General features: G+C 39.2%; 116 protein-coding genes and 2 pseudogenes (1 of these 118 running past the window's edge). 39 read left to right on the top strand and 79 right to left on the bottom strand.

Annotated features, from left to right (window positions below):
- The 3 genes from tnpB to I588_RS00575 all read right to left on the bottom strand — a co-directional run.
- Positions 1-160, bottom strand: partial view of an IS200/IS605 family element RNA-guided endonuclease TnpB gene (gene tnpB, locus I588_RS00585; protein WP_034693480.1) — the 5' portion only. 983 nt of this gene lie to the left of the window's left edge; the window shows 160 of its 1143 coding nt (coding positions 1-160); its start codon is at positions 158-160; the stop codon falls past the left edge of the window.
- Positions 161-417: 257 nt separating this feature from the next.
- The gene (locus tag I588_RS00580; protein WP_034693244.1) at positions 418-858 is read right to left on the bottom strand and encodes a hypothetical protein; all 441 of its coding nucleotides are present in this window, start codon (positions 856-858) and stop codon (positions 418-420) included.
- 56 nt (positions 859-914) lie between these two features.
- Positions 915-1382 (bottom strand): hypothetical protein, encoded by a 468-nt coding sequence (locus I588_RS00575; protein WP_010756977.1) that lies wholly within the window; start codon positions 1380-1382, stop codon positions 915-917.
- A 353-nt stretch (positions 1383-1735) separates the two neighbouring features.
- Here I588_RS00575 and I588_RS00570 point away from each other — a divergent pair, with 353 nt between their 5' ends.
- A complete protein-coding gene (locus I588_RS00570; RefSeq protein ID WP_010756976.1) occupies positions 1736-1942 on the top strand; it encodes a DUF4177 domain-containing protein in 207 nt (68 codons plus the stop codon).
- A 193-nt stretch (positions 1943-2135) separates the two neighbouring features.
- Here I588_RS00570 and I588_RS27645 read toward each other — a convergent pair whose 3' ends face one another.
- Positions 2136-2348, bottom strand: coding sequence for a hypothetical protein (locus I588_RS27645; protein WP_010756975.1), 213 nt, complete (start codon positions 2346-2348; stop codon positions 2136-2138).
- Between the two features lie 48 nt (positions 2349-2396).
- Complete coding sequence (locus I588_RS27640) at positions 2397-2513, bottom strand: helix-turn-helix transcriptional regulator (RefSeq protein ID WP_010756974.1); 117 nt, start codon at positions 2511-2513, stop codon at positions 2397-2399.
- 212 nt (positions 2514-2725) lie between these two features.
- Between I588_RS27640 and I588_RS00550 the strand changes: the two genes are divergently transcribed.
- From I588_RS00550 to I588_RS27145, 8 genes are all read left to right on the top strand, one after another.
- Entirely contained in the window at positions 2726-3151 is a 426-nt protein-coding gene (locus I588_RS00550; RefSeq protein WP_010756973.1) for a hypothetical protein, read from the top strand.
- 49 nt (positions 3152-3200) lie between these two features.
- A complete protein-coding gene (locus I588_RS00545) occupies positions 3201-3572 on the top strand; it encodes a hypothetical protein (RefSeq protein ID WP_010756972.1) in 372 nt (123 codons plus the stop codon).
- An 86-nt stretch (positions 3573-3658) separates the two neighbouring features.
- Positions 3659-4447: an ankyrin repeat domain-containing protein gene (locus I588_RS00540; RefSeq protein WP_010756971.1), complete on the top strand. Its 789-nt coding sequence runs from the start codon at positions 3659-3661 to the stop codon at positions 4445-4447.
- Between the two features lie 123 nt (positions 4448-4570).
- A complete protein-coding gene (locus tag I588_RS00535; protein ID WP_010756970.1) occupies positions 4571-4984 on the top strand; it encodes a hypothetical protein in 414 nt (137 codons plus the stop codon).
- Positions 4985-5139: 155 nt separating this feature from the next.
- Positions 5140-5610 carry a cysteine hydrolase family protein gene (locus tag I588_RS00530; protein WP_010756969.1) on the top strand — a complete coding sequence of 157 codons (471 nt, stop codon included), beginning with the start codon at positions 5140-5142 and terminating at the stop codon, positions 5608-5610.
- 530 nt (positions 5611-6140) lie between these two features.
- Complete coding sequence (locus I588_RS00525; RefSeq protein ID WP_010756968.1) at positions 6141-6353, top strand: DUF2798 domain-containing protein; 213 nt, start codon at positions 6141-6143, stop codon at positions 6351-6353.
- 654 nt (positions 6354-7007) lie between these two features.
- Entirely contained in the window at positions 7008-7685 is a 678-nt protein-coding gene (locus I588_RS26285; RefSeq protein ID WP_010756967.1) for a hypothetical protein, read from the top strand.
- 399 nt (positions 7686-8084) lie between these two features.
- Positions 8085-8261, top strand: a complete 177-nt coding sequence (locus tag I588_RS27145; protein WP_155857148.1) for a hypothetical protein — start codon at positions 8085-8087, stop codon at positions 8259-8261.
- A gap of 405 nt (positions 8262-8666) precedes the next feature.
- On the opposite strand, the gene I588_RS28125 is transcribed toward I588_RS27145, so the two are convergent.
- From I588_RS28125 to I588_RS00475, 9 genes are all read right to left on the bottom strand, one after another.
- Positions 8667-8840, bottom strand: a complete 174-nt coding sequence (locus I588_RS28125) for a DUF1660 family phage protein (protein ID WP_010756965.1) — start codon at positions 8838-8840, stop codon at positions 8667-8669.
- Entirely contained in the window at positions 8833-9030 is a 198-nt protein-coding gene (locus I588_RS00510; protein ID WP_010756964.1) for a hypothetical protein, read from the bottom strand. Before I588_RS00510 ends, I588_RS28125 begins: the two co-directional genes overlap by 8 nt.
- Before the next feature lie 160 nt (positions 9031-9190).
- Positions 9191-10171 carry an aldo/keto reductase gene (locus tag I588_RS00505; protein ID WP_010756963.1) on the bottom strand — a complete coding sequence of 327 codons (981 nt, stop codon included), beginning with the start codon at positions 10169-10171 and terminating at the stop codon, positions 9191-9193.
- A gap of 5 nt (positions 10172-10176) precedes the next feature.
- Positions 10177-10779, bottom strand: a complete 603-nt coding sequence (locus I588_RS00500) for a histidine phosphatase family protein (RefSeq protein WP_010756962.1) — start codon at positions 10777-10779, stop codon at positions 10177-10179.
- A 64-nt stretch (positions 10780-10843) separates the two neighbouring features.
- Positions 10844-12292 (bottom strand): 6-phospho-beta-glucosidase, encoded by a 1449-nt coding sequence (locus I588_RS00495; RefSeq protein WP_010756961.1) that lies wholly within the window; start codon positions 12290-12292, stop codon positions 10844-10846.
- Positions 12293-12313: 21 nt separating this feature from the next.
- On the bottom strand, positions 12314-14158 hold the full coding sequence (locus tag I588_RS00490) for a beta-glucoside-specific PTS transporter subunit IIABC (RefSeq protein ID WP_010756960.1): 1845 nt from the start codon (positions 14156-14158) through the stop codon (positions 12314-12316).
- Positions 14159-14616: 458 nt separating this feature from the next.
- On the bottom strand, positions 14617-15690 hold the full coding sequence (locus tag I588_RS00485; protein WP_010756959.1) for a hypothetical protein: 1074 nt from the start codon (positions 15688-15690) through the stop codon (positions 14617-14619).
- 37 nt (positions 15691-15727) lie between these two features.
- A complete protein-coding gene (locus tag I588_RS00480; protein WP_010756958.1) occupies positions 15728-16621 on the bottom strand; it encodes a MurR/RpiR family transcriptional regulator in 894 nt (297 codons plus the stop codon).
- A gap of 11 nt (positions 16622-16632) precedes the next feature.
- On the bottom strand, positions 16633-17025 hold the full coding sequence (locus I588_RS00475) for a MerR family transcriptional regulator (RefSeq protein ID WP_034693241.1): 393 nt from the start codon (positions 17023-17025) through the stop codon (positions 16633-16635).
- Positions 17026-17171: 146 nt separating this feature from the next.
- Between I588_RS00475 and I588_RS00470 the strand changes: the two genes are divergently transcribed.
- Positions 17172-17969, top strand: a complete 798-nt coding sequence (locus I588_RS00470) for an MBL fold metallo-hydrolase (protein WP_010756956.1) — start codon at positions 17172-17174, stop codon at positions 17967-17969.
- 36 nt (positions 17970-18005) lie between these two features.
- Here I588_RS00470 and I588_RS00465 read toward each other — a convergent pair whose 3' ends face one another.
- Together I588_RS00465 and I588_RS00460 are read right to left on the bottom strand one after the other, a co-directional pair.
- Positions 18006-19037: an HAAS signaling domain-containing protein gene (locus I588_RS00465; protein ID WP_010756955.1), complete on the bottom strand. Its 1032-nt coding sequence runs from the start codon at positions 19035-19037 to the stop codon at positions 18006-18008.
- Positions 19038-19040: 3 nt separating this feature from the next.
- A complete protein-coding gene (locus I588_RS00460; protein ID WP_034693475.1) occupies positions 19041-19376 on the bottom strand; it encodes a PadR family transcriptional regulator in 336 nt (111 codons plus the stop codon).
- Between the two features lie 155 nt (positions 19377-19531).
- Between I588_RS00460 and I588_RS00455 the strand changes: the two genes are divergently transcribed.
- Positions 19532-20041, top strand: coding sequence for a DNA-3-methyladenine glycosylase I (locus tag I588_RS00455; protein WP_010756953.1), 510 nt, complete (start codon positions 19532-19534; stop codon positions 20039-20041).
- A gap of 107 nt (positions 20042-20148) precedes the next feature.
- Here I588_RS00455 and I588_RS00450 read toward each other — a convergent pair whose 3' ends face one another.
- The 5 genes from I588_RS00450 to I588_RS00430 all read right to left on the bottom strand — a co-directional run bounded on the left by I588_RS00450 (position 20149) and on the right by I588_RS00430 (position 24677).
- A complete protein-coding gene (locus tag I588_RS00450) occupies positions 20149-21375 on the bottom strand; it encodes a DUF1015 domain-containing protein (RefSeq protein WP_010756952.1) in 1227 nt (408 codons plus the stop codon).
- Entirely contained in the window at positions 21375-22559 is a 1185-nt protein-coding gene (locus tag I588_RS00445; protein ID WP_010756951.1) for a phosphoglycerate dehydrogenase, read from the bottom strand. The genes I588_RS00450 and I588_RS00445 overlap by 1 nt, the downstream gene beginning before the upstream one ends.
- Positions 22560-23642, bottom strand: a complete 1083-nt coding sequence (gene serC / locus I588_RS00440; protein ID WP_010756950.1) for a 3-phosphoserine/phosphohydroxythreonine transaminase — start codon at positions 23640-23642, stop codon at positions 22560-22562. It abuts the gene before it with no gap.
- Positions 23643-23917: 275 nt separating this feature from the next.
- Complete coding sequence (locus I588_RS00435) at positions 23918-24292, bottom strand: ASCH domain-containing protein (RefSeq protein WP_010756949.1); 375 nt, start codon at positions 24290-24292, stop codon at positions 23918-23920.
- A 154-nt stretch (positions 24293-24446) separates the two neighbouring features.
- Positions 24447-24677, bottom strand: coding sequence for a hypothetical protein (locus I588_RS00430; protein WP_010756948.1), 231 nt, complete (start codon positions 24675-24677; stop codon positions 24447-24449).
- Positions 24678-24894: 217 nt separating this feature from the next.
- On the opposite strand from I588_RS00430, the gene I588_RS00425 reads away from it, so the two are divergent.
- On the top strand, positions 24895-25959 hold the full coding sequence (locus tag I588_RS00425; RefSeq protein WP_010756947.1) for a helix-turn-helix domain-containing protein: 1065 nt from the start codon (positions 24895-24897) through the stop codon (positions 25957-25959).
- A 46-nt stretch (positions 25960-26005) separates the two neighbouring features.
- Here the strand turns inward: I588_RS00425 and I588_RS00420 are convergent, their stop codons facing one another.
- The 3 genes from I588_RS00420 to I588_RS00410 form a co-directional block, all read right to left on the bottom strand.
- Positions 26006-26434 (bottom strand): GNAT family N-acetyltransferase, encoded by a 429-nt coding sequence (locus tag I588_RS00420; RefSeq protein ID WP_010756946.1) that lies wholly within the window; start codon positions 26432-26434, stop codon positions 26006-26008.
- 113 nt (positions 26435-26547) lie between these two features.
- The gene (locus tag I588_RS00415; RefSeq protein ID WP_010756945.1) at positions 26548-27342 is read right to left on the bottom strand and encodes a DUF4931 domain-containing protein; all 795 of its coding nucleotides are present in this window, start codon (positions 27340-27342) and stop codon (positions 26548-26550) included.
- Positions 27330-28409, bottom strand: a complete 1080-nt coding sequence (locus I588_RS00410) for an acyltransferase family protein (protein WP_010756944.1) — start codon at positions 28407-28409, stop codon at positions 27330-27332. The genes I588_RS00415 and I588_RS00410 overlap by 13 nt, the downstream gene beginning before the upstream one ends.
- A gap of 168 nt (positions 28410-28577) precedes the next feature.
- On the opposite strand from I588_RS00410, the gene I588_RS00405 reads away from it, so the two are divergent.
- From I588_RS00405 to I588_RS00390, 4 genes are read left to right on the top strand one after another with little or no spacing between them, the layout of a single operon-like run.
- The gene (locus tag I588_RS00405) at positions 28578-29276 is read left to right on the top strand and encodes a response regulator transcription factor (RefSeq protein ID WP_010756943.1); all 699 of its coding nucleotides are present in this window, start codon (positions 28578-28580) and stop codon (positions 29274-29276) included.
- Complete coding sequence (locus I588_RS00400; RefSeq protein WP_010756942.1) at positions 29273-30193, top strand: ATP-binding cassette domain-containing protein; 921 nt, start codon at positions 29273-29275, stop codon at positions 30191-30193. The genes I588_RS00405 and I588_RS00400 overlap by 4 nt, the downstream gene beginning before the upstream one ends.
- Positions 30190-30945 carry an ABC transporter permease subunit gene (locus I588_RS00395; protein WP_010756941.1) on the top strand — a complete coding sequence of 252 codons (756 nt, stop codon included), beginning with the start codon at positions 30190-30192 and terminating at the stop codon, positions 30943-30945. Before I588_RS00400 ends, I588_RS00395 begins: the two co-directional genes overlap by 4 nt.
- A 15-nt stretch (positions 30946-30960) precedes the next feature.
- A complete protein-coding gene (locus I588_RS00390; protein ID WP_010756940.1) occupies positions 30961-31845 on the top strand; it encodes a sensor histidine kinase in 885 nt (294 codons plus the stop codon).
- 135 nt (positions 31846-31980) lie between these two features.
- Here I588_RS00390 and I588_RS00385 read toward each other — a convergent pair whose 3' ends face one another.
- From I588_RS00385 to I588_RS00300, 17 genes and pseudogenes are all read right to left on the bottom strand, one after another.
- Positions 31981-32745, bottom strand: a complete 765-nt coding sequence (locus I588_RS00385) for a helix-turn-helix domain-containing protein (protein ID WP_010756939.1) — start codon at positions 32743-32745, stop codon at positions 31981-31983.
- Positions 32746-32761: 16 nt separating this feature from the next.
- Positions 32762-33505: a recombinase family protein gene (locus I588_RS00380; protein WP_010756938.1), complete on the bottom strand. Its 744-nt coding sequence runs from the start codon at positions 33503-33505 to the stop codon at positions 32762-32764.
- Positions 33506-33702: 197 nt separating this feature from the next.
- The gene (locus I588_RS26280) at positions 33703-36954 is read right to left on the bottom strand and encodes a hypothetical protein (RefSeq protein ID WP_010756936.1); all 3252 of its coding nucleotides are present in this window, start codon (positions 36952-36954) and stop codon (positions 33703-33705) included.
- 115 nt (positions 36955-37069) lie between these two features.
- Positions 37070-37705, bottom strand: a complete 636-nt coding sequence (locus tag I588_RS00370) for a hypothetical protein (RefSeq protein ID WP_010756935.1) — start codon at positions 37703-37705, stop codon at positions 37070-37072.
- 21 nt (positions 37706-37726) lie between these two features.
- A pseudogene (locus I588_RS00365) lies at positions 37727-38582 on the bottom strand (BsaA family SipW-dependent biofilm matrix protein).
- On the bottom strand, positions 38579-39286 hold the full coding sequence (locus tag I588_RS00360) for an EF2685/EF0750 family sortase-dependent surface protein (RefSeq protein ID WP_010756932.1): 708 nt from the start codon (positions 39284-39286) through the stop codon (positions 38579-38581). Before I588_RS00360 ends, I588_RS00365 begins: the two are co-directional and overlap by 4 nt.
- 30 nt (positions 39287-39316) lie before the next feature.
- Complete coding sequence (locus I588_RS00355) at positions 39317-40633, bottom strand: hypothetical protein (protein WP_010756931.1); 1317 nt, start codon at positions 40631-40633, stop codon at positions 39317-39319.
- A gap of 53 nt (positions 40634-40686) precedes the next feature.
- On the bottom strand, positions 40687-41646 hold the full coding sequence (locus I588_RS00350; protein ID WP_010756930.1) for a signal peptidase I: 960 nt from the start codon (positions 41644-41646) through the stop codon (positions 40687-40689).
- Between the two features lie 13 nt (positions 41647-41659).
- A complete protein-coding gene (locus I588_RS00345) occupies positions 41660-42703 on the bottom strand; it encodes a glucosaminidase domain-containing protein (protein ID WP_010756929.1) in 1044 nt (347 codons plus the stop codon).
- Positions 42693-43010: a hypothetical protein gene (locus I588_RS00340; protein ID WP_010756928.1), complete on the bottom strand. Its 318-nt coding sequence runs from the start codon at positions 43008-43010 to the stop codon at positions 42693-42695. The genes I588_RS00345 and I588_RS00340 overlap by 11 nt, the downstream gene beginning before the upstream one ends.
- A complete protein-coding gene (gene lepB / locus I588_RS00335) occupies positions 43007-43468 on the bottom strand; it encodes a signal peptidase I (RefSeq protein WP_034693470.1) in 462 nt (153 codons plus the stop codon). Before lepB ends, I588_RS00340 begins: the two co-directional genes overlap by 4 nt.
- Before the next feature lie 57 nt (positions 43469-43525).
- Positions 43526-44680, bottom strand: coding sequence for a hypothetical protein (locus I588_RS00330; RefSeq protein ID WP_010756926.1), 1155 nt, complete (start codon positions 44678-44680; stop codon positions 43526-43528).
- 18 nt (positions 44681-44698) lie between these two features.
- Positions 44699-45589, bottom strand: a complete 891-nt coding sequence (locus I588_RS00325; RefSeq protein ID WP_010756925.1) for a coiled-coil domain-containing protein — start codon at positions 45587-45589, stop codon at positions 44699-44701.
- Positions 45590-45938: 349 nt separating this feature from the next.
- The gene (locus tag I588_RS00320; protein ID WP_010756924.1) at positions 45939-47045 is read right to left on the bottom strand and encodes a tyrosine-type recombinase/integrase; all 1107 of its coding nucleotides are present in this window, start codon (positions 47043-47045) and stop codon (positions 45939-45941) included.
- A 603-nt stretch (positions 47046-47648) separates the two neighbouring features.
- Positions 47649-47837: an RpnC/YadD family protein gene (locus I588_RS00315; RefSeq protein WP_010756923.1), complete on the bottom strand. Its 189-nt coding sequence runs from the start codon at positions 47835-47837 to the stop codon at positions 47649-47651.
- Between the two features lie 275 nt (positions 47838-48112).
- Positions 48113-48334, bottom strand: a complete 222-nt coding sequence (locus I588_RS27785; protein WP_010756922.1) for a hypothetical protein — start codon at positions 48332-48334, stop codon at positions 48113-48115.
- Between the two features lie 275 nt (positions 48335-48609).
- The gene (locus tag I588_RS00300; protein WP_081638594.1) at positions 48610-49245 is read right to left on the bottom strand and encodes an Rpn family recombination-promoting nuclease/putative transposase; all 636 of its coding nucleotides are present in this window, start codon (positions 49243-49245) and stop codon (positions 48610-48612) included.
- Between the two features lie 167 nt (positions 49246-49412).
- On the opposite strand from I588_RS00300, the gene I588_RS00295 reads away from it, so the two are divergent.
- The 3 genes from I588_RS00295 to I588_RS00285 are packed head-to-tail and all read left to right on the top strand — an operon-like array spanning position 49413 to position 52612.
- Complete coding sequence (locus tag I588_RS00295; RefSeq protein WP_010755493.1) at positions 49413-50636, top strand: tyrosine-type recombinase/integrase; 1224 nt, start codon at positions 49413-49415, stop codon at positions 50634-50636.
- Positions 50623-51606 (top strand): tyrosine-type recombinase/integrase, encoded by a 984-nt coding sequence (locus I588_RS00290; protein ID WP_010755494.1) that lies wholly within the window; start codon positions 50623-50625, stop codon positions 51604-51606. The genes I588_RS00295 and I588_RS00290 overlap by 14 nt, the downstream gene beginning before the upstream one ends.
- Positions 51607-51631: 25 nt before the next feature.
- Positions 51632-52612 carry a tyrosine-type recombinase/integrase gene (locus tag I588_RS00285; RefSeq protein ID WP_211219390.1) on the top strand — a complete coding sequence of 327 codons (981 nt, stop codon included), beginning with the start codon at positions 51632-51634 and terminating at the stop codon, positions 52610-52612.
- 76 nt (positions 52613-52688) lie between these two features.
- Here the strand turns inward: I588_RS00285 and I588_RS00280 are convergent, their stop codons facing one another.
- From I588_RS00280 to I588_RS00240, 9 genes are all read right to left on the bottom strand, one after another.
- Positions 52689-52937: a hypothetical protein gene (locus tag I588_RS00280; RefSeq protein WP_010756920.1), complete on the bottom strand. Its 249-nt coding sequence runs from the start codon at positions 52935-52937 to the stop codon at positions 52689-52691.
- Between the two features lie 715 nt (positions 52938-53652).
- A complete protein-coding gene (locus I588_RS00275; protein ID WP_010756919.1) occupies positions 53653-57564 on the bottom strand; it encodes a YobI family P-loop NTPase in 3912 nt (1303 codons plus the stop codon).
- A 329-nt stretch (positions 57565-57893) separates the two neighbouring features.
- A complete protein-coding gene (locus I588_RS00270) occupies positions 57894-58616 on the bottom strand; it encodes a winged helix-turn-helix domain-containing protein (protein ID WP_010756918.1) in 723 nt (240 codons plus the stop codon).
- Between the two features lie 108 nt (positions 58617-58724).
- The gene (locus I588_RS00265) at positions 58725-58952 is read right to left on the bottom strand and encodes a hypothetical protein (RefSeq protein WP_010756917.1); all 228 of its coding nucleotides are present in this window, start codon (positions 58950-58952) and stop codon (positions 58725-58727) included.
- A gap of 16 nt (positions 58953-58968) precedes the next feature.
- Positions 58969-61749: a WxL domain-containing protein gene (locus tag I588_RS26275; RefSeq protein WP_010756916.1), complete on the bottom strand. Its 2781-nt coding sequence runs from the start codon at positions 61747-61749 to the stop codon at positions 58969-58971.
- Complete coding sequence (locus I588_RS00255) at positions 61742-62125, bottom strand: LPXTG cell wall anchor domain-containing protein (protein WP_010756915.1); 384 nt, start codon at positions 62123-62125, stop codon at positions 61742-61744. The genes I588_RS26275 and I588_RS00255 overlap by 8 nt, the downstream gene beginning before the upstream one ends.
- Positions 62126-62130: 5 nt before the next feature.
- Positions 62131-63177 carry a WxLIP family cell surface protein gene (locus I588_RS00250; RefSeq protein ID WP_010756914.1) on the bottom strand — a complete coding sequence of 349 codons (1047 nt, stop codon included), beginning with the start codon at positions 63175-63177 and terminating at the stop codon, positions 62131-62133.
- A gap of 72 nt (positions 63178-63249) precedes the next feature.
- The gene (locus I588_RS00245) at positions 63250-63897 is read right to left on the bottom strand and encodes a WxL domain-containing protein (protein ID WP_010756913.1); all 648 of its coding nucleotides are present in this window, start codon (positions 63895-63897) and stop codon (positions 63250-63252) included.
- 566 nt (positions 63898-64463) lie between these two features.
- Complete coding sequence (locus tag I588_RS00240) at positions 64464-65579, bottom strand: tyrosine-type recombinase/integrase (protein ID WP_010756912.1); 1116 nt, start codon at positions 65577-65579, stop codon at positions 64464-64466.
- 981 nt (positions 65580-66560) lie between these two features.
- Here I588_RS00240 and I588_RS00235 point away from each other — a divergent pair.
- From I588_RS00235 to I588_RS27780, 7 genes are all read left to right on the top strand, one after another.
- Positions 66561-67262 carry a hypothetical protein gene (locus tag I588_RS00235; RefSeq protein ID WP_010756910.1) on the top strand — a complete coding sequence of 234 codons (702 nt, stop codon included), beginning with the start codon at positions 66561-66563 and terminating at the stop codon, positions 67260-67262.
- A 45-nt stretch (positions 67263-67307) separates the two neighbouring features.
- Positions 67308-68024 carry a competence protein ComK gene (locus I588_RS00230; RefSeq protein ID WP_010756909.1) on the top strand — a complete coding sequence of 239 codons (717 nt, stop codon included), beginning with the start codon at positions 67308-67310 and terminating at the stop codon, positions 68022-68024.
- 381 nt (positions 68025-68405) lie between these two features.
- Positions 68406-68615 carry a DUF1659 domain-containing protein gene (locus tag I588_RS00225; RefSeq protein ID WP_010756908.1) on the top strand — a complete coding sequence of 70 codons (210 nt, stop codon included), beginning with the start codon at positions 68406-68408 and terminating at the stop codon, positions 68613-68615.
- Between the two features lie 14 nt (positions 68616-68629).
- Positions 68630-68848 carry a DUF2922 family protein gene (locus I588_RS00220; RefSeq protein WP_010756907.1) on the top strand — a complete coding sequence of 73 codons (219 nt, stop codon included), beginning with the start codon at positions 68630-68632 and terminating at the stop codon, positions 68846-68848.
- A gap of 55 nt (positions 68849-68903) precedes the next feature.
- Positions 68904-69287, top strand: coding sequence for a hypothetical protein (locus I588_RS00215; RefSeq protein ID WP_010756906.1), 384 nt, complete (start codon positions 68904-68906; stop codon positions 69285-69287).
- A gap of 27 nt (positions 69288-69314) precedes the next feature.
- Positions 69315-70010: a DUF2922 domain-containing protein gene (locus I588_RS26670; RefSeq protein ID WP_010756905.1), complete on the top strand. Its 696-nt coding sequence runs from the start codon at positions 69315-69317 to the stop codon at positions 70008-70010.
- Positions 70011-70104: 94 nt separating this feature from the next.
- On the top strand, positions 70105-70221 hold the full coding sequence (locus I588_RS27780) for a putative holin-like toxin (protein WP_245569583.1): 117 nt from the start codon (positions 70105-70107) through the stop codon (positions 70219-70221).
- Between the two features lie 546 nt (positions 70222-70767).
- On the opposite strand, the gene I588_RS00205 is transcribed toward I588_RS27780, so the two are convergent.
- The 8 genes from I588_RS00205 to I588_RS00175 form a co-directional block, all read right to left on the bottom strand.
- On the bottom strand, positions 70768-71826 hold the full coding sequence (locus I588_RS00205; protein ID WP_010756904.1) for a zinc-binding dehydrogenase: 1059 nt from the start codon (positions 71824-71826) through the stop codon (positions 70768-70770).
- Positions 71827-72042: 216 nt separating this feature from the next.
- Positions 72043-72792, bottom strand: coding sequence for a dihydrofolate reductase family protein (locus I588_RS00200; RefSeq protein WP_010756903.1), 750 nt, complete (start codon positions 72790-72792; stop codon positions 72043-72045).
- A gap of 53 nt (positions 72793-72845) precedes the next feature.
- Complete coding sequence (locus I588_RS00195) at positions 72846-74282, bottom strand: glycoside hydrolase family 1 protein (RefSeq protein ID WP_010756902.1); 1437 nt, start codon at positions 74280-74282, stop codon at positions 72846-72848.
- Between the two features lie 87 nt (positions 74283-74369).
- Complete coding sequence (locus I588_RS27520) at positions 74370-74528, bottom strand: hypothetical protein (protein ID WP_010756901.1); 159 nt, start codon at positions 74526-74528, stop codon at positions 74370-74372.
- Positions 74529-74633: 105 nt separating this feature from the next.
- Positions 74634-75473: an aldo/keto reductase gene (locus tag I588_RS00190; protein ID WP_010756900.1), complete on the bottom strand. Its 840-nt coding sequence runs from the start codon at positions 75471-75473 to the stop codon at positions 74634-74636.
- Between the two features lie 16 nt (positions 75474-75489).
- A complete protein-coding gene (locus tag I588_RS00185) occupies positions 75490-76221 on the bottom strand; it encodes an amino acid ABC transporter ATP-binding protein (RefSeq protein ID WP_010756899.1) in 732 nt (243 codons plus the stop codon).
- An 11-nt stretch (positions 76222-76232) separates the two neighbouring features.
- Positions 76233-76892 (bottom strand): amino acid ABC transporter permease, encoded by a 660-nt coding sequence (locus tag I588_RS00180; RefSeq protein ID WP_010756898.1) that lies wholly within the window; start codon positions 76890-76892, stop codon positions 76233-76235.
- Positions 76893-76908: 16 nt separating this feature from the next.
- Positions 76909-77691: a transporter substrate-binding domain-containing protein gene (locus I588_RS00175; protein WP_010756897.1), complete on the bottom strand. Its 783-nt coding sequence runs from the start codon at positions 77689-77691 to the stop codon at positions 76909-76911.
- 271 nt (positions 77692-77962) lie between these two features.
- On the opposite strand from I588_RS00175, the gene I588_RS00170 reads away from it, so the two are divergent.
- Both I588_RS00170 and I588_RS00165 read left to right on the top strand, forming a co-directional pair.
- Positions 77963-79141: an MFS transporter gene (locus tag I588_RS00170; RefSeq protein ID WP_010756896.1), complete on the top strand. Its 1179-nt coding sequence runs from the start codon at positions 77963-77965 to the stop codon at positions 79139-79141.
- Between the two features lie 94 nt (positions 79142-79235).
- The gene (locus I588_RS00165) at positions 79236-79598 is read left to right on the top strand and encodes a MerR family transcriptional regulator (protein ID WP_010756895.1); all 363 of its coding nucleotides are present in this window, start codon (positions 79236-79238) and stop codon (positions 79596-79598) included.
- A 460-nt stretch (positions 79599-80058) separates the two neighbouring features.
- Here the strand turns inward: I588_RS00165 and I588_RS00160 are convergent, their stop codons facing one another.
- The 6 genes from I588_RS00160 to I588_RS00135 all read right to left on the bottom strand — a co-directional run bounded on the left by I588_RS00160 (position 80059) and on the right by I588_RS00135 (position 86531).
- Positions 80059-80781: a dihydrofolate reductase family protein gene (locus I588_RS00160; RefSeq protein ID WP_010756894.1), complete on the bottom strand. Its 723-nt coding sequence runs from the start codon at positions 80779-80781 to the stop codon at positions 80059-80061.
- Between the two features lie 32 nt (positions 80782-80813).
- On the bottom strand, positions 80814-83009 hold the full coding sequence (locus tag I588_RS00155; protein WP_016250024.1) for an ABC transporter permease: 2196 nt from the start codon (positions 83007-83009) through the stop codon (positions 80814-80816).
- 163 nt (positions 83010-83172) lie between these two features.
- Positions 83173-83934, bottom strand: a complete 762-nt coding sequence (locus I588_RS00150) for an ABC transporter ATP-binding protein (RefSeq protein WP_010756892.1) — start codon at positions 83932-83934, stop codon at positions 83173-83175.
- Between the two features lie 21 nt (positions 83935-83955).
- On the bottom strand, positions 83956-85068 hold the full coding sequence (locus tag I588_RS00145) for a linear amide C-N hydrolase (protein ID WP_010756891.1): 1113 nt from the start codon (positions 85066-85068) through the stop codon (positions 83956-83958).
- Positions 85069-85296: 228 nt separating this feature from the next.
- A complete protein-coding gene (locus I588_RS00140; protein WP_010756890.1) occupies positions 85297-85824 on the bottom strand; it encodes a cyclophilin-like fold protein in 528 nt (175 codons plus the stop codon).
- A gap of 116 nt (positions 85825-85940) precedes the next feature.
- Positions 85941-86531 (bottom strand): LysE family translocator, encoded by a 591-nt coding sequence (locus I588_RS00135; protein WP_051130075.1) that lies wholly within the window; start codon positions 86529-86531, stop codon positions 85941-85943.
- 245 nt (positions 86532-86776) lie between these two features.
- On the opposite strand from I588_RS00135, the gene I588_RS00130 reads away from it, so the two are divergent.
- Positions 86777-87160 (top strand): MerR family transcriptional regulator, encoded by a 384-nt coding sequence (locus tag I588_RS00130; protein WP_010756888.1) that lies wholly within the window; start codon positions 86777-86779, stop codon positions 87158-87160.
- Complete coding sequence (locus I588_RS00125; protein WP_010756887.1) at positions 87144-88025, top strand: DUF3737 family protein; 882 nt, start codon at positions 87144-87146, stop codon at positions 88023-88025. The genes I588_RS00130 and I588_RS00125 overlap by 17 nt, the downstream gene beginning before the upstream one ends.
- 378 nt (positions 88026-88403) lie before the next feature.
- On the opposite strand, the gene I588_RS00120 is transcribed toward I588_RS00125, so the two are convergent.
- From I588_RS00120 to I588_RS00090, 7 genes are all read right to left on the bottom strand, one after another.
- Complete coding sequence (locus I588_RS00120; RefSeq protein ID WP_010756886.1) at positions 88404-89840, bottom strand: PTS transporter subunit EIIC; 1437 nt, start codon at positions 89838-89840, stop codon at positions 88404-88406.
- 88 nt (positions 89841-89928) lie between these two features.
- A complete protein-coding gene (locus tag I588_RS00115; protein WP_010756885.1) occupies positions 89929-90759 on the bottom strand; it encodes a PRD domain-containing protein in 831 nt (276 codons plus the stop codon).
- Positions 90760-90775: 16 nt separating this feature from the next.
- Entirely contained in the window at positions 90776-91255 is a 480-nt protein-coding gene (locus I588_RS00110; protein WP_010756884.1) for a PTS sugar transporter subunit IIA, read from the bottom strand.
- Positions 91256-91482: 227 nt separating this feature from the next.
- Complete coding sequence (locus I588_RS00105; RefSeq protein ID WP_010756883.1) at positions 91483-92133, bottom strand: SDR family NAD(P)-dependent oxidoreductase; 651 nt, start codon at positions 92131-92133, stop codon at positions 91483-91485.
- Positions 92134-92439: 306 nt separating this feature from the next.
- The gene (locus tag I588_RS00100) at positions 92440-92829 is read right to left on the bottom strand and encodes a MerR family transcriptional regulator (RefSeq protein ID WP_010756882.1); all 390 of its coding nucleotides are present in this window, start codon (positions 92827-92829) and stop codon (positions 92440-92442) included.
- Between the two features lie 78 nt (positions 92830-92907).
- The gene (locus I588_RS00095; protein WP_010756881.1) at positions 92908-94074 is read right to left on the bottom strand and encodes a MalY/PatB family protein; all 1167 of its coding nucleotides are present in this window, start codon (positions 94072-94074) and stop codon (positions 92908-92910) included.
- Positions 94075-94264: 190 nt separating this feature from the next.
- Positions 94265-95668: a phenylacetate--CoA ligase family protein gene (locus tag I588_RS00090; protein ID WP_010756880.1), complete on the bottom strand. Its 1404-nt coding sequence runs from the start codon at positions 95666-95668 to the stop codon at positions 94265-94267.
- Between the two features lie 177 nt (positions 95669-95845).
- Here I588_RS00090 and I588_RS00085 point away from each other — a divergent pair, with 177 nt between their 5' ends.
- Complete coding sequence (locus I588_RS00085) at positions 95846-97315, top strand: sensor histidine kinase (protein WP_010756879.1); 1470 nt, start codon at positions 95846-95848, stop codon at positions 97313-97315.
- Positions 97316-97390: 75 nt separating this feature from the next.
- Here I588_RS00085 and I588_RS00080 read toward each other — a convergent pair whose 3' ends face one another.
- The 5 genes from I588_RS00080 to I588_RS00060 all read right to left on the bottom strand — a co-directional run bounded on the left by I588_RS00080 (position 97391) and on the right by I588_RS00060 (position 103019).
- Positions 97391-99166 (bottom strand): ABC transporter ATP-binding protein, encoded by a 1776-nt coding sequence (locus I588_RS00080; protein WP_010756878.1) that lies wholly within the window; start codon positions 99164-99166, stop codon positions 97391-97393.
- On the bottom strand, positions 99156-100916 hold the full coding sequence (locus I588_RS00075; RefSeq protein ID WP_010756877.1) for an ABC transporter ATP-binding protein: 1761 nt from the start codon (positions 100914-100916) through the stop codon (positions 99156-99158). The genes I588_RS00080 and I588_RS00075 overlap by 11 nt, the downstream gene beginning before the upstream one ends.
- 61 nt (positions 100917-100977) lie before the next feature.
- On the bottom strand, positions 100978-101670 hold the full coding sequence (locus I588_RS00070; RefSeq protein WP_010756876.1) for a response regulator transcription factor: 693 nt from the start codon (positions 101668-101670) through the stop codon (positions 100978-100980).
- A 30-nt stretch (positions 101671-101700) separates the two neighbouring features.
- The gene (locus I588_RS00065; protein ID WP_010756875.1) at positions 101701-102231 is read right to left on the bottom strand and encodes a cyclophilin-like fold protein; all 531 of its coding nucleotides are present in this window, start codon (positions 102229-102231) and stop codon (positions 101701-101703) included.
- Between the two features lie 44 nt (positions 102232-102275).
- Positions 102276-103019: a dihydrofolate reductase family protein gene (locus I588_RS00060; RefSeq protein WP_010756874.1), complete on the bottom strand. Its 744-nt coding sequence runs from the start codon at positions 103017-103019 to the stop codon at positions 102276-102278.
- 1120 nt (positions 103020-104139) lie between these two features.
- Here I588_RS00060 and I588_RS00055 point away from each other — a divergent pair.
- The 6 genes from I588_RS00055 (at position 104140) to I588_RS27775 (ending at position 108768) form a co-directional block, all read left to right on the top strand.
- A complete protein-coding gene (locus I588_RS00055) occupies positions 104140-104349 on the top strand; it encodes a DUF1659 domain-containing protein (protein ID WP_010756873.1) in 210 nt (69 codons plus the stop codon).
- A gap of 14 nt (positions 104350-104363) precedes the next feature.
- A complete protein-coding gene (locus I588_RS00050) occupies positions 104364-104582 on the top strand; it encodes a DUF2922 family protein (RefSeq protein ID WP_010756872.1) in 219 nt (72 codons plus the stop codon).
- Between the two features lie 56 nt (positions 104583-104638).
- Positions 104639-105022: a hypothetical protein gene (locus tag I588_RS00045; protein ID WP_010756871.1), complete on the top strand. Its 384-nt coding sequence runs from the start codon at positions 104639-104641 to the stop codon at positions 105020-105022.
- A 28-nt stretch (positions 105023-105050) separates the two neighbouring features.
- Entirely contained in the window at positions 105051-105728 is a 678-nt protein-coding gene (locus tag I588_RS26665; protein ID WP_010756870.1) for a DUF2922 domain-containing protein, read from the top strand.
- Between the two features lie 818 nt (positions 105729-106546).
- Positions 106547-108439: a group II intron reverse transcriptase/maturase gene (ltrA, locus tag I588_RS00035; RefSeq protein WP_010756869.1), complete on the top strand. Its 1893-nt coding sequence runs from the start codon at positions 106547-106549 to the stop codon at positions 108437-108439.
- 212 nt (positions 108440-108651) lie between these two features.
- Positions 108652-108768, top strand: a complete 117-nt coding sequence (locus I588_RS27775; protein WP_245569583.1) for a putative holin-like toxin — start codon at positions 108652-108654, stop codon at positions 108766-108768.
- Positions 108769-109009: 241 nt separating this feature from the next.
- Here I588_RS27775 and I588_RS00030 read toward each other — a convergent pair whose 3' ends face one another.
- A complete protein-coding gene (locus tag I588_RS00030; RefSeq protein ID WP_010756868.1) occupies positions 109010-110677 on the bottom strand; it encodes a MucBP domain-containing protein in 1668 nt (555 codons plus the stop codon).
- Positions 110678-110954: 277 nt separating this feature from the next.
- On the opposite strand from I588_RS00030, the gene I588_RS00025 reads away from it, so the two are divergent.
- Together I588_RS00025 and I588_RS26270 are read left to right on the top strand one after the other, a co-directional pair.
- Positions 110955-111956: a hypothetical protein gene (locus I588_RS00025; protein ID WP_010756867.1), complete on the top strand. Its 1002-nt coding sequence runs from the start codon at positions 110955-110957 to the stop codon at positions 111954-111956.
- A gap of 201 nt (positions 111957-112157) precedes the next feature.
- Entirely contained in the window at positions 112158-112850 is a 693-nt protein-coding gene (locus tag I588_RS26270) for a hypothetical protein (protein WP_010756866.1), read from the top strand.
- Between the two features lie 190 nt (positions 112851-113040).
- Here I588_RS26270 and I588_RS00010 read toward each other — a convergent pair whose 3' ends face one another.
- Both I588_RS00010 and I588_RS27140 read right to left on the bottom strand, forming a co-directional pair.
- Positions 113041-113622, bottom strand: coding sequence for a hypothetical protein (locus I588_RS00010; RefSeq protein WP_010756865.1), 582 nt, complete (start codon positions 113620-113622; stop codon positions 113041-113043).
- A gap of 161 nt (positions 113623-113783) precedes the next feature.
- Positions 113784-115343: pseudogene (locus tag I588_RS27140) on the bottom strand (hypothetical protein); the annotation flags it as partial.

Raw genomic sequence — 115343 nt, 5'->3', positions numbered from 1 at the left:
ATTTTTTGGAAGGAACATTCTTCATTGCCGCATAAGCCTTTATCCGCTCATCCAGCATCAGGTTGTAGACTTTTCGAACACAACCAAAAGTCTTGGCAAAAAAGACGACTTGTTCTTCTGTTGGATAGATGCGGTACTTGTATGCTTTTAGTTGTTCCATCAGATCCACCCCCTTTTTCAGTTCTGAATATACGAACATTTGTTCTCCAATGAGAATATCATGCGGAAAATCGCGTAGCAATAGCTTTTTGTCGTTTTTTAGTTGCACCGTCTCCCTAAACAAGAACGGCATTTATCACCCACCTATAGAGGTTGGGCGACTTCTGCCTGAAATTCTGTTAAATTTTCAGAAAATAGCTATTTAAAAGAGGCTGCGACGTTTGTGTCACAACCTCTCTTATTTATGCTTCATTTTGCTTACCCCTTCACCACATTTAATCGTTGGGCAAGATACTCCTTCTTCGCACTTTTCAGCTCATCCTCACTCCACGGTACAAAAAGTGTTCCTTCGTAGTTGCCGATCAAGTCCCCTTCGTGATAGACCACGGATAGAATATCGTTCGTAAGCAGGCAAACACCATCTAAATCAGTCACGTAGCCGATTTTTTCTAACTCGTAATCCTTTTCCTCATCACAGTTTTCAATTGTATCATCAAAGGTAAATACCTCTTCATACTCGTCATATTCAGATTTGGTTCCAATGTGCTGCACAATTGCCCTAATCTCATAATCATACTCCTCATGATCCGATTCGCTGACTGATAGAATATGAGTAACCACAAATCCGGCTCCTGAATTCTTCAAATAAGTCCCTAAACTGATATGTCCCGAAAATAAAATCGTCATAATCTCCTGCAATTTTCTCGCCCCTTTCGTCCCTGATGATTCCTTTATTCATAACTCAACGCCGTTTTCTATTTTTTCCCGCCGACTACACTAAAAGTAGCTAAACGTTTCTTTCGAACAGCCTGTCGCATTGCTTCATCGCTCCAAGGCAAATAGATTTCTACACCGCACTTCATAATAAGACCATTTCCTCTGTAGCTTAAATCGAGAATGTTTGCTATGTATCCAAATAGTCCGTCCCCTTCTAACCCCAGCGGAACGACATCTCCCACCTCGAGGAAGGGTCTTTCATCGGTTTCTTCCCCTTTAGGATAAAACGCTTCATAACCATCCCAATAACTCGATATAAGTCCAAAGCCATCCAGGATTGATTTCGTGCCAAACTCCTGAGCAAGCACCTCGGCTTCGATTTTCCCATTCCCGTGATAGTCAATTATGTCAATAATATTGGTTACGACAAACAATCGGCCTTCGTATTCAAAGTATTCCCCTACTTCAACCACATTCGTTCGTACCAACGTAAATTTCTTATGCATTAAATTCCCCTCCATTTCTAACTATTCACCCTCAATGATTCACTCATATCCCGCTAATTTTTCATCATTCTTTTTTAGTAGTCATTTTGTTAGGGCTTACTTTGTAATAATACAAAAAAGTAGCGCGGCTGTCATGTGATTTTTGAATTTTTTTTACTTTTGTTCCCCCTTGCCAACATACAAAAAACAAAATCACTTTATCTAAACGTAAGAAAAAATAAATACTCTTACTATTTTTGCTTGTGGATGCCACTCAGCTGTTCGTGACACAAAGCGCGCTATTTAGGACAAACTGGGCTTTTTTATTTTTTTCAATACTATAATGATAGAAGAAACTGAAAGGGGTTTTAGCAATGTACGAATATCGATCTGAAATTCTAATTACCGGGATGAAATGGGTATCTGACAAAGCAGATGAAAATGACCTTTATGAATTGGATGAGCTGATTAATCAACGCGCAAGAGAAGGCTGGGAATTGGCTACCTATTCTTACATGGCAACTACACTGCAAATAAGAGGAGCAACCTTAATTACTTTCAAAAGATTGATCAACGAATAAGAAAGGAGGTTGTGACATTAGTAAAAACAGACCTGAATTTCACGAACGATATCTAGCAAGAAACACTAAATATTGTAGATTTGCAACGAGGATCTACCGGATCGTAGTCGCAAATACAATATAGTTCGGAATTCCATCTGTTAAAAAGACTACTGTCACAGCCTCCTAAAATTATTTTATTTGCCAAAAGAAATCAGCCTGCGGAAAAGAGCATGCGCAGAAGCAGAGCCAACAGCGCAATCCCCAATAATACCAGCCTCAAAATACAAAGAGCCTTGCCGATCGTATTCAAGGTATTTTTACTCTTTTCATACCCAATATGCATAGCTTTTACCATTTCATCGGTTTGGTTTTTATCTTGAATATCCTGCACATCAATATCCTTTACTAATTCGTCTGATGACATCTCAAAATAGTCACTAAGCTTAACCAGCTTTTCAAAATCAGGATAGGATTATCCCGACTCCCACTTGGAAATCGTTTGTCTGGAAACCTGCAATTCCATCCCCAGCTCTTCCTGCGATAGTCCCTGTTCTTTGCGAATCGCAAGTAATTTCTCGTGGAATTTCATAGCTAACACTCCCCTCTATAAAAAGGGTTGCTTCTTATCCATAATACGAATCACCTTATCCAAAAAATTGCTTAGATTCGTAATTTCGGTAGTTTCATGCTTCAAATAGGAATAATTTCGGGTGCATTCTGTTCGATAGTCTACCAATTTTGCATCCTTTTACCTCCTTTGATTATGATAAACTATAGGTATCACTCATAAAGGAGCCTATTATGGTTTATATTGGAATTTTAATTTTCGGACTATTAGCTGCTAATTTCTTTTACCGGGCAATTAGGCTATTTGTAAAGCTCAACAGACAGGTCTATTCACCAGAAACGAAACACACCTTCATCTGCCAATCTTGTACTCAAACTTATACTTTGTCAGGACCTGAAACCAAGAAACTAGTAAAAGGTGCCGTAGTCATAAAAAAGTCCACTCCCAAAAGCAACGCTACCTTTTACAAATTTACCTGCCCTCAATGTGGAAGCTACGCAAAACAGAAAAAGATCTTTGACATGGATACCACTAAAGCCTTGGGCATGGTAAGAGTTCAAGCTGATTCTGGTCAGCTGCCGATCGTTATCGACTTCTTATTGAAGGGTGTCCTGCCGATTTTTTTAGTCTTTCCGTTTTTAAGTCTTTTTTTACGCTAAACAAGCTTTACCAGCTCCAAACCATAAAAAATAATCCAGGAGGCCAACTATGCTTAATCTTCAAGATTTTTATCCCACCTATTCTGAAGCAATGATTGCTAAACTAACCGAACTTCAACAGTTAATTTGGACGGTTGCCAATGAACAGGGAAACGCAGTAAGTGAAAGTTCCAAATGGGGGCAGCTTTCCATCGCTTCAAGCAAGGGCACACCGATTCGAATAGCTAAATTTTCAGATGACGAGATTGGACTATTTGTTCATTGTCAAACTACTTTAATCGAGACTTGGAAGACCTTATTTCCTGATCGACTTTCCTTTTCGGGAAATCGGGCGGTAGTCCTGTCGGTTGAAACTCCCCTACAAGCTGCGGAATTAAAAGTCTGCATTGATATGGCACTAAACTATCGGACTCAGAAGTAAATTTACACCTTTGCAAAAGTCATCCTAGCACTTGACTCCTTCCATCGATGCTATAATACATGATAAACAAATGAGGAGAGTGCCCGATGAAAATTTTTCAGCTAACCGCAGCTTTCGCCCTGCTTCTTCTTTTAAGCGGCTGCCAGGCGGCCTCACAGCAGAGCCAGGCGTCTGATTCCAGTAAAAACGTTCCAGCAAAAAGCAGCTCTACTCAAGCTGCAAGCCAACCACAAACAGAAACAACTACACAATCAGAGGAGGATCAATCGATGAGTTATTCAGCAGGCAGTCTCATTCAAGCCGTTACTGCAAACAATCTTGACCAAACCAAAGCTATTCTCAGCTCCGCCAATTATCCGCTTGATGAAGTAAATGAACACGGAGAAACGCCTTTATTGATCGCTGTTCACAACAATCAAGTAGACATCGCCAAAGCTCTGATTGATGCCGGAGCTGATATCAACAAACAAGATGCGATACAGGACAGCCCTTATCTCTATGCCGGTGCACAAGGTCGCAGCGAGATTCTGTCTTACATGCTCGCTCATGCAACACCTAACCAAGCCATCACCAATCGTTTCGGTGGAAATGCACTGATTCCGGCTGCTGAAAAAGGCCATCTGGATAATGTAAAAATTCTGCTAGCCGATAAACGCGTGGACATTAATCACCAAAACAATTATGGCTACACTGCTTTAATCGAAGCAGTAGCGCTGCGGGATGGCTCTCAGGTTTATCAAGATATTGTCGCTGAATTATTGAAAAATGGTGCCGATCCCACCCTTGTAGACAACTATGGAAAAACAGCGCTGGATTATGCCAATCAACTAGGCTACGGGAATATGGCTAAGATGCTGCAGGAAGCACAAAGATAACATTATTAACGGTAGTCGTTTAAGTAGGCAGCTTTTATGGATAAAACTGCACGCAATTACCCTATGGTTTCACGAGTATGTTTTGCTCAAAAGCCCTTAACAAACATTTTTTGGAGGTTCAACATGAAAAAAATACCCATCCTGTCAATGCTGTTCTTCTTAGCAGCATTGAGTCTCACCGCCTGTAGTTCCACGCAAGCAGCAGACAAAATAACTATTCACACAGAGAATGGTAGTATTCAAAATTTCAAATCCAAAGAGACGGTCCTTACTGAAACTAAGGACGTGGCTAAACTGCAAAATGAGCTAGAAAAGGTTGATTCAGAAGTAAAAAATTCATCTCAGACAGGCCTAGTGGGAGCAACTGAATACCTTATTGAAATGTATAAAGATGATCACTTAGACGCTATCTACAGCCTTTATGGAGATACTTTGACTTACTACTCTGATCCAACGAATAACAAAGTAAAAATCTATGAGCTATCAAGCAAACAGCAAAAGTTATTACAAGAAATGTTAGATGATTATCTAGATTAACAAAGAGGTCCTCTCATTCTGTTAGAAAGCTATCCTCAAAGATAGCTTTTTTGTTTTGATTCGATCAAGCACAATTTAAAGTATACGCCTTTCTCTTATCGTTACTAAATCTGGTTTATGCTAAAATTAACTAAAACGGTAGAGAAGGTATACTTATGAATAATGAACTATTGCTAGTCATCGATATTCAAACCGGTACTTTAGCCCCAATCATTGGAAAAGATAAATTGATCAACAACATAAATGCGCTAATTGATTTCTTTCATGAACATAATGCACCGATTATTTTTGTCCAGCAAGCAGGTTACGGAGCTATTTCCTCTAAGGTAAATAAAACGATGGACGATTTTATCACCAAGAAAAGCAAACCTAATGCATTTACTTCCCAAGAGTTTGCACAGACGATTGAGAAAATCAATCGTAAATCAGTTGTGGTGACGGGTCTAATGAGCAATGCCTGTGTCCAGCATACTTGTAAGGGAGCCCTGGCCAATGGTTATTCTGTCACGTTGATTTCAGATGCCCACGACTCGGTGATTAAGCCCCTGAGAAAGATTTACAATGATCGCTTGAGTAAACAAGGTGCCACTACCCTCACCACTGAAGAATATTTGGCAAGAAAATAGCTGCTTTGTTTTTTCCTTGGCAGTTCTGAAGTGTTAGTTGCTTTAACGGGTGGACAATGACCAATCTGTTAGGATTCGATTTGATGGAAAATGTAGCATTGCGCGATGACTTTCAGGGGTACACAATACTGTTGCTGGCCTACTCTTGTGGATAATATAGAAAAACCGCGCTCGATTATGCCAATCATTTGTGTTGTGGTAGTCTGCTTCAAGTGGAGCAGCCACTTGGGTTGATACAGGAACCGAATAGCTTGATGATTTAACTGGCCTATTCAATGATATTAAGAATAATGCAGCTTAATAAACTGTTAAAAAAATCATGTACATTACATGGTTTTTTTGCGTAATATTTCTACTTAATAGTTCCAATTATTGGAGCTTTTATTCCACACTATCTGCTATTTGCTAAGTTAACAGACTCGTTTCATTCCACAAATCTAATTGCTTGAATTAAAAATCAAATGTAGATATAATTAATAGTGGAAGGCAGTCCAACATAAACTCCAAATACTAATTTAGGAGTGATTTCTTTGAAGAGAGGAATCTTTATTTCTGTTGGAATGGGTCTTTTTTTGTCTATTGTTATGTCTGTTGTTATGATTTTATTGTTCGTTGGATATTCGGATCAATTTTTTAAGTATTTGCTTGAATCGGTAGTTTTAGGCTTTGCCATCTCGTTTCCGATTTCACTGATATTACCTAATCTATTGAACAAATTAGCAGACAGATGGAACATTAAATAGCTATCCAATTTATCTGCAAAAGCTACCACATAATGTGAGTAGCTTTTTTTCTAAGCACGTAATACCTAGCCGCTGAGTTAATAGATCAAATACTATAAGAATCTCTATTCATTCTTTCATGCTTCTTAATAGTTTATTCACATCCTATTGCTAAACTATTTCTGTGCCGCAAGATCGCAAAAGCAATATAATACAGGCACCTCTTGGCGGAAAACAAGAGACTCTAACACATTAGCAGCGTGCGATCCGCTGCTTTTTTGTTAAACTAAAATTTACTCAGTTAGTTAACAAGGAATCACTATAAATCGTATTCAGTATCCGCTTTAGTCATCAACTCTTCTTCTGATAAATCTAAGTCTTCCATGAAAGCCGCGTGCATTTTTCTTCATGTTCAAAAATTATTTCATACTCGGTTAATCTGTAGGTGATTCTGCAATCTGGACAGTTGAAGATTTGTTTCTTAGTATCAAATTTTTAAATACTTATCACATTCAAAACATGTTGCTTTTTTAAATTTAGCTGGTAACATTTTTCCATCTTTCCTTACTTCTGGTGGTTAATAGAATATTTCTCCTTTTTATACAAATCATTATTTTACATTTACGTTACTGGTGTTACAAAAACGTTACAAAGAGATATTAAGGGGGGGTTCCTATGAAAAAAATCTTTACGTATCTGTTCTTATCACTAGCGATCATTTCCTTATCCTCATGTAAAAACGACAAAGAGAATACAACAGCATCTGACAATAAACCGAAGAGTAGTAGTACTGTTACAAAGGAGTCCTCTTCGAAGAAAAAAACGTCACCTTCAAACAAGCAAAGTCAGACTTCCAAACCACCACAAGTACAAAGTCCTGAACAATCAGATTCAAGCCTTGTAGTTAATGACAACCAACCGCCCGTACAACCAGAAATTGCTACCCCCAGTACTGAACAAACTCCACAAGCAACCAATCCTACGTACCTAATCAATAGTGAGCAGGAAGCTTTGGACAAATTGAATAGTACAAGTACCAATGGAGTTTATGTTCATACTTCAGGTGGATTTGATGGAACTAATTACCGATTCTCCTTTTTATCTCAGGGAGAACTTTACTGGGCCACAGTTAACGCCATGACTGGTGATATTTCAATTGAACCTGACCATCCTATTCATAACCAGCAAGAAGCCTTAGACAGAATTAACAGTCTCCGAGATAATCCAATTTCGATGGATACATTCGACCGTTCAGACGGTTTTCACTATCAATTCATCTTCGTTGAGGATGGGAAAACTCTTCGAGCAACTGTTACAGCACAAACCGGTCAAGTTTGGTACGATGTACCTTAGTTTCCTTTTGACCTCTCAGAGAGCCTAACGCTCTCTTTTTTGTGTTCCAACAACAAGAATATTGATAACCCGTTCTCCTTGCTATCCTTGGTTAGTAAATCACTTATGTTTCTTTCCGTTTCTCACATATAATCAAAATCAGGCTTGCTATTAATCCCTCGCACATCTACTTTTTCTTATCACATTTCTTACATTACTTTGCATATGCTTGCGTATCCCCACCGATAGATGCAATTAATTGATAATCATGTTTGCACCAATTTAAGAACTTGAACATTCGCTCTTTTCCTCCGAGACTGGAACATTTGCATTTTGTTCAAATAAAAACTAGATTATTTTTTTGATTGAATTGCACTGACCAATCCCCTATAATAAGAGAAATACACGGGAGGTATTTTTTTGAATCTAAAACAAGCAAATTTGGGTATTACTATTACAGCAACGATATTATTGTTCTTTTTTTGTCTTTCTTTATTTACTTCTAACTGGTACTTTCTTGTAGGAGCAACAGGAGCGCTTGCAATGCTTTTCTATTACATTGCAAGCCGAGTTGCGGCAAAGAAAAAGTCTTCATAGAACATTTTTATTTAAGTCTCAATTTTGAGACTTTTTTATTTGATTGAATTTTTCTAGTCATTTCTCTATACTTAATAAAATACACAGGGGGGGATTTTATGCCACAAATCACGAATGGTTCCATTAAATTGGAACGTATATTATACAGAATTATTTTTATTTTTGCTCTAATCACATTGGCTTTACGATTACTCTATTACTTTGCATTTCAAGATAAATTTTTAGATTTCAATACTTGTACTGGAATTGTTCTTTTGGTTTATTCTTACGACAATATATTTATTAAAAATAAATCCTAAAAGACAGTCTGTTGATTGTCTTTTTTGTATATGATAGCCCCAATTACATGAACTACCTTTCCACACTATCTACTTCCTTGTCAGTACAATCGGTCTTTGATTGGAGCTATACGCCACAATTTCCACGATACTGATCAACGTCAGAGTGAGTGTCAAAATCGCAACGAGTACAATGCCCAGCTTGTTCAATGTCTAATGGATATGTCCCCGTTCTAAATACATAGCTCTCAAATTTATGACCTCTATATTTACAAATAAGCCTTTTGATCAACTTAATCATGAGGTTCTCTTTCCTTTGATTCTAAAGCCACAATCATCTCTTTCAGACTATCGATCGTCACATAAACACTAACTTGTTCCTCGCCTCTCTCAGCACTTAGCATTAACAAATTGTTTTCACCCTCAGTGTGCAAAGTAAGTGTTCCTCCATCGGCACCATTGAAATCTTCAAGTTTATATACTTGTTTCATATTCTTCCTCCATTCCGTTAAATCTTCCGTTAAAGAAAGAAAGCAACAGGAAAATTGTTCAAGCAGAGAATGGGAACACGTGCACGATCCACTAAAGAAATTTTTTTACAAAAAAATCCCTTCACATCATGAAAACTCGATGCGAAGGGATTTCTTGTTTTTAAGAATGTCCTACAATTTTATGGGGAATATACGGTTCCTCCAAGTAAGCAACATCTTCCGGTGTGAGCTTGAAGTCAACGGCTGCAACGGCACTTTCAATGTGACTCATTTTGGTAGCGCCAATGACTGGGGCGGCGACGATTTCTTTTTGCAGCAGCCAGCCTAAAGCGATGTTTACTCGGCTAGTGTCGTATCTTTCCGCCAGCTCGGCCACTCGATCGATAATGACTTGATCCATCTCCGCTGTTTCATCGTACTTGGCTTTTTGGGCTTGGTCAGTGGTGCTGCGGGAAGTTGCCGCCGTACGGTCTCGAACCAAACGCCCAGAAGCCATCGGACTATAAGGGGTTAACGCAATGTTTTCTGACTGACAATACGGGATCATCTCCCGCTCTTCTTCCCGATAAATCAGATTTAAATGATTTTGCATCGAAACGAATTTTGTCCAGCCGTTCAGTTCCGCCACGTGATTAGCTTTTTGAAATTGATAGGCATACATGGCCGAAGCCCCAATGTAGCGCGCTTTGCCTGCTTTGACAACATCGTGCAGCGCCTCCATCGTTTCTTCGATCGGGGTAAACGGGTCCCAGCGGTGAATAATATACAGATCTACGTAGTCGGTTTGCAGGCGTTTCAAGCTTTGATCGATTTGGGACATGATAGCCTTGCGAGATAAGCCTTGCCCATTAGGACCGTCGAACATTTTCTGGTGCACCTTGGTAGCTAGCACAATTTCATCCCGTTTAGCAAAATCCTTCAGCGCTTTGCCCAGGATTTCTTCGCTGCGACCTAACGAATATACATTGGCCGTGTCAAAAAAGTTGATGCCTAAATCCAATGCGCGCTGAATCAACGGCCGGCTTTCGTCCTCCTCCAGCACCCATTGATGAATCCAGTTCTTTGGATCACCAAAGCTCATACTGCCTAAACAAATCCGCGACACATCCATGCCGGTATTGCCTAATTTTACATAATCCATCTTACTCATCCTTTCATTCGTTTGACCTGCTCCTCATGATTGATTATCTCACATAATGCAAATCGTTTCTCGTGATACTCATATTTAAATATGCAGCAATTACCAATTTGACGACTCTGCTGATTTGTCCGGTACTCAGGCCGACTGTACCTGTCCCAAAACTTACGGAACTGACCACAAAAAGCTCCGTGAGTCACCACTAAAATGGTGTTTCCTCTTTGCTGCATCAAGTCATTGCAGGTATCGACAGCTCGCTTCTGAAAAGCTTTTTCTTCCTCACCACCAAATTTCACAAAAAAATCTTGGTATGGCAGCGCTGGATTTAGTGTCTCGCTTTCACCCTCCAGTTGACCAAAGTGCCATTCCTTGAGTCCTTTTAAGCGAGTGTAGGGCTGAGAAGTAATCTGTTCCAATGTATCCGCGGTTCGTTCTGAGGTCGAGCAGTAGGCTTGATCGAACGTAATTCCCGACCAGCGAAAATACTGTCCAGCTATTTTTGCCTGCTGGATTCCTCGCTTAGTTAAAGGTGAATCACACCAGCCTTGGATTTTATGTTGGGCATTGAACAGCGTTTCCCCATGACGCACTAGATACAAGGTTTTTTCCATGCAAACAATCCTTTCTGATAAACACCAAAAAGAATGGACTCAACCATTCTTTTTGCCTGTTAGCTTAAACGTTGACGGTTTCTGCTACTTCCAAGTTTTCACCATTCGAGGCAATCACCTGCTTATACCAGTCAAAAGATTTTTTCTTGCTTCGTTTCATAGTGCCGTTGCCTTGGTCATCACGATCAACATAGATAAAGCCATACCGTTTGCTCATTTGACCTGTGCTGGCTGCCACCAAATCAATGCAGCCCCAGGTAGTGTAGCCCAACAGCTCCACCCCGTCGATTTCAACTGCTTCCTTGAAGGCTTCGATATGCTGCTTCAAATAGTCGATGCGGTAATCGTCTGCCACATAGCCATTTTCGTCTGGCACATCCACAGCACCTAAACCATTTTCTACAATGAACAACGGCTTTTGATAGCGATCATAAAGCTGGTTTAAGGAATTGCGCAGCCCCAGCGGATCAATTTGCCAGCCCCATTCCGTAGACGGTAAATTATCATTTTTAATAGAAGCAAAAATGTTTCCAGTAGCCTGCTGATAATCTTCTGCATGACCACTAACCGTTCGAGAGCAATAATAAGAGAAAGAAACAAAATCTACCGGAGCCGAAGCTAGGATTGCTGCATCCCCCGTCTCCATCTGAATCGTCAATCCTTCTTGCTCAAACTTTTTCAGCGCGTAATTAGGATATTTTCCGCGAGCCTGTACATCGATGAAAAAATAGCCTTCGCGATCTCGTCTAATCGCCTCCTGATAATCCTCAGGACGACACGTGTAGGGATAATGACTGCCGCCAGCCAGCATACAGCCGACTTGATTTTCAGGATCGACTTCGTGAGCGATTTTAGTCGCCAGCGCACTAGCTACTAATTGATGATGAGCAGCTTGATACTTCACTTCTTCCTTGTTGTCGCCTTCGCGGAAAATGATCCCGCCACCAACAAAGGGCTGGTGTAGCAAAATATTGATTTCGTTGATGGTCAGCCAATACTTTACTTGCCCCTTGAAGCGCTTCAGAACTGTTTCGGCATAGTGACTATAAAAATCTACCAGCTTGCGACTGCGCCAACCGCCATATTCCTTAATTAAGTGAACCGGCACATCGAAATGAGCAATCGTTACTAACGGTTCGATGCCATGCTTTTTCAACTCTTGGAAGATTCCCTCGTAAAAGGCCAACCCTTCCTCATTGGGCTCCAAATCATCGCCGTTAGGAAAAATTCGTGACCAGGAAAGTGACATCCGATACACCTTGAAGCCCATTTCAGCAAATAATTGAATATCCTCAAGATAGCGATGGTACATATCAATCGCTTCTTTTGCCGGATAATAATAGCCTTCCTTCCATTCCAGCATTTCCAGTTCACCTAAGCCGACAGCTTTGCGGTCTTCACCACAAGGCAGCAGATCAATATTGGAAAGCTTGCGTCCGCCCTCCAGCACTCCGCCCTCAACTTGATTGGCAGCTGTTGCGCCGCCCCACAAAAAGTTTTTATCTAAAGCCATTTATTTTACCTCTCCCTTGTCTTAAACTTTTACCGCCAAAATATCTTCTTGACAATCGGTTGGTCCTTGAGTAATTGTCTCGATTGATGAATATTGCGGACTGTTGGTGACCACTACTGGTACTTGCGTTTCATAGCCGGCAGCCTGAATATTTTTCAGGTCAACCTCCAATAATGGCTGGCCTTTTTTGACCGTATCACCAGCATTTACCAGCACTTCAAAATATTGACCTTTTAGCTCAACCGTATTCAAGCCCACATGGATCAAAATTTCCACTCCTGTATCTGAAACCAACCCAATCGCATGTTTAGTAGGAAAAATTGCGGCAATCGTGCCATCAAAGGGGGCAACCACCTGGCCTTCCACCGGTTCAATAGCAAACCCTTTTCCTAACGCCTCAGAAGCAAAGGCTTCATCATGCACCTCACTTAAGGGAATAATTTTTCCTTTCATCGGACTAATTACCCGCGTATCCTCTAAAATTAATTCTTTTACTTCAGGAATGTCCTCCTTTTCAAACTTGAAGCTCAAAATATAGGTTAGGACACCCGACACCACCATTGAAATAATCAACGCAATCACGATATTCCAGAAGAAACGCATCGTATCATCGCCAATGTAAAGCAGAATCGCCGGAATCCCGGAAGAACCAGTCGCAAAACGGTGTGTGTTGGTCAAACCAGCAAACAAGCCCCCAGCTCCCCCGCCGATCATCGCCGCCACTAACGGGTATTTCTTTGGCAAGTTCACTCCATACAAGGTTGGTTCGGTAATCCCCATATAGGCAGTAATCGAACCAGAAGTCGCCAGCTGTTTTAATTTTTTATCCTTCGTGCGGAAAGCCACCACTGCGGAAGCTGTTGCCTGCGCGATGTTAGAGCACACACAGCCAGGACCAAAAATACTATCATACCCAAGCTCAGCCATTTGCATAACTCCAAGCGGTGCTACGCCATTGTGTAAACCGAACATTACCATGATTGGCAGGAAGCCGCCGATCAAAACTGCCGGTACCCAGCTGGCATTGACGCTCAAGAAAGTAAAGAAGGAAGCCAAATATCCGCCAAGGACTGTACCGATTGGCCCTAATACAGCTAAAGCCAAAGTTCCCATAATCAAGAAGGTCAGCATCGGTACAAACACCAGCTCGACTGATTTTGGAATCACTCGATTCAAGAATTTTTCTACATAAGATTGCGCAAAGATCACTAGTAAAATCGGAATCACGGAACCTGTATAAGTTGCTAAGGTAAATGGAATAATATCAAAAAATTGTACAGGATCCCCCGCCGTTACCAATGCGCCCCAATTAGGATGCAGCATAATTGCCGCTACCGATACCGCCAAAATTGGATTACAGCGCAATTTCTGAGCTACCGTAAAGGCCAAAATCATTGGCAGGAAGTAGAACACCCCATCGGCAAACATATTTAATAGGTAATACGTCTGGGAATCTGCCGAAATTACTTCGAAAACCATTAGTAGCGCCAGCACCGCTTTCACCATTCCGGCTCCCGACAAGGCTGGAATCACCGGCTGGAACGTTCCCGCCACAAATTCGATGATGGTGGTCATGAGGCCCTTTTTCTCACTGCTCGGGTCCCCCGAAGCTGACACATCTACATTTTTCTCAATTTCTTCAAAAACATCCTTCACATGGGTGCCAATGACTACCTGATGCACCCCAGCATTAAAAATATATTTTGTTACACCCTCCAGAGCTTCTAAACCTGCCACATCCACCTTCGTTTCATCCACTAGTTTGAAACGCAGCCGTGTTTGACAATGATAGGCTTCCGTAATATTTTCCTTGCCGCCCAATTTCTTCACGATGTCACGAGCCAACGAATGATAGTTCTTACCCATGATGTTACCCCTTTCACTGGAACAAGCAGATTATTTTTGAATCTCACCGGTGGGTTCAGTGCTTGTCTGTACTTGAACTTTATCACGGCAAGAGAACGTTTCCAATAGTTTCCGGACAAGACGAAACGCATTTCACAAAACTTGAAAAATCAAGTCGTTTTGTGAAATGCGTTTTGGGTTTTGGTTGAGGAAGGGAGAGTATACATACATTTTTCATCACACAAACTTGATTAATTTTTACAATTTTTCCCATCATCAAACGTAGTTTTTGTTTGGATCTTTATCTTCAACGAATTACGCTCAATATTAGTCGTATAAAAATTGCGTATACTAAGAAGGTAAAGAATTGATCTCCTTTAAAATATAAGATCAATCAGATCATAATTTTTCAAATTCACAAGTCGATTCAAGTACAAAAGTTCGACCACTAAAGTTTTTAAATAAGTGTATTTCGAAAACTATAATCGGGTATTTCTAGGCAAAATTAAATTAGCATAATTACCTATTTTGCCTGCTCTTATATAACCATCATCAATATCATATCCATAAGATTTATAGCCTAATTCTTTAGCACATCTATCAAAATCTATTTGATCAATTGGAATTCCGTACCTACTTATTTTTATAATTAATTCGGATGAATTATATCTTGCGTTTTCTATACCAGCGTCAAATAGTTGATATAGATATGGATTAATTATAAAATTTTTTCGACCCGTTTGATTTTCTATCACGAATACTCCTAAAATATTCTGTGGAAAAATTCCATCTTTAATAATTATCTCATGATGTATATCTTCATACCAATTAACATCCATCATTCCTAAAGTTTGACACAATTCTTTGGTAAATATATATCTATCTTTTACATCCTCGTGTTGAAACCCCCAGAGTATATATGAATGGTCATTATTATTTCTATTATTAGCAAATTGAAATGCTTTCTTAAATCCCCTATTTCCATAAGCTGCTGATACAAAAGGGCTTCTGCATTTATTCTCCCATTGACCTCCAATGTTATGTGCTAAATTTAATAGAAACATATATGTGCCTGTGATATCATCATTAGCATATCGTAAAATTTTATCCAAATCTATATAACCAAATCCATTTCGATTTAATATTGAATTTACTAGTTCGAGAATTTCCTTTATATCATTGGCGGTAGGATTATTCCTATAATAAGGATCAATTCCATCTACGTTAACATTCTCGCGATATGCATTTCCTTTTTCGCCCACAACAAAAAAGTTCTTGGAGTATTCTGCTATCAATATTCTATATTGTTCTTCGTCAAATAGATCACCTTCAAAATTAGGGATAAATCCTCTAAAAAAAGAGATCACATCTATTTTTTCACACTCGTGGTACCTCTTACTAGCAGAAAAGTAAGGTCTTACTGTATTATTGTGCATACTAATTAGGAAATTTTTTATTCTTGGTACTAGTATAGAATCGATATTTTCAATTCTATATACTTCATCAATACCTACTACTGTTTTTAAGGATGTTTGCTGAAGTAATCTAATCATATCTTTTCCTCCTAAATTGTAAGATTCAAGTTGCTCGTTAAAACCTCTCCTCCAAATCCTTAAACGTCGCCTGTCTCCGCGATTCTAACAGCTTAGCGCTAGCAATTTTGTTGGCCTTGTTCTCTTCATAATTCATGGCAAACACCTTAGCGAACAGTGCATCTAAGATCAGCATGATGGATTCCTGGGTGGCAAAATTGGCAATTTTCGAGTAGAGCTTTTCTTTACTGGAAATGTTCAGCACCACATCCGAATAATCCCGCAAATAATTTTTGCCGCCGCTAGTAATACTGATGACCGGCACTCTGTTTTTCAATAGAATCTTGACGTTGCTGGATGGATTTTCATCTGGATTGTTACCGGAATAAGAAATAATGATCGCACAATCTCGCTGATTCAAGGAATGGGAAATTACGCCGCTCTCGCCAGATTTCGCCATAAAGGCTTTCTTGCGGATCGTTAACAGGTTACGCTTAAACAGCTCGCCGTAATAATAATTGGGACTAGTGCCATAGACCACCACATTTTCTGCGCGATGGATCATTCCTGCCGCCTTGTTTAGGTCCTCAGCAGCAATCAACGACACAGTATCCTTGATACTCTGCATCTTTAAGTTGACCAAACTTTCAATAATTTCCAAGGTATCCTCCTCCGCCGAAAAAGGAAAATTGGGGTCTACATCGGCATAAGCCGTATCGTCATGGTAAGCCACCTCATGGTTGAAGGCATACATAAATTCCTTCCAACCGGAATATCCAAAATACTTGGCAAAACGAACCAACGTCGGTTTAGAGGTAAACGTTTGCTTGGCGATCTCCTCCATCGATAAGTCCTGCAGCTGCTCTCGGTTTTCTAGAATAAATTCGCCAATGGTACGTCGTGCATCGCTTTGCTTAAAGGCAGCCTCTTCAATTCGTTGAAATAAATACATTGCCCTTCACCTCACATTACTTCTTTCTCACCAGCAGACTCAATTGTGGTCGAAGCAATTTTTTCATCATAAAAATCCAGCTTCCATTCTAACTTAGCCACTGTTCGATTAATTTGTTCCTGTTTTTTCAACAGCTTCTGGTATTCCTTCGTCAAAATTTCTTTGCGCTCTATTAAAGTTGAATCACCTATCTGATACAATTCCGAATAACGAGACAGCGAATCAATCGATAAACCAAAATCCTTCATACATTTGATGAACTCCACCCAGTTCAAATCTTCCTCTTGAAAATCTCGCACTCCAGCAGCGTTGCGCGTCACTGGCGGCATTAGACCCTGCTTTTCATAATAGCGAATCGTTGCGGCAGTCATGTCGTATTTAGCTGCTACCTCTGATATGTTCATCCTACTCATCCCTTCATCCTTGTTTTCTTTATTGTAACAGCCTGCTGAGCCAATAACAAAGCAGCCTAAAATTTATTGCTTGAATCGGCTTGACTTAAAGTACACTTTAACTAGTATACTAAGTAAAACAAAAAAGGAGACTTATCATGACAAAACAAGCTAGACCTCCCCAAACGATCACCATCGGACCAGAAGCTTTTCAACCATCAGACCAGACCTCTCTTTATTGGCTGGGCAATTCTGGACTTTTACTAAATAGTCGCGGCTACTGTATGATGGTGGACCCCGTTTTAGAAGGCTTCGATCTACCCTTATTAATTGATTTGCCCATCTCCGCTGAAGATGTACCAGCTTTAGACAGCTTGCTGTTAACACATTCTGACAATGATCACTATAGTCTGCCCACATTGAAAAAACTCCTGCCAGTCACTGAAGCAGTTCATGCACCTCATTATGTAGCTGAACTGGTTCGGGAAAGATTTCAGTATCCGGCGAAGGGACATGGAATTCATGAAACCGTCACTGATGGTTCCGTGGAAATTACCTTAACCCCCGCCGACCATCTTTGGCAGAATGCCCGAAAAAAAGCGGCGCGTGTCTTCCAGCAAGAAGATTTCTGCGGCTTCTGGATCAGCACACCAGACGGCAGTCTTTGGATTCCTGGAGATTCCCGCCTGTTGCCAGAGCAGCTGGAAATGCCGCAGCCAGACGCCATTTTATTTGATTTTTCCGATAACGAATGGCATATCGGATTTGACAATGCTGTGCTTTTAGCTAACACATACCCTGCTGCTGATCTGATTTTATCCCACTGGGGAACGGTCGATGCTCCTGAAATGAATGTATTCAATGGGGATCCGCAAGCGCTTTTCGGTAAAGTAACCAACCCTGAGCGGATACAATTACTAGCAGCTGGTGAAGCTTTTCAACTAAGCAATCATTAAAAAAGAGCCTTCACAAACTGTGAAGGCTCCAACCGCTTACGCCACCGTCGCTTGAACCGAACTATTCTTAGCCGTCTTGAAAATGGCTGAACCAATCTCAATTGCTGTTACCAGCACAATGATCCCGCAAATAACCATTTGGATCGTCAAGGTATCACCGATTGAAATATAATGCAGCACATCCCCGGTTGACCAGTCTCGCTCCTGCAAGCGGCTAATCAGCTGTGGACTGAAGATATCCTGTTGCATGAATAAAAAGATCCAAAGTACCGCCGAAATTACATTATCAATGATTACCCATATGCAGACCCGCGAGTTCCAGCGACGCTGAGTAATCTTTTGTACACTAGAAATCACAGTTAAAATAACGACAATTACCATTATTGGTACTACCTTCATAGCAAAGCTGTCACTGAAAACAGGTACACTAATTGCCGAAGACCCATTGCCAATGGCCACAAATGGTGCAAAGCCTAAACCCATTAAAGCTAACCAGCCGCAGAAGAAAAAGGACGCAATCATTTCACCGATTGGATCAGACAGTGGAATGATTTCTCCTGCTTGAGGCTTCGGCAGTTCTTCTAGCTCCCACTCATCTTTCTTTTTGTCACTAATCATGCCGGTACGTTCGGCAATCACATAGCCTACCGTTACCCAAATCAAGGTTTGCATCGCAGCGGAGACCCCACTACTAATCCCTTGACTAATAATCATTTGAAAAACTTCACTAATCTGAATGCTGGTCATTTGGAAGGCTTCAATCCCTGCAGTCACAACCCCAATTACGACAGCAATCACGGTAATAATCGGTACCAGCACCTTCAGCATCCGTATATAACTATCGTAAACCTTCGGAGAAATCAAGTATCGTGGATTCTGACGATACTCTTCCGCCAAATCAGCAGGCGACCCCATATCCTTCAATACTTGTTTAATCTCTGCTTCTGTCGGCTCGTCTGACAACATATCATAAATACTGCTTTTTAATTCCCGTTCAACCTCTGCCCGTTCTTTTTCCGGCAAGCGTCCCACGACTGCGGCAACGTACCGATCCACCCAATTTTCCATACCCTATTCCCCCAAGTAAATTTGTGTGATGCTTTCCTGCATCCTCTTCCATTCCTTCAATAACTCCCGACTAATGGTAACACCCTCTGGACTAACCGTATAATACTTGCGGGGTCGACTCTCCGTTGTATCCCAATCGCTAGTCAACAGTCCCTGCTTTTCTAGTCTTCTCAATAAGGGATACAATGTATTGGCCTCAATCTCAATGCCCTTTTCCTGCATTTCCTGCAGCAGTGCATACCCGTAATACGGTTCCTTCAAACTACCTAAAACCGCCAACACCAAGCTGCCTCGCTTCATTTCAGTGATGTAACTTTGAACAAGATCCTTTTCTGGCATACTCATCACCTCTTCATACATATTATACTGTACGTCACACATTATAGTCAATAATAAATCATTGTAAATTTCAGCTTGTTTGATTTGACAAGCCACCATTTCTTTCCTTTATGATACAATCAATAATAGAAAACTAACGAAGGGAGAAGCGCTGAATGAAAGATTATCAATGGTACAGTGATCAATGGGGAAAACCTACCAAGGATGATGATATGCTTTTTCTGCTTTTGACCATCGGTGTCTTTCAGGCTGGGCTTAGCTGGAAGGTAGCTGCAGGTAAAAAAGAGAGCTTTATGCGGAATTTTTGCGAGATGGATTTCCGCAAGGTAGCTGCACTTTTTCCAGACGATGCAGAGCGGATCGCCAAGGACCCCGAGATGATCCGCAACCCGCGAAAAATCAAGGCGGTCATTCAAAACGCACGGGCGATTGTTCGACTACTGGACGACTATGACAGCTTTGCGGATTATTTGTGGGATTTTGTCGGCGGTGTTCCGGTTGTTAAGCAGTACGAAACCCAAGATCAGGTCACCAATACCTTACCGGAAGCAACAACAATTGCGAAAGATATGAAAAAGCGAGGCTTTACTTTTGTAGGCCCTGTAGTTACCTGCATGTTTTTGAAGGCGGCTGGAGTGATTCAGGATCAGGTGTTGGATCGGTGAATGAATGAAAATAGTATAAACTCACTTAGTATAAGTTGGTTTATACTATTTTTTTACAAAAAATCTCCCACAAAACAACCTGAGTCGTCTTATGGGAGAATTAATACTTATTTCGTCTCTAAATCATGCATGAATAATCCGCTCAACAGCTTTGGTTCAAACCAGGTCGATTTTGGTGGCATAATTTTGCCAGCATCGGCTACTGATAATAGATCAGACATGGCTGTTGGATACATGGAGAAAGCCAATTGCCAATCCCCCGAATCAACTAATTTTTCTAATTCTTCGGTACCGCGAATGCCGCCGATAAAGTCAATGCGTTTATCCGTGCGAACATCCTTGACATCGAAAATTTGATCAAAGACATAGTTTTGTAGAAGTGAAACATCCAAGCGTTCCACTGGATCATTGGTAACTTTTTCCGGCTTGACAGTTAACGTGTACCAGTCGTTGTTCAAATACATTTGAACTTGGCCCACTGCTACTGGTTTCTTCACGCCGCTTTTTTCAACAGTGAAGTTTTCAGCTAGCTGATCAAAGAAGTCTGCTGGCGGAGCGACCTTCAACACACGGTTGTATTCCCAAATTGCCAACTCATCATCAGGAAAAATGATCGACAAGAAATTGCTGCTTTCAGGACTTTCCTGGCCGTTTTTGCGTTTTTCCAAACCAACCTTCACCGCTGATTCAGTTCGGTGGTGACCATCGGCAATATACAAAGCAGTCACTTTATTAAATGCTTGCTCCAATTGTTCAATCACCGCAGCTTCATCAATCACCCAAACCTTATGAGTCACCTCATGATAACTGGTGAAATCATAAACCGGTGTATGGTCAGCTTTCCAGTTCTTCAATAAGCCTTGAATTGTCTCATCCGAACGATAGCTCAAGAAAATTGGGCTAGTATTGGCATCACAAGCCTTAATGTGATTAATGCGATCCACTTCTTTTTCCGGACGTGTAAATTCATGCTTTTTGATTTTTCCAGCTACGTAATCGTCAATTGAGGTACAAGCCACCAGACCCGTTTGGCTGCGGCCGTCCATGATTAATTCATACAGGTAGTAAAAATTATCGGCTTCTTTTTTCAGCCATCCTTCTTTTAAGAAAGCAGCTAAATTATCAGCAGCTTTTTGATAAACCTGGGGATCATACGGTGATAAATCCGTTGGCAAATCAATTTCAGCTTTGTCAATATGAAAGAAGCTGTAAGGATTGCCTTCTGCTAAATCCTTTGCTTCTGCCGAATTCACGACATCGTAAGGTAAAGCAGCTACTTTATCCGCTAAATCTTCAGCAGGACGAATGGCTTTAAAGGGATGAACTTCCACCATTAATAGCCCACCTCCTGATTTTTGATTGTCCGTACGCGAATGATGCCTTCATTTTCAGAAAGCTTGTCAGCAATCGCTTGGATTTTTTCAGGATTGGTTTCGTCCACATCCACCAAGGTGTAGGCATGGTCATCTTGTCCACGATTCACCATATTGGCAATGTTGATATCTAATGAAGCAATGTCAGAAGCGATTTGTCCCAACATGTTTGGTACATTTTTGTTAATAATCGTAATCCGGTACGGTGCATGGAAGGCCATTTCTACTGTTGGGAAGTTAACTGAACGTTTGATAATCCCCGTTTCCAAGAAGCGCTTCAAGCCGCGAGCGGCCATTTTGGCACAATTGATTTCGGCTTCTTCGGTTGAAGCACCTAAATGCGGCAATACCGTAATTTTGTCATTGTGCAATAATTTTTCTTCAGCAAAATCAGTGGTAAAACCTGCGATCTTGCCTCCGTTAACTGCTGCTAAAACAGCATCGGTATCAACGATTTCACCGCGAGAGAAGTTGAACAATTTCGCTGTGTTCTTCATTTGGGTCAATTCATCCGCACCGATTAGATGTTTCGTAGTATCCATCAAAGGAACGTGAACCGTAATGAAGTCGCAGTTTGCCAATACCTCTTTGATGTCTGTTGCACGGCGCACCCGACGAGAAATGCTCCAAGCTGTATCCACTGATACGTATGGATCATAGCCAGTAACTTCCATCCCTAAACGGTAAGCATCGTTAGCGATCATGGCACCGATTGCTCCTAGACCGATCACACCTAATTTTTTACCTTCTAATTCAGTTCCGGCAAATTGTTTCTTCTGTGCTTCAGCCTGTTCCTCCACATCGTCGCCGCTTAAGGTTTGCACCCATTGAATCCCTTGAACCATCGGACGGACCGACAATAGTAAGCTGGCGATAACCAATTCCTTCACTGCATTTGCATTGGCACCGGGTGTATTAAAAACCACGATCCCTTTTTCCGTGCATTCCTTAACCGGAATATTGTTGGTTCCAGCACCAGCACGAGCAACAGCTAAAACAGACTCAGGAAACTCATAGTCATGCAGCTTTTGGCTGCGCAAAATAATGCCGTCTGGTGTTTCGCTTTCGTTAATGCGGTAATTTTCTTTATCAAAACGCTGCATACCTTCTGGCGCAATCGCGTTAAAAGTCTTAATATGAAACATTTATTTTCCCCCGTTTTCCTGTTCGAATTTTTCCATAAAGTCAATCAAAGCATCCACACCTGCTGCTGGGAAGGCATTGTACAAGCTCGCCCGCATCCCGCCAACAGAACGGTGACCCTTCAAGTTTTCAAAGCCGGCAGCCAAAGCTTCCGCATTGAATTTCTTGTCTAGCTCTGCATCACCTGTCACAAATGGAATGTTGGTAATGGAACGTGCTTCTTTCACTACCGGACTTTGGAACAAGTCAGATTGATCAATGGCGTCGTATAAGCGCCCTGCTTTCTCTTGATCCTGTTTTGTGATTCCAGCAACGCCGTCTTGTTCTTTGACCCATTCGAACACCAATTTCGCCATGTAAATCGCAAAGGTTGGTGGTGTATTGTAAAGAGAATTGTTATCGGCTTGAATCTTGTAATCCAGCATTGGTGAAGCAATCTTTGCATCGCCAATTAAGTCTTCACGGATAATTACAACGGTTAATCCGGCTGGTCCAATGTTTTTTTGTGCTCCGGCATAAATGACACCGAAGTCTTCTACTTTATAGTCATTTGCTAAAATATTTGATGACATATCTGCCACAATCGGCACATCACCACAATCAGGAATCGTTTGGAAAGCTGTTCCTTCAATCGTATTGTTGGTAGTAATGTGGACATACGCAGCCGATTGGTCGATTTCCTTTGGTAATTCCGGAATATAATTAAAGTTATCATTTTCACATGCAGCGATAACTTCTACTTCCACATTGTCCAATGCTTTTGCGGCACTGATAGCTTTTTTAGACCAAGAACCAGTGTTTACATACAAAGCTTTCTTCCCTTGTGCTAAATTTAACGGCACCATTGTAAATTGCAAGCTTGCGCCACCTTGTAAAAACAATACCTTGTAGTTATCAGGAATCGCCATTAAATCCCGTAATAGGCTTTCAGCATCGGCAATAATATCTTCAAACCAGGAGGAACGATGACTCAACTCCATCACCGACATGCCACTGCCTTTGTAATCCAGCAGTTCGGATTGTGCTTTCTCCAACACGGCTTTTGGTAATACGGCTGGTCCAGCAGAAAAATTGTAAATTGTCATTCTTGTTCGCTCCTTCTTCTTTTTTAAACTTTTTCATCCCGCGATTTTCAATGTCAGAAAAACTGGCATCAATCGTAAGATGTGAAGACAATTATAACAGATACTTTAAAATGATAAAAGTCTAATTTTAAGATAAGACGTCTATAATTTGAATTTATCCTAGAAATTTTCATTTTTACTTTCAATTCAAACAAAAAAACAGTATCTAAGGACTAGACCTGTTTGTTGTAATCGGATTCACATATAATAGAAGAAACTCGGATATTTTTAGGCGACTATTCCTTTAGATAGCAAAATGATTGCGGGGCAGTCTTTATGCCATAGTCCGTTAATTCACGCGGTTCGTGATAGCTGACATATTTTTTAATCAGGATTCCATAGCCTGTTTCACGCCCCTGAAAATAGGTATCACAGCTTTCTTTAGTATCAGCTGACAAATCTTTCGTTTTCTGCCAAAGCTTATCGGGACGGTCTTGAATAATTGTCGCTATTTCAAATTCACCGACAATTTTTCCGCAAGGTTTGGTAGCGTAAACCACCACGATAGAAACATCGCTTCGTTTGAAAAGACTTTTTCGATATTCGACTCGTTTCGAACCATCAGCAATTTCAGCCACATACTCTGGTTTGATGGACAATAACACCTTCAACCAATCCACCTCCTTCACTTTTTTCTTCTATCTAATAATAGCACGATTAGAAAACGAGCTAAAATTAAACAAGCAATTGCAAAACAGTACTTTACATCCCTAAATTAAGGGACATAAAGCACTGTTTTGCAGTTTATACTATTCAATTTCACCCCTAATTAGCAAAAATTGGAAAATTCAACTGCTGATAGGTGGCATTTAAATACAAACTAATCAGAATATAGGCGACTAGAAAAAACAGCAAAAGAAAAAAATGACCATTCTCGACCTTACGATCCTTAATATAGGATTTTAAAGCCAAAATTAAAAAGATAAACTGCGTTAAGATGATACCACCTAACGTTATCAGGATAAAACTGTCTTGGTAGGGCAAGAAATTTCTCATAGGGAATCTGTCCTTCTGTATTGTTCTACCTTTTATTTTAGTCTATGTCGACTATTGGGGCAAGGCTTAGCCTAATAAAGAAAATAAAGTAAAATAGATAAAAAATTGACCCCTAGTTAATTTAGCCCACTGAAACTTGATTAACACTCCCTTGCTCTCTGTCCATGCTTCCCTGTACACTTAAGATAAGGAAAACATCCAAAGGGAGGGCATTTACATGACGATTGATCAAATTCTTCGTGTGAAAATAGCAGAAAATAGGTTAAAACAAAAGGATATCGCCGAAAGATTAGGAGTCACTACAGCTGCTGTAAGCAAATGGGTAAATGGGATATCCTACCCTGATATTACGCTGCTTCCTGCTTTAGCTCGGTTATTGAAGACAGATGTAAACACCCTGCTTTGCTTCCATGAAGAACTCTCTCAGCAGGAAGTCGCTGATTTTGTTAACCAGTTAAGTCACACGGGTAAAACGCTTGGCATGGAATCGGCCTTTCAACAAGCCAAAGAAAAGCTTCAGCACTATCCTACGTGTCATTTATTGCTGCTGAATGCAGCAATTGTCATGGATGGTTTGTCTTTTATGTATGAAACCACCATCAATCCCGATCATTTAGCTGAAATTGAAGACTGGTACACCCGCGCCGCTGAAAGCGATGAGCCTGACATTGGCAATCAAGCCACAGCCCAACTAATCGGGCGCTATCTGCGACGAGAGGATTACGAAAAGGCTCAAGCATTACTGGACAGCCTCCCTGCTGCTCCCAGCTTTGATCGCGAACAAATTCAAGCAACCCTGTATGCGCAGCAGGGAGATTGGCCGGCAGCTGCTAAACTGACAGAAATAACTATTTTGAAGGATGCTGCCACCATTCAAAACGCGCTGCAGCTACTGGCTGAAGCTGCGATTAGAGAAAATAATTCCGCAGCTCTAGATCATATTGTTAAGGTTGGTGAACAATTTGCTCAGCTGATGGCTTCCCATCCCTTAAGTGTTCTAAGCCTGCGTTTGAAGCAAGCGATCTATTATGAAAATCAAGAGGTATTTCTGCAAACCTTTAGGGAAATTTTCCAGATGCTACAGGAGCCTTGGTCGCATGAGGACTCTTTGCTCTATCGTCATCTGCCGAACAAAGAATTAGATCCGCGCTTCAGTCAAACCATGACGATAAAAATTCATGACGATTTGGAAAATCCGGAAAATCACGAATTTGATTTTGTCAGAGATCATCCAGCCTTCCAGGAATTGATTGCCGATTTCAAAAATACGTACACTGAATAGCAGTTAGAAAGGCGAGTTCCGAAAAAGAACTCGCCTAGTTTTTATATTAGACTGTTGCAGTCAGACGTTTACTCATGAAATAATGGGTTTCATTTTCCAAGGGATGGTTATCAATCTGGCCACTGATTTCATAACCATGCTTTAAATAGAAATTTGGTGCATTAAAGCTCATAGTTTCCAGCAAAATCAAGCTGCAGCTCTTCTCCAGTGCAATAGCTTCCATTTGTTGCAACAGCTGACTGCCTACACCGTTGCCGCGAGTGGCATCGTCTACGTAAAAAAGTTCGATTCGTAAATAATTCCAATGGATTTCACCAACAATTCGACCTAAAACTTCCCCCTCTTCTTCGTAAACAAAACTAATTTCCTTGAAATCATATTGCGTTAATGCCGGCACCTTTTTAATCGTGTATTGGTCCAGCTGTTTAATCGTCAAGTCCTTATTTGCTTGGTATTCTTCCATTTTAATTGCCATGCTTCGTTTTCCTCCAATTTTTGGACAAAAAAATAACTGGATAAGAATTATCTTATCCAGCAATCTTTGCCCTCCGACTAATAGTACATAGTCTAACAGAAGAAGCTTCAATGTCAAGCCTTCGTTGCCAAATAGCTGCGAAGCTCTTCACCAATGCCCTGCAAATGTTCCGTTGTAAAGGTTTGTGATAATTTATAGCCGACAAAATAAGGCGAGGTCACAAATCTTGGTGTGATTTTGGCGATTAGTCGGCCCGCTCTTTCGTAGAAAAAGAGATTAAAGCTGTCACAGCGGCCGCGATAATAGTCATTTAAAATAAATTGTACGATATCCTGTATCGTATCTGCCAATACATCCAATTCAGCCGCCTCATCGGCTGGCACGGAGGCATTAATTTCCAAAAAGCCCATCACTGGCTCTGTCGAAAAATTGATCGCCAGCTGATTTTTAGTCAACACTTCGATGCCTTCAAAGTTTTCCGGTATCAGATTTTCTTCGCCATCCAATTGCTCTAAACCGACTACCTGCATATGGGCATGCTGGAGACTGCCGCCAGATTGCGGGCCGTGGTTTTTGTAAAATAAGACGGAACGATACTTTGGATCATGTTTAATCTGCTGCCAGCAATCAATGGCAAAGCGCATCAAATCACGGTTGTACTGACGACTATAATTCGTCATATCCGCATCATGATCCTTCGTCTCAATGATAATCGTCTGCAGCGTATTCTCCAAGGTAGCATACTTGTTCAGCACCCACATAAAATCGCCAGCTTCGGTTAGTATATTTTCTTTATCCTTGTAATCGCAAAACGGACAGCCATTTTTCTCAGCTGACATATGCTGAGGCTTGCCCTGAGCGGCTACATGGGAAAAAATCAACGGTTGTTGATGATTCAAGTTTTCCATTTAGTGAACGTTCCCTTCTCTTTTTTTATCATCATATACTTGATTAGCCAGCGCTTCAAGCTGTTTGTGCTGAATTTGCCAGAAGAAGTTAGGCTGAGGAATGATAGCACCAGCAGGCTCAGCCCATGGGTCACTAAAATAACTAAAATAAACTGGAGCATTCCAGTCTGTGGTAGAACCCTGTCAATTATTGCGATAGCATATGGATGGATAAAATAATACTGATTGCCGAGACTCTTCCACCTAGTCACTGGTGCAGCAAATGATCCTTTTAGCGCCCAAAGAAAAAGATAGAAACTGACTGGTAGGAGCATCACCAGGAAATTCATGTCCAAATAATCGGTTTTAAACAACAGAAGCCCTTCTGCTAGTAATCCAATCGTGCTTATTGTTAAACCCCACAAATGCTGTTCCTTGGTTAACTTGGTCCGAAAATCACTAATCAAAAAACCTAGCGTCACAAAAATACACAAGAACAATAAACCATTTCTCGTTGTGACAAAAAACTGCAAATAATAGTCAATCAAAGTCCTGATGAATAAACCATTATCAAGCAAACCATGATAAGTCTCCAGACAGCCAAATAAATAAAGAACGCCGAAGCCCATCAACAGCACCCGATAAGAATATCGGCGAACAAGCCGCCGTACCAGCCACAAAGAAAAAATCAAAGCAGGCATATACCATAAATGATAAAAAGTTCCCACATAGAATAACCCCACCAGTAAAGCCATTGGATATAGATAAATCGGCAGGGTCATATTTTGTTGAATCCATTGCACGCCTAAAGGCAGAAAAACCAGGCTCCAAATCAAGTAGTTTTTTGCCAAAGAATATAAATAGCTCGAAAAATACTCTGGCTGAGTCCGGCTTTTCTCCCGAACAAAAAAAGCCGTCGATACCGCAAAGAAAGGGACCGCTACTCGGCAAAAAATGTTTTTAATTACATAATTAAACAATGGATCTTCCAGAATCGGTCCGCAATGGACACAAATCACTAGTACAGCCGCAATATATTGCACGACTTGAATCCGATTCATTCCTGTTTTTTCAACCGCAGCCTCCATCTCCATCCCTCTTTTCAGCTTAATACGTTTAATGCTAAGCAATAAAGAGCAAGAAGAGCTCAAGACAATTGTCAAGAATTTATCAAGTTGTCATAAAGGATTTTAGCAAGCCCCTCGCCATGTTAAAATAACTGTAGAAGTATTTTTCTGGTTATAAGGAGGGACGATATGCGACTATTAATTATTGATGACGATCAGACAATTTGCCAGCTGCTGCAGCAAGTATTTGAAGAAAAGAACTGGATAACCCAAATCGCAGCGGATGGCTTGACTGCCCTCAATCTTTTGAAAAAAGAAAGCTTTGATTTGATTTTTTTAGATTTAAGCCTGCCCTTTAAAAGCGGCGATACGGTGTTAATTGAACTGCGTAAATTTTCAGCCATTCCGGTAATCGTGATCTCGGCCAAAGAGCTTGTAACCACTAAGGTTGATTTATTGAAAATCGGTGCCGATGATTACATCACTAAGCCCTTTGATATTGACGAAGTTGCTGCTCGTGCAGAGGCCGTCCTGCGCAGAAATCCAGCCTGGACGGCAGAAAATGAACAGAAGCGGTTTAAAAACTTAACCCTTCATTCGACTGAACAAACCGTTTTAGTCAACCAGCAAGAGGTGCTCCTAACCTCCACCGAGTTTAATATCCTGCAGTTGCTGATGGAACATCCAACAAAGGTCTACTCAAAGCGCAACATTTTTGAGAGCGTTTGGAAGGAGCCCTACCACGATGATGGGCATACCATCAATGTTCACGTCAGTGCGCTGCGCACCAAGCTGAATCAAGCCGATCCACAAACAGATTACATTGAAACGGTCTGGGGAGTTGGCTATCGTTTGTCCAAAAAAATACCCGCTAAGGAGCTAACATGAGAAGAATCGTAGTAGAGGTCCAACAACTCAACAAAACCTTTGGCCGACAACTAGTGCTAAAAAATCTCACCTTCTCTTTAGAACAAGGCAAAATTTACGGCTTAATCGGACTAAACGGTGCAGGTAAAACGACTTTAATGAATAGTTTAGCTGGCTTAGTCAAAACCGATAGCGGGATGATTCAACTGTTTGGCAGCTCTACTCCTAAAGAATTGGTTCAGCAGCGAGAGAAGGTTGGCAGCTTAATCGGTTCACCAGCAATTCATCCTAATCTAACTGCCTATGAAAATCTGAACTTAACCCGAATTTCTCGCGGCATTCCTAACAAGGAATTAATTGAGCAGACCTTATTAGCGGTAAACTTGGACCCCACGTCTAAGAAACGAGTGAAGCATTACTCCCTAGGCATGAAACAGCGTTTAGGAATTGCCAATGCTTTGTTTGGGAACCCCGCTTTTTTGATGTTGGATGAGCCTACCAATGGACTTGATCCAATTAGTCTGGTAGAAATTCGCCAGCTGCTGCTGAAGGCTAACCAAGAAAAGAATATCACCATGCTCATCAGCAGTAACACCCTAAGTGAACTGGATCAGCTGGCCACCGACTATTTGATCCTGCATAAAGGACAGATCATTGAACAAATTACCCAACAGGAGCTGCAAGACAAATGTCGACGGCACTTGGCTTTACAGGTGGATGAGCTTGCTCAAGCCTTGCCGATTATCGAGCAGAAGCTGCAAATTTCTAATTATATCGTCATGCCTGATGGAACCTTAAAGCTCTATGAAGGCTTGGAGAATTTGAATCGGATATTTACCTGCTTGGCGGATCATCAGATTCAAATCCTTAATGTCACAATGATGGATGACAGCTTAGAAAACTATTTTGTAGATCGTATGAAGGAGCCTTTACTATGACTAACTTGATCCGTGTCGAATTTCGCCGAATCTTTCAGCTGCGGCTTCTCCCCCTATTGGTGCTTTTAGCCTGCTTTTTTTCTTATGCTTTACTGGATAAGTTTTTCCAATCTGCCAATCAGGCCCGACCACTTTTGATTTCAGGTCGGCTGGCGGTGCAAACAGAATTTCATTTGATTAATACCATTTACGGTCCAGTAATTTTAGCTGCCAGCTTTCTAGGCTCTGACTTCACACAACGAACCCTTTACCAACATTTGGCCAATGGACATTCACGGATACAGCTGGTTTTGGCCAAATCACTGATTTATTCTATCGTTGGATCAGTCTTATTGCTGCTGACCCCATTTATTACGATAGCTACAGTTACCTTGGTAAATGGTTGGGGCACGACGTTCAACCTGATGGAATTGCAGTATGTACTAAGAGTTTTTAGTCTAGCCTTTCTCTTAAATGCGGCATCCATCAGAGCCTTTGTCTTTATCAGCTTTATTTGCCAGGATGTTCAAAAAACCTTGATGTGCTCAACCATTTTTGCAGTAGTTTATACGAATATGTCCGAAGTTTTAGGAACGATTTCTTCACAATTCCAGCTGCTCTATACCTACTTGTCCTCCCAGCAGCTGCAAATCATTGCCCAAAGACACGTTTCCCTACCTGCAATCCTTTTGGCTCTAGTTATCTCGATAGTCACGTGGGGAGCCTTTACTGCAGGGTCGATCTATGTCTTTGAGAAACAAGACTTAACTTAGAAAGGAGCAGACATCATGAATTTACTAGTAATTATTTTGCTAATTCTTTGCTTAGTACTAAGCTTCTTACTCCTTTCTTTGCGAAAAAATATCCGTCACATCGATCAGCAGCTGCAGCAGCTAGAGCCCGAAACCAACCAGCTGATCACAGTGGATCTGAATGATTCTTCCATTAACAGTCTAGTCCAAACGATTAATCAAAAAATCATGGAACAGAAAAATAATCAGTTGGCCTTGCTGCATAGCGAGCAGGAATTAAAAGAAACCATTGCCAATGTTTCTCATGATTTGCGTACCCCTTTGACTGCTATTATCGGCTATACCCAGCTGCTGGAAAAAGGCGATCCTTCCTCTCAGCAGCTGGCGTATATTCACACAATTTTAGAAAAGAACCTTTACTTAAAAGACCTGATCCATTCCTTTTTTGAGCTTTCCTATTACGAATCACAGAATTTGGCGATTGCAACCAAGCAGATAGATATTAGTGCCTTACTGATCGACGAAATTTTGAAGGAGGCTGAAGCTTTTGAAACGCGAGGGATTCAATTAGAGTTGGCTATTCCAGAGGGCATTTATTTGACCACCGACGAAAAAATGTTTACTCGAATCCTGCAGAATCTATTGGCGAATGTCTTAGCTCATGGAGAAAAACAGCTGTCAATTCAACTGATTCAGGATAATGTAACCAAGCTGATTGTCGGTAACAGCTATGATCCCTCCATTCAACTAGACCCTACTAGACTGTTCGATCGTTTTTATGTCTCTGACACAGCTCGAGGAAATAAAGGAAATGGACTCGGTCTAGCGATTGTTAAATTATTGACGGAGAAATTAGATGGGACAGTTGAAGCTAATGTTACTGAGGACTATTTTGTGATTCATCTGCGGTTTCCGAGGTAGTGTGTCGTTTTGTTATTAAATTTTTTCTTTAATTAAAAAAGCATCTCTGTAATCAGACCAGCTGACTGTAGAGATGTTTTTCGTTGAATATGCAAAGTGTTTTCTCTTATCATTAACCTAAAGTACAAAAATTGCCTAATTTATGGCTGAGTAACTATTTAACTCCTCTAATTGCTGTGAGCTCTCCATCCAGTAATCATAAAAAGCACTGCTTAATTTATATCCTCTTCCCCATAAAGTAATGATAGTTTCACCTCTAATCCCATGCAGTTCAAATTTGTTCTTCAGCTTGTTAATCAGACAGGACAACTGACTCATGTTAGAGGAAGTGCTGCCATCCTGCCATAAATAGTTGCACAGTTCTTGCCGAGATAAGACGTTGTTAGCTGAATAGGCTTGAATTAAATAGTCAAAAACACGCTTTTCTGTTTTGGAAAGACTCTTCATTAATAGCTTCAAGTTATTCGATGCCGTTTCTTCACCTGGAGTTGGGAAATTCACAATCTGATTTCCCAGTTGTGCTTCCTGATTCATTCGCAGCTGAAGTTCATTCATCTTTTCTCGTAAAAGCTCGTAGCTAGTGTCCTGAGTGATCCAATCCACTATTCCCTGCTCCTGCCAATAGCTTTGTTCCTCCTCATTAGGCATGATTTCCACCCTACGCAAAATAAGTGAGGATTGCTTCTTTAACAGTTGCAAAATCTGCTCTGCTTCTGAGTTGCACAGACTTTCACTCAAGACAATCCACTGGAAATAAGAAAGAAAAGGACTGAGGGTCCCTTTCTTTAAGCGATTGAATAAATCCGTGGAACAGAAAACTTCATTATTCATTCGCTGGAATTTACGAATCAGCGATTCTTCTGCCAAAAAGTTTTTCGTTAAAATAAGTACATGTTGCATCGCATACACCTTCTCGTTAGATTTTTGGTATCTTCTTCTGTTTTATTGTCGGCTTTGTCTCGGTCTCTTCGGTATCAACTAATACATTCCATAAAATGACTAAGGTGACAACCACACAGATAACCACTTGAATCCATAGCTGATCAAAATAAGTTTCGGCTAGCTTAATACTGAAAATTGCCAGCAGGAAGCAAACCACTAAAATGATCGCTAACTGCACTTGTTTTAGCTCTTGTTGAATTCGATACGCCGTTTCAATCGGTACCCGTTTTTGTTGAGCGACTTGACGAACGGAATTTTTCTCTACCAACAACCAAATGATTTCCCGATAAAGCTTGCGTGCCTCTGGTTCCTTGCTGAATAGAGAATAAGCCTCTTTACTGCGTTCCCTTTCTCTCCCTGCTTTGACCAATATCGGGTGCAGCAAGCGATCATTACGTAAAGACCAACGAAAAAGCTGACGCCATTCGTCAATGGTTAGCTGAGGCAGTGTTAATATGTCCAATGTTACTTCCAGGGCTTCCAACTGATCCAGACAGTTTAACAGCTGGCGGTAGTCTCTTGAGATTGCTTCCCATGAGGCGATGACTAAATGATCACCTGACTGAGCAAAGTTCAGCAAAGCCTGAAATTCACTAGTAGGAGAATACAAGGCTTCTACCTCCTGTGCACCATCAGAAAAAAGCTCATCAATCGGATAATCCTCCAGCATATCCAATTGTTGGGTCAGTTGATACCCCCGTGCATAGCCAAGATTCATCGTATCCTTCCTCTTTCTATTGGTTTTTTTCGCCTGCTAGTACTTGCTTGCTGCCGGTTTCGCAGCAGCCGAGCAAGCTGGACTTGCAAGTCCCTTTGACTTCGCGTTAATGAGAACAGCAAATAGCTTTGGACCAATACAATGAGGCCTAACATTAGTAATAATAGATAAACCATGCTCTCTCCTGCCTCTTTCGTCTATTGCGTTTTAATTTTTCCTAGATTGTTTTTCTTATAATCCCAGCTGTACGGGGCTGGTCCGTCTTGCTTCAGCTTGGGTTTTAGATAAATCGTAATAAAATACTCTTCGTCAGTATAAAGAGCGTCTCGCTGAAAGATTAGTGAGGCACGATTGCTGTCTGCTTCATTTTTCCCACTATGACTTGCTCCATTTGGATCTTCGCTTCCTATGGTTAAATAGTTCCCCACCACTTCATAGTATTCTGGAACCACTAATTGAAGCGCCAATTCATCTAAAGGACTGTCCATATGATCTACATTCACAGCAATCGTTTCAAAGGCTGGATTATCGGAATTCTTTCCTGACGAAATAGACGTTTGCCGTAGCTGGTCAGGATTTTCTTGGGTTCCTGATACACCATCATAATCATTGGTGACCAATCTCAAATAGCCTTCTTCCGGAACGACTAACTGATCAGAATCAGCTACAATAGCTTGTCGTACGTGGAGCAAAATATCTCCAGTCAAAGTAACATCTATTCCGCCCAAAGTAGGTTTGGTCATCCCTGATTGATGGTTGCCATCCACCGCTCCATCCCACTCATAACGAATCATAGCTGTTCCATCTGGTGGACTTGAATCTATTAGACCAGGACGGGCAGCCGAATGGATAGCATCAAGATTAACCACCTGCAGTTTCTCAGGATTCGTGGTTTTGTCTGCCAATACAGGTAATTCGGCTGATGTTTCGTGAGTATTATCGTAATAGTTATATACGCGAATATTACTTCGGTTCAAAACATCTGCTGCAGTCTGTGTCGTTCTTAGACGAAACGGTAAAGAATAATCATCCCCATAATAGACGACTCCGTTCGTATCCGCAGGTGTCGATGCGGGATTTGTCTCACTATTAGGCAAAGTATTTTTCGTAGTAACAAAAACCCAAACACGATTTTTGATCTCAATACCGTTTTCCGGTTGATAGACTACATCCACTGGATAAGGCTTTCCAACAGTGGCTTCTTGTAAAACTTTTAGTTGATCCGCATCCACTGTGACTTTTGACGAAAGCTTGCTGGAATCCGTTCCATCTTCATCTAAACCATTTCCTTGGTCACCAATACTCTTCTCATGATCGGTTAAGTTCCAGGCCATCGTTTTAGCCAATTCCTTAAATTTATCCGCATTAGGAATAGCTGCATTAATTCCATTTAAAGGAATATGGAAGTTTTGTGCATCTAATGCATAGTTGTTATCCTTATCAATAATGGTCTCTTCTCCGGTTTTATTCACCCAACGAGAAGTAGTGCTCGGCTGATTTTGAGAGTCAGTAACAAAGTAAGTAACCAGTTGCGGCCCTGTGATGGAGCTATTGAAGCCTAGCTTCTCCCATTCAATCGCCGCCGAAAGATTTTTAGGATTTCGATTAATTCTCTTTTCTAGCCATTCCTGTCTTTCAGCAGGCGTAGCAGCGATATTTGTACTTTGACTGTCCATATTATCAAAAACCTTAATAGACGAATCATCCGCTAAAGTCCCTGTTTTAGACCCTGTAATTAACCAATTGTCTAATAGGGTCCAGCCATACTTATTCGTTTCAGTTTTTTTAATTTCTGGATCATCAATTGATACAGTGATTGCTTTGGATGGCGAAATTATCGGTGAATAGTCTTCGTCTTTTCTTACACTTCCAAAAAATAGATCTCTATTCGAAACATTTGGCAAGTGTGTTTTCCAACCAGTTTTAGGCGTATTTGAGAAAGTTTTACTATTGGTACTGCCATACATGAAATAGCGATTTGTACCATTGTTTGCAATTAATCCTCCTACAATCACCTCCGCATCCGCATTGATGAAATTCGCACTGCTTACAGAATAATCCTTATTCATCGTCCCCATCACAACACCTGGACCATTCACATAGCCTGAGAAATCATCCTCCATTCTTTGAACACTGCCAAAGAAATCAAATTCAGAATTATACTCTGCATTGGGATTCCTTAGAATTGACAGGTCCGTTCCTATGGGAAATTTTCTCAATACAGTTTCTGTTCCATCACTCGTGTTGATGCTAACTAGCTGATTGTTCGTTGCGCTCTTTTCCAAAGCTACTAGATTATTTGCGTCACTCAACTCCTCTTGTAATCGATAAGATCCATTTAGCACATCCTTTGACCATTGGAAAGTGCCTGAGGAGTCAAACTTTATAATGTGTTGAGAAGGTGTTATTTGCGAAACATCCGTTAATTGATGATAGATCCACCCATGCATCAAAATTCCACCATCAGCTGTTTTAGTAACCTGAGTTCCTTGAAAGCCAACATTTCCTTTGGTTACATTCGTGACGGTACTATTTAACTGATTAAGTGAAGGAAAGCTTAAATTACTATTCTCTAAAACGGCACCAGTCTGATTATTTAAACGTAATAAGCTATACTTTGGCTTATAAGTGGCTTCTTGTCCTAATGGCACATTGGAATTCCCTGTATACCAGGTATCATTGTTCACAATGTCCTTCCTAAAGAAAAGTCTTACGGAATTTGGCGGAACAGGGTACGTACTTGTACTAAAATTGCCGACTATATAGGAAGCTGATGATGGCGTAAGATTTTCATCAAGGGTTACCCGTCTTAGCTTTTCATTTTTTTCCTTTGGAGAGTACCCTTGGAACCATAGGGATACCTTGCCGCTTTCTACTAATAAGGCTCCCCCGTCTACTGCTGATCGATAATCCGCCTTGGTATTGTTACTTGTTGTGAAAAAGTTTTCACCACTTGCAACATTGTATATTTTTAATATTTCTCCATCATCATTCGTTTTAACCAAGTATTTTTGGAAAGCACTTGGTTTTCCATTTTGAGAGTACCAATCATTTCTAAAATTAATTGCCATTATCCAATTTCCATCACTTGTTCTTTGGACCGAATCGAAGCTCAAGCCTGATTGTTCTGAATAGCTTTCCAAATTTTCTCTAGTTAAGGCACCGGCAATTTTTTCTCCCTGAACAAAATTCTGATAGCTGGGATTATCAATTAATGCTTGCTCTTTAAGTTTGAGCGCATCTACAGGAATTTCAAATTCATGCGCTCCTCCCTCGTCTAATTTAATTTTATTCGTTGGATGTGCCGAGACGGCTTCTCTTTTATTATGCAAGCTGTTAATTCCCATCACTGAACCCATACTGATTAACACAGCAAACAAGATTACTCCTGCAATTCGTTTTATTTTCCTGTGATTATACTGCTGATAGATTTCTCTCTTTTTTTTCATTGACTGTTTGGATTCCTCCTTACAAAACTCATCAAATCAATGCTTTACCCATAAAGCATTCACCTCATAAGTGTTGATTTAGCTATAAAGGACATAGCATCCTATGTCCTTATCATTATTTTTCAACCTTCGTTTTTAAGGCATCATCTACTGCCTTTAACGATGCGCTTGTTGGAATCTTTCCTTGCCACCAGGCATCGCGATAAGTAAATTCTGCACAATTTATTGTTTCAACCTTTAAATAGATAGAAAATTCAGTTTGATGGTACTGCTGGGTTAAGCCGTCTGATAATTTGATCGATTTAAACAAATAACTGGTGGATTTCTTCGGTGCTACAGCCTCTTTGACGTAATAGTAATACCCATCACCGCCGGCCTGCCAATCTGTTGTTGTCATATTCTCTAATTCAAGATCCTTACCAATTACCAATGGCAAAACTTGTTTATTTGTATCTCCCTCAATTGAGGCTCGAACTTCAGGCAGGATCATCACCCGAACAAACTGGTTAATCGTTCCCGTGTTCTTCACCGACACTTCTTTTTTTACACTCTGATTCTTTGCTATTTCAGTGATGTTGTCATCGAAAATTTCTACTAAACTAGTTTCTACTTGTCCTATCTGGAAATCATTGGCTTTTTTATCGGTGGCTGTCATTGCTGCATAAACAAAATAACTTCCGCTTATTAACAAGAAAACGCAGCCGGTCAGAGCAAGGAAATAAAATAAATGCTGCCGTTGTTTTCTTTGCATCTTTTACTCATTCCTCTCTGTTCAGTTCCCATGATCTAGCTTCGATTGATAGAGGGTATAGGCATAATCATTATTAGTAAGCGACCAATCTGAGAGCAGCTCTTTGGTTAAATCATGTGCCTCCAGCTCTGATGTCAACCGGTATAAAGCTCCCTTGTACTGATTGGTATAAGCTGAATTTAATGAAACGCTGTCTAACAAATTAGGCGTAACTTCTTTTGGTTGAAGGACCTCCGAATAATAAAAATAGCCCTTCTCGTAATACCAATACTGCTTATCGCTTGCTGCAGGCGGGTTTTCTTTGTCAAAAAAGCTTTCCTGCTTCAAAATTTAACTCAATTGCCGGTAACGGTCCTGTTCTTGTCCCTTTGTAAGAATATGTCTGATCCAATAAGGCAACAGCTGCTTTGTAGTGGGTATTGGCACTGACCTCATAGGTATTTCCAACAGCCCAGGTTTCCGTTTTCTTCACATCAATTGCTGTTGCACTTGGCGAGCCATAGACCTTCAAATTTCCGTTACCATTATTAGCGGTATCGTGCTTATCCGTTACATCCGTTTCAAAGCCTACAAAAAATTCTTTCAAAGAAATACGCACAATTGCTGGCATTTCTCCCGTATTTCGTACACGAATATTTTTTTCCTTTGTTGTTCCCGGTGACCAGTGAAACACCTGATCGAAGTCTTCCTCCACAATGGCGGATAGCCTTCGTTGATTAGCATCCGTTCGATTGACTCGTTCATCTGCCGAAGTCAGCCAAGCATAAGTACTGCCCACTACCAGCAGCAAACTCAATACCAGAGAGAAACAGGCGAACAGTCCCTTACTGCGAACAAAGGTCCGAAGCAAGTGGCGACGTTTTTCCTTTTGATTCATTCCTGCTCCTCCTCTCGGCGTTTTTTCCATAAAAATAAGACAATTAAAATCAATAACAAACCAGTCAAGAAAAGATAAACCAGTTCTTCACCCGTTTGCGGCAGCAGCTTTCGATTAGAAGGTTTTCCCGGTGGCGAGCTGCTTGAACTTTCTACAGATGACTCGGTTGTAGAGGATTTTGTCGGTTGATCCTTCGTCCCTACAAAGGTCCACATAAACTCTAAGGTACTCTTTGCTTTTAGATTCTCATTGGTTAGGGTGGGGTCCATCGTAAAAGTCGCCTTCAGCACTTTATCAGTTCCATACCTGCAAATGCCTAATTCTAGCGGTGTTTTACTCCAATCTCGACTTCCATCCCCTAATAACGGTCCTTGATAAATTTCCTTGCCATCTAAAACGAGTTTTAACGTAATATGGTTTTTCCAATCCACGGAACCACTGGATTTAATTTCCTCTACCAGCAGTCCTAACGAAAAAGGAGTCTCCAAATCCAAGCTGCGAATCGTGATTTCCTTTTCGTATGCTTCTCCTGGGAGAATGCCTGCCAGATCAATGTAGTATTCTCCCTCAGAAGTAGCATAGAGTCCATCAGAATCCCCAATTACCAGACCAGGAGGAAGTGTTTTTGCTGCCTCAACAGTTAGAGAGCTGCTAAATAAGGCAAAAAGACTGAATATTCCAATGAGTATTTTACGTATATTCACCTACTCCCCCCTCGCCCAATCACGGTACAATTAAATGCCAGCGACTAATTTTGTTACAATAGCCAGAGTATCTCCAGTTGGTTTAGAGCCTCCTCCTAAATTCCAGCCAGCACTATCTGTTAATGCAGCTTCGGTTGCTTGTACAGCTTCCATTTTTACCACAAGATCAAATGAAGCATTGGTGTATTCAACGCCTAGAGCACTTTCAAAAACTAATTTCTTCAGTAGGTCTGGCGTAGTTTCACCCGACTTCAAAGGAACTGTGTAGTAGAACCAACCGTCTTCTGCATTGTAAACCCATTTTTTATCTGCTAATGTTGCAACGTCAGTAATATCTGTACCATAGCCAACACGGATATGACTTTTACCTAGCCCATTAGTATCGGCTTCTAGACCATAATTAGTAGATGACGCAATTGGTTTTTGGTCAGCCGTCGTAGCAGGTGTTGGCCCAGGAATTGTAGCACTCGCTCCCAAACCTTCTGCAGTCGTTGTATAGTTGTAGTTCACGCTGTAGCGTAGGCCTTTTGTTCCTAGCAAAGCGTTGCCTGTATTATTTCCACTTTCATCTGGCAAAGTGGATTTTGCCCAATTGGCTACTGTATTTTTATACCCATCCTTGTAATACGCATATTTCACATTTGATAGCGTGTACTCCCATGCAGTTCCATCATTACTGCCTTTTTCATCAGTTACCGCAATATCATAAGTCATGGCTTGATATTTATTCTTTGTTGCATCGTATCCCGCATCGCCAGGATTTTTTCCTGTATTGGATGGATCGGTGTAGTATTCGTGGATAATCTTTGTTTCAAGGTTATTGCTGACAGATCCAGTTAATGGATCGACTACTTTTCCACCCTTAGCCAGCAATTTCACATTCGTGTCTTGAGAAGTTAAACCGGTCACTTGACTAGCAGGAACAATCCGGTAGCCATCATTGAACATTGACGCCGCATTGGCATTTACTGGCATATTTTTTCCTAAGCCGGAATCATTGGCTACATAGACATATTTAGCTCCAGCATCGGTAACAGCACCATACTCAATGCTGCCCTTTCCTGCTAAATGCTTCAGCACTTCCTCATAAGAAATCCGAACAAATACATTGGCGTTCCCCGTATTGGAAACAGATACTTCCTTCTTGGCTTCAGTTCCGGCAACTAGCGGCATAGGCTCCCATTGTTCCTTCAGCACCACGCTGTCATCATTAACCGCAGCGGACTCTGCCCGGTTGATCCGTTGATCTTGAGCCGTAATCCAGGCAAATGTCCCGGAGATGGCTGCGATTAATGCTAGAGCTGCTGCTGCAGCCATCAGCTTTTTCTTTTTGCTGTTCTTCTTCATTTTTTTCCTCCTATAGGTTCTTTTTTATATAAACACTTGTAGTTAACAAGCGGTTATACCTCTCTTGGGTATTTCTTTCTTTTGGTGCTTTCTCTAACGGGATCAGGCTGCAAAAAGTAGGCCTTTAAAACTAAAAAGAACCCAAATGTGGATAGTACACACACCACGCACAACCATAGATTTTCCTGAATAAAATTCAATAGACTGCCCATTTTAGGAATGACAAATACTACTTTTCCTCGCACACGATCTGCTAAAATCGGCGGATCATTACTCTTATTGGCATCCCCTTTGGTGACGATGTAATCTCCGGCTTGACCATTTAATTGGTCCAAACGCTCCACCATTCTATGGGTCAGGTAACGATCTCCTTCCCCCACTTGAAAAGTGACAATGTCTCCCGGTTTAACTTGGGAGCCGTCGGTCATTTTTACCAGTACAATGTCTCCTGAATAAAAACCGCCTTTGGGAGAATTTGGTTGCGGCGCCATAGAATCAGTTAGTACCTGATAAAAGCGATGGCCTAAAATAGCAGCATTTGACTTCTCGCTAAACGCAAACATCACGGAGCTTAGTAAGATACCAATGGTTAAGGTATAGAAAAATAGATTGTATATAAATAGAAAGATTTGCCGATGGGTGGATTGCTTAGCCTTCTGCAAATTGTTTGCGTGTTTTCTTGGACTTGGTCGCGGTCTTGGTGCCGGCCACTCCTGATCATATCTGGCATAGACTGGTTGGCTTCTTCCTGGATGCGGCGGTCGATACTGCCTTGAAGGGCCTTGGCGATAGGCAGTTTTTCTATAATCCGGTGACCGCTGTCTAGAATATCTATTCCTCTGATACGAATCCTCATTAGGTGGACGCGGTCCATCATGATCACGTACCGGTCGTGAATTATTCCAGTAATCATCATTTCTTGAAGTTCTTCGATCGGAAGAAGAAGGTGGATGATCTGGCATTTGTCGATTTTCCTGACGATCTCGTGGACGGTACTCTCGTGCTCTCGTCATGGCTTCCCTCCATTCATTGCGCTGCGCGATCTCCAGACAATTGTTTCGCTGGCCGCTGTGCAGCCTCTGGAATTGTAGTAACTTTTTGCTTCTTCTCGTTTGTCTGCAGCCTTCGTATTGCTTCTTCTTGGCTTGATTCTTCTGCTTCCTGAACGGGCGGAAGTTCTCTTATCTCAGAAGATGCTTCTGTTACCTCTTGATTCGGTTCTTGGTCGAATTGCATCAATTGATACGTCTCAATCAATGCATTTAGCTTTTTATCATACGACGTATCTGTAGCATATTTGCCAGTTAACCCTTTGCTTGCTTCTTGACAGGTTGGCGCATTTTCTTTCCAAGTAGATTGATAAAATTCAGCATTCCCTGAGATACCATTTCGCAATAAAGCGGCATAATCTTCTAAGGACTCTTTATAGCTGGGATACTGTCGAAAAGCTGCTTTGATCGTATACAGTTGGCCATTCCCATGATCCTCTTGGGTATTAAATGAAACATTCTTCCCTTGATAGCTTCCTTTAATTCCAAACAAATTATGATAAGGCGGTCGGGCTAATTGGCTGTTGCCTGATCCTGTTTCCAATATGGCCTGCGCAATCATCACAGAAGCGTAAAGCTTTTCCTTCCAAGCGATTTCCTGCGCATCTTTGGCAATGACCTGGATAAATGCCTCAGTGGTTTGACTCTTTGTGACTGAAAATTGATAGTTTTCTTCGATCTCTTCTTCAGGTAAAATTACGCGCTCTTCAATGCTTGATTCAGGAACAGCTGCACTCGATTCTTCAGTTGCTTCATTAACAGATGTGGACGAAGCAATCGATTCTGTCGTCTCACTTGTGGAAATTTCTTCTATAGAAGATGCTTCCGATACCTCAGCTTCAACCGATTCTTCGATTACCTTACTAGTATTACTTTCGCTTTCAGTACTTGAGGGTAAGCTTTTTTCTGAAGCAGTGGACTCCTTCGTTTCGGCTGATACAACTTGTTTGATAGGTGTCTGATAACCCGCAGCCAAGCAAAAGCTTAATCCGACACCGCACAGTATGACTTTACTCTTCATTTGGCTTCCGCCTTTCCTGTGGAGGATAATTACGCCCTGAGCTTCGCGGTCGTTTTTGTCTAGCCGCTGTCTGCTTCAGCTTCAGAAGTACATTGTGGTAATACAAGGCCGTCATTTGAAAATACAGAGCTAGAATCATTAGTAATAATAGAAGAAACAATTGACTGACGGTTACCACCTCTTGAAAATCAGTGAAGTAAAAAAAGATTCCTAAGATAGCAACTCCTGCTAATACCATTAATGAAAAGAGCCAATAGACCCAGTACCAAAAGGTGTACCATTCAATTTTTTCCTGCAATGTTTTCATTTCTCCTTGTTCCCCTCTTGGACAATGCCTAAAATTTGTTTTTCTGAAACTAAGCCGAAAATTCGACTGTCTTTAGAGATAGTCCGATTGTCTCCCAAGACAAAATAATAGCCCTTAGGAATCGGTTTGTTTGATACATCACTCCAGTTGAAATCTTCTGTCTGATAAGCGAAGGTGTCGGCTATTATTTCCTGATTAACTAGCAGCTCTCCAGCTTGATAATCGATCCGTTCTCCAGGCAAACCAATGACTCGTTTCAAATACAGTTCAGTGGGTGCATCTGGTGGATGCAGCACTACTACATCAAATCGCTCCGGTTGATGGTGGGATTTCACTTGAACAACCTCTTGCTCCCAAAAGGTTGGCTTCATGGATTCTCCACTGACAAAGTATTGAGGATACAGCCAATAGTACGTTCGGAAAGCACCAAGAAAGACTAAGTAGCAAAGAACAAATATCCCTGCCAAATTCAGAGTTAGCCTCCATTGACGAAAGCTTTTTGAGGATTTTCCGCCTCAGCCTGCCTCCTGAGCTGCTTTAGCTGGTGCAGCCTGCTTTTCTCGAATCATTCGTTCTAACAATGCACTCTCCCCTTGAAGAAGATCAAAGTAAGCCGCCTTGCTTAGTAAGTTGTCATAATCCATTTTCATCAGCTTAACGTAAGGCTTCCGAAACCAAGGACGAGCATGTACCCTTGCCCGAGATTCAATCACCTGACACTCGTACAAAACAAAGTGAATATCCCGAGCCGAAAGATTGGCCTTAATTTGTTTCACCTGATCCCGTTCGTAGATTAACTTGTTCCCCGTAACGGTCATTTTTTCAGTTTTGTTAATCAACTCTCCGTTTAAATGCCACATTTGTTCTAGGAAGCGAGCCTTTTGTAATAGATAGGTATACTCGCGCAAACTGATCTTAATTCGTTTATCCCAGTCACTTTCTTCAGTACTTTTTTGATCAAAGTATTGAATACCGCTATAAAGCATGGAAAGCTCCAGTTTTTCGATGACCAGCTCCAGCTTTTGATTAACTGCTCGAAGACGGGCCTTACTTTGACTTTCTTGCCGTCTCTCCTCGGTTTCTATCCGATCCACTGCTAGCGGAGAATCCTCAAACGCTTCAGCTGTCTTTTCAACTGAAACAGAATTTTCTCTTTGTGATATTTGATTAACTGGTTCAGAAAAGTGCTGTTCAGCTAAATCCAATAGCAGCTGTTCAGCTCGCTCTAGGGCATTTTCGATAGTCGCTGGAAACTGCTGCTTTAAGCTGTCCTCTAAATGAATAGCAAAGGGAAAGCCTGATTCTCTAAGTGCCAACGGAATAAAGTCAAACCGATAGACCTGTCGCCCGTATTTCGGTTCCTCAGTTTGAGCTTTAACCCAAGCAAACTGAGGGAAAAACTGATGCAAAGCTTGCCAGAAAGATAGCCAATCCAAGGTTTCAGAAACTAGCAACAACTCAATGTGGTAGCTGCTATTCATCAAACCGAATAATTGCTCAAAATGCTGGTAAATTTTTTGTCGTTGGCTGTCATCTAAGGTTCCCTGCGGAGCGTACAAGTATTCGCAGGCCCGTTCAATTTCTTCTAACAACGATTGTGTCGCCAATTCCTGCTGCATAATCGGGGCTGGAGTTGGATAAAGGGTAAGTTGATTCTGTGATTGCTTCACCGAAAAATCGCCCCTCTTCTATTCGTCTTCCAATAACGCATCGCTATTAGCTAACAAACGTGCGAAAAATTGAGTCGTTTCTTCTTGAACCGAACGCAGGCGTTTACGGTAGTTTTTAATCTCCTGCTTCATTACGCGTAATTCCAATGAAGCATCATGAATCACTTGATGTGCCTCCTGTTCAGCCTGACTCCGAATTCCCTTCGCTTCATACTCCGCTCGTTCTAAAATTGCTCGTTCCTGTTTCTTAGTTTCGATCAAAATAGTAGCCAATTCGGCTTTCATATCTTCACTTTCTTTTTTCGTTCTCTTAAGTTCCTCGACCTGTTGTTGTGCCTGGCTCAAGGCCTCCATTTGATCAGTCTTACTCGTAGTCATATCAGCCTTTAACTGCTGGATTTGATTCGACAGTTCTTGAATCTGGTGATCCTTTTTAGTGTGTAGGCTTTCCGTTTCTTGTTGTTTTTCCTGCAGCTGTTCGGTCTTTGCTTTTTGATGCTGCAAGGCTTGATCCTTCTCTGACAAGGCGGTTGCCATTGTCGCCATTTCTGACTGTTTGACCTCCAACTGATGCTTCAATTGCGTGATTGTTTCTTCTAACCGTTCAACCTCTTGCTGCAACGGACCCTTTTGATTTTCTCGAGCTTCCTCTTTTGGTTCCGAAAAAGCGCCTTTCTCGTTATATCTAGTATCTAGTTGTTCTAGGTTAGCAGAGGCTGTACGATGTCTGGAACGCGGCTCATCAGGATCGTACTCCCGATAGTTTTGTATTGGCCGCTCGTATTCTTCCTCTGGATAAGGCTCATACCTATAATCATCCTCATATTCTTCATCGTACTCATCGTAAAAATAGTCATCCTGATTTGTTTCTTGATAACTATCCTTTTTCTGTTTGCCAAAACCAAACATGCTGCTTCCTCCTTTATTCACTAGCTATCAAATACTAATTTTTGATAATTCCTTTAATTTCCTCTATACTTTGAAAGAGCGCAAAAAAGCCACTCACTTTTCTTAGTCTTAAGTAGACTAAGAAATGCGGGCGGAATGGTTGTCTAGATAACAAAAAAAGAGTTGTCATTGACGGTATGTGACGGCATAAAAATTAATAAAAGAATCTGCATCGCTCCAAAATTATTATCCTTTTTAGCACTCAGTATATTTGTGAGTAAAATGGATAATAGTTCCGGAGAAATCGCTTACTTCAAAAAAAGTAAAAAAAACCACCCCAAAAAAAGAAATGTCTTTTTTTGAAAACGATTTATCTGATCGCTTTTTCCATTTGATCTACAACAATGAAACGTTGCTCCATCAATGCTGCAGCATAAGTATCCAAGGTCATCTGAGTCGAGCTATGCCCCATCAAGGCACTAACACTCATAATATCGCCTTTGCTTTCAAGACAGCGAGTCGCAAAAGTATGTCTCAGCTGATGGAAATGAATTTTAGCTAGTTTGGCCTTTTCTCGAATCCGATGAAAATGGTAGGTTATCAACCTAGGCTCTACGGGCTGTTCATTATCGGTAAGAACAAATTTACCCTTTGCCCGCTGCTTTTGCTCTAGCAAAGCACGCTTTAACATCTGACTCATCGGGATGGATCTAGTCGATGAGGCGGTTTTCGAACTGGTATAAATCAATTCCGTTTTCTTTCCATTAAACAGACCAATGATTCGCTGAACGGTTGAATGAACATGAATCAGATTGTTCTCAAAATCAATATCTTCCCAGGTAAGTGCCGAAATCTCGCCAATTCTTAGTCCAGCATGCAGCGCCAGCAAAGTTGGGAGCCCTTGACCTTTTCTTCCCGATAAAGCGGCGGTCTCTAAACGTTTTTGTTCCTGCTTTGTAAGCGCCTGATTTCTATTTTTCACTAGCTTAGGCAACCGTACTAAAACAAAGGGGTTCTCCTTGATCATTTTCTTTCGTATCGCCCGATTGATACACTGTTTAGTAATACGAAAAACAGCATGAATTGTCGAAGGCTTTAACGCACGCTTTTCCAAGTCCTTTAAGAGGATTTCTGCCGCTTCTTCATCTAGCTCATTTAATCCGTATTCCCCAAGAATGTTCAGTACGTAATGGGTTAACTTATGCTCATAATTGGCGTAGGTAGACTGTTTAACATCAGATTGTATCTCCTGCAGCCACAGAAATGCCCATTCATTGAAACTGATCGCTGTTTTTCCTTTACTATTTTGAATAAGCTGATAATTTAGTTTTAAAGGATAAAGCTTTTCACGCACTTCCTTCAAAGTCTTCCCATAAACCGACCCATACTTGGTCTTTCCATTTGCTTTTTTACCTTTTGGATAGCGCCCCTCCCAACGTTTGTCTTTGCGACGATAAATATTTTCTCCTCTACGCATACTACATTTCCCTTTCTGTTTCATGAATGTGACGATTTTTTTGACGGCAAATAGAGCACTCATTTTTCTTGTATTTTCTTAAATAAACACCGAATTTGGATAGTAAGGAAACTTGTCTAAGAAATTATTTTAATTATTTTTTTTAAAAGATATTGCGTATTCTTGCTTCCTCATCTATAATTAAGCCTGTTAAGATTCTATAAATGAAAAAAACTCATAATTAACGTACTTTGTATAGCTTGGTCTACTTAAAACCAGGAAATAAACTCACACCCCTTCCATTTGTTTATTCTCACCTTAATTTAATTTTTTTCATCAAAAATTAATATACCAATTTAGTATTTTTTTATCAAGAACCTATAGGAAATCTGTAAGGAACTCGGTAAGTATTTTTTTTGATATTTTAACTTAAAAGCTTGTTAAAGATTTCGAAACCCTTGAAAGCGTTAAATAATCAATAGATATACTAAAACACGCTCAAGAGAATTCTTTTTCTCTTGAGCGCATTTTTATCTTGATTCAACATTATCCTTAACAAAAAAAATCCAAAGGTTAGGTTTTCAGTCTAACTTTTGGAAGTCGGTATTTTTTAATCCATCAGCCTTATTCTTCCTTCAACCTGTTAATCTGTTCAATACTTAATTCGGTTAATTCAGCAATTTCTTCTGGTTTCATGCCCATTTTTAAGAGATTTGCTGCAATTTCCAGTGCCTTTTTATTTTCACCTTCCTTGTATGCATAATCTATTTCGGCTTTCTTTATAGCCTTGGCCTTATCGATTCGCATAATCATCTTCTTTTCCTCCTCATCGAGTTAGTAAAAATCAATTCGTTTCTTTGCTATTTTGATATAGTCTGGTCCATTCTCGGTCACTTCGCCTGTTTTGAAAAAATATTGTTAATTATATAGGAGACGATGCTCTTGTTCTTCAGACTAAAAAAGCAGAGGATTCGTGAAGTTTGCTGGTTCCTTGCCAAATAAATACGAGAGGGCTTAGCACCGATCCCTCTCCAGTGCCTTTCCTCCAGCAAATCTGTGCATCAAAATTGCGCTAATAACGATTGAGATCAGTCAGCTTTGTTCTCCTTCAACTCGTTGATCTGTTCAATACTTAATCCAGTTATTTGAACAATTTGTTCTGGTGCCATGTCCAATTTCAAGCAGTTTGCTGCAACTTCCAACTTTTCTTCCATCTTTCCTTTCAGCTCTCCTTTCTCCATCCCTTCCTTACGTGCATAATCTATTTCAGCTTTCTTTATTGCTTTGGCCTTATCAATTCGCATAATCATTTTCTTTTCCTCCTCATCGAGTTGATAAAAATCGATTCGTTTCTTTGCTGCTTTGATATACTCTGGTGCGTTTTCGGTTACTTCGCCTGTTTTGAAAAAATATTGCCAATGAGATAGGAGACGATGTTCTTGTTCATCAGACTTGGAAACAGAAGATTAGTGAAGTTTGCTGGTTCCTTGCCAAATAAATACGAGAGGGCATAGCACCGATCCCTCTCCAGTGCTTTTCCTTCGGCAAATCTACCCGGAAAAACTTGCACTAACAATGATCAAGATCAGTCAGCTTTGTTCTCCTTCAACTCGTTAATCTGTTCAATACTCAGTCCGGTTCCTTCAGCCACTTGTTCTGGTGTCATACCCATTTTTAAGAAATTTGCTGCGATTTCCAGCGCCTTTTCATTTTCTCCAATTGTCCTTCCTTTATTGTGTGCATAATCTATTTCGGCTTTCTTTATTGCTTTGGCCTTATCGATTCTCATAATCATTTTCTTTTCCTCCTCATCGAGTTGGTAAAAATCAATTCGTTTCTTTGCTGCTTTGATATAGTCTGGTGCATTCTCGGTTACTTCACCTGTTTTGAAAAAATATTGCCAATGAGCCAAGGGACTGTTCGGTTCAACATTTTTGTTCTTTAGACTAAAAAAGCAGAGGGACAGTAAGGGTTGCTGCTTCCTTCCTAAATAGAGACGAGCGTTCTTGTCATTGCGAAGACTAAAGCTTTGAAGTGCTTCTTCGTCTGGATCAAATAAGTGAAAATCTACTATATTAATGCCGTAGGTAGGACATAATCCAGAAAAGTTGTTGTTTTCGATATAGTCTTCGGCTTCCTCATCGCCATATGGAGAAATGTAGGCTTTCACTAAATAAAACAAGGCACGTTCTTCAAAAAACTCGTGGGGTTGCACCTGCATCTCTTATGCAAAGCTTTACATAAGAAATGTTATGAAAAGTAAATAGTTATGTAAAGTTGAGTGAACAGACGTTGATTTGTCAATGTCTATTCACTTTTTTTCTTCACATAATGAAAGATGGTGGTACAGTTGATTTGTATCCAAATAAAAGAAAAGGAGGTTTTTACATGGATACCGATCAGATTGTTCCTACTATGAATCAACTTATCAAAAAAATGAAAGGCGATGGATATTCCGACAATACACTGGATCATTTTTTATGGATTGGTCATACTTTTGAAACTTTCTGTGTTAAGAGAAATATTCAGAAGGTGAACTCTAATGAAGCTCGAAATTTTTTTAAAGAATCCTTCGACTTTGATTTAGATGCCCCTAACTGCCAATTACAATTTACTCTTCGCCGCCCCGTACTTTTACTGTTTGAATTTTATCACACTGGAAATTACTTATTAAGACATCACAACACGGCTTATACAAATATCCCTACTGCATTTTTAGATTTTTATTTAGAATACAAAGATTTCGTAGATAATTTAATCACTTGTCAGAAGCAAGCAAAAAAAAATAAGTTATGGACAATGGGAAAATTCCTTCTTTTTTTAGATAAAAACCGGGTCTATTCATTTAGAGAACTATCTACTACACTTGTCCATCAATTCATCAATAGTTTAGAAAGCTCTCCAAATACTAAGGATTTACATCGTGGAAATCTTAGACAAGCAATTGATTGGATGTTTGATAAACAAATTTGCCCGTTTTCTGGGTATTCTATCTTTCCAGTTATCCATTCTAGTCAGAGATTATCTATATTATCTTATTATAGTAAAGAAGATATGAGAAAAGCATTTGATGTTATCGATATAAACTCTGTTCAAGGTAAACTTGAAATGGCAGTTATTACAACTCTTTATTATACTGGAATACGTGCATCTGATTTATTAGAGATGACGTTTGCGCAACTTGATTGGGAAAACGATGTTTTCTTTATCAGGCAAAAGAAAAGCGGCGAACCTCTGACACTTCCATTATTGCCCGAAATGAAATTTGCCTTGTTAGATTACATTAAGAACAGCAGAAAAGCGGTCAATGAGGACTTGGATCATATTTTTTTAATTAGCTGTGCTCCCTATCACAAATTTTCTATTGGTGGAATTTCTTCTATCGTTAAACGAGTCTTTCTAAGAGCAGAAATTGATATTACTGGTAAGCATGCGGGGGCCCATGCCATGAGACATTCACTTGCGACAAATTTGATGCAGGAGTCAGTTCCAATTAGCGCAATTTCTAATGTTCTAGGACACAAGCAAATAAGATCGACAGAGAAATATCTGACCATTGACGAAACCAAATTAAGAGAATTTTCTTTGGAGGTGCCTTATGTCTTTTTATAATTATAAGTTCGCCGAACCTTACAACGAACCATTTGAGCGTGTTATTCAATACAAACGAGGAATAGGTTATGATTATGGCGACTGCTATGTTGGTTTTTATAGACGAATTGCAAAATTTCTCAGTCAGTTTAAACCAACGAAACCAATTATTACACAGGAAATGTATGAGAAATGGTGCGAACAAACTGACAATGAAGGAAAAGTCTACCATAACATGCGAATCAAAGTACTCTGTGATATTTGTCATATATTAACTGACATGGGTTATCCAAATATTTATATTGATCCATTTGAACCGAGATACCTGAAAAGCTCTTTTGTCCCTTACATTTTTACTCACGAGGAGATTATCCGTCTATTTGATAATCTAAAAAAGATCGTCAATCAAAAGGATTATTCAAATGATGCGTTTACCTTATTATTCATTTTGTACTACTCTTGTGGTCTGCGTCGCTCCGAAGGACTGCATTTACGGAAAAAACATTGTAAAGTGGATCAAGGGATTATTGAAATCATTGATTCTAAAAATCATATAAGTCGAATCATTCCATTATCTGATAGTGTGCATGCACAATTACAAAGCTATATGACCTCTTACAGTTCCCACTTAGAACCTAACCAATTCATTTTTCATCACCCGAATTCTTATGACGAACATTATTCTATAGGGTCTCTATATCGTAGATATAGGAAACTACTAGTAGACTCTTACATTCCATATCGACAGGGCGGTAATTTACCTCGAATTCATGACTTACGTCATACGTTTGCCATTCATGCGCTTGAAAAGGCAGAAAAAGAAGGAATTGATCTTTATGCCGCACTTCCTTTATTGTCTGTTTATTTAGGACATGAACACCTGACTCAAACTGAAAACTATTTACGACTAACCGTTCAGCAACATAAAAATGTGAGCACAAAAGTGAAAAAGTATATCGGTAACTTGTTCTATCAAGGAGAGGAAGATTGACATGCATGGCTTTTCATTTTATGTGATGAATTATTTTTCAAGTTATTTAACTAAATTCTTAGGTTGCTCAAAAAAGACTATTGAATCTTATCGAGACACTTTCGTGCTCTTTTTTGACTATTTAGCAACGCACGAAAGAATTACTTCTGACAACATAAAGCTAGAAGATTTTAATGAAGCAATCGTTGAAAGGTTCCTCAACTATTTAGAAGAAAATCGTGGAAATAGTATCAATACAAGAAATCAACGCTTAGGTTGCTTAAAAAGTTTTGCGAATTATTTAAAACGAAAAGAGTTTGCCTTTTTGAGTCAATGGGAAAGAATAACAGACATTCCTAGCAAAAAAAAGATCACTCAACAAATAGCATATTTAACAATAAAAGAGTTAAAAATACTTTTATCTATGCCTGATAATACTACTAAAAAGGGGCGCAGAGAAAAGGCGTTATTATCCTTTATGTATGATACAGGCTGTCGCGTTCAAGAGATAATTGAGACCCAAATATGTAATATTCGCTTTTCTTCGCCACCTTCAGTGGAGGTTCTTGGAAAAGGCGCTAAATATCGTCAAATACCTTTTTCATTAGAAGTCCGTGACTTACTGAGGGAATACCTTAAAGATCAAAATCTGAATATTTCTTCAGAACAATACGTCTTTCGAAATAATGTAAATAAGAAATTGACCCGAGCAGGCGTCCAGTATATATTGGATAAAAATATCCAAAAAGCTCGACAGGAGAATCCACACTTATTTCTCAAAAAAATTTCCAACCATAGTTTGAGGCATAGTAAAGCCATGCATTTGTTGGAAGCTGGGGTTAATTTGATTTATATCCGAGATTTATTAGGACATGCCTCAGTGAATACGACAGAAATTTATGCAAGGGTAAACCCAGAAATAAAGCGAAGGATATTGGAAAAAAACTATTCAGAAGTTCATTCTGATACAAAGTATACGGACGAAAAAAAATCAGAATTGGTTGAATGGTTGAAAACTTCACTTTAGTTATGTAAAGTAAAGAGCATCACGATAGTTGATCTACGGGCACTATTTTGATGTTCTTTACATAACTATTTACTTTTCATAACATTTCGATGGTTACCTGACTGCCGTCTTCAGCCACCGCCAGTACATCTACTTCGGTTCGCATAATTTTCATCGTGTCATGGGTCTTCTTGTAACTGTCAATGTGATAAGTTTCTCGGGGTGTCAGTGTTTTGAATTCTTTGCCCAGCATATCCTTGACGAAAGCCTTTAGGATAACACCAGAATCCTTAGACGTTAGCATCTTGCGGAATAACAGATCGTTGGTAGGTGTATATTTTTGCATGTGTTCCATCCTTTCGCTGATCGCGAAAGAGTCACCTTAAGTATAGCATGGTGAGTTTTTGCGATCAAAATCATTAGATTTTTTTGAGTCGTTCATAGCGAACTGCTCATGAAAAGATACGCAAAAGAAAGGAAAAATTTTTTCTATATCAAGAACGATCAAACAATTATTCCTCCAACACAAAAAAACGGCTGCACACTTAAGCATAGCCGTTCTAATCTATTGTGCTTGATAAAGAATTGAATGATCTACAGTCGATCGATTGTGTAAAACCTCCATATCCAGCATGTAGCCGAGACCCCATTGTGTCTTGATGCAGCCGCTGTTTATTATATAGTTTGAAACCTAATTATACGAAGTGGATTTTTTTTATTCATAATACACAAGTCAATCTCGTGCATCGATCGGAAATTAGTTAATCCGAATTTTCTCAATTTTAGCTTCGTTGAAGAGAACTACTGTTGATTTAGCTTATACAAGTGTCGATAAAAAACGTCATTTTATGTGCTCTATCATTGAGTGGAAAAGAATTTGATACTAATTGATCAATGGGTTTTAAACGCTACTTTAATGAACGATCACTGAAGTCTTGTTGTCTAGGTCGCTTGAGCTATATTATTCATTAAAGAGTAATCTACAAAGCTTGACCAAATAAAGGTGCGCCGTTTCAACTAATGAATAAAGTCCAAGATGAAAATGCTAAACCAGGATAGCATTAATCTAAATAGTCAAAAATTAATGTTCGTTTACGCTTGTTGTAAACCCTATACATATCATTAGTTTCACTAAAACTAGAAATCACTCCTTTCTTTTTTAAATAGGTTAGAATATTCTTGTATACCTCGTCTCGTGTAAAGCTAGGATTTTTTCCGTCAAATATAGTATTTAGTTCATCCAATTTTAAATCAGAAAATAATTCTGGTAATTTTTCCAACTCGATTTTTTCGATGTTTCTACTCATTATCAAACGTCTATCCTCTAGATTTACATCCATATCTTGAATTAACTTTTTCAACAACTCTTTTGAAAGCTTAATGTCTTCTTCAAGGATATTCATAAAGTATTCCATGACTAATTTATATATTTCAATTCTGATAATATTAGTTTGTGTGTCATAGACTTCGCAAATGTATTCCAAGTCATTATAATTAAAGTGAGTGGATAGAATATAGGCCGTAAGTTCCTTTTTCAAACTTATATGTTGAATGGATATTCCGTCATTAGAATCAAAACAATCTACTAAGTCTTTTTGCTTTTCAATAGACAGGTTGTCACTTTGAACTAAAACTTCATACATTTCATCATAGTCATAGTTTTCTTCTATATCAACATAGTCCATATAATTGTCTATGTTATTTAGGATGTACCTTACATTGTACTCTGAGTAATGCTCTCTAAATGTTTGTAACGAAGTTTCAGAGAATTCTATTTTGTGATTATCAAGTAATAGTTCTATTTTACTACTTTCAATATTTTCAAATGCAAATTCAGAGAACACAATATCTATTTTAGAGATAATATCATTATATCGTTCATCGGGAATTTCGTTTTTAGTAACAATCCAGTTTAAAAAGTCATCTAACTCCTCGTTCTTGAACTCTTCACCTGCCTTGTCTTTATCAAAAGAATATTCTGCTGAGCCATCTATAATAAAGTCCAATAATTTATCTAAGTTCTCCAATTCCTTAGATTCATTTGTATTATTGTCGTATTCCTCTTCAATCTTCAAGAAGCATGTAATAATATTCTTTTCATTGGCTTTAGCTTTTTGGTACTTAATAGCTTCAAGCTGAGCTCTTAGGTAAGTAATTTCTTGCAAATTCAAGTCCTTTGTTTTGAGACAACGGATATACTCACCAGTTTTATCATGCGACAACTTGTCATTTTTGATTATTTCATAAACTTGGGATATCTCGTCATCAATTTCTCCTTCTGAAAAAAGGAGGTAGGCTGAAACATATTCGCCAATCTTATTTCCATTTACATAATTTAATAAGGTTTTATCCTCTAAGTTAGAAATTATCGTATAGTTTCTATGCTTAATTTCCCATTCATCAGTAACATCGTAGAAATGAGTCAATATAGTGAGAATATTATCGTAATTTAGCGCATAAAAATTATTTTCAAAGATGAGTTTTGAAAAGTCTTCATTGATTCTCGAAAAGTCTACACTTATAAAACACGGTCCTAAATTCGAAAGATTTTCAATTATGTCCTCATCAATGATCCTATTAATCTCAAATATTATCTGCGAAGAATTGTCAAGAAATTCTAAGAAGAACTCATCGTGGATGTCTATCTCCAAAAGCTGATCATAATTCAAACTCAATAACATTTTTGATGCTAATTTGCTTAATTCGGCGTCTGAAAACTGTTCATTTAAAAATATCGTTTTAAACAAAGAATAGCTATTATCGTATATAGCTAAAACCAAATTATTCTGCCCTTCATCAGTAAATGAGAGAAATGCTTGCATGATAAAGTCAACTTTTTTTTCAGATCTAATCATTTGGAAATAGGCACTCAAATAACTATCTACATTTGGGTTAGTGCTTTTCAGAAGCAAGAATTCAAATAGATTAAAATTTAGTGATTCAACTTTAAGGAAATCAGACCTAATCATTCGATCAATAATTTCCTCCTTAACATTGTCTGATTTAGTTAATGGGTACTCCCAATATAATTTCTTTTCATCTGTTATACTTCTCAAGAAGTTCTTATCTGCGAGTCTTAGACTATTTTCATAAAAATATGTAATATAGTCTGTATATCCTTCATTGATATAGCCATTACGCAAAAGGAAGACAATCAAATCAAAATATTCACTTCTTTTTAGAGATTGGTAATCTGTATTAGCAATATCTTCAATACTTTCCACTGAAAGAATATCTTTCAGCTTACTATTTTTTATTAAGTCCTTTTCTGCTTTAGCTTCAGCGATTGCTTCCTTGATTTCTTCCTTATTTTTTCTATTTTCAAGTACTTTTTTTCTTTTTTGAAAATCAGAGTTCTTCTTTAGGGAATTTTGAATCTCCGTGAAAGTAATACTACTCCAACTGTTCATCTGAAACATGTATTGAAGAGTAGACTCAGGATTTCTCATTGTTTCCATAAATTTTTCAATACTTGGGTAATCTGAAGCAACCACACCATTAACTCTTATTGTATACGGTAAATATAAATATATTAGTTCGTCAAGTGAAGATAAATATTCATATTCCCCACTTTCTATTTTCCCCTTCAAAGTAGCAATGTGTTCCTCTAACTCATCCTCTTTTTCTTTTATTAATTTTATCTTATTCTTAAATAAGGCATACACAAATCCTTTATTATATAGCAAGCACGAAAAATCATCCGGAAAAATATTCTTGTACGTGAGTATAGAAAGTAACTCCTCATTACTCAATTTCAGCTTTTCTAAATCAATTCTTTTAGAGTAAATGAGAAATTCATTATAAATATTTTTCATTAATCGCATATCGTCTATATAAAGCGAAATTTTTTGCAAGAAATTTCGATCGAACTTCTCATATATTCCACTACTTTCCAGTAACTCTTTTAGCTTTTCATAGGAATTAGTGCTGGTTACCACTGGAACAATTGGAATAATAAAATCAAAAAATTTTGCTCTATCTTTCGATGTGAAAAGATCATCCTTCAGAAGATACAAAAATTTCATTTGATTGTGTTTATTATTATCTGTTCCCCATACTCCTACATTTCGTGATACAATCTTGTTATTCACTAAAGTATTTAATTCTTTTAGTTTTTCAAAGATTATTCCATTTTCGAAGCGATCTATATCTTCAAACACAATAATATCTGCACCAGATTGACAAAATAAATAAAGTACATCATCTAGATACTTATCGAAATACGAAGCATCAGATTCACTGAAGATTTCAATGTCACTCTGTACCCCACTACTTTTGAATGAAAATCCTTTAAATATTTTTCTATTTAATTGAATCAGTGCAACTTTATAAATTAAATATCCTAAAGAAAATATAAGGGTTGTAACAACTATGCTATCGACAATTCTCTTATTTGGTCTAGGAAGAAGTTTAAAGACACTAAATAACCAGCCGAATAACCAGCTGAAAAGCTCTTTGATATAAATCATCCATGGCTCCACATTGAGTACATACAATATAGAGATTATAACTACTAAAACAATGGCAGAAAATAGCCCCACAGATTTTTTCTTTACATTCTTTTTTGTTCGAAAAATTGTTTGAGGAATATCTCTAGAATCTATCTGGTGTAATAATTGGTTGAGGATTTTACCTTCTAATGTTTTTTCATTAAACTTTTCTATATTATTTTTTTCTTCATCCTTTTTAGCTTCTAGATTGTCAAAGTGAGCTAGGGAGATATGAATATACTTTAGCTCAGATTTCTTTTTATAACTTTCTAGAATACTACTCTTGCCTGAACCATATACCCCTGTTAAAGCAATATTTCTTATATCTGCATCTGAAAAAGCATAATCCAACGCTTCTTTATATCCTGATAGACCTTTTCCACCTAAGTCTTTTTCAGGGGTTAACTTCTGAAACTTTTTGTCTACGTTAATCTCGTCAGTTCTGTTATTTTCGTTTGATAATGCTGATGTTTCTTTACCCATAGCTTTCTCCACGCTCCTCTTTAAGATCACTCTCCAATATTATAACACGTGTAATTATAAAAGAATCTTAGACAATTAATTAAAAATAATCGCTAGCAAAAAAATGACTCCTACTAAGAGAAATCATTCTACTAAATCCAAATATTCTCAATTAAACTTCTGCTTAAGCCGATCATTCTATCTCTATGCTCAGCTGTTGATTGTTATCGTTATATTCTCTACTCACTCAAATCAACCTTCGGTTCAAATGCCCAATCTAATCTAACCCACTCCCACCACTACTCCCTCCAACAAAAAACGGCTGCACACTTAAGCATAGCCGTTCTAATCTATTGCGCCTGATAAAGAATTGAATGATCGACAGTTGATCGATTGTGTAAAACCTCCATATCCAGCATGTACCCGTGACCCCATTGTGTCTTAATGCAGCCGCTGTTTATTCCCAGTTTATCCATTTTAGCTTTTATCTTTCTGATTAGAGTGGATAGTTGGGATTGGGTGGATTGGTTCGGCTCTGCCTGCCAAATTTCACGGCAGAGAATCTCACGAGACACGGTTTGTCCTTCTGATTTCATTAATTCCTGAAACACTCTTTTTTCCATTTTAGTAAGAGACAGCAGCGCCAGTAAGTCTTCTGGTAAGTACTTGTCATTCGTACTCAGAGAAAAGACTTCTTTGTTTCGGCCTTTTGGTTGCTGGCTTAGCACTTCTCTAAATGTTTCTAAGGAAGCTGAAGTTGATAAGCAATAGGTAATTCCTTCGTGTTGCTTTCTTTCCTGTTCACCCTTCGACAAGACATTGCCGCTTAATTGAATAAAGATGAACTGATCTCTATCTAATTGTCCAATGATTTCTTGACACTCTTGATTGGAGATGGTTTCGCTTAACAGGATGATTTGAAATTGTTCTAAAAACTCGGAAGAAGCTTTTCCATACTTAATCGTGTCTAGGATACTCATTGTGCAAAACAACTCATGCCCTAGTCTGCGAATCAGTCTCTCTAACTCTTCTTCTGCATATTGACATCTGGTTAACATCAAAATCCGACTCATGATGACACCTCTTTCTATGTTACTTGTAGTAAACGAATTATGTAGGCACGAATCCCCCTAACGCTTTAAAAAAGTAGCTGAAAGGGAGGTTCCCCTCCCTTTCAACTCTCAGGATAGAAAATAGTTCAATTGAGCCTGCCAATCAAGATATAAGAAGATCGCCGCACCAACTGCCAGCAGCATCACAAACAATAAGCCGCAATCTACTAACAACACAGTCGATTTCTTCTCGTACTCCATCCGCAGCCGGCTGTCCTTAACAAAAAAGATCAAAAAGCTCACCAGCCCGGCAATCGCTAGAAAGCCGAATACGCCCAACCACATTGGAATGGTCATGTACATTCTCCTTTCACTAAGGTGTACTATTCAGAGACCAAGTTAGCTTCGCCTGATAGACCGTTCCCTTTTTCCCAGCATTCGCAGGAACATTCAACGAAAGATCAGTAAACGGCATCCGCAGCTGCCAGGTTCCATCCCCTTCAGAGGCTCCTGCATCAACCACTGTCTTCGCAGCATCACCGGCCACTAAGGTCTCTGTCGTTTTCACCGTACTCGGTGTGCCCGATGGTGATGGATCAATACCCTCTTGCGGAGTATCCCGATTGGTCACTTTTTCAATAGACATATTGTGCAGTTTCAATGAAGTTCCGCTCCCATTAGGCATCCCAATTCCTGATTTGTCCACAAATTCCGACAGACTAGCTGTTAACTCCCAGCCTGTATTCGAAGACCGCTCATCTTTAACTCGTGTGTAGAACCCATCTGTCACTACATTGGTATTAGATTGATAATTCAGTGTATGCAACGAATAGGTTTGTAACGTAGAATCAATATCTTGCATACCAAAGTTAAAATAGATCGGAACAGATAAAATCCCCATGTCCAGCGAATCCTTGGGCGTATCGGTTTGCTCGTCATCAAGAATTTTAAACGGTTGCTTCGATTCATTATAATGCGGACTAGACGGTGTTGTATCTGACCAATCTAAACGACCAATCGCTTCGTGCCACTCAGGATCGCCTCTAGCAACTGATTTAAAGGTTATCACAATTGATTCACGCTGCTCTAAATTACCTAAACTGGTAGTGCCATTCAAATGATTCATGTCTCCAGCAACACTACTTGCTCCTTTAGTGATCACAATATCCGTAATATCTCCATTAACATAATTAGGTAAGGTAAAGGTCGCTTTAATATCTTCAGCCTTCTTTTCAGTTAAACTTGTAATTGTCCAAGTCCAAGTCAATTCTTCACCACTTTTGGTCTTGTTAGAGCTAACTTGTAATTCATTCTTTAGTTCACTAACATCCGCAAAGGTAATTATCCCTGAAAAAAGCTTTGTTGTGTAAGTACTCGCACCTTCTTGCAATGCAGAGCTAGCATATTCAAAACTAATCGACTTATCACTTAACGAATCCCTAGTCACTCCTGTTAGGTCAATAAGATCTCCATTACTGGCATTGGGGAGAATGGTTGCTGGAGCTGGATTGATATCCACGTTAGTAGCAGTTAAACCTGTTCGTGCAGTTGTTTTTAAAACATCTACTGTCGCTTCATCAGTCAGAGATACTGGAGGGACAGGGATAGTGATTTGTTGATTGGATGCATTAAAATCTGTTAATGCTGTTAGTCCATTGGCAGAGCTTATGTCGCTAATGCGGTTGCTAGAACAATCTAAAGTCGTTAAAAGTGTATTGTTACTGATATCCAGTTTGCTTAACAGATTGTCAAGACAAAATAAATTCACTAATGCTGTATTACTACTTACATCCAATTCACTCAACTGATTAGAACTGCAATGCAAATCGTACAAAGCTATATTGCTATTTATATCTAAGTTTCCAAGTTGATTACCTTCACACCTTAGCTGCATCAATGCAGTATTGCTGCTTATATCTAATTCACTTAACCGATTGTTAGAACATAAAAAAAACAACAATAATGGGTTGCCACTCATATTCAATTCGCTAATTTGATTGTCACTGCAATAAAACTCAATCAAGGATGAATGTTCGCTTACATCCAAATCGCTAATTTGATTGATTCTGCAATCCAAAACCTTTAACGAGGTATTATTGCTAACATCTAATTCACTAAGCTGATTGTTAACGCAACCTAGAGTTGTCAATGCGGTATTGCTACTTACATCTAACTCACTTAGTGGGTTGCTACCGCAATTCAAAGACGTTAATGCGGTATTATTGCTAACATCTAATTCACTAAGCTGATTGTTAGCGCAACTTAGAGTTGTCAATGCGGTATTGCTACTTACATCTAATTCACTAAGTTGATTGTTACCGCAACTCAAATTCGTCAATCCTGTATTGCTACTTACATCTAATTCACTAAGCTGATTGTATCTACAGTTCAAGAAAAATAATTTTGTGTTACTACTGATATCCAACTCACTTAACTGATTAAACTCACAGACTAGTTGAGTCAAATTTACTGCATGCTCAATCCCCTTAAGACTTGTTAGATTATTGGAGTTTACATTCAAAGTCATCAATCCAACATTACTATTAACATCCAATTCGTTTAGCTGATTAAAACTACAATTCAGAAGATACAAATTCACTGCATACTCAATCCCCTTAAGACTTGTTAGATTTTTGCTATTTACATTCAAACTCCCCAAACTCTCCATAAAATCATCCGTCATAGGATTGGGTGCAGCTGGATAAATAGTTCGAAGCACATCCGCAAAATTCTTATCAATATCATAAGGAAGTGGATCACCTGGCAACCCTTCTCTTAATGTCTTTCCAGCCAGCGGCATAATACCGCCCTGCGGTTCAATCCGCTGATTGGTCATTTCCGGTTGTTCTTCACTTGACTCACTAGTAGGTGTTAGGGATTCACCTGTTGTTTCTTTTAATTCTGTTGGGGAAGTTTCTATCTCGCTTGTCTTTTCTGGCACATCCTGTGACTCCACGCTCTCCGCCATGGGGACTTGGTTTTGAGCTCGTTCTTTGTATTCCTTCAATGGATCTTCGGCCTTTGAAGAAATCGTGGGTTCACCGACTGGTACGTCCTGAACTGTTTCGGCAAACACTGGGGAAGTTGAAAGCAGTAGGCTCGTAACCAGTAAGGCACAGAAAAATGTCCGTAGCTTTTGTCGCTGGTTAATCATTCTCTTGCTCCTCCTCTCTCAGACGAGTAAAGAGAAACAACCAGAAGCAACTGGCAACACAGCCTAGTCCAATGAACTGAAGGAAAACCACCTGCCGTTGTTCTCCGGTTTTTGGCAAGGTTCCTTTACTGGCTGTCTGCGGTTGATCGGATTGTGTATAATATCTGGTCTGTCCGATAGTTGCTGGTAATACGTTGTTGATCGGGACAGGTTCAGACGGTAGTGGCTGAACGGGTGTTGGTGTCGGCTTTGGCTGCTCTGTACGAAAACCGATGCCAACATTGGTTCCTTTTTCCTGCGTTTGGGCAGATGTGGTTATGGGGAAGGATAAACCTAATATTATGGTTAACCATACAAAACAGTTTCTAACTTTCACATCCCTCACTTCCTCCCTTTGTTCCATTGTTTCTGTCGGTAAACTAAGCCGCCGATTATTCCTGCCAGGGCAAGTACTAATCCTGCTGCTACCCATGGCACCCACTCAGGTACTCGTAATTGATAGGCTGCTTCTTCATTGACTTTGTCTGCTTTCGCCTGACCGATGGTAAACTCCTGCTCCCACTTCCAGGTTCGACCATCGCCTTGCCCTTCACCAGTGAATACATAGGTCCCTGGTCGAAAACTCTCTATACCTAACGGAATTTCAAAATCAAAATTGGAATTTGGAGCGACAGAGAAGTCCTCCATCTCATACTTTTCCAAGACGTCGTTTTCACCTTTTCGTTTCACCTGACCTTGAAGCTTGAGCTCTTGTAAGACTTTCGGCTGGTCATTCTGAAGGTTCGCCGCCACGACTTTTCGTCCATTGGAAAGCTTCAAATCAACGTCCTTCAGCTTTAGATCAGCTCCATGATTAAAGGTCGTTTTATCTTCGGTCAACATCATGGCAATCACATAGGCATACTCAGGAACCACCCCGGATTGCTGCTTATCTGATTCGGTATCGTCTTTTTTCACAAAACGCAAGGAACCTAACTTCACACCGGCAAATGGCTCTTTCGGTGTTTTGATGGTGTACTCCACGATTTTTTCTTCAAAGTCTGCCACAGTAATTTCCTTCAGGTTATCGTTAATTTTCACTAGTTCTGTGATGGGCTGCTTTAAGCTTTCATCCAGCTTGGGTTTGGCTTCGGCATAGTTTATCGCTCCGACTGAACTGCTCACCGCATCGTGAACCGCCAATTTCACAGTGACAGGTTCCTCTTGCTTACTGCGGACTTTTACTTGAATGACTTGTTCTGTCTCTGGTTCTACCTGCAAATAGTAATAGCTTTTGGTGACATCCACTTGGTTTTCCGGAATCACACTCTCCACCGTAAAGCCTGCTGGAGTGCCGCCGGTTTCGTCTGCCTGGGCCTGCAAAGGGACAATACAACCGATGAACCCTAGGAGGATGAAGCTGATTAAAATTTTATACATTTGTTTCATGACTGGTTCCTCCTACAGGAAAAAAAGAGGGAGAGGAGACGATCTCCTGCTCCTCCTTCGTTTTTCATTTGTTTAGACAGTATCATCCAATGACCAAGTCAGTTTGCCGCTGTATTGTTTTCCTTCAGCTGCCACACCGCCAGGTACATTCAATTTGATGTTGTCCATTTCCATAGCAGTATCACCCTTGTAAGAAGTGGTTCCATCTGACATCACAACCACCGCTGCTGCTCCAGGTGTTAAGGTTTGGGTAGGTGATGTAACTGTTGCCGTATGAAGTGCTGTTGGTGCAATAATTGAACCTACTGTTTCTGGAGAAGCTGTTCCTACGTACCCTTTTTTCACAGAATCAAAGGATAACGTTGCACCTGTTAGAGTAGAAGAACCACTCGTCAACTGTGTTAATTTGGCTGTTAATTCCCACTTGTCTGAGCCTGTTGTACGTGCATCACTAACTACCACGTATTTTTTAGCGCCTGTATCTTCATTGAATGCCTGCGCTGCTGCATTGACTGTGTTTGAACTACCAAAGTCAAAGCTAATCGGTGCCCATTTTAAAGTTAAATCATCTGATCCTGGTGGTGTGGTGTGTCCCGAGAATCCAATGCCTACATTGGTGTCGTGAGTATCTTTTACTGCTGCAAATGCCGTCGCACCAGCCACACAAACACCTAATACACTTGCACTCGTTACTAATCCTACTACTAATTTCTTTTTCATTACATTTTCTCCCCTTTAAAAGATTCTTATATCGAAAATGACGCTCTCATTTTGATACCAAATGAACACCGAAATGATAAACCATCAATAATTCTGCAAAATTCATCGTTTTTTTGAAAAGCCAAATTCTCATCCAAAATCAAAAAGTCTTTTTTAAAATTAAACCGTGACTTTACTCATTCTGGCTTTGTTATAAGTCGAATCATTCATTCGATTTTTAATTAAAAACGATAAAAATGTTATACTGGTTTTGTTCTGATTCTTTCCTGTTTGACCATAAAACAGGACTCACACGTCAATCCTTAGATCCACATGCCTTCGTCATACGCTACGGCTTTTTATGACGGCTTTTCCTTCTTTGTTACCCAAAATAAATAACAATCAAAGTCGCGGAAAATTAATAATTTTTTCTCAAGGAGTCCATTTCAATCATCGAGAGAGGATTTTTTTGAGCACTTTGGAGATTCTTTATAGTCTTTTTCAAGGAAACCGGTTTCTCTGAAAAAAAGAAAAAAAGGGGGAATAAGCCCAACCGAAAACATTTTTTGAAAACGGTTTCTTATCAATTATGCGATGTTTTGTTGTGCTTTTTCCATTAAACCAATCACGGCGATTCGTTTTTCAACGATGGAATCAAAGTAAACCGCTGCGGTCAGTTGTGGCGTGTCATGCCCTAGCAAGAAGCTGACATTTAAGGTATCCCCTGAAGCTTCCAAGCAACGGGTCGCAAATGTATGTCGAAGTTGATGGAAGTGAATGTCCTCCAGCTTGGCTTTTTTACGTACACGATGGAAATGATAGGTTAATAGTCTTGGTTCACAAGGCTTCTGTTTTACCGAGAAAACAAAGTCTGAGTTTGCTTCTTTCTTTAGACCAGACAATAACTGATGAAGTTTGCTTGTCATAGGAATCACCCGATGAGAGGACTCTGATTTCGGCGGTCCCAAGTGTAATATTGTTTTGTCTCCGGCTTCAGACAGTATTCGCTGATAGGTATGATTTACTTTGATTAACCGCCTATCCAGATCAACTGCCTCCCATTTTAAACCAGCAATTTCACCAATCCGCATGCCGGTCTCCATAGCTAAGATGACCGCTTTTGCTCGCAGATCTTTCTCGCTAGAGACTACCTTTTCTAAACGTTGTTGTTCGTTGGATGTCAATGCATGGACTTTTTCTTTCGGCCCTTTAGGCAATTGAATCCATTCACATGGGTTCTTCTGCAATAATTCTTTTTGGATCGCAAACTTTAAAGATTGCTTTACGATACGAAAGATCACTTTTATACTACTTAATGACAATCCAGCTTGAATCCATCCTTGAATCATTTGATGAATGGTAGCCTCATCTAATTCATACAATGCCATTTTTCCAATATGTGGCCAGATATATTTTCTGAGTTTGCTTAGATAACTGGAATAAGTAGCTGGTTTCACCACTTTTTGTTGTTCTGCCAGCCAAGTTTGACTCCATTCATCGTATTCCACTACGCTTTTTCCGTAGAGTTCCAGTGTGATTTGGGCATGTCTGCGTAACGGTCCTAGTTTTTCTTTGACTTCTTCATAGGACTTGCCGTACACGTAACCATACCTAATTGAGCCATCCGCCTTGCGGCCTTTTTTGTAGCGCCCCTCCCACCGAAGATCTTTGCGGTGATAAATATTTTCACCTGTTCGTGCCATAAGATAACATTCCCCTTTTCTATAGTTGACGATTCATTCTGACGACTTGAAAAAGACCAATTTCAAGCCTAATTTTCTTCATTAATTTCACTTTGAATAGCTAAATTTCCTCTTCCAAAAATTATTATCACATAATTTTAATCTAACTATTGATTTATTCGTTTGAATATTTTACAATAATTACGAAATGAAGATTTCCTCCAGCAAACACGCCGATTCAATAATATAAAAATATATATCGAAGATTTTCGTGTTTTATGGTCAAACAGGAAAGAATCTTCAAAGCATTTTTGAAAACGGCAACGTTAAATCTAGCAAATTTCCTCTTACTGATCAATAGCTTAAAAAAATTATTTGCGTTTTTCTATTCAAATATTTTTACCTTAGTTGACCTTACTCATCAATTGCGAGTAAGGTCTCTTTTTCACTTATATAACAGGAGTTATTCTACCTATCCATTTCTATGAATAAGAATAACCACTGCGAATTACCTATCCGCAAAATTTTATACATTCGTTATTTATAAGATTCGTTTACCATTTCATAGGCGACGTTTGTTCCCCGCTGTTTCGGATTCTTCTTCGCTGAATTTTCTTCTTTTATCTTCCTATCAGGTATCATCCTTCTTCCTTAATATTTTTTTAAACTCATTTACGTAAATTATTTCTTATTCGTCCTTTATCAGTAAATAAATTACGTTCTAAATATGGATTTTCTTTGAGATCCATTATTTTTCTTTTATAATTTCACCCTAATTACTGAACATTCAGAAAATTACACGATTCTATCGATATAACAAACGATTATTTCATCCCCGACATATTACAAGGTATTTTTCTCAAATAATTAATGCCAAAAAAACTTACCCATTCTTTTTAATCGTGTTATTTTTCACATTTTCCTAAAAAAAAGGCTATTTACAACATTTTTTTATGTAGTATGATTGTTGATGTAACACATATTGAGGAGGTAAGTTTGAAAATGAAAACGTATGATTGGTTATTGAAGGAGAGAGTTCTTAGAGGGGAGACATTATCTGAAGATTGGGTTTATATCTGTGAGGCAGCCTCACCACTGAACTATTACGACTTAGGTGAAATAACAGCATTGGTCTCTATGCCTTGTGATTTAGGTACATTAGTGGTGAAGGATTCTGGTGTCTTTAGTACAGAGGAGAAGCCGCGTGAAATGGTCCAGAAATGGTTAACTATCCATCGTTTTGTGAATGCGGAGTTGCAACCGTCCTCGTCTGGAACGGTCTCTTTGGTGACTTCAACATTTTGTTTAAGTGCTGTTCCCCATTCGGAAGGCGTCCTTTGGGTGAATCCTTTGCATATTTATCAGCTATATTGTGGAAATGAAGGCGTTTTAGTTGAATTGGACAATGGGTTACTCTTGGATGTATCCATTGATTGCCAGGTTTTCTTACGATTGGCGGTTGAAACTGCTTGTACGTTTGCCCTGCATCGATCTAATGATCACTATTTACTTGGGTCTCTTCGTCTTTTAGATACCCCCTTTCACCACTATTTGAAAAAACAGCTGACGTTGATTGGTTCACTCCTATCGGAAAAGGATTCTCATTTGATAAAGAAGTCCTTACTGTCTCCTGGTCATTCTTCATTCCTGGGTTTTATGGAAAACAAATTTGTGCCACCCTCCCCCTGTGTGATCACAGCTTAGAGTTTCAAACAAAGCACTACATACCGGTTGATAGGAGTGATTGTCATGAGTAAGAAGCGTGAATTTGAAGGAAAAGTTTTAGGTGAAGGAATGTCGGAGGATTGGGAGTATTTTTTAGATACCACTCCTATGTTCAATTATTGGAATATGGAAGAAATTCATTTAGTCTGTCCTATACCAAGGAACAATGGCTCTCTGGTTATACAGGATCATCAGGCCTATTTAGTGGATGAGGAACCGTTGGAAATGATCGAGCGATTTTTTGCCACCCATCGGTTGATGGATTATCAGCTGATGCGGCGAACCTGCAAATCCTTAAAGGGCCTGCCTTCTCAAAAAGTGCCGATTGTGAATGCTCATTTTGCCTTGTTTCCGATTACTAGACCTGAGGAATCGACTTGGCTGAACCCCTTGACTATTTTTGATGCAACAGAGAAAGGCAGCTATACGACAGTCGTATTAACCAACGGCCTTGCTTTAAAGCTATCGGTTGTAAAGAAGTCATTGATCGCCCTAGCGAACAAGGCGGTTTATTCCTTGGCGACCTATCGTCAGGACTATTCTATCTTTATGAAGGCTGAAGGACATCCGCTAAGTTACGTGTCAATTCCTGGCACCCCTTTTGGTCGGATTTTAAATAAACAAGAACTGCTGCAGGATTGGCTGTTAACTTCTGGTGAATTTTCAAAACAATACAAGCTGGAGGAACATTTGCTTTGGCATGAATCTCTTTATGGTGAACCTCCTGAAATAGACAGCTAATTAGATAAACGATTAATTGCACCCATTCTAACGAAAAGAATGGGTGCTTTTTTTACTTCCAACTGATAATCCGAGGGAATATATCATTTAACTCTCGTTATTTTAAATGCGGTTTTCGAATTTCTCCTTTTGGTAAAACAGGTGAAATCAGCTTTAAATCAAGCTTTATCACCTACTCAGCGAAAAATAACAATGTTTCCAAAACACCCCCAATGTTTCCAAGTCGGCAAACAAGAATGTCGATTTAATCGCACAGTACTTTTTACCTTTGGAAACATTGACCCCTTTTGGGAAACATTGCTGTTTTGTTTTTTTATTCCTATGTTTTATTGTTTAGTCACCGGCCGGAACAAAAAAATTATTCCACAGGAGGAAATTTCAATGATTCAACAATTAGGCACAAAATTACAGGTACAAATCGAACAAGCAGGCAAAGACAAACAAAAGAAAGTAAACTTCAGCAACGTCATCACTAACCTAGCCGAAGCCGACATTACTAAATTAGGTGAAGTCATGGCTGACTTAGCCGGAGACGGCAGCGGCTTAGACAGTGTAATCGTCACTAACCAAACTCGTGTTACTAAATACTAATCAAGGAGGAACCTATGCCAGAAACAAAATTGCTTGTCCGCTTCAAAACCGAAGCCGATAAAGTCCAAACCTGGAGGTATAACGAACCAGATACTACCAAGACTCCAGCAGAAATCAAAGCAACTTTAGAAGAATTAACTACTCTAAACTTATTCAAAAAAGACGGCATCCGCCAGTTTTTCTCAGTAGAGAGTGCAGAATTTGTCACTACTCAAGAAACACCAATCTTTTAATTACTAAATTGCCCCGCGGCTACAAAGTCGCGGGAGCTAAAGGAGGAAACTACCAATGACTGAACAGCCCTTTACTCAATATCAGCTGTTTCATTTGAAACGCCATAAACTCGAAGAACAAATTGTTCACTACTATCAAGAAACTCGTGATAGCTCAGTAACAATTCAGCTATTACTAGCCATGAAAGTTCGCCACATGTTAGGCGAGTCTGATTTTGAATTGTTCCTGCAGGACTTGGTAAAGCATCTGTTTGCCAATAACAAAAGCACTCGTGCGCTGCTCCGTTACTTCTATTTCTTTAGAGAATATTTCAATGAAAAAGAGTGGAAGATCCTGTCAGCTCGGTGTTTTCCACCTGAACATGTCACTACTGAATTAATGTCCGTCGTCCCGTCAACCGTTGTCGCACATGAAATTACTACACTAGAAAGTTCCTGAGAGAACAAATAAAGGAGAGAAAAAAATATGTTAAAACTAGCAGCCGTATTTGAAAATGCCGCAGGCAAAAACCACAGCTGGAGCTTCAATGATCCAGATCCAAACAAAAGCCCAGAGGCAATTAAAGAAGCCTTAGAAGCTATGACTACCATCCACTTATTTGAAAAATATGGTATTCGTCAATTTTGTAAAGTCGTTTCAGCGAAATTCGTTGAAACCATTGAAACACCGCTTTTTGATTTATCAAAACCAACACCAGAAGCCTATGTCGCTGATCCCAACAATATCTTTTCGGCACATATAGTTTCTGAAGAAGAAGCCCAAGTCTCTGAAATGCCAGTTGTAAATGAAGCAAAAATCGTAGTAGAAGAAATTTCAGCTGAAGAAGCAACTGCACCAAAAGCAATTAAAGCAGCTGTTCCAGCAACAGAAACAATGAACTCTATCGAAAAGAAACCGATGGTAGCTCCATCTTCTTTGAAAGCTCCTGTCACAAACCCTGAATCACTAACAGCTGTTGTTGAGCAAGCCAAGAAGAATTCTATGATTCCAAGCACATCTGCCCAACAATTAGAAACTGTAGCAGCTGATTCTGAGTCGTCAAAATCGGATAGTCCCACGGTCCAGAAACCTGTGAATCCGCGAAAAGCCCAGGTAGATCGAATCCGAGCCTATCATGAGGCCCAGAAGAAAAAGAAAAAAGGCAAAAAGAAAAAGCGTTAGCTTGATTTCCCACCCTGTCCTTGTGGTACGTAAAGGGGGTGATGATCTGACTTAGCAGTGTTTATGGCGGTGGCTGAGCTCTAAGAAAGGAGTGATGCTTTATGTTCATCCTAGGAAAGGGACTTCCGCCATGACTGTGTATCAGGCGTTGACATTGGCGATTGCCTTTGCCACCTTGATCATTACCATTGATCGACACCACAAGAAATAAGCTCTACTCACAGTCACCGTCTTAAACGGTGCTTTACTGAGGTGTTCGCGCGGCACCTCTGTTATGAGTAAGGGATTATTTAAGTAGCATTTTTTCTTCAAACCGACAAGGATTGCAGGATTGAATGGCCTAATTGAGTCTCAAGCCAAATAAGTAGCTGTTTCTTTTGTTCTCAAACAGATAAATAGCGGATTTCAAAATGAACCATTACAAAAGAGTATTTAGTATAGCATCATTTATTTATAAGAATCGGTCATTCCCTGTGACAGATCCGATTGGCAACTACAGTTTTGTAAGTAAAACAAAAAAATTGCAGCACAATCCGTTTGCGCTGCAATAGTAAAGATAAAAACTAATCATTTGTAACCTGGGATTATAAAATGAAACAAAATAAGGAGACTAAGCCTTTTTTGTCGTTTTCCAATTACCTATGATATTTCTTTTCACACCAAACGGCATTCATCACCCTCCTATAGAAGATGGGCGACTTCTGCCTAAATTAATCCGTAATAAGCCCTTCTAAAACACTAAGTAAAACTAAAAATCTCACTCTTGAAACGAATCAGATACAACAACCATAGATTTGATAGTTTTACGATCTTGCATATCCTGGTAAGCTTGATTAATGTCATCTAGATCGTAAGTTTGGGTAAACACCCGCCCTGGATTTATATTCCCGTCCAAAACTTCTTTCAGCAAGAACTGTTTATCATACGTCGTTACAGATGCCGAACCACCAGCTACTGAAATATTTTGTGCAAAGGTTGAACCAAGTGGTCGGTTATTGTAATGCGGAATGCCCACATAACCAATACGACCACCGTTGTGAAGGACGCCCAGAGCTTGGTCAATCGCCGCCTCTGTTCCTACACACTCAAGAGCCGCGTCAGCACCGCCACCTAAAATTTCACGGACTTTGGCAATACCTTCTTCTCCACGTTCAGCAACTACAGCTGTTGCTCCTGACTGTAACGCCATTTCCTGGCGATCTTCGTGGCGGCTCATAAGAACAATCTGAGAAGCCCCCCGCATTTTTGCTGCTATAACCGCACATTGACCTACCGCACCATCACCGATGACAACAACTTTATCTCCCTTTTGAACATGAGCACAACGAGCTGCATGATAGCCAGTTGGCATGACATCTGCTAAAGTCAAAAGAGACTTAATCATTCCTTCAGTATAATCAGACGGTTGTCCTGGAATTTTGATTAATGCCCAATTAGCATAATGGAAACGAATGTATTCAGATTGGAAACCATGAGACCAGTTGGTAGCTCCTTGGTGACGATCACAGGTCCCATCAAAGCCTGAACGACAAGCATCACATTCGCCACAACCATGTGTGAAAGGCACAATAACAAAGTCTCCCGGCTTTACAGTGGTGATTGCTGAGCCAATTTCTTCGACAATTCCTAAAGCTTCATGACCATCATTCACTGAGTGGGCTTCTTTATTATCACCATGAGCATAAGACCACAAATCCGAACCACAGACACACGCACGGACTACTTTGATGATCACGTCATCATCCGCTTGTAAACTTGGTTTCTCAACTTCTTGAACCGTAACTAGTCCTTCTTTTTCAAAAATTGTAGCTTTCATTATTTTATACCTTGGAATCCAAATATTTTATTTTTCTACTATTTGGTACTCCATTCCTTTCAGCTTAATTTTTAATAAATTGCTCTATTTCTAATTCTAACAGTATACTGTCTATCTAACCTAAAGAACTGACTATTCGCGTTGCTTTCAGTCAATTAATAGTCTGAAGTTATCCTCCTTGAAATGGACGATATTCTCGTTTTTGATTGAAGTTCTTTACTTATTTTTGTTGTACACAGCTTGAGAATGCTCCACTGCATATTTTATCCATAAAATATCTTCTTCAAATACTTCAACTGATTTTAATTTGAAACCGATAGTCTGAGGATTATTGTTAAACCTTGAGTTAAATAGTCTTGCACTATCCGTTTTACCGTCAATCGACGGAGCTACAATTAAACTGATTTCATCGCAAAAGCCTTCACTGATAAAACTCCAATTCAGCACTCCGCCTCCACCAAGCAAAAGATTACCTAATCCGTATTCAATCTTTAACTTAGAAAGCACCAGTGGGATATCAATTTCGTTTTTACCTGCAATAATATAAGGAATACTTAGCTTTCTTAAATACGCCTTATACTGATCACTCGCCTGATCTGTTAGAACCTCTATTACATGCGCTTCAATATCTGCATAAGACGTAACATTTTTATCCCAAGCAAGTTTCCCGTGACGATCAAACGAAATATAATACTTTTCCTTACCTTGATTGATAATAAAATCACCGGAAGGAATTTCTTCTGATAAATCATTCAGTTGAAGCTTCCTATGCTCAGTGAATTCTTTTCCCGTTTCTGTTCCATAAATCCACCCTTGAAAGTGATAAGACTCGTCTCTATCCTCTTTAAAACCGATGGATTCAAAATACTCCGCTGCTTTTTTACTTTTAGGAAATTCGGAAAAGGGTCCAGTAATTCTTCCATCTATAGAAGAATAAATATGGAGGGTAATTCTTGGTCTATTCATGAGAAATCTCCTTTATGTTTAAGAAATGCAGCATATTGAAATTCGTTAGAAGACTACAAGACTGATTGACCATTTGTCTCGATGACTTCTTTATACCAGTTAAATGATTTTTTCTTACTTCGATTCAAGGTGCCTTTTCCTTCATTATCTAAATCCACATAAATCATCCCATAGCGCTTACTCATTTCACCAGTCGAAGCCGCCACTAAATCAATACAGCCCCATGGGGTATAGCCCATTAAATCAACACCATCTAACACAGCGTCATGCATCGCAGATATGTGTTTAGCCATGTAATCGATCCGGTAATCATCGATGATTTCACCATTTTCATTCACTTCATCTTTAGCGCCCAAACCATTTTCTACTATAAATAGTGGCACTTGATATCGATCCCAAAGATCGTTCAGAGAAATTCTCAAACCAAGAGGATCAATTTGCCATCCCCATTCACTTGCCTCTAAAAACGGATTTTTTACTCCTTGCATCAGATTTCCTGATGCAGGGTCGCTGTCTTCGGCACTTGTTTCATTAATAGCCATACTCATGTAATAGCTGAAACCAATATAATCAACCGTATTTTCTCTAAGCAGCTCTTCATCACCAGGCTCCATTTTAGGTGACTCAGCATCATATTCTTTTAATAATTGATCTAGGTAGGTAGGATAATAACCTCTTACCTGAACATCACTTGTAAAATAATCAAATGCACGTTGCTTTAGCTGAGATGCAAATTGATTAATGGGATTACTATCAAATGCATACAGGGGAGCATAAATTTGCATACACCCAATTTGGATGTCTTTACGAAGAGATTTTCCAATTTTTACTGCTAAAGCACTAGCTACAAATTGATGATGCCATGCTTGAAAGCGATTCGTATAATCCTCCGCTCCTGTAGAAACAATCAAGCCCTGTGATAGTGCGGGAAATTCCATTGCAGAATTAATTTCATTGAAGGTCATCCAATACTTCACTCTGCTTGCGTAACGTTCAAATAGAGCCTTGGCATAATTTTCAAAAAAGCCAATAATTTCTCGATTCTTCCAACCACCATATTCTTTAGCCAGATACAAAGGCATCTCATAGTGAGAAATTGTCACCACAGGTTCAATACCATGTTTTAAGCATTCATCAATAACTTGATCATAAAAAGCCAATCCTTTTTCATTTGGCTCCGCTTCATCGCCCTTTGGAAAAATTCGACTCCATGCGATTGAAAAGCGATAACATTTAAAGCCCATTTCTGCAAACAGACCGATATCTTCTTTATATCTATGGTAGTGATCCACCCCTAAATGATTTGGATAATTGTACTTTTCTAAATCAATTTCCCAATTGAATTCTGGTGAAGAAATAATTGGAAAGCGATCTCTTCCCCCCGGCATTGCATCTGCCACTGACAACCCTTTACCATCTACATCATAGGCACCTTCACATTGATTTGCAGCTGTTGCGCCACCCCATAAAAAATTCTCTTTAAAGCTCATTATTTTGCCTCCATTTCTTATCCTTTTAACTAGTAGAAGAGTGTTCTGTAAAACTACTCTAGTTAATCCTGACTATCAATAGTGCGATTATTTCCCTTTGAATTCTGCTAATAACTGGCCTTTTTTAAAAATTTGGCTACTCTTCATTTTTTTATAATCAGTCGCGAAGCACAGAGCTTCTCGATGCTTGTCAAAGTATTTTTCTTCAACCATTTGTTTTGAATCTTTCCGAATGACTTTATACATGAATGTTGCTCCTTTTTCATAAAACACCTGTAATTATCTTTCCCACTATGATTTTAAAGATTAGCACTTAACCTCTACATTAAGTCAACACTTAAATCTATTTTTCTACCACAATGCCAGCATTTCCTTTTTGGTTGGTGGTACAAAATACTGATCTATAAGCGCACATTCTTGTTTGCTCAATGTAATTTCTGCTGATTTTATGTTGTTTACCATATGCTCAACCTTACTGGATTTCGGTATGGCAATGGTTCGTTTGTCTCTAATGCACCAAGCTAGTAATAATTGGAAAACATCACAATTATGCTGATTCGAAATTTCTATTAGAACTTTTTGTTCGGACAGCTTCTTGCCAAGAGTATCCCCCTTTGCGACTGGCGCATAAGCAATTAGTGGTATGTTCTGTTCTCTCATATATGGAAGTAAATCATATTCAATTCCTCGATCTTTTAGGTTATACCTCACCTGATTTGATGCACAATTTTTACCAGAAGGAAGGCTCAAAACCTGTTTTAACTCTTCGGTATCTAAATTTGAGACACCCCATGAGCGGATTAATCCTCTTTTTTTCTGTTCCTCTAATGCCATGACGGTTTCTATGAATGAGTAATTTCCCTGCCAATGAAGCATATAATGATCTAAATAGTCGGTTCCTAGTAGCTGTAAACTTTTTTCTAAGCTGGTAGCTAGTTTTCTTTTTGAAGCATTCGATGGAAGTACCTTGGAAATGAGAAATAATTTTTTTCGATCATATAATTTGATTGCTTCTCCAACAAGCTCCTCTGAATCATACATTTCAGCAGTATCGATAACCTGAGCACCCTGATCTAGTCCTGCTCGAATAGCTTTTATTTCTTGGTCTCGTTTATTTGGGTCACTTCCTATCGCCCAAGTACCGATACCGATAGGGTGAACATATTGTCCAGCTATACAAACCTTATTCATATCTAGTCCCTTTCTTCTAAGCAATCTTTTGAATAAATTGATTGATACGAGGATCTTTGTTTTTGAAAAAGAACTCCGCCGTTCCATCAAATAGTATCTCACCTTGATCCATAAAAATGATCCGGTCTGCCGCTTTCTCAGCAAAATCCAAATTATGAGTAACCACGATCTGCGAGTTTCCTGTCTCAGCCAATCTCTGAATCGTCAATAACACCTCATTAGAAAGCTCAGGATCAAGGGCACTTGTAGGTTCATCATACAAAATGAACTCCGGCTTCATTGCTAAGGCTCTTGCGATAGCAACTCTTTGTTGCTGACCTCCAGATAATTGAGCAGGATACGCGTTCGTTTTATCCTCTAAACCAATTTGTTTCAGTAATTGAACCGCTTCGGTCTCAGCCATTTTTCTGTCCAACCCTTTAACGTGAATTGGCGCCTCCGTAATATTTTTCAAAACGGTGAAATGAGGAAATAAATTATACGCTTGAAAAACGATACTAAAGTACTTCCGATAATGACTTTTTTCTTTAAAAGATAGTTTACTGGGAAAAACCAGCTCTTTGTCTTCAATCACTATTTTCCCACTATCAGGTTCCTCCAATAAATCGATTAAGCGAAGCAACGTGCTCTTTCCTGAACCTGAAGGACCAAGTATTGCGGTCGTCTCTCCCTCTCGAAAAGAAGCGCTAATATTTTTTAAAACTACTTGGTGCTTGTAGGATTTCGTTAGGTTTTTTATTTCTAGCATAGTTATCCTCCCTAATCGTAACGCATCATTTGCCGTTCCAAAACCACTTGCAAATAGTTTAATAAGGTGCAAAAAGTTAAGTAATAGACAGCAACAAGACAATACATTAATAATGGTTCATAAGTTCTAGCAGCAATTCTTTGTGCTGTGAGGAACACTTCAACGATTGTAATACTTGCTGCTAAAGATGTATCTTTTACCAGACTTACAAAATTATTTGATAAAGGCGGAATAGCAATCTTAAGCGCTTGGGGAGCAATGATGCGTGAAAATATTTGCCATTGACTCATTCCCAGAGAAACGGCAGATTCGTATTGTCCTATTGGAATGGCCAATATGGCTGAACGAATAGTTTCTGATGCGTAGGCTCCAGTATTTAGTGAAAAAGCAATGATTGCTGCTGTCCATGAGTTTAGTTGTATTCCAATAGAAGGTAATCCAAAGAAAATAATAAACAACTGAACCAGCAGCGGGGTTCCTCTAAAGATCCAAACATACAAATAGAAAATCACGTTCAACAACCTGCTTTTAGAAATCCTTGCCAAGGCGGTCACTAATGCAATCAGTAATCCAATAACAAAAGAAATAATCGTCAAGGGAACAGTTGCTTCAATAAATGCAGCCAATAACGGCATCAGGGACGCTTGAACAATTTCTAACGATCGTTCCATAAGCTACCTCCTTAAACTAGTTGGTAATATCTCGGTTGAAGTATTTTTCAGAAATCTCCTTCAATGTGCCGTCTGCTTGTAATTCTTTCAGTGCTTGATTGACTTGTTCCAGTAAATCATCGTCATTTTTATGAAGTAAAGCAGCGGCTGGCAAGCCTTCTTCCGAAATCGCAGCAATTTTCAATGGTGTATCGGGCTGCTGATTCATATAATCATAAAAAATGACATCATCATTTAAAGTGGCATCTGCACGCTCACTCATCACTAAATCAAAAGAATTATTAAACGTCTCAACACTAGCGATGGTTGCCCCATATTCTTCTTCCGCCATTCTGGCAAAGTTGCTGGTGATAGTTTGTGCCACGCTTTTGCCAGAAAGATCCGAGAAGTCCTTGATTGTATTGTTTTCCTCATTCACGATCAGGGCTATGTGAGCGACACTGTATGGTTCACTAAAATGGTATTTTTCTTTTCGCTCATCAGTGATACTTACCTGGTTAAAAATCACATCTGTTCGCCCTGCATCGAAAGCTGCGAGCATAGAATCCCAAGGTGCCTCGTGAAATTCCGCTGTGTAACCCATCTGTTTTGCTACAGCTTCAGCGACTTCAACATCATAACCAACTAATTGATCGTCATCATTTCGATAAGAAAACGGCCGATACGATCCTTCTGTACCGATTCTGAGTACTTTTGAGTCTTCGTTGCCTGAAGAGTCAGTACTATTTGCAGAGTTATTACTGCATCCACTTAAAACTAGCATTGTAAGTAACAGGGCAGCTGTTATCAATTTTTTCATTTTGTCTCCTCCAATACGTTCAGCATTTAATTGATGTCTAGATTCTATTCCTTAACCTTAAGATTAAGTCAAGCGAATATTTTTTATTCTATGAGAGAATTTGTTGAATTATATAGTAGGGATTTTATTTTAATGATCAGATAAAGAAGGATTTTTGCTTGACTGATCGGTACTTGCAACAAAAAAAGCAAAAAAACTGAATTTACTCCTTGACTTGACCTCAAGGTTAACCTTTATGATCTGTTTACAACAAAAAAAGGAGCGAATAAATTTGAAAAAAAATACAAGCTTATTGATAGTGATTTTAACAATCGGTGTATTTGGAATCATGAACACCGAGATGGGGATTATAGGAATCTTACCCTTGATAGCTCAAGAGTTTGATGTCAGTGTTCCTACTGCAAGTTTGTTGGTTAGTGCTTTTGCACTTATCGTAGCTATTGCAGGACCAACGATGCCCTTAGCCTTTTCAAAAGTTAATCGAAAAACTGTCATGGTACTGGCCTTATCAATATTTACAGCAAGTAACATTGTTTCCGTTTTTGCACCAAATTTCACTGTATTATTATTAGCAAGGGTTATTCCGGCAGCCTTCCATCCAATTTATGTATCGATGGCACTAACTGTTGCAGGAACCTCGGTACCCTCTCATGAATCAGCAAAAGCTGTATCGAAAGTGTTTATCGGTGTTTCAGCTGGGATGGTTTTAGGCGTGCCGGTTACAAGCTTTATTGCAACTGAGATTTCATTTGCGATGTCGATGGTATTCTTTGCCGTAGTTAATGGTGCGATGCTCATCGCAACAATCATTTTTGTCCCATCTATTCCTGTAACGACCCGTCTTTCTTATGGGAAACAAGTTAGTGTCTTGAAAAAGCCTGAAATGTTGGTTTCTATTGTCACAGTGATTCTTCTTAATGGTGCCGTATTTGGGTTCTATAGCTACCTATCAGATTATTTAGAAACAGTTACACTTATGTCTTCTCGTACAATTAGTTTTGTGTTATTGATATATGGACTGACAAATATTGTAGGAAATGTTATTGCCGGTCGAATTTTAACGATCAATGCCAAAAAATCGATCTTTGTTTTACCCTTCGCACTGATTACAACATACATTTTATTGTTTGTATTAGGTAATATCAGTTTTGTTGCTATCGTACTTATTACGTTACTCGGTGTATTAGCGGGAATTGCCGCTAACGTCAATCAATACCTAATTTCTGAAGCTGGTCCAGAAGCACCGGACTTTTCCAATGGTTTGTTTTTGACCGCAGCGAATTTAGGAACAACCTTCGGACCTTTGATTTGCGGTATGCTAATCACCGTCTTTGATACACGCTTCACACTCTTGGGAGCAATTGCCTTCTTGATTGTTAGCATATTATCGATTGTCTTCCGAAATTCACTTGAATTAAAAAAATCACAAAATGCCACGGTTACAAAATAAATAAAAAAAGAAGCAGTTTTGCTTCTTTTTTTATTGACTTCACCTTTGGATTAACCCTTACACTAGAAGAAAATTGAAGGAAGGAGGAACATTAATGGATATTTTAACTGTTTCAGAGAAAACCGGACTAACACCCAAAACGCTACGTTACTATGAACGAATGGGCTTTATTCCCAAAATCAAACGTGACCGCTATGGTGCTCGAGTTTATACAGAGCTGGATTTAGAATGGATCGATTTTTTTCGTTATATGATGAAAGCTGGGCTACCTTCTGAGTCCTTGATAGATTACGCAACTCTCTGTACACAAGGAAACGAAACGATTCCCGCTCGAAAGGAGCTGCTCAAAGAAGAATTAAGCAATTTACAATGCAAATGTAATGAAATTCAAGAAACGATGAAAAATTTAGCAAGTAGGATCAATGATTATGAACTTCGTGAAAAACAGATTCCTTAGATTTTTAACGGGAAAATGAATCCTTTATCCACTATGCTGATAAAGGATTCATTCAATTTGAGGGTGATTATATTATTTGTCCTGCTAGCTGCAGCATAACCCTACAACAACGAGCTGTTTTTTGATTACTCCACTATCAACATTTTCAAGGATTATGCCTCTGGACTACCTATAATATTCTTGCCTTACCTAATGGAACGAGCGGTAAATCTTCTTACATCTTTTTATTTTTACATAACCGGAAAAAAGCTGTACCCTTACCAGTTAATCCATTCAGTACGCTCACATTAAGCATTCGTTCTGAGCTATTATAATACGAGTTCAGATAAATCTCCTTTGATACATATTATGGGTTTAGTCCTTTGAATTAAAGATCAATTCAATATGGAACACTCAAAAAAACGTAAAACCTAGTACAAATATCTAGGTTTTACGTTTTTTCAGTACTATGAGTATCAGGCTATTTTTTTACCGCATACCTTAGCCAGATTGTGCCATCTTGTTCAACCTGACAGTTTATCAAATCAAACACCACCGGAGTCGTCGAAGACAGACCTTCTCGAGAATCGAATAGTGAAGGCTTATCAGAAGAACCATCGGCCACGGGTGTCATAACAACACTTAATTCATCACACATGCCTGCTTGAATAAACGACCAATTTAGAACGCCTCCTCCTCCAAGCATAATTGTCTCCATATGAAAATAATTACTCAATTTTTCCACAGCTAAAACAGGATCTACATTGCTTTCCCCAGCAATGATATACGGAATTGCTAAATCACGAAGAAAACTTTTGTACTGATCACTGACTTCTTCAGTTAGTACTTCAATTACCTGCGCTTTTGTTTCGCGATACGTAATCGTATTGCTTTTCCACCCAAGCCTTCCAGAGGGATCAATCGAAATATAGTACATAGGTTCTTTAGTCTTGATAATATAGTCCCCAGCTGGAACAGGAGAAAACGTTTCCTTCAAGTCTGGTTTTTCATAAAATGTAAAATTATCATCGGTAGTAGCACGGCCAGAAAGCCATCCTTGGTGCTTATAATAAGGCTTTTCACCAAAAGAAATAGCGTAAAATAAATCTCCAGAAGCGGTTGCTTCCTCTGTGTCCATATAAGGTCCTTCAATTTTCCCATCTAAGGAAACAAACATATGACAAAAAATAAATGGTCTTTTCATTAGTATTATCCTTTCTGTTTCAACATTTTAATTTACAATTCTTCCATCAACAGGATGGGTGAGACTCTTTTTACTTTCGCGGCTAAAAGGTAAGCGAAGATCGTAAACAAAGTAACTACAATCAATAGAGGCAATACGCTGTTTGTCACTGACACTGTGGAACTGAAATTACTAATACCCGATAGCTTCAAAAGATTAGAGACAATTGCATCAGTAAACAGGCTAGTAAAGAGGGTTCCAATGGCTGACCCAAGCAGGCTTACAATCGTAAACCGTAAGGCAAACATTCTTCGTAAAACGAGAGATGTGAGACCTAACGTCTTAAAAATTGCTAAATCTGTTTGTTCAGCTTGTAGAACTTTACTACCTGTTAAGAGCACAACAATTAAGATGAATAAGGCGACCACAACGTACATGAAACGAATTAGTAATTTCATCGCAGTAAGAATACCTTCTAAGCCTGACCATGTATTCTTATGAACATGAATATCACCGCCAAATTCCTGATTTAACTCATTTAGAATGTGATCACTCTGAAGCGGATCGGATAGAAAATAATGCGTGCACCATTGAAGACCGCCATCATTTCCAAAAGCACTGAATCCTTCTCGAGACATCCCCAGATTATTTCCCATTTCGTTGGCGCATTGATAAATACCTGAAACGGTAAAGCTTTGCGAATTCTGCTGATAAGTAATCGTTACTTCATCGCCGATTGAGACTGCTAAATTCTCTGCTGTAAATTCGGTTAGAACAATTTCATCTTCATTTATTGGGGCTCTACCTTGAACTAAATGAAAACGATCTGTTTCAGAAATTACATTCGCAGTATAATCAATCCCTTGTATTGTCACCGTTGGCATTGCAAGCTCATACTGATCCACGATAGTAGTATGCTGATTAATCCGTTGTTCAATCTCTTGCTCGTCAATTGGTCCTAATCGTTCAACGCCAATGTCTAAATCAGCGGGGTTAAAAGCGTCCATCATACCTTCTCCATTAGGGCCTAGCCATGAATTCATGCGAACTACTAATGAAATAAAAAAGACTAAGAGCATTGCTACAAGGCCAACACTGATATAGTTTTTCTTATTGGATACTAGCTGTCGAAAGGTAAGCTTTAATTCTAAATTTCCTTTTGAAGTCAACGTATACCCTAGGTGAGAATACTCTTGCTCGCTCGTTCTTTGAATGGCATCTATTGGACTTAGGCGATTGATTCGCTGTAGCTTGATAGCTATAAAACCGATAAACAGTAAGAGAAGAAACACATGGACAGCCAATATTAACCTTACGGGTAGTGTAGTTGGAACGAGAATGCCCGATGTCGTTACCATTGTCTGCGTGATTGGTTGAATAAGCCAAGAAGCAATCAAAATTCCAAGTAGCATACCCAAAATAATTGTCGAGGCATATTGAACTAGTTGAGTGTTTTTTATCTTCCGGTTAGTAAATCCCTGAGCCTTCAAAATACCGAGATTTTTTCGATTTTGTTCGATCGTACTTTTGATGCAATAGCTCATTACTATCAGAATGATAATTACTAAAACAACGACGAATACCAGCAACAAACCGGAAAAGATTTTCTGTAAAATTAGCATGAACCCCAATATAACTGGTTTTGTATACACAGACCGAGAATACTGATTCAATTGAGTTTCTTCGGTGATAGCTTGATTAAAGTCAGCCATAGATTGTTGACTGGTAGACTCTTGGAATAGATGAATCATCCCCCCAACTTCAATCAATGAGTTTGCTGTATTTTGTTGCGTTTCATTGAGTATCTCAGCATAATCATTCTCACTGATAAGAAAACTTTTCATATCTATCATCGTGCTGCCCATAAAGGGATCTTCAAAAAAACCTTTTACACGAAATGCCTTGTCTTCCTGCTGACGAAGAGTTGAAAAATGAATGGTATCTCCTACATTTAAGCCATACAAAGCATTTAAGGCTGGTGAGACGTAAATCTCTCCAGGGTTAAGTGAGGTATTTAATCCATTGTATCCAGTCAATAGATTATTGAATATCTTATAGTCGTAGCGTTGCGGCTGATAAATTAATAACTGGCCCTGACTGTCCGCTCTTGTCTCTCCAATCGAATAATTGGAGTAAAGAATCTCTTGGTACTCTGCCTTTGCAACTCCTTCTACCCCTCTCAATGATTCTAGTAAAGGAACATCCCTTGGTACATTAGATACCCAAGCTGTAATGTCACCATAATTCATGCGGTTCAGCTCTTGCTCTTCATAGGATTGGGTATTCGTCCATAATGCTATGATAGTGGATAAAAAAAGAGCAATGATCGTAACCAATAAAAATATGCTAAACAAGCTTACTTTTTGATTTCTAAAATTCCCCTTTATAATTATGAGCATTTCTTTCATGTCATCACCAACCGTGAGAAAGCAGCCACTGGGTTACCTGCCGTTCCCTTTTTTGTATTTCTTCTACTTCAAAGCTTGGCAATAACAGTTCTGCAATTATTTTGCCGTCTTCTAAATAGAGAATTCGATTGCCGCGAATCGCCGCTTTCACGTCATGAGTCACCAATAAAATACTTTGCTCCGAGTTGTTCAGTTCTGTCAGTAAATTCAACACTTCTTCAGTATTCTGTTTATTCAAGGCACCTGTCGGTTCATCGGCAAAGAGTATTTCCGGCTGATGGATCATGGCTCGTGCGATTGCTGCACGCTGCGCCTCTCCACCCGATACCTGATTGGGAAGTCGATTTCGTGCTTGCTCCACATTCATTTGAGTCATTAAGTGAGCAGCCTTTTTTTGCACACTGTCCTTCGATATATTTTTACTCAAATAGCCTGCAACAAGGACATTTTCAAATAAAGTCAGATTACTAACCAAATGAGTTTGTTGGAAGATAAAGCCGAAGCTGTTGCTGCGCAAACTGGCCAGCTCTTTTTCGTTAAGTTTTGTGATATCCTGTTTTTGAAAATTTACTATCCCACTGGAAATCGTGTCCATCCCACTTAGGGCATAAAGCAACGTCGATTTTCCAGCTCCTGATGCTCCCATAATTACCGTGAAATCATTCTTGTAAAGCTGGAGGCTCACCGAATCAAGTATCCTGTTTTTTGTTGATCCGGTGGTTACCTCCTTAACTATTGTCTCTGCTTCAATTATTACTTCTGCCATAGCCTCTCTACTTTCATTAAGTTATTTCTCCAATTCAAAAATAAAGCGTTTATCGTAGTTTTCTCTATGATAATAGTGAACCTGTCCGGCAGTCTGATTATAGACAATACTCCACTCTGTCGACTCGAACTCGCCAAAATCATCTTTACTAACGCTGTCTAAAGCATTTTTTACCTGTTCCTCATCCATTACCGGTGTTGCTTCTAGCTGCCACGATAAAATCTCAAAACGTTCATGGGATTGTTGTGAGCCTAACCCTTTTTTTTCGCCTTCGGCTAAATAAAAATTGGTTACAACCGGTGTTTCAGTTACGATCATTTGATTGTCAACGTATTCCACCACGACACTTTTTCCTGAACGGTCAGAAAGTGAAAAGTGAACCATTAATCCCATTGATGAATTCATATCATATTGCTCAAGCAGAGCTATAGCTTCATCAACTGTAGCAGCTTTATCTAACAGCAATCTAATAGCTGTTGTAGTTGTTAAATCGGGTTTTTCTGTCGTTTGATTGATGACATCAGAATCTTCAATGACTAAAACAGCGGCGGTTAAGCCTTCTTCATTCATCCCATCCATGGGCGCGTATATCACTGGGATATTTTTAGCCTCTCCTGGAATTAGTTTTAAATAGTTATCATAGCCGTCTAAAAAATCCAGATTAACCGTAGAAATAGAACGATAGCCATTTTCGGGAGAAACTTTTACGATTTGGGCATTAGATTTCTGCCAATCAAAATTGCGGCCAAAAAGCTGCTGACCCTCATTATTTTTTACTGAAAGTGTGCTGCAGCCAAAACCATTACTAGTAAAAGCTAAACCGGAAACCTGACCTAGTAACTCGCTGCTTAAAAAATCAACGACTGCCGAATCACTTGAGGCGCCACCATTTTCTAAGAATGTATCAAATCCATAATCGCCTTCAAAAGAGACCGTTGAAAGTCCGTCTTCTAATTCTGTCACTTTCTTTGTGGGTGAGATAAGCTGTTCTTTGTCTTGAGCCTGTTCATTTCCCGCAGATTTTTCTACATCTGATGAATTTCCACAAGCTGAAAGACTTAAAAGAGCGAACAAGGCAAACCCACAATATTTGAATTTTTTTCTATTAATAAGTATTGTTCTTATCTCCTTCATTTTTAGTAGTTTGTGCTTCTTTTTTCTTCTATATAAAAGGATTGCGTCTTGGATGAAAAACATTAAAACAGCAGGAATGAAGTTCATTTTAAATCATTGCCGGAACTAATGATTTTAGGAATAAATTTAGCTAACTCTTTTATACAGTGTTAGCTAAACCTATAGAATGAATTTTCCCTACTTCGCTGCTTTTTCCAATGCACGCAATGTCCCCTATTTAATCAAAATCTACTGACTGATTCTTGACACAGTGAAAACAACATCACCGTCACCTAGAGCCTCCGCTAAGCCTGTGGCATCTTCAATTCTTCCTACACGTGTATAGCTGCCATTTAATTCAGTATCTTCGTAGTACAACAGCAAACGATCATTCCCGTCTAATAAAAACTCGCCAGCACTTACTGATGAAAGTTCTTCTGGATCAGACACCACCTCTCGAGCCATATCATAGTATTTCAACACACCCTCTTGCTCATAACTCGTTGGCAAACGCATGGAAGTTGATGGAATCATCGAAACTAATGCTCGACCAGTTGCTGTGTCGTTCATCTGGATAGTAAATTCGGCATCATTGACATTGATTAAGACATTTGCGATTGCTTGATCGGAATTATTCCCTGTCAATGAACTGCTGGTTTGACCATTTTGTTCACCATTTTCATCAGATACGCTGTCCTCCTGTCTGCTACAACCAGCCATTACTCCAATTAATGCCAATGCTAAAGCCAATTTTCTAAAAAATCTTCTTTTCATCATAATATTCCCTCATTTCATTTTTCTATTGCTTAGGATGACTGTACCTCTTGACCTTAGCGTTAAGTCAATAAAACGGTTGAATCTTTCACAAATCTTTCACAAAATGACGGCTGCCTCTAAAGTTTCAATGCGCGAATAACCACGATCATCGCAAATAAAAATAAAAAGATCGCGAGTACCTGGTTTAACTTTTGGTATATCTTATCAGTTATTCTAGTCTTCAATTGACTTACAATTCCCGCAAGACCTCCCCACCAAATGGTTGTCCCAATCAAAATTCCCAAAATCAACTGTATCCCATCTCCTGTATTCAGCTTTGCCGGGATACCCAAAGAAGTAAAAGCAATAATGAAAGAAAAGATAGTCGCTGGATTTGTTATAGCGATCAGAAAAGAATAGACAAAAAAACGATTAAGATTCTCTTTTTCTTTTTCATAATGGTAACTAGCCGTTTCTTTTTTCCAGATAGATAAAGCCATCAATAGGATTAGGAAGGCTCCGATTATACTAATCCAGACTTGAAACGATGAAATAAACTGAAAAATGAATGTTATGCCAAAAACACCTACACAAGCATAGAGTAAATCGCCAACAGATGATCCTAATCCGGTAATGAATCCTGCTTTGAACCCGTATCGTAAAGTTCTTTGAATCGTTAAGGCTCCGATTGCTCCCGCTGGAACACCAAAAATCAAACCGATAATCAACCCTCTAATAAGAAAATGTTCGATTGTTCTCCCTCCTTTTCAATTAGCGTACTCCCTCACCTAAACATCAAGTCAATAGTTTTTAACTCATTACTCTCGGGTTTGTCGGGCAGCTGAATCTTCCGTGAAATAGTTGGATTAGAAAAAAATGAAAAATCACGTTGACTTAACCTGAACTTTAAGTGATAGAGTAGCTTTATTCAGTCAATGCTTGTTACTGGTAATAAGAAATGAAGGAGGAGACTATGAACTATTCAATCGGTGAATTAGCCAAAATACTTGGAACCAACGAACATACCCTAAGATATTACGAAAAGGAAAAACTGGTTAACATAGCAAGGATCAGTAACATCCGGAGATATTCTGAAAACGATCGGAAGCAATTAGAATTTCTTTTGCAGCTTAAGAATTCAGGAATGTCTATTAAGGAATTAAAAGAGTTTACTAATTCCGAGCTTCCATTAGAGGAGCGAATCAAACAACTAAAAAAGCAAAAAGAAAAAATCGATCACCATTGTAAGAAACTTAGGAAATGCCAGGAAGCCATCACAGAAGAACTCGACAAAAATACCCTATTATTCAATCAATTAGAAGAAGAATTGGAGAAAAACTATGAAAACAATCATTGATCAAGAACATTTAACTGGAGAACGTGCATTATTCAAAAGAAATAACCTTATTGTAAAAAATACAGTGTTTGAAGATGGCGAATCCCCGCTCAAAGAAAGCAGCAACCTCGAAATTATAGATAGTATTTTCCGCTGGAAATACCCTCTTTGGTACTGTGAAAACGTTGAATTGAGCAACACTACCCTACTTGAAACGGCCCGCTCAGGTATTTGGTATACCAATAACATTTCAATTAGTGATAGTATGCTGGAAGCCCCTAAAACATTCCGACGTGCCAAAGACATTCAATTAACCAATGTGCATATGCCGAAAGCTGAAGAAACCTTTTGGAACTGTGAGAATATTACCTTAACGAACGTGCAAGCTGAAGGAAACTATTTTGCCATGAACAGTAAAAATATTACTGCTACTGATTTCTCACTAAGTGGAAATTACGCTTTTGATGGTGCTGAAAACATTGAAATTCATCACTCAAAATTGATCTCAAAAGATGCTTTTTGGAATTGTAAAGATGTGACGGTGTATGATTCAGTCATTATTGGAGAGTATTTAGGCTGGAATTCTAAGAATCTACGGTTTGTCAACTGCTATATCGAAAGTGAACAAGGTCTTTGCTATGTCGAAAATCTAGTGATCGAAAACGGACGAATCGTAAATACCGACCTAGCATTTGAGTATTCGACAGTAAATGTGACTGCCTTTACCAGTATTGATAGCGTCAAAAACCCTATCTCCGGTTCCATCAAAGCAAAAAATATTGGAGAATTAATTATGGAAAAATCCGAAGTAAATCCAGAAAAAACAATTATTTGTTTAACAGAAGCATGTGAGAAAATGACCAAGCTAATTGAACAAAACGGATAAGCGATTGAAAGAGGCTAGTAGGGAATGTCTAGATAGAATTGACCGTGTTGAAGCTAAAAAAATCTGTACATACATCAGAATCACTAGCTTCCGATGTATGTACAGCAGCTTTAAACCGGATTAGTAACTACGGCGGTTCTGTGGAGCAAATCAAGTTGTTGAGTTAACCATTATCTCCATTACATTTTTTATCTTCAAAAGATAAAATAATTTGGGGAGTTTTTTTATTTGTTTTACTCACACATTGTTCTGCAAATTACTAGCTCGAAAAAAGCTACAATGTATTTGAGCCTTAAAAAAAGAAAGATTATGTCTATCGTGTTAGATAGAGAGCATAATCTTTCAATTCATTTTTGTATTTCTAACCTTTTAGATAGTCTACTCCATTGCACCTGTCATATCAGTTGATGCTTCAACTGTTTCTGACGATTCCTCAGTTGAGTCAGTAGCCTCTTCTTTGTATAAAATCAGTGTTGAAATAAATGTGCCCAGCATACCGACAGCACATCCTACAACCATCCAAACAAGATTCATAATATTATCTGTAATGTAAATTGGGAAAGCAAAAACTCCAGCACTTGCTGCAAATGCGTAAGCATGTGCTTGTCCTAATCCGGCAATACATCCCCCAATTAAGCTACCAATTGCGGCACCCACCATAGGTTTTTTAAAACGTAAGTTGATCCCAAACATTGCTGGTTCAGTTACTCCTGCTAAGATTGCTGTAATTGAACAGGTTGCCGCAGAAGACTTAACAGTAAGCGATTTTGATTTGAACGCTACTGCCGCAGCTGCTGCACCTTGGTTCAAGTTAGCGATAATAATGGCTGTCAAAGCGATTGGTTCATATCCTAGTGTTGCAAATGATTGTGTTAAATAAGGCGTGATTGCTGAATGCATACCTGTTAATACCATAAACGGCCAAGCTGCAGCTAAGATAGCAACTCCAACAAATCCCATAGTATTATACAACCACATAACACCAGCTGTAACGTAAACTCCTAACATCGCGCCAATCGGGCCAATTAAACATAAAGTTAACGGAATCATTACTAACAAAGTGATTAGTGGTTCTAAGATTGCACGAATTGCCGTAGGTGAAAACTTGACTACTTGCTGTTCTACTTTGCTCATTACGAACACTGCGATAATTGCTGGAAAAATTGTACTAGCATACGAAGCACTGTAGACCGGAATAGACAAGAAGTTTAGATTCCCCTCGGCAATTGCGTTGATGAAGTTTGGATGAATCAACATTCCACCGATCATCATGCCTAAGCCCATGTTCCCACCAAAGCGTCTAGCTGCCGTTGCACCTACGAACACTGGAAGAAAGTAGAAACCAGCATCACCAGCAAAATCTAAAATGATATACGTACCACTTTCAGGACTAATTGCACCAGTCAAATTCAATACTAACGTAACAATCTTTAGCATCCCTGACCCGATAAGGACGGGTAATAATGGTGAAATACATCCAGCAAAAGCATCAAAAATTGTTGAAATACTGAACTTTTTCTTTTCTTCCTTAATTTCTTCGGAGACCTTCGCTGCGCCCTCAATAGTTGTATTTTTTAAAATTGAATTGTAGACATCGCCCACTTGTGCTCCAATGATGACTTGGAATTGCTCTCCGGACCATTGTGAGCCTACTACTCCTTCAAGGCCCTTAACTCTTTCTTCATCGACAATGCTCCGATCTTTTAAATTAAAACGAAGACGAGTCATACAATGTGTAAAGAAAGTTATATTCCCTTCTCCTCCCAAACTCTCGACAATACTTTTTCCTAAAGCGTCATAATTGTTCTTTGCCATTTTTTTCTACTCCTTTTCTAAATATGTTGTATAAAAAAACCTCCGCAAAAGAGCCCGACTAAGTCGAGTCTTTTGCGGAGGTAATGCCCTAATGGTAACAATCCTCTCGCGAGCATAATCGATTAATGTGTAACATAATGTAAAGTAGTTCTTCAGAATTTGGTTCCCATCCATATCTTTGCTTGATAAAACGGATAATTTCTTTAGCAGAATCATAGGATTTGGGATATTCTTTTTTCACTGAGTCTAATATTTTCAAGTTTTCAGTGTTGCGATTATCGCCACTGCTCTCTCTTCTAAGAAAATATTGCATATGTGAAATAAATCTTGCATAGCTTGTACTTGTTCGATCTATAGAAATATTGAAATCTTCCTCAATGATTTTCGTGATGTCTTCAATGACATGATATTCCTTCAGATTATCTTTCGTCTGGGAAGGATAACAATTTATTAGATGCATCGCTATCCCCAGCGCTTCATCAGGAAATAGCTTTATCCCAAGTTTTACATGAATTAAATCAAGTGCGTACTCGCCAATTTTCACCTCTAACTTATGCAAATGCCTCACATCATGATAAATAGACAGCTTTACTGGCATTTGTTTATTGTGTCTTTCTATCGCAAAATTGATATGATCAGCCAGCGTAAAAACCAAATTAGAAGGCAGCTCGTATTCGACCATCATTGAAGCATAATCAAGGACATTTGCCGTAAGAATGATAATATCCTCAGGAATTTCATTAATCAGTTGGATATACCTTGAATTTACACCATAAAACGTTCGTTCAATCTTCTTTAAATCCGTTAACTCGTATGGAACCTTTGGAAATCCAATACCTGCCCCAATAGCCATCAGTTCACGGTTATTATTATCCAGACAAAGCGCCACATTGTTATTAATTTTTTTTATGACCTTCATTGTCGGACCTCATTTCTTACTCAATTTTAATCACTTCAGTTTGACCTTTTACTGCTTCTCCATCTTGATTTAGAATAGAAACTGAATTCACTTCATTGGCATTAGTAATAATCATGGGCGTAGTTAAATCAATTTCCTTTTGTTCCATCAAATCCCGGTCAATCGAAATGATCGGCTGACCCTTCGATAGTTTATCACCAACGGACACATTCACTGTGAAGCCTTCACCGTTCAAGGCAACTGTATCCAAACCAATATGGATGAGGATATCGGCACCCGCACTATCCGTTATTCCGATAGCATGCTTAGTTTCAGCGATCATTTTTACCTTTCCGTCGCATGGGGAAAAGATTGTTGATCCGTCATATTGAAAGGCAACACCATCCCCCATCATTTTTTGAGCAAATACCTGATCCAGTACATTCTCTAAAGCAATTACCTTACCTGTCACTGGAGCCGTCAAGATCGACCCCTTTTTCTTAAACACATTAAACATATCCTACTCACCTTTCCATAAAAAAAACGCAGAGACACCAAAAGTTGACAACTTTTTGGTAATGCCTCCGCGAGAGTAACAATCCGTTTTTCTATTTGAATAGAATACTACCACGGTAAAAAAACGCTGTCAATCCTTTTACACAAAAAATTTTTTATTTAGTTTTCACAAACTTCATTCTTCAGTTTCCATGGGAATATCCATCCTAAAAAAAAGATAGTTGTTATTTATAAAAAGGCTCCGTTACAAACTTGTAAAACTTGACCTTTTACCCGCCGCCCCATTTTACTTGCTAAATATAAACAAGCATAGGCCTGATCAATTGGTTCTGTTTCAGGGAGATTCCAATTACAATACTTGCTTCCAAATTCCAACATTTTATCTCCACCAGGCTGTTCACCAGCTTTGTTGGCATAATGTGCAGGCGTCAATGTAGCTCCCGGCGCAATAGCATTACACCGAATATCCGTATTAGACAGGCGAATTGCGACATTTTTCGTCAACGTGTTTAAGGCTCCTTTGGTCGCTGTATACGTAGCTCCACAGATCGGACGTTCACCATTTACCGAAGATACATTGATGATGACACCGTCGTTTTTTGGCAAAAAGTACGGGAGCGCTTCCCGAATATAACGCATAGGCCCAGCTAGATTGATGTTCATAACATGCTGCATCCATTCATCATCAGTCTCATCAATCATCGTTTGTTCACCTAAACCAGCGTTATTTATCAAGATGTCTAAATCACCAAACTCTTCGACTGTTTGTGCAAAAACTCGCTTAGTATCTTCCGTTGAACCGATATCAGCCACTATCCCAATGGCTTGTTGTCCTTTAGCTCGAAAGCCATTAACTACTTCATAGCTTATCTTTGCCAAGTACCGTTAAAACAACAGGGAGCCCTCATAGGTAAACAGTTCTGCAATTGTTCTTCCCATTCCATAGCTGGCTCCAGTAATTACTGCAACTTTGCCCTCGAGCATAAATTTATCCATACTAGATTCACCCTTCCGTCAAAATTGTGCTCATTCATCAGTGCTGTTTCGAAATAATGCTATCTGATAAACTAACTTTAGCACTTAACCTTAACATCAAGTCAACAGGAAATCTCATCTTTTTTTCCTTCTAGCGAAAAACAAAAAAACTCACAAACCAGAATTTTAAGGTTTGTGAGTACGATGTTATTATGCTGTCCAATCAGGAAGCCGTTTTTCTGCTTCCTGAAATTTGCCGTTTTCATAATCTTCAATTTTACAATCTAAACGCTTAATCGTCTCACCAATCTCGTTGTATTTGGCTACCAATTGATTCCGTTCTTCCTGCAATAATTTTTTCCGTTCCTCCAGTGTAGGATCTCCTTGCTGATACAATGAGGTGTATTCGATCAATGATTCGACTGAAAGCCCCGCACTTCTCATACATTTAATAAATTCTATCCAATTTAAGTCTTCTTGCTGGAAATCTCTTACCCCGCCATTTTTTCTTGTTACCGGAGGAATAAGACCTACCCGTTCGTAATATCTCAAAGTGACCGCTGTGACGTTCATCAGTTTTGCTGCTTCTGAAATATTCATTTTATCACCTCAAACTCTTTCTCTAAATGTAGTATAGCATGTTTCCAAATCACGAACTATGTTCATCAACAGTATTAATCATCCTTCTGCCTTATACAATTCTATCCCTTTCAACAATCGATTCATTCCATCTTTTACACGAGTTAGATTGGTTGCATAATTTAAGCGAATAAAAGCTTGGCCATTTGAGCCAAAAACTTCCCCGGATGTTAGATATAGCCCAGTTTTTTCACGAATAAACTGACATAATTTTGCTGCATCTTTAGCTAACTTTGAACAATCGATCCATGCTAAATAGGTAGCATGGCTTTCTATCAAGCGTAATTCAGGTAAATGTTCGTTGATAAAACTTTCAATATATAATCGATTCTCATACAAGTAGCGGTTTAATTCTTGCAGCCATCCTTCGCCACTTTCAAAGGCAGCAATAGCTGCTTGAATAGCAAAGCTGTTTGGCTCTGCCACTTCGTCGGTATTTATTCCACGTTCAACCAATTTTCGAAGTTTTTCATTTTTTACTACGATCGCTGAAGTCTGTAACCCAGCAATATTAAAGGCTTTCGTAGGCGCGCAGCACATAATAAGCTTTTCTGAAATGGTATCAGAAACAGCTAAAAATGGGGTATAGTGTTCTGAGGGAAAAGTAAGATCACAATGAATCTCATCACTAATAATTAGGACATCGTGTTTTACACATAATTCTCCAACCTTCTCAAGAGTCTTTTTGTCCCAAATCTTCCCAATCGGGTTGTGAGGATTACAAAAGATTAGCATTGACGTGTTAACGTCCGACAGTTTTTCTTCAAGATCAAGATAATCGATTTCGTAATTTCCTTGAGTATATACCAAATCACTAGAGAGTACTTTTCGATGATTGTTTACAATTGAATTATAAAATATATTGTAAACTGGTGACAAAACGACAATATTGTCTCCTACCCTAGTCAGCTTTCTTACTATAGAAGAAATAGCTGGAACTACTCCCGTACAATAGAGTATCCATTCTTCGTCTAACATTAAATCATGTCTCTTTTTCCACCAAGTCGTGATTGAACGATTGAACTCTTGGGGAACTACATTGTAGCCAAAAATTCCATGCTGCGTTCGAAGCTTTAAGGCTTCTATGATAGCAGGAGCCGTTTTAAAATCCATATCCGCCACCCACATTGGTAATTCGTCTTCAGACACCTCCCATTTATAGGAGTAGGATTCAAATCGATTGGTTTCTTGATCAAAAATACTCATGTTAACGCCTCTCTATTCTCTGTTTATTTTATTCATAAGTAAGCACTATTGTTACCATTTTGAAGGTCTATCGAGTCGGCAATTATTTTCATTACCGAGGCATTACTTATTCCTTGCTCATTCAACACTACCAGCTAATTTAGTACTTCGTGCCCGCATTTTTAAACCACGGTATCCATTCATCAGTAATTTATTTTGAATATACTCTGTCTTCAGCATGAAAGGATTGACTAAATTCAGGCTCAACTGAAAGCAAATTATATTCTTTTTGAATCAGTTGTTTTTTCCCGCTTATTAAGTTAGGTTCAATCCTATCTACAAACTTAATGGCAAACTTCACGTTACTAAGCTTTTTTTCATCCAAAATTTCCTGCATAGCCATACGAAACTCTGAGCGAATCCTATCGTGGTCAGCGCCAAGGGCTGATTCTACCAAAATCGTAAAGCTGCGATTGCTATCCTGAACAAACTGATAATCAAGCATAGCTTCAATACAAAAGCCTTCAATTGCCAGCGGATGAATAAAATCTTCAATGCCATCAGACTTCTCGAACCACAGCAAGTCCTCATTTCTACTCAAAAGAATTTCCGCTTTTGAAAAGCCCTGATCAACTTTTTTTAGTGTCAGCTGATCAGTAATTTTATATCGAATTAACGGTTGCGTATAATTATATAGGGAGGTTAAATACATCTCTCCATCTTGAACTTCAATATAATTTAAGTCGTCAAATAGATACATGCCATCGGATTCATCTGTTTCAACCCCCAATGCAAGTGATTCACTAGCTCCATAAATATTGATAATTTTTGCACAAAATACCTCTGAAAAATATCGTCTTAAATTGATATTTAGTGGTTCACCACAGGAAATCACTCTTGAAACATTGACTTGAGTTTCTCCTTTTGCTACAAGATCTGCTACTATTTTTATGGCGGAAGGATATCCTATGATTACATTCGGTTTAAAAGCTTCAATTTCCCTAATCCATTCACTTAATGGTGTTTTGATATCTAAAAAAAGTTGTTTTCCTTTTAGAGATTTTACGCCACCACTCACAGCCATTGCACCTCCATAACGCCCGTCAGTAGCAGCTATATAAGCAATTTTGGGCCCTTTAAGCAGAAGACGAATAATTTCCAGCTCGCTCATATCCCATAAAGCTGCTCGGATAATCCCTATAAGCATCTGATTCCAAGCATTCTCATCGTAGACAAAGTACATTGGTTTCCCCGTACTTCCTGAAGAATGAACAAGATGATAGTTGTCCTGATACTTTTTATCTTTCCTCAATTCTAAGCCATCAAACGCTCTAAGTGAATCCATCGACAGATCGTTACTGGTAACAATATCATCGAAATTTTTCAGGAATTCTTCTTTATTTAATTTAGGAAAATCAGAAATTGGTTTGGTGAATAGATTCCGATCATATATGCCAGCTTGTTGAAAGACTCTTCGATAGTAAGCAGAATAATGATAGGCATAATTCGCAATTTCTCTAAACTTTTGCTCTTGCATTTGTTGCAGCTCAATTTTTGTTCGATGAATGTTTTTTCTTGATTTTCTTAAAGAGCTAACTATCTCAAAATAGTTCATTCCAGCACCTCTTAATTATTTTTATACTTCTATGTTATGCCCCATTTGTGATAGATTTGTGTACAAATATTCAGTTGTTGGTTAATTATTAAAAACAGATACGTTAGATATACTCAAATATGATATACTCTCCCGTGAACATAAAAGTAATCTAATCATTAATATATGAGGTGCAAAATGTTGATCAAAAAATTCAGGAAGATACTCAGTGGTTATTTAAAAAGCAAACTTTTATTGCGCCTATGGGCTGGCAACATGATTTTAGTTGTGCTGGTAATTGCCTTTCTTTGGGTCGTTCAAATAAAGCTTTTTGAACCAAATTACTTGAATGCTACGATGGAAGATATGTACGTAAGAGTACAGGAAAATGCATATCAAGTAGGAAAAATTCCAAATATAGACGCTGTTAGAAATGATAACCCCCTGCACTTCTTGAGTAAGACTGTTGTAGGCCTGGTTATGCTGGTAGATTCAGAAGGGCATGTTTTATACGCCTACAATAGCGGGCGGCTGGCCGATACCCAAAACTTAGAAGCTGACTATTCATGGCTTCTCAAAAATTATCAAGTTGCCCAAACTGGAGAAACCTTCAAGGATATTCAACCCTTTGTAGATACAACGGCTATTGCGATGGCAATACCAACAACCTATCAAGAGAAACCAGCTTCAATCATGTTATATAATGTACTGACGCAAATTGATACAATGCTCTCAATAAATCGACACCAATTGTTTATTCTAAGTATCCTTTTAACTTTAGTGGCTTCACTCATTTCATTCATTTTGGCAAAACATTTTTCTAAGCCTATCTTGAAGATTGAAGAAACCGTAGCAGATTTAACCCGCGGTAATTTCTCAGCCACTCCAGACATTCACCGAAACGATGAATTGGGTAGATTATCTGATTCAGTAGCACAATTAGGTATGGAGCTGCAACGGCTAGAAATCCTTAGAAAAGAAGTGATTGCTAACGTTTCCCATGAATTACGTTCTCCTCTTGCTCTCATTACTGGGTATGCTGAAATGATCAGAGACGTTACTGGGGATGATCGTACTACACGAAAAAAGAACTTAGATCTTGTAATACGTGAATCTAATAGAATGAGCACCATGGTTGATGACATCATGGATTATTCTCAGCTGCAGGCAGGCTATTCAAAACTCAATATCGATCAAATAAACTTATATAGCCTAGTCGAATCAGCTTCTGAATATGGAAAAGGTATCGCTGCACAGTACGATATTGCTGTCGAATTACAAAGCTTCTCCACTGAAATTGTTGCAGAAATCGATGGCTTAAAAATTGGACAAGTCATGCGTAACCTGTTAAACAATGCCATTAATCATACGAAAAATTTGCAAACAATCCTGGTAACAATTACCTACGATAAAGAAGGCGTCAAAGTTTCAATCGCCAACCCTGGCGACCCAATTCCGCCGGATCAATTAAATCAAATATGGGAAAGATACCAACGAGTCCAGCATCAAGGTGGCCATAAAGAAGGAACGGGGATCGGTCTTGCCATTGTCAGTACGATTTTGAATGCCCATGCTATTCCTTATGGTGCCGAATCACAGGATGGTGAAACTATTTTCTGGTTTATGATCCCCAAAGCCAGAATCACTCTGAAGAAATTATCCGGTTAAGTAGCTGAGTGCTTTTTTTAGGTAATTTTTGATAAAGACGAGAGGCGATTCCAAATAGAAATCGCCTTCGGCTAGTTAAAAATCCTTATTCATTTGTAATTTATACATATCTGCGTAAATTCCCCCCAGAGCAAGTAAGTCTTCATGATTCCCCCTTTCGACGATGACTCCCTTATCTAAAACAAGTATTTTATCTGCCTGCTTGATGGTGGATAATCTATGAGCAATCGCAACTGTCGTTCGCCCTTCCTGCATCTTTAGTAACCCTGCTTGAATCAGTTGTTCTGTTTCAGAATCTATCGTAGCAGTAGCTTCGTCTAATACTAAAATCTTCGGCTGAGTGACAATGGTACGTGCAAAAGAAATTAGCTGTTTTTGTCCGCTAGACAACCCTGCGCCGCCTTCCAGAACTTTTGTCTGATAGCCGTTGCTCAAATTTTTAATAAATTGATCTATTTGTACAAACTTTGCAGCTGCTAGAACCTCTTGATCCGATATAGACTGGTTAAACAAGCGAATATTTTCTTCAATCGTGCCATAGAACATAAATGCGTCCTGTAAAACAAGTCCAATTTTTCCTTGCAGCTCCTTACGTGGAAAGCTTCTGATGTCTTGGTCATCGATCAAAATCGTGCCTTCTTGAAATTCATAAAAGCGCATCAGCAGATTGATTATTGAGCTTTTCCCACTTCCCGTATGACCGACTACTGCAATTGTTTCACCTGGATTGACTGTAAAAGAGATATCATTTAATACTGGATGTTGGCCGTCATAAGAAAATGTAACATTCCGAAATTCAATCTTGCCCTTTTTAATTTCCCTCTCTTCTGTAACCTGCTGCTTTGGTTCCGATTCTTGACTATCCAAAATAGCAAATATTCGACTTCCAGCCACGATCCCATCCGAAAAGGTACTAAGAAAGTCCATCATTTGGGTCATTGGGCTAAAGAAGGCCTGAATATAACTGGTGAATACAAACACGAGTCCGATTTCGATGGGATCAAAGCTGGCCTTGAAACCGAAAAAGGCTAGTGAAGCTGCGACCGCAACCGTATACAGCAGATTAATAATCGGTCCTAATAAAATTGAATTGATCTTAATCATTGCTAAACGCGTCTCTAAATACGCGTCATTTACAGCTTCAAATTCATTGATTAAACGTGTCTCCTGTTTGAATTGCTGAACGATCTGCATACCGGAAATCGTTTCGTTTAATTTTGTATTTAACTGACTAAGCCGTTCCCTCATCCTTCGAAAAATTTTTGAACTGAATTTCTGATAGTAGGCAATGATCAAAAGCAACAGTGGCAGATAGATCAGATTCGTCAAGGCGATTTGCTGGTCAATTTGAAACATGGCTAAAAAGGACGAGAGGATGGCGAACACACCTGTTAACAACATTAAGAATACTTGCCAAAATTCAAAAAGTGTTTCAGTATCGTTTGTCACACGCGAGACAATTGAGCCTGCTGGAACTCGGTCAAAATAGCTCATTCCTTGTGTATGCAGCTTTTCGAACAGTCTAATTCGGATATGCTGATACGTTTTCAAAGATGCATAATTATATAGATAGCTTTGAAAAAACCAAACAATTGCCTTGATTAGTGTGCCAATAAAATACAGAACTGAGAAAAAAAGCAAGACATTCAGCGTAGCGGTGTTTGTTTTCAGATGATTGTCGATAAACACTTGAAGTATCCGAGGCAATAACACATTGATAATTGCCAAAATTAAAGCAAAGACAATTGCCGAAAAAAACATCCGTTGAAATGGTTTGGCAAAATTAAACAAACGCTTTATGACCGCCCATTGCTCCTTTAAGGGTATTTCGGTGTCTTTATTAGTCTCCAAGTAAATCCTCTCCTTCAACCTTCGCTTCCAATTGTTGGCGATCCCACATCTTTTTATACCAGCCATTTTTTTCTAGCAGTTGCCCGTGCTTTCCACGTTCGATGATTTCCCCCTCATCTAAGACAATGATTTCGTCGGCGTGCATGACGCTGCTTAGTCGATGAGCGGCTATGATTGTGCTGCCACTTTTACGGTGCCTTTTAATGTTTTGCAGAATGGCCGCTTCTGTCTTTGCATCCACTGCGGATAACGCGTCATCCAAAATCAATAGCTGTGGATCAAGAACCAAGGCACGAGCGATCGAGATTCTTTGTTTTTGCCCTCCTGAAAGAGAAACACCTCGCTCACCCACCAGCGTGTCATACCCCAAAGGCAAGTCCTCGATATCTGAATGGATCGCTGCTAAAGTGGCGGCTTTTTCGACTATTTCCTGAGAGAAGGAAGGATTGGCAAATCGAATATTCTCTCGAATGGAAAGAGAAAAAAGAAAGTGGGCTTGAGGAACATAGCCAATAGCATCAAATAGGGACTGCAGGGCATATCTTCTTATATCAATACCACCAAACATTATTTGGCCGTCGTAATTGTCAGCTTCTCTCATTAAAAGTCTGAGTAAGGTCGTCTTTCCAGCTCCCGTCCTTCCAACAATTCCCAAGGTTTCACCCTCAAAAATATGGAATTTAATATCCGTTAAAACAGCAGCAGCTTCACCGCTATAACGGAACTTATGGATATCAAAATCAATGTCTCCAGCAGCTGCGGTCTTGATAGCCTGTGGATGTTCAAGAATTGTTGTTTCCTTTTTCAAAAGTGAAGCCACCCTGTCATAGCTGGCATTCCCTCGCTCTAACACATTAAATAAACGTCCAATAGCAAACATTGGCCAAATGAGCATTCCAATGTAACTGATAAAAGAAATCAACTGGCCAATAGTCAATGTCTGTCTTAAAATGAACGACCCTCCGACGATAATAGTAATCATATAAGAGAGCCCGACAATCACTGTAATCAATGGATCAAACATCGCATCAAGAAAATTAACCCGTTTATTCTTTTGAATCGCCTGTTGAATTTTTTCAGTAAAATCCTGACTATCCTCTTTTTCTTGGCCAAAGGTTTTAATTACCTTGATTCCTGTAATGCTTTCTTGTGTCTTGTCATTAATAGTTGAAAAAGCTTTTTGTGATTCAGTAAAGGCATCATGCAGCTGATCACCTAAAACCTTCGAGCCCCAAGCAAGTAAAGGCAGCGGCAGCAAAGCAAGCAGCGTTAACCGCCAATCTACAAATACAATCATTGCAATGATCGTCGCACCACCTGTAATAAAAGAATCCGCAAACGTCAAAATGCCTAGACCAGCTACATTTTGAATCGCTGTGAGATCATTCGTCGCGTGAGCCATTAAATCTCCTGTTCGGTGCTCCTGATAAAACAGACGATCCATTTTAGTAAAATGATTAAACAAGCGTTGGCGCAATGTTTTTTCTAAAAGCGCAGCCCCACCCCAGATATTCATACGCCAAATGTAACGGAATAGATATTGACCTACTCCGGTCATCAAAAGGATAAATGTCCAGAAAAAAATGGTTTGCGTTCGAATGTTTGGTTGATTGATTTCGTCAATAACTATGCCAATTATTCGTGGTGGAAATACCTGAAGTATTGCTACGAGGACAAGACCTAATATGCCTAGCAAATAACGCTTCTTTTCTTTTAGAAAAAACCAGTTTAATTTTTGAAAAATCGACATTCTATAGCTCCGTTCTTAAAAAAAGCCCGAACCAACAAGGACGAGCTTTCGTTCTTAATCATCAATTGATTTGCTGTTTTTGTTCATGTTGAAAGAATTCAAATTTGTACCCCACTCCCCAAACAGTGCTAATCAGCCGACGATAGCTTCCCAGGCTATCTCTCAATGATTTGATATGCGTATCCACGGTCCGACTATCGCCAAAATAATTGTAGCCCCAAACATTTTTCAATATCGTATCGCGATCTAAGACTAGCTGATTGTTTTTCGCCAAATAAATCAGCAGATCAAATTCCTTTGGAGTCAGACTGACCTTTTTATTATCAATACGGACAGAATGAGCCTTTTCTTTGATCTCCAGCGCTCCAAAAGTGATATTCGTATCTTCAAGTCCGCTGGTACGTTTCAAGACAGCTTTCACTCGGGCCATCAGCTCTTTTGGACTAAAGGGCTTTGCCACATAATCATCTGCACCAAGATTAAAGCCAAAAAGCTTATCATACTCTTCTTTTCTAGCAGTTAACATGATGACTGGGCACTCGGTTAGTTCTCGTATTTCTGCCAATGTTTCAAATCCATCTTTTCCTGGCATCATGACATCCAGGATGATGATCGTGTAATTTGTTTGCGTAATTTCCTGAATCGTTTGCGTACAGTTTTCTGCTTCCCTACAGCTAAAATCTTCTAATTCAGCATAGGTTCTCACTAATGTTCGTAAATGTTTGTCGTCATCCACGATCAACATTTTTTTCATTGACGTCCCCCTTCTCCTTAATTCATCCAGCTATCCGACCAGTTCAAAGGTGACAACTACTCCACGACGTCCTAATGCTTGAGCTAAACCGCTGGGATCATCGACTCTAGCAATCCTGCTGTAAGAGTAGCTGGTAGAAAAGCTTTTATAGAACAGAACTAAACAGTCGGTTCCATACAACATCAAATCCCCATTTTGAATCGCCCCGATACGCTCTGTATTTGTAGGAAGCTTTTCTGACAGATAAAAGAATTTTTCATTTCCGTTGAGTTCGTCCATGTCTAGTGTCATAGGCAATTTGTCTTTAAAAGCCCTTGAAGTCGCATTGTCAATAAATGTTGCATGGAACTTTTCATTTCCTACTTTTATGGATAAGTTAGTCATCGTTTCGTTTTCCTCACTTTCAAGATGTTGGGCTGATGAACTTGTTTGATTGAGAGAGTCTTGGTTTGTTGACGATGTATATGCTTCACTTGTCGAAGAAGCTGTTTCGTTTAAACTACTCAACGAACAGCCGCTTAAAATAAAAGAAAGCAGTAAAATTGGAATATACTTTTTCAAATTAGAATCTCCCTTCAAAAAATAGTGAAACAAATGCTCCCATTCTATTCATTTGGAATCTTACGGTCATAATTGACTTTGTAACGCAACCAAACACCGCCATGATCGCGTTTTTCTACATGCTCCAAGTCAAAAGCAACAGGAATATCTTTCGTCAGACCTTCTTTTGTTTGAAACATAGCATGTGTCTCTGCTGAACCGTCTGCAAAAGGAGCGATCAACATGCTGATCTCATCACAGAATCCCGCTTGAATAAACGACCAATTCAGCACACCGCCTCCACCAAGCATCAATGTTTCAATCCCAAATTCTTGTTTGAGTTTCTTTAAAAGTAGCGCAGCATCCAGCTGCTCAGTACCAGCAATAATATAGGAGATGTTCAATTTTCTTAGCATTGCTTTATATGCATTGCTAGTTTTTTCGGTCAAGACTTCGATAATGTGGGCAGGTGTGTCACGATATTGGATTGAATTCTTCTCCCAGCCCAGCTTTCCTGATAAATCGATCGAAACATAATACTTAGAAAGCTCTGTCTCAGCAATAAAATCTCCTGCCGGTACCAAAGGAGCGTTTTCGTCTAATTGAGGCGTTTTGCCTTTCGTAAATCCTGCCTCAGAAGTTGCACGACCAGATAACCAGCCATCTAGTTGATAATAAGCATGTTCGCCAAAAGCAATCTGGTAAAAATCTAACGCATTGTCTCCTCTTTCCAAAAATTTCTTGTGTGTACCATCGATCTTTCCGTCAACGGAAGTAATCATATGGCAAAAAATATAGGGTCTGTTCATTTTATTCTCCTCTTTTCTATCATTTTCATTAGTGGATGAAATTAGCCTTCGATAAGCTTGAATAAACTGGCCAGTGATACTGCATCTCCTAACTGGTCAATTGCAAGAGCAATAAACATTGACGATTTTGTTTAGCAAAAGATTGTATTTTCGGCTTTTACTAATCCAGTTGCTTCATCTAGGATAGCCAGACCAGGCTGTTCACAAAGTCACAGGACAGATAGTTATCTCTTTCCAAGCAGCTTCTATTCAATCAGATCGCAGACGTTCCATTTGTCTACTCCATTATCGATACCTCCTGGCAAGGGCTCCAGTCCTGTAAAAGAACAGAGTAAGATACGCTAACATGTCCAAACGAAGTAGGTATGATTGCGGCTAAATCGCTTAGACCTTCATTAAGATTGATGTCCATGATTTAGGTTGGGTCTTACTCCTTTTCTTTTACTTACACTCAGTATAGAACTTAATGTTTAGGTTAAGGCAAGATGTTTTATTACTTTTTTATGGGAATACTCACAAATCTATTTTACAATCTATAGTCTGTCGTAAAAGAAGAGGCCTTTCATTAAGTTTTTCTAGCTTCTGTTGACGACAGAACAATGAATAATTGTAAAATTTAATCAGTTTCTTTTTCATATATCTATCACCTTCGAAAAAATTCTAGCTGAAACCATTGACAGAAGAATACTTGCTTTGGCATGAATCTCTTTATGGTGAACTTCTTTAAATAGAAAGCTAATTGATAAACGATTAATTGTACCCATTCTAACGAGAAAGAATGGGTGCTTTTTTTACGTCCAACTGATAATCCGAGGGAATATATCATTTAATTCTCGTTATTTTAAATGCGATTGTCGAATTTCTACTTTTTATAAAACAGGTAAAGTCGGCTTTAAATCAAGCTTTATCACCTATTTAACGAAAAATAGCAATGTTTCCAAAACACCCCCAATGTTTCCAACTTGGCAAACAAGAATGTTGATTTAATCGCACAGTACTTTTTACCTTTGGAAACATTGCCCCCTTTTGGGAAACATTGCTGTTTTGTTTTTTTATTCCTATGTTTTATTGTTTAGTCACCGGCCGGAACAAAAAAATTATTCCACAGGAGGAAAGAAAATTGATTCAACAATTAGGCACAAAATTACAAGTACAAATCGAACAGGAAGGTAAAGACAAACAAAAGAAAGTGAACTTTAGCAACATCATCACTAACCCAGCCGAAGCCGACATCACTAAATTAGGTGAAGTCATGGCTGACTTAGCTGGCGACGGCAGCAGCTTAGACAGTGTCATTGTCACTAACCAAACTCGTGTTACTAAATACTAATCAAGGAGGAACCTATGCCAGAAACAAAATTGCTTGTCCGCTTCAAAACCGAAGCCGATAAAGACCAGACCTGGAGGTATAACGAACCAGATACTACCAAGACTCCAGCGGAAATCAAAGCAAATTTAGAAGAACTAACCACTCTGAACCTATTCAAGAAAGACGGCATTCGCCAGTTTTTCTCAGTTGAAAGTGCAGAGTTTGTCACTACCTTAGAAACACCACTATTTTAATTACAATTATGCCCCGCGGTTTTCTTAACCGCGGGAGCTAAAGGAGGAAACCACCAATGACCGAACAGCCTTTCACTCAATACCAGCTGTTTCATTTAAAAAGAAAAACACTTGAAGAACAAATCTTCCATTTTTACCAAGAAACTCGTGATAGCTCAGTAACAATCCAACTATTGTTAGCCATGAAAGTTCGCCATATGCTAGGCGAAACCGATTTTGAATTGTTCCTGCAGGACTTGGTGAAACATCTATTTGCCAACAACAAAATCACTCGTGCGTTGCGCCGCTACTTCTATTTCTTTAAAGAATATTTCACTGACAGAGAGTGGAAGATCCTGTCAGCTCGATGTTTCCCACCTGAACATGTCACTACTGATTTAATGTCCGTCGTACCGTCAACTGTTGTCGCACCTGAATTTACTACACTAGAAAGTTCCTGAGAGAACAAATAAAGGAGAGAAAAAAACTATGTTAAAACTAGCAGCCGTATTTGAAAACGCCGCAGGCAAAAACCACAGCTGGAGCTTTAATGATCCAGATCCAAACAAAAGCCCAGAGGATATCAAGTCAGCCTTGGATGCTATGACCACGATACATCTATTTGAAAAAGATGGTATTCGTCAATTTTGCAAAGTCGTATCAGCGAAATTTGTTGAAACTATCGAAACACCGCTTTTTGATCTATCGAAACCAACACCAGAAGCTTATGTCGCTGATCCCAACAATATCTTTGCAGCACATATTATTTCTGAAGAAGCACCTCAAGTCTCTGAAAAGCCAGTTGTAGATGAAGTAAAAGAAGTTGCAGGTAAAGAAAAATCAGCGATTCCACCAAAAGCTGCTCCAGTACCACAAAAATTAAATTCGATCGAAAAGAAACCGACGGTAGCACCTTCTTCTTTGAAAACTCATGTAGCAAACCCTGAATCACTAACAGCTGTTGTTGAGCAAGCCAAGAAGAATTCTATGATGCCAAGCACATCCGCCCAACAACTAGAAGCATTAACCGCTGATTCTGAGTCGTCGAAATCGGATAGCCCCACGGTCCAGAAACCGTTGAATTCGCGAAAAGCTCAAGTAGATCGAATTCGAGCCTATCATGAGGCCCAGAAGAAAAAGAAAAAAGGTAAAAAGAAAAAACGCTAGCTTGATTTCCCACCCTACCCTTGTGGTACGTAAAGGGGGTGATACCTGGTGCGAGACGTTCTAGTCAAAAGATAGCCTAATAAGTTATCAGGGAGACTAGCAGTTCACTCGTTGGCTTTGCCAAATCAAGAACTGAACTTTATTGATAAGATACTGGAATGATGGAGTAACGCCCTGAAACGTATCCTCTAATATGCCCTAACCTTTTATCGTAACGTATACGGTAAAGGCAACCATAGCTGGGTAACATATGCATGAAAGTAAACCGAAACAATTTAGCTGTCGAAAGCCAAAAGAATTAATAAATCTAATGGAACTGGACGATTAATGTATGGAGTCAATAAAATATGGTGAGAATGATGTAAACATCTGACGAACTTGCGAATGTACGCTTCGTAACACTCAAGGGTTAGAAATAGCTCTCGTGCTTAAAAGGCACTTTGCCAGAGGAATGAACACATCAGGCAGTAAGTAATCTCCTCACATGATAACTGGTCGTGGAGCTGGCAACGGAGTATAGTGAGCACCTAAGTTTTATTAAAGATAGTCAATAAGGAACGTCGGAAGCGGGTAACGTTCTTTCTCTTAACAGAAAAGATACGACGGTATAAGTTGAATAGAAAATTCTTGAATATAACTATTCTTAATATCCGATGAAAGTAGTGGCACGACCGTTGACAACTCTTGTAATGAGAGAATGAGGAACAGCCACAAGTGTTTAAGAAAATGAAAACAATTATTTTCATTCTATTTTATCAATGTTCGAGTATGACAAAAAGTCCACTCAAATCATACATTGTACGAAAGAGGTGGAGATATTGAAAATTGAGGAAACGGCTCTAAAAGATAAAAAGCTAAGAAATAATGAATATTATGGCGTTCAAAGTATTTATGATGACTTATACCAACGAGGGTTTAAAAACCAAAAATTTCATTCTTTGATGAAATTGATCATGAGTAAGGAAAATCTTCTACTCGCTTATCGGAACATTAAAAGAAATAAAGGAAGCTTTACTCCTTCTTGTGACTTTAAAACAATCCGAGACATTGGAAATCTTAGTGAACCCCAATATCTTGAAAAGATGAAAAGAAAGCTGGAAAACTACAACCCCTCTGTGGTAAGAAGAAAAGAAATCCCCAAACCCAACGGGAAAATGCGACCGTTGGGTATTCCAAGTATTTGGGACAGATTAATACAGCAGAGTATACTTCAGGTGTTAGAACCTATTGCGGAAGCCCATTTCTCTGAGCGCAGTTATGGTTTTAGACCGAATCGTAGCGCAGAAAATGCGATAGCAGAGTGTGCTACACAAGTCAACGTCGCTCAACGATTCTATGTCGTGGACATAGATATTAAAGGCTTTTTTGATGAGGTCAACCATTCAAAATTAATGAAACAACTATGGTCAATGGGAATACGTGATAAGTCGCTTTTAGTTATTATTAGGAAAATACTCAAAGCTCCATTAAAACTGGAAAATGGCGATATTATTCACCCTGACAAGGGCACTCCACAAGGCGGAATTCTATCACCTTTGCTTGCCAATATCAATTTAAATGAGTTCGACAAATGGATTGAAAGTCAGTGGGATGAATTTCCAAGTCATAAAGTATATTCTAGAAAATCAAGTAAACTATCTGCATTGAACAACACGAAGCTTAAGCGGATGCATCTTGTGAGGTACGCGGATGATTTCAAGATATTCACCAATAATCGTTCAAGCGCTGAGAAAATTTTCCAATCCACTCAAAAATGGTTAAAAACGAGGTTAAGACTTTCAATCTCAGAAGAAAAATCAAAAATAACGAATCTCAAACGAAACTCTTCCGAGTTTCTCGGCTTTGAAATAAAGGCGGTTAAAAAAAGGCGGAAACATATTGCCCGTACTCGAATGAGCCAAAAAGCGATTGAGAAGACTTATCGAGAGCTGAATCAACAAATTAAAAAAATACAAAAAAGCCCTCAATCCTCAAAAACATTACAGGAAATCTACCGATACAATTCGATAGTAATTGGGAAACATAACTATTATAGGATAGCCACTCAAGTCTTTCGTTGTCTAAGAGATATGCAATACCCACTTGTTACCAAAATGTATAACAGATTCCCAAAAGCAACCAATAGCGATGGAAAAATCATTAACACCAATGGATTCACAAGACATGGGAAATACTCAGGTAAAGACAAAGGGTTACGTCCTTATCTAAAGTCCAAAAATATTAACTATTTAATGAAATACCCGATAATCTCTATTTCATGTGTGAAGACAAAAAAAGCCATGGCGAAAGAAAAAGTCGTAAATAAATATACTTCTGAGGGTAGAAACAAAATTCATAAAAGCCTTCAAAACGTATCAGAAGTCGAGTTGCGCTGGTTGAGAAATCATCCTATTAAGGGAGAACGTGGAACCGTGGAACTCAATGACAACAGAATTGCTTTATATATTTCCCAAAAGGGAAAATGTAGTGTTACAGGTAACCTACTTAAAGATAATGAGTGGCATTGTCATCACAAAGTTCTCTGGAGCAGAACACGGGACGATTCATATAATAATTTGACGCTGGTTCTTAAAGAAGTACATCAGATCATTCATGCCAATCAGATTTTGACAATACAACGCCTAATAACAAAATTAAACTTAGACAAAACTCAGCTAGAAAAAGTCAATCAACTGAGAATTTTAGCAGAAAAAAAAGCTATTAAAATATAATAACTTTAAAAAATAATAATAATAATAACTCAATTTTAGAATGCTAATAATGATTAACTTAAACATGGAACGCCGTATGAGGTGAAAGTCTCACGTACGGTGTGGAGCGGGGGAAAGCCCAAAAGATAATCCTCTAATGGACACTTAGTAGGCTACCTATCGCAATACTTAGCAGTGTTTCTGGCGGTGGCTGCACTTCTCAGAAAGGAGTGATGCTTTATGTTCATCCTAGGAAAGGGACTTCCGCCATGACTGTGTATCAGGCGTTGACATTGGCAATTGCCTTTGCCACCTTGATCATCACCATTGATCGACACCACAAGAAATAAGCACTACTCTCACAGTCGCCGTCTTAAACGATGCTCGTTGAGGTGCCAGCGCGCGGTGCCTCTTGTTTGAGTAGAGCTCTGATACATAGTTGGGTGGTTTTAGTGTTTGCCTGCGTCCATTGAAAATTAAATAGTAAAAACCACCAGAAAAGCAGTCAAACTTTTCTGGTGGTGGTACATAAATGAGCTTTATCCAATCGCTTAACTGGAAGCTATGTTCTAAATTCTTTTATCAACCAGCTTAAAACATCGATTGAACAGTTTCAATTACGAAGGCAGCCGCATTGATAAAATAGCTGTAGCCTTCTACTAGAATTCGATAGTATTTAATTCCGTTGTTGGAAACAAATTCCTGGTTCACTGTGAACACGCTATCCTTTAATCCTAATGATGAGACTGTGCCGGTGTATGGTGGAATAGCCGCATCTCCATCAGTCTTCAATAAGTCATACACGTTATAATTGTTTACCAAGGAAATGGTGTGATTCACGCTGTTGATCTTGTCCAAATAGTTCCCTACAAAATCCAGACTTACATTCGCATACTTGTCCAAATCACTCTCTTGCTCAAAGTCTGAAGAGGTTGGCAGAGCCTGGAAAGCATTTGAGTGCAAAATGTATTGTTTGCCATCAATGGTCATCATATAGTAAACTCGACCATTTTCAGTTTGGATACGTTTGGAAACAGTCTGAACTGTCCCAACTAAGTTCGCTTGCTGGGTAGAGCCTATGACTTTAGAAGTCAATTTGTTGTTCTCATAGCTGACTAAACTTAGGTTTGCATTTTTCACAATTTTTAATTGTCGCTCAACATCATTGATACTGGTCACAGTATTTTCTGCATAGTCAATATAAGAACCATCGAAATTACCTGGACTATCCTTTAGATAAATATAGCGAACTTCTTGTTGAGCGGCTGTATACTTCCCGCTAGTATTTCCTTCTACTTTTACTAAGGTATATCCAGGAATGGTTTTAGCAGTCGTCGTATACTCTTCATCAATCTCACCTAAAGTTGATGCTTCGTCAGCAAGCGGATTTCCTTCGGTGTCCAAATAATAACTGACTACAGGTTGCGCCTCTACCTTTGGTTCATAAATATAAATAAATCGATCACTGATTGTCCCACCAGAAACACTAATTTGATCCCCGATCTTTACACGCATGTCATAAGGTGAAGTTCTAAACCAAACATAGTCAGCAGAAACATACCCCTCTACTTCAGGTGCTTCTGGAATAGTGTACATCGTTTCACTTAGAACCGGATTAGGATCGAACTTAGGTAAAGTTTCCACTACATCACTAGGAAGTCCCTGATAGGAAATCTGTACGTTAAATAGTAATGGTTCAAAGTTATAACGAAGATGTTTTTGTAACTCTTCAGTATTCGGGTTGCCTAAAAACATCTCATCATAAATTCTATCTCCAGGAGAATAGACCTCGCCTTTAAACGTAATATTAATAAATTTCCAGCCTACGTCAAATTTCCGAGTATCAGAAAGTTCAAGATAGCCTTGCGTATGGTTTGTTGTACAATATCCAGCATCATTTGGTGGAATATCACTATTGTACCTAAAATTCTTATTGTGAACGGTATCCCACCAAAAAGTTTCTGTGGTGATAGAAGAGATCATTTCGTAGTCAGCATCCTTTTTACTTACCTGATTGTCATCAATCACCTCCGCTTCACTACTATCGGTTGTAGCGGATTCCGTGTTTTCTTGAGTAGCTTGAGAGGCGATTACCTCTTCAGATTCACTAACCGTGGTACTTTTCGAATTGAATGTTTCTTCTGTGGTACTGCTGCTTTGCCCTGTGCCAACTGCATTTACTACAATCGGACTAGTGGAAAACAGCAAAATCATTAGTAAAAGCAACCCCTTTGAAACGTATTCCTTTTTGTTTTTCATTTAGCACACTCTCCTTTTCTTCATTTTAACCGACAGAGTGTTGAAAAAAGGAGGATGTCCCATAAATGGGAAGATAAATAGGTTAGCTTGAAAGCATCTGAGCATTCCCTGCCCTCGCTCGATCAATTTCATTTTTATGACCGCATTCAACTGCTAATGCTACAAATAAATTCCCAATATTGAGACGTTGTAATCTCAGCTTAAGGTGTTATGAGATAATAATTTCAGAGTGTCAAATCTATATTTAACAGGAAAAGAAGGGAGCAAATTCATAAAAATGGGTCGTAAAGAAATACGCAAAAAGCTGCAAGCAGAGCAAAAAGAAGCAAGAAAGCAACAAAGAAAAAATAGTAGTAAAAATTGGATGTATGCCACCTTAACAGCGGCTGGGGGCGTAATGGGGGTAACCGGTGTTGCGTCAGGAGTTCATGCTGCTGAAACTACTCCGCAAGCAAATGCTGGGATGGAAGTAGATACTGCTAAAGTGCTTGCCAATAAGGAAACCACTACTATTCCAGCGGGGTCTACTGCAGAATCAACAAGCTCTACCATTAATTCTACTAGTAATTCAGTTACTGAATCGGCTAGTTCATCTACAACGAACTCGACTAGTGCGTCTTTAACTGAATCAGCGAGTCAGTCTGCTTCTGGCACTCCTAGTCAATCTAATAGTGGGTCAGCTAGCAACTCTACCACTGAATCGACTAGCGGTTCAACTACTGAGTCATTCAGCATGAGCTTAAGTGCTTCTACTTCCATAAGTGAAAGCACCAGCAATGTGAATTCAACAATTTTGAGTGAATACAACAGTGAAAGTGGTTCAGAAAGTGCCTCAATGTCTTATAGCGAGAGTACTTCAGGTCTCTCCTCTGTATCTGCCAGCGAGAGCACAAGTAACTTGAACTCAGAAATATTAAGTGATTACTGGAGTGAAAGTACCTCTTCCTCCATCCTAGACTCTACTTCTATTTCAAATAGCACAAGCATGAGTGAAATAGCATCCAACTCAGCAAGTGAAAGTAGATCATTGGCTTTATCTGTATCAAATAGTTCTTCCAACAACAACCGGACAAACGGAACGGGCAATACTCGATCCACTGGTTCAGCAGCTCGTACTAGCGCCGCTAAATCAGGAGGTTCAGGCAGCTCAGCTAAGACATTACCTAAAACTGGTGAAGATGATCACTTAAACTCTCAACTCTCACTTCTAGGTATGGCTACTGTACTGACAGCCACCACTCTTTTCCATCATTTGGAGAAAAAGAAGAACCTGAAATAAGCTATCCGTTGAACGACTAAACAATGTTTAGTCGTTTTTTTCTTGCCTAAAATGATCTCGGCACCACATACTTATGGATAAAATCGATGATCAGCTCTCAGGCAGTACTTATGCTTCAATGTTCCAAATCTGAAACATTGTGTTTCTTGAGAAACGTAGCATGGTAAGCTACTACATACAAAAGAAGGGAGCGTTTACAAAATGAAAAAAGTTCTAAGTGTCTTTCTAATTGCTTTGTTTGCATTATTCACCCTTAAGTCCACGACAGCATTTGCCTCGGCCATATCCCCAAATCTTCTTAATGATACCTTTGAGGAAGAGTATTCTCTCACTCCTCCAAGTTCCAATTTAAAAATCAAACCCATTTATACTCCAGTTTGGGTCAGTCCTTCCATGCCAACAATTGACTACTTTTATGATGCATTACCAGAGAATGGCGTTTTTGCTCATAAAGGTGATGGGACTCCTTTAAGAATGATAGGTATTGGTGGCGGAACTGCTGATAATAACTGGAACAATCCTGGTGTTTATACTGTGAATGTAACTCTGAATACTTCTGACTATGAAAATCCTGAAATAATCCAAACTGTTCTTCCGGTGATCATTGAAGACCCGAATGCTGATTTCAAAATCAAACCTATTTATACTCCTGTTTGGATTAGTTCTGCCATGCCTACAATTGATTACTTTTATTATGCTCTACCTGAAAATGGTATTTTTGCTCATAAAAGTGACGGGACTCCTCTCTATTTAGGAAGTATTGGTGGCGGGACTGCTGATAATAACTGGAACAAGCCTGGTGTTTATACTGTGAATGTAACTCTGAACGATCCTAGCAACGAAAATTCTGAGTTAATTGAAACTATTCTTCCAGTAATCATTGAAGCTCCGTAAAATCAGCTCTTGGTTTAGTGCTGCATTCTAATTTGCCTTTGTGTCATTGTGATTCTTTTTCTATTCTCTGGTATAAGAAACCAAAGCATGGAAAAAAGCGCAATGACTTTTTTTAACCAGTAATTACTAGTTTTTATAAAAACCACATCAAACATTTATTAAAAGTGCTTATCCCAAAGGCTATTCATGCTTATTTACCATCTGCCAGCATACCTCTAAGAACTTGTACCCGACTTTTCAGCTTTCCATTTGTCTGTTTCAGTTCATATAACCCATATCGTAATGACATCGTTGCATTTGCTTTGAACTTTCCGCCTTGTAAACTACCGATTCCTAATTGTTCGATTAGCTCCTCTTTTTCCTTTAGCTCATGATTGTATTGATTCGTTATTTTTATGTATTGCTCTTTTAGAATGTTCCGTTCTGTTTCAAGCTTTTCTCTTACTTGCTTGAACTGTTGAAGACTATGATTAAACGATTGTTCTGTTCGACTATTCAATACCTGCTGCTGCTTATTTTGCTCTGCTAGTTTATTTAGTTGCTTTTTATAGCTTTCGATCTCTAATTGATAATCTACTAACTGTTGGCATAAATCGATTTCCTTCATATTATATGTTTCAATTATTTCTGCTTCACGTTCTTCAAAGGTTTGCTGCAGCTGTGCAAATTCTTTCTCTTTATCTTCCATGCGTTCCTTAAGCTGTGTATAGCTTTCCTCTGTTATGTCATCAATAAAGTCCTTTGCTAGTCTCACTATAAAAGAGTTACTCACGTGTTTCTCTCTCCTGCTCAATCTTTTCTTCCTCCACTTTCTGCTCTAATAAAACATACATTTCAATGAATAAGAAAAAATCCAAAGGAAAATTAATTCCTTTGGATAAACAATTCAATTGTTTTTTGTGTGTCTGAAAAGGACTGTTGATTGATTAAAGCTTATTGTTCCTGTTGACTATCATTTTTCTTTTTCAGAAGAGCAATAGCTGCTAGGGCTGATGCCAAACCAACAAATGACAATCCTTTACTTTGAAGACCATTTTCTCCAGTTTGTGGAAGAGTTTTACCACTGCCACTTGCTGAAGTGCCTGTACCAGAAGATCTTGTTCCACCAGATGCAGCAGAACCAGTTGAAGCAGTTCTAGCCGTTCCTGTTTGGGTACTTGGTGTTGTTTGAGATCCCTTGGTGCTTGGAAGTTCAGAACGTCCTGTGCTTCCATAATTAGATAAACTCATGCTCGCGCTATTGGACGCTGACGTACTTCTTGAAGAACTTGTACTTGCACTCATACTTGCACTGTCAGATCTTGAATCACTTACTGACGTACTCATACTTGTACTTTCGCTAGAACTAATCGAAGTACTTCCACTGTAGCTAGTTGATTCACTTCGGTCACTTGCACTGATCGATGTGCTCAAGCTTGTACTTTCACTAATGCTTGCTGACGTGCTTCCACTGTAGCTTGCTGATTCACTTGCACTGTCACTATTACTAATGCTTGTGCTGTCTGATCTTGAATCACTCACTGACGTACTTGTGCTTGTACTTTCACTGATGCTTAGTGACGTACTTCCGCTGTAGCTTGCTGATTCGCTGCGTTCACTTGCACTGATCGATGTGCTTAGACTTGTGCTCTCACTATTACTAATGCTTGTACTGATTGAGCTTGAGTCACTTAATGACGTGCTGGTGCTTGTGCTTTCGCTATTGCTTAGTGACGTACTTCCACTGTAGCTTGCTGATTCACTTGCACTGTCACTGTTACTAATGCTGGTGCTAATTGAACTTGAATCACTTAGTGACGTACTTGTACTTGTACTTTCACTGATGCTTAGTGACGTACTTCCACTATAGCTTGCTGATTCGCTTGCACTATCACTATTACTAATGCTTGTGCTGATTGAGCTTGAATCACTTAGTGACGTGCTCAGACTTGTGCTTTCGCTATTGCTTACACTTGTACTGTCTGATCTTGAATCACTCATTGACGTACTTGTACTTGTACTTTCACTGATACTTAGCGACGTACTTCCGCTGTAGCTTGCTGATTCACTACGTTCACTTGCACTGATCGATGTGCTTAGACTCGCACTGTCACTGTTACTAATACTTGTGCTGATTGAACTTGAATCACTTAGTGACGTGCTTAGGCTTGTGCTTTCGCTATCACTAATGCTAGTACTATCGGACCTTGAATCACTGATTGATGTGCTTGTACTTGTACTGTCACTTGTACTTACCGATGAGCTTCCACTATAGCTTGCGGATTCGCTCGCACTGTCTGAAATCGATGTGCTTGTTGATTCACTGATCGATGTGCTTAGACTTGCACTGTCACTGTTACTAATGCTCGTGCTGATTGAGCTTGAGTCACTTAGTGATGTGCTTGTGCTTGTGCTGTCGCTTGTACTTACTGACGTACTTCCACTGTAGCTTGCGGATTCACTTGCTGATTCACTCGCACTGTCTGAAATCGATGTGCTGATTGATTCGCTGAT

It is taken from the genome of Enterococcus pallens ATCC BAA-351 (assembly GCF_000407485.1).
Classification (GTDB): domain Bacteria; phylum Bacillota; class Bacilli; order Lactobacillales; family Enterococcaceae; genus Enterococcus_A; species Enterococcus_A pallens.
This window is presented reverse-complemented; position numbering and strand designations above follow the sequence as displayed.

What these genes read in the sequence shown, in the direction of transcription:
- I588_RS00495 (WP_010756961.1), bottom strand. Translation starts at nt 12,292, where the DNA reads ATGGCTTTAGATAAAAACTTTTTGTGGGGCGGCGCAACAGCTGCCAAT.
- I588_RS00455 (WP_010756953.1), top strand. Translation starts at nt 19,532, where the DNA reads ATGAAAGATTATCAATGGTACAGTGATCAATGGGGAAAACCTACCAAG.
- I588_RS00345 (WP_010756929.1), bottom strand. Translation starts at nt 42,703, where the DNA reads ATGAAGAGTAAAGTCATACTGTGCGGTGTCGGATTAAGCTTTTGCTTG.
- I588_RS26665 (WP_010756870.1), top strand. Translation starts at nt 105,051, where the DNA reads ATGTTAAAACTAGCAGCCGTATTTGAAAACGCCGCAGGCAAAAACCAC.
- I588_RS26270 (WP_010756866.1), top strand. Translation starts at nt 112,158, where the DNA reads ATGAAAAAAGTTCTAAGTGTCTTTCTAATTGCTTTGTTTGCATTATTC.
- I588_RS00245 (WP_010756913.1), bottom strand. Translation starts at nt 63,897, where the DNA reads ATGAAAAAGAAATTAGTAGTAGGATTAGTAACGAGTGCAAGTGTATTA.
- I588_RS00150 (WP_010756892.1), bottom strand. Translation starts at nt 83,934, where the DNA reads ATGGCAGAAGTAATAATTGAAGCAGAGACAATAGTTAAGGAGGTAACC.
- I588_RS00090 (WP_010756880.1), bottom strand. Translation starts at nt 95,668, where the DNA reads ATGAACTATTTTGAGATAGTTAGCTCTTTAAGAAAATCAAGAAAAAAC.
- I588_RS00240 (WP_010756912.1), bottom strand. Translation starts at nt 65,579, where the DNA reads ATGGCACGAACAGGTGAAAATATTTATCACCGCAAAGATCTTCGGTGG.
- I588_RS00490 (WP_010756960.1), bottom strand. Translation starts at nt 14,158, where the DNA reads ATGGGTAAGAACTATCATTCGTTGGCTCGTGACATCGTGAAGAAATTG.
- I588_RS00175 (WP_010756897.1), bottom strand. Translation starts at nt 77,691, where the DNA reads ATGAAAAAATTGATAACAGCTGCCCTGTTACTTACAATGCTAGTTTTA.
- I588_RS00155 (WP_016250024.1), bottom strand. Translation starts at nt 83,009, where the DNA reads ATGAATTATGGTGACATTACAGCTTGGGTATCTAATGTACCAAGGGAT.
- I588_RS00095 (WP_010756881.1), bottom strand. Translation starts at nt 94,074, where the DNA reads ATGAGTATTTTTGATCAAGAAACCAATCGATTTGAATCCTACTCCTAT.
- I588_RS00075 (WP_010756877.1), bottom strand. Translation starts at nt 100,916, where the DNA reads ATGTCGATTTTTCAAAAATTAAACTGGTTTTTTCTAAAAGAAAAGAAG.
- I588_RS27780 (WP_245569583.1), top strand. Translation starts at nt 70,105, where the DNA reads ATGCTTTATGTTCATCCTAGGAAAGGGACTTCCGCCATGACTGTGTAT.
- I588_RS00265 (WP_010756917.1), bottom strand. Translation starts at nt 58,952, where the DNA reads ATGACCATTCCAATGTGGTTGGGCGTATTCGGCTTTCTAGCGATTGCC.
- I588_RS00130 (WP_010756888.1), top strand. Translation starts at nt 86,777, where the DNA reads ATGAACTATTCAATCGGTGAATTAGCCAAAATACTTGGAACCAACGAA.
- I588_RS00235 (WP_010756910.1), top strand. Translation starts at nt 66,561, where the DNA reads ATGAAAACGTATGATTGGTTATTGAAGGAGAGAGTTCTTAGAGGGGAG.
- I588_RS00285 (WP_211219390.1), top strand. Translation starts at nt 51,632, where the DNA reads ATGAATTATTTTTCAAGTTATTTAACTAAATTCTTAGGTTGCTCAAAA.
- I588_RS00395 (WP_010756941.1), top strand. Translation starts at nt 30,190, where the DNA reads ATGACTAACTTGATCCGTGTCGAATTTCGCCGAATCTTTCAGCTGCGG.
- I588_RS00385 (WP_010756939.1), bottom strand. Translation starts at nt 32,745, where the DNA reads ATGCAACATGTACTTATTTTAACGAAAAACTTTTTGGCAGAAGAATCG.
- I588_RS26280 (WP_010756936.1), bottom strand. Translation starts at nt 36,954, where the DNA reads ATGAAAAAAAAGAGAGAAATCTATCAGCAGTATAATCACAGGAAAATA.
- I588_RS00500 (WP_010756962.1), bottom strand. Translation starts at nt 10,779, where the DNA reads ATGGAAAAAACCTTGTATCTAGTGCGTCATGGGGAAACGCTGTTCAAT.
- I588_RS27640 (WP_010756974.1), bottom strand. Translation starts at nt 2,513, where the DNA reads ATGAAATTCCACGAGAAATTACTTGCGATTCGCAAAGAACAGGGACTA.
- I588_RS26275 (WP_010756916.1), bottom strand. Translation starts at nt 61,749, where the DNA reads ATGATTAACCAGCGACAAAAGCTACGGACATTTTTCTGTGCCTTACTG.
- I588_RS00485 (WP_010756959.1), bottom strand. Translation starts at nt 15,690, where the DNA reads ATGATTAGATTACTTCAGCAAACATCCTTAAAAACAGTAGTAGGTATT.
- I588_RS00250 (WP_010756914.1), bottom strand. Translation starts at nt 63,177, where the DNA reads ATGAAACAAATGTATAAAATTTTAATCAGCTTCATCCTCCTAGGGTTC.
- I588_RS00550 (WP_010756973.1), top strand. Translation starts at nt 2,726, where the DNA reads ATGGTTTATATTGGAATTTTAATTTTCGGACTATTAGCTGCTAATTTC.
- serC (WP_010756950.1), bottom strand. Translation starts at nt 23,642, where the DNA reads ATGACAATTTACAATTTTTCTGCTGGACCAGCCGTATTACCAAAAGCC.
- I588_RS00280 (WP_010756920.1), bottom strand. Translation starts at nt 52,937, where the DNA reads ATGCAAAAATATACACCTACCAACGATCTGTTATTCCGCAAGATGCTA.
- I588_RS00545 (WP_010756972.1), top strand. Translation starts at nt 3,201, where the DNA reads ATGCTTAATCTTCAAGATTTTTATCCCACCTATTCTGAAGCAATGATT.
- I588_RS00290 (WP_010755494.1), top strand. Translation starts at nt 50,623, where the DNA reads ATGTCTTTTTATAATTATAAGTTCGCCGAACCTTACAACGAACCATTT.
- I588_RS00050 (WP_010756872.1), top strand. Translation starts at nt 104,364, where the DNA reads ATGCCAGAAACAAAATTGCTTGTCCGCTTCAAAACCGAAGCCGATAAA.
- I588_RS00190 (WP_010756900.1), bottom strand. Translation starts at nt 75,473, where the DNA reads ATGAATAAGGTTTGTATAGCTGGACAATATGTTCACCCTATCGGTATC.
- I588_RS00120 (WP_010756886.1), bottom strand. Translation starts at nt 89,840, where the DNA reads ATGGCAAAGAACAATTATGACGCTTTAGGAAAAAGTATTGTCGAGAGT.
- I588_RS26670 (WP_010756905.1), top strand. Translation starts at nt 69,315, where the DNA reads ATGTTAAAACTAGCAGCCGTATTTGAAAATGCCGCAGGCAAAAACCAC.
- I588_RS00355 (WP_010756931.1), bottom strand. Translation starts at nt 40,633, where the DNA reads ATGAAGAAGAACAGCAAAAAGAAAAAGCTGATGGCTGCAGCAGCAGCT.
- I588_RS00315 (WP_010756923.1), bottom strand. Translation starts at nt 47,837, where the DNA reads ATGATTATGCGAATCGATAAGGCCAAGGCTATAAAGAAAGCCGAAATA.
- I588_RS00275 (WP_010756919.1), bottom strand. Translation starts at nt 57,564, where the DNA reads ATGGGTAAAGAAACATCAGCATTATCAAACGAAAATAACAGAACTGAC.
- I588_RS00045 (WP_010756871.1), top strand. Translation starts at nt 104,639, where the DNA reads ATGACCGAACAGCCTTTCACTCAATACCAGCTGTTTCATTTAAAAAGA.
- I588_RS00145 (WP_010756891.1), bottom strand. Translation starts at nt 85,068, where the DNA reads ATGAAGGAGATAAGAACAATACTTATTAATAGAAAAAAATTCAAATAT.
- I588_RS00270 (WP_010756918.1), bottom strand. Translation starts at nt 58,616, where the DNA reads ATGAGTCGGATTTTGATGTTAACCAGATGTCAATATGCAGAAGAAGAG.
- I588_RS00510 (WP_010756964.1), bottom strand. Translation starts at nt 9,030, where the DNA reads ATGAAACAAGTATATAAACTTGAAGATTTCAATGGTGCCGATGGAGGA.
- I588_RS00180 (WP_010756898.1), bottom strand. Translation starts at nt 76,892, where the DNA reads ATGGAACGATCGTTAGAAATTGTTCAAGCGTCCCTGATGCCGTTATTG.
- I588_RS00200 (WP_010756903.1), bottom strand. Translation starts at nt 72,792, where the DNA reads ATGAATAGACCAAGAATTACCCTCCATATTTATTCTTCTATAGATGGA.
- I588_RS00430 (WP_010756948.1), bottom strand. Translation starts at nt 24,677, where the DNA reads ATGAGAAATTTCTTGCCCTACCAAGACAGTTTTATCCTGATAACGTTA.
- I588_RS00460 (WP_034693475.1), bottom strand. Translation starts at nt 19,376, where the DNA reads ATGCCAGAAAAGGATCTTGTTCAAAGTTACATCACTGAAATGAAGCGA.
- I588_RS00025 (WP_010756867.1), top strand. Translation starts at nt 110,955, where the DNA reads ATGGGTCGTAAAGAAATACGCAAAAAGCTGCAAGCAGAGCAAAAAGAA.
- I588_RS00540 (WP_010756971.1), top strand. Translation starts at nt 3,659, where the DNA reads ATGAAAATTTTTCAGCTAACCGCAGCTTTCGCCCTGCTTCTTCTTTTA.
- I588_RS27520 (WP_010756901.1), bottom strand. Translation starts at nt 74,528, where the DNA reads ATGTATAAAGTCATTCGGAAAGATTCAAAACAAATGGTTGAAGAAAAA.
- I588_RS00530 (WP_010756969.1), top strand. Translation starts at nt 5,140, where the DNA reads ATGAATAATGAACTATTGCTAGTCATCGATATTCAAACCGGTACTTTA.
- I588_RS00505 (WP_010756963.1), bottom strand. Translation starts at nt 10,171, where the DNA reads ATGGATTATGTAAAATTAGGCAATACCGGCATGGATGTGTCGCGGATT.
- I588_RS00205 (WP_010756904.1), bottom strand. Translation starts at nt 71,826, where the DNA reads ATGAAAGCTACAATTTTTGAAAAAGAAGGACTAGTTACGGTTCAAGAA.
- I588_RS00570 (WP_010756976.1), top strand. Translation starts at nt 1,736, where the DNA reads ATGTACGAATATCGATCTGAAATTCTAATTACCGGGATGAAATGGGTA.
- I588_RS00445 (WP_010756951.1), bottom strand. Translation starts at nt 22,559, where the DNA reads ATGTTTCATATTAAGACTTTTAACGCGATTGCGCCAGAAGGTATGCAG.
- I588_RS00070 (WP_010756876.1), bottom strand. Translation starts at nt 101,670, where the DNA reads ATGAAAAAAATGTTGATCGTGGATGACGACAAACATTTACGAACATTA.
- I588_RS00165 (WP_010756895.1), top strand. Translation starts at nt 79,236, where the DNA reads ATGGATATTTTAACTGTTTCAGAGAAAACCGGACTAACACCCAAAACG.
- I588_RS00295 (WP_010755493.1), top strand. Translation starts at nt 49,413, where the DNA reads ATGGATACCGATCAGATTGTTCCTACTATGAATCAACTTATCAAAAAA.
- I588_RS00370 (WP_010756935.1), bottom strand. Translation starts at nt 37,705, where the DNA reads ATGCAAAGAAAACAACGGCAGCATTTATTTTATTTCCTTGCTCTGACC.
- I588_RS00225 (WP_010756908.1), top strand. Translation starts at nt 68,406, where the DNA reads ATGATTCAACAATTAGGCACAAAATTACAGGTACAAATCGAACAAGCA.
- I588_RS00450 (WP_010756952.1), bottom strand. Translation starts at nt 21,375, where the DNA reads ATGGTGGAAGTTCATCCCTTTAAAGCCATTCGTCCTGCTGAAGATTTA.
- I588_RS00425 (WP_010756947.1), top strand. Translation starts at nt 24,895, where the DNA reads ATGACGATTGATCAAATTCTTCGTGTGAAAATAGCAGAAAATAGGTTA.
- I588_RS27785 (WP_010756922.1), bottom strand. Translation starts at nt 48,334, where the DNA reads ATGATTATGCGAATTGATAAGGCCAAAGCAATAAAGAAAGCTGAAATA.
- I588_RS27775 (WP_245569583.1), top strand. Translation starts at nt 108,652, where the DNA reads ATGCTTTATGTTCATCCTAGGAAAGGGACTTCCGCCATGACTGTGTAT.
- I588_RS00230 (WP_010756909.1), top strand. Translation starts at nt 67,308, where the DNA reads ATGAGTAAGAAGCGTGAATTTGAAGGAAAAGTTTTAGGTGAAGGAATG.
- I588_RS00390 (WP_010756940.1), top strand. Translation starts at nt 30,961, where the DNA reads ATGAATTTACTAGTAATTATTTTGCTAATTCTTTGCTTAGTACTAAGC.
- I588_RS00410 (WP_010756944.1), bottom strand. Translation starts at nt 28,409, where the DNA reads ATGGAGGCTGCGGTTGAAAAAACAGGAATGAATCGGATTCAAGTCGTG.
- I588_RS00185 (WP_010756899.1), bottom strand. Translation starts at nt 76,221, where the DNA reads ATGCTAGAAATAAAAAACCTAACGAAATCCTACAAGCACCAAGTAGTT.
- I588_RS00325 (WP_010756925.1), bottom strand. Translation starts at nt 45,589, where the DNA reads ATGTTTGGTTTTGGCAAACAGAAAAAGGATAGTTATCAAGAAACAAAT.
- I588_RS00380 (WP_010756938.1), bottom strand. Translation starts at nt 33,505, where the DNA reads ATGAATCTTGGCTATGCACGGGGGTATCAACTGACCCAACAATTGGAT.
- I588_RS00405 (WP_010756943.1), top strand. Translation starts at nt 28,578, where the DNA reads ATGCGACTATTAATTATTGATGACGATCAGACAATTTGCCAGCTGCTG.
- I588_RS00420 (WP_010756946.1), bottom strand. Translation starts at nt 26,434, where the DNA reads ATGGCAATTAAAATGGAAGAATACCAAGCAAATAAGGACTTGACGATT.
- I588_RS00535 (WP_010756970.1), top strand. Translation starts at nt 4,571, where the DNA reads ATGAAAAAAATACCCATCCTGTCAATGCTGTTCTTCTTAGCAGCATTG.
- I588_RS00140 (WP_010756890.1), bottom strand. Translation starts at nt 85,824, where the DNA reads ATGATGAAAAGAAGATTTTTTAGAAAATTGGCTTTAGCATTGGCATTA.
- I588_RS00350 (WP_010756930.1), bottom strand. Translation starts at nt 41,646, where the DNA reads ATGACGAGAGCACGAGAGTACCGTCCACGAGATCGTCAGGAAAATCGA.
- I588_RS00030 (WP_010756868.1), bottom strand. Translation starts at nt 110,677, where the DNA reads ATGAAAAACAAAAAGGAATACGTTTCAAAGGGGTTGCTTTTACTAATG.
- I588_RS00220 (WP_010756907.1), top strand. Translation starts at nt 68,630, where the DNA reads ATGCCAGAAACAAAATTGCTTGTCCGCTTCAAAACCGAAGCCGATAAA.
- I588_RS00160 (WP_010756894.1), bottom strand. Translation starts at nt 80,781, where the DNA reads ATGAAAAGACCATTTATTTTTTGTCATATGTTTGTTTCCTTAGATGGG.
- I588_RS00575 (WP_010756977.1), bottom strand. Translation starts at nt 1,382, where the DNA reads ATGCATAAGAAATTTACGTTGGTACGAACGAATGTGGTTGAAGTAGGG.
- I588_RS26285 (WP_010756967.1), top strand. Translation starts at nt 7,008, where the DNA reads ATGAAAAAAATCTTTACGTATCTGTTCTTATCACTAGCGATCATTTCC.
- I588_RS00100 (WP_010756882.1), bottom strand. Translation starts at nt 92,829, where the DNA reads ATGAATATTTCAGAAGCAGCAAAACTGATGAACGTCACAGCGGTCACT.
- I588_RS00300 (WP_081638594.1), bottom strand. Translation starts at nt 49,245, where the DNA reads ATGCAGGTGCAACCCCACGAGTTTTTTGAAGAACGTGCCTTGTTTTAT.
- I588_RS00400 (WP_010756942.1), top strand. Translation starts at nt 29,273, where the DNA reads ATGAGAAGAATCGTAGTAGAGGTCCAACAACTCAACAAAACCTTTGGC.
- I588_RS00110 (WP_010756884.1), bottom strand. Translation starts at nt 91,255, where the DNA reads ATGTTTAATGTGTTTAAGAAAAAGGGGTCGATCTTGACGGCTCCAGTG.
- I588_RS00125 (WP_010756887.1), top strand. Translation starts at nt 87,144, where the DNA reads ATGAAAACAATCATTGATCAAGAACATTTAACTGGAGAACGTGCATTA.
- I588_RS00115 (WP_010756885.1), bottom strand. Translation starts at nt 90,759, where the DNA reads ATGAAGGTCATAAAAAAAATTAATAACAATGTGGCGCTTTGTCTGGAT.
- I588_RS00480 (WP_010756958.1), bottom strand. Translation starts at nt 16,621, where the DNA reads ATGTATTTATTTCAACGAATTGAAGAGGCTGCCTTTAAGCAAAGCGAT.
- I588_RS28125 (WP_010756965.1), bottom strand. Translation starts at nt 8,840, where the DNA reads ATGATTAAGTTGATCAAAAGGCTTATTTGTAAATATAGAGGTCATAAA.
- I588_RS00465 (WP_010756955.1), bottom strand. Translation starts at nt 19,037, where the DNA reads ATGGAAAATTGGGTGGATCGGTACGTTGCCGCAGTCGTGGGACGCTTG.
- I588_RS27645 (WP_010756975.1), bottom strand. Translation starts at nt 2,348, where the DNA reads ATGTCATCAGACGAATTAGTAAAGGATATTGATGTGCAGGATATTCAA.
- I588_RS00195 (WP_010756902.1), bottom strand. Translation starts at nt 74,282, where the DNA reads ATGAGCTTTAAAGAGAATTTTTTATGGGGTGGCGCAACAGCTGCAAAT.
- I588_RS00340 (WP_010756928.1), bottom strand. Translation starts at nt 43,010, where the DNA reads ATGAAAACATTGCAGGAAAAAATTGAATGGTACACCTTTTGGTACTGG.
- I588_RS00470 (WP_010756956.1), top strand. Translation starts at nt 17,172, where the DNA reads ATGACAAAACAAGCTAGACCTCCCCAAACGATCACCATCGGACCAGAA.
- I588_RS00320 (WP_010756924.1), bottom strand. Translation starts at nt 47,045, where the DNA reads ATGCGTAGAGGAGAAAATATTTATCGTCGCAAAGACAAACGTTGGGAG.
- I588_RS00060 (WP_010756874.1), bottom strand. Translation starts at nt 103,019, where the DNA reads ATGAACAGACCCTATATTTTTTGCCATATGATTACTTCCGTTGACGGA.
- I588_RS00475 (WP_034693241.1), bottom strand. Translation starts at nt 17,025, where the DNA reads ATGAACATATCAGAGGTAGCAGCTAAATACGACATGACTGCCGCAACG.
- I588_RS00085 (WP_010756879.1), top strand. Translation starts at nt 95,846, where the DNA reads ATGTTGATCAAAAAATTCAGGAAGATACTCAGTGGTTATTTAAAAAGC.
- I588_RS00215 (WP_010756906.1), top strand. Translation starts at nt 68,904, where the DNA reads ATGACTGAACAGCCCTTTACTCAATATCAGCTGTTTCATTTGAAACGC.
- I588_RS00415 (WP_010756945.1), bottom strand. Translation starts at nt 27,342, where the DNA reads ATGGAAAACTTGAATCATCAACAACCGTTGATTTTTTCCCATGTAGCC.